Origin of the sequence: Roseibium sediminis (assembly GCF_008711325.1) — a bacterium.
Classification (GTDB): domain Bacteria; phylum Pseudomonadota; class Alphaproteobacteria; order Rhizobiales; family Stappiaceae; genus Roseibium; species Roseibium sediminis.
On the sequence record NZ_VXDB01000006.1, the window covers coordinates 1 to 113,969 of the forward strand.

Genomic DNA, 113,969 nt, shown 5'->3' on the forward strand with positions numbered 1-113,969 from the left:
CGGCTGCTCCTAAAAGGCCAAGCCAAAATCATTGGGTTTTTGCGGGTGTCCAGCTTAGTTTTGTGTGCCAAAAGAACGGGGTGACCGAGTTTTGGTCAAGCGCCAATTCTGACCTTGGTTGGGCCGAAGCCAATCGAGTTGGGCGGGAAAGAGCTAGGGAGTTGGTTGATTTCTGCCAAACGACAGGAGATCCGTCCGCTTTTTCAAGTGTGATTCAGGGGGTAGCACTCAAGAACGATATCGGAGGGGTCGAAGTCGGATTTCTGACTGCAATAGGGGAGGCATTGATTGGATGAAGTTCCCGAAGGCTCACGGTATCAGTTCCTGCAAAGCGGAATGAAGCCCGTTGCACAGGGTTGGATCATTCACTAGTATCTGCCTTCCATGAGCCTTTAGAGCCGTAATAAGCACCCACGCGCCGCCAACGGTTTCACCAAGTTCCAAGATTTTCTTCAGGTCCGGTTCGGGTAGTAACTTCGGGTTTAGCATTTGCGCGGAGAGCTTCGCTGATCGTGATTCCAGATGAAAATCCTCAATGCTCTTCCATGCAGTCAGGACATTCTTCCATGTTGCATCCTCGCACCAGGATAGTGCCGCTGCCGCAACCGGTGTCCAACCCGCACCGCAACCAATCATGATCCACCTTTCCGCAGGGAAGTCATGAAGGCCGCTCAGCAAGGTGAGAACCGCACTATCGGTTCTGGAGTTGAGGTTGTTGGAAATCCCATTGAACTTTAGGTGCCAGCTTTCGATTTCAACATGTAGACCATACCAAATTTCGATCGGAGAAAGTTGCATTATGGGTAAGTGTGCCAATTGCCGTGGTCGTCAACCCAGCCGCCTTGGTTGATCTTATAGAGTATATGACTGGATTTCAGCGGTTTGTATAGAATGCTGCTTATTTCTTGGTCTGTATATTGATCTAAATCTTCTCTTAAAATTGCACGGTTAATTTCCACCAAGACCACTTCTAATAACCCGTATAGGAAACCATCGTTCGAGTATTCGTTGAGAAAAGACTTTAAGAATAAAGCAACAAATCGCGGATGAGCCGTCATAGACATACTCTTGAAAAATCCCTCTCCACGCAATTCGTTGTAGCTTCTTGTATATCTTAATGAAATATCATATGATTCAATATCAGATTGAAGAATTTTTACAGAATATATGTGGTCTTCCTCTTTGCCTGGGGAGATGATGGTTTTGTAAGAATTTTCGACAAAAAAGATATTATTAATAATTGATCCTAATTTATTTATATCGAAATCGAGAGACATGGATTGGTTTCCGACCAATAGATTTATATATATATCTTGATCACCAAAAACATCTATTCCATAATCATCTTTTAAATATTCACCCATCCCGTTCTCCTGTTAAATATCTGATCCAATTTCATCCATCCATGGTTCAATTTTACTGGGGGGGGGCGGAGAAAGTTGCACTATGGGTAAGTGTGCCAATTGCCGTGGTCGTCAACCCAGCCGCCGTTTTCCAACTTATACAAAATATGATCGGAAGGTATTTGAACGTACAACATTCTAGATAATTCAGCGTCTGTATATTGAGTTAAGTCTTCGTCAAAAATATCTTCATTAAGCAGAACAAATACTTCCTCAATAAATCCGAAAAACTTACCATCAATTTCATATTCATTTAAATATGCCTTAAGGAAAGCCGAGACAAGTCTCGGATTAGCAATCATTAACAACGACTTGAAATACTCTGTGCCTCTCACCTCATGAATACTTGTAATGTAGTCCAATTCAATTGTGAATTCGCGATCATCTGATTCTGATAATTTTATTACAAATCGATGTCGCTCTTCCTTGTCCGGATTTATAATATTATGATGTTCGGAAACGAGAATGAAGTGATTATTAACTAGACTCTTCAATTGACCTGAAGAAATGTCTAGGTTGTTAATTTTTTTTTGTTGAATATGTCAATATAAATATCTAACTCTTCATAAAACTGAGATCCGAATATTCTTTTTAGTATTTCCATCATTTTACCTTCTTCCGCAGGAAAGTCTTGAAACCCGTCCAGCAAGGCTCGAACCGCGCCATCTTTTGTTACCCAAAAGTCATTTTTCAATAGATCCTGCTTCGCCCTTCCAACTTTCTATACCGTCGGGTGTATCGCGCTGTCGTCCAATGGTCTGAGGGTACCCGAAAGTCGCTATTACTTCGGCTGCAAGCCTTCGATTTCAGCGTGCAGCCAATACCAAACACCGATCGGTGGAAGTTGTGTCATGGATATGTGCGCCACTTGCCTGTGTCGTCAACCCAACCGTTAAATGTCAATTTACTAAGAATATGATCTGCAGGCACGGGTTTAAATAATTTACTAGAAAGTTCTTCAAGAGAATATTTTGAAACATCCTCTCCGAGGACTTTTCGATCTATTTCTACTAAAATCCCCGTGCTAATTCCTATGTAGCCAAATAATATACCCTCAATATTATTTAACCTAAGAATTTCTTGTAACAAAATTGCTAACAGCATTGGATGGGCGTCTAGGCTTAAAGTCCTTAAAAACCGCTCTCCTTCCTCATTGCTGAAGCTGCGAAGGTATCTAAGCTCAATCCTAAATTCGTCTGTTGTATTTTTTTCTAATTTAACGTCGTAAGAGTGATCTTCAACATATCCTTCGCTTATAATATTGTGAAATTCTCTTACAACAATAAAATTCCGCCGAAGAATTTCTTCTACATCAAGCAATTCATAGTGAAGGTTATTTAAATCATTATTTGCTAGGATGTTCACGTCCATTTCTGGCGCGTCCAAGAAATCGATATTAAAATTCTCTTTAAACTCGTTATTCATCTGAGTATCAACCTCTCATCTCAAATATCTGAACCAGCTTCATCCATCCACGATTCGATTCCGTTTGGTGTATTGTGGTCTGCTAGGTCTGACCCATAATAATATCGCGGAAGACGCTGTTGCGGTTTGGGTCCGGGAATCGAGTAAATGCTCATTATTTCTTCATAAAATTCAACCATGGTGTTCCAATTGACGAAAATTTCTAATCCAACCTGTGCTAAACATGGGAGTTCTGAGACCTTTCTCGGATTATTGCAAATAATTGCATATCGCTTAAATTGTTCATGCAATCTTCTAACTGGTGGGTTAGTTAAGTCATATGCTTTTTCCTTTGTATAAGTTGTTTCGTGCATTGCATATTTGACTTCTACCATATTGCAATTAGGCCAGTTCAAACCATCTGCCCACTGGTGCCTGGATCCGATTGCACCGGCATTGTCCTTGCATAAAAACTCCAAACCGTCGCATAAGCTTTCAGTGACTTCCAGCTGGAATTTGAAGCCCCGATTAAAAATTACTTGCTGGGGCTGTATTTTTTTGCCGTCATACTCTTTATTCCAATCATTCCAGCCAATTTCAGGTGAGTAACTGGCGTTTTTCCTGTTAACCGGCCAGTTTTCTAGGAATTTGTCGGGAATACAGCAATCGTCGTTGCGCCGTCGCGGCCTAGTCTGCTCTGGTTGGCCACCAGTTTCGGGATTGGGCACAGGCATCGGCTCAGGTTTCTTCTGAGGAGGCTTGAACAAGTCGTCAAGCTTCTTCTTGATGCCATCCTCGATAGCTCGCCCCTGTTTCTGTGACCACTTGTCCCAAGGGGTTCGAACAGGTCCTTTCGGGTCTCTTGGTCGTTTGAAGAAAGAAGTTGTACTTCTCATGCGCTTTATTTCAACCTGCTAAAAGTCGAGTAATTTCTGGGTTCTTCGCTTGCTCGTAATGAAGTTCAAGAATATCGGTCAGCCGCTTTTCCCTGGAAAACCACGGGATTCCAAGATATCGACTAACATAGGTTCCCTCGTAAAAATCGATGCCGCACATGAATGCTAAAACGACCCAATAATACTCGCAGTCTTCGCCAGCAAAGCCTTGTTGTATAGCAATTTTCTGGTTTTCAGAAACAAACTCCAGGAGCTCTTCGCGCGAGATGAATTTAGTCTGCTGCGGAAATGCGCTGACCAAAAAGTCCATGATCTCGTGTTGGAACCCTAGCTCCGTGCAGCGCTTCATTTCATCATATTGCGCTTGCCCCAGAGAGCGGAACGGGAATGCGGCTTTGTAGTGCTCAACAGCCCTGTCCTTGTTTTGCCAAGTCCTCCAGTACCAGCCGGACCGATCCTGTTTCTCAATCCCGAAGGTCAGGGTGTCGCCAACCGGTTTGTAGACAGTCCATCCCGGCGAATAGTCGTATGGGGCCGCAATGACACTGATATCACGGAAGAAGTCTGCCCACTGTTCAGGAAACCCATGGCGCAGGAAGCAGTAGAGTGTCCGCGCATCATAAAAGCGCAGAAACACAGGTTTGCCCGTTTCCGGAGACAGGATCGATAGAAACCGTTTGAGGGATGTCCGAAGAGCAGCTAGCTCAAGTCCGGAAAACACGACAATTCCCAGCTTTTGTTTGAACGTATCTTCCAGCCATGTATTCAATATGTGTTCATGGATGCCGAGATCGACCAGCAGCGGGCTCCTTTGGTGAGCGTCATTCTTGTCTTCGCCAGGGGCAAACAGCAGGGGCTCCCAACCGAACTCTGATTTACGGACTTGTTGCACCATCTCTTTTTGCCAGGCGCCATCAAGAATCAAATAGGGGCATTGTCCAACCCGCGTGCCTTCCTTCTTCAGCTCCTCAAACAGGCGCAGAGTGTTTTCATCCATGCCCTAGCCCTTGGATGCCTTGTCTTCGCATTCTTCGCAGATTGGAGCACGACTGAGCCCCGGAGGCGACGCTCCACCAATCAGAACATTGCCGGAGCCGGTCGCGTCCGAGCCTCCACAATCAATCGGGTCGCCGACACGACCAGCCTGCTTGTTGTTGAACAGAACCGTTGGGGAACCTGATGCTAGTTTGCGCCCATGAGGAGGCAATGGGCATACTGGACATGGATGTGGTGCGTAAGCATCACCTTGTCGGACGGCAGGTCGATTATTGATGAGTATATTTGGGCTTCCGGAAATAGCCGGGGAGGGCGGGAAGTGACAGCCATGACCTGAGCCGATATCACCAATACGGGCAGCGGGTTTACCTGACATTGTTGTCTCTCTCTCTCATTTCTCGTAGGAGCGCGCGTAACGCTGAGCGTGAGGGCCGGAATAGGGTTGTGGATTAGCTACCGCCGATGGCTCGACTTCAGAGCCTGCCTTTGGCGAGCCGCCACAATTCACCTTGACCAAGGACCCCTCAATCTGGACGCCGCTGCCATCGATCTTCACAAAGTTGCCGCCGACATTCAGGCTAATTGCAGACCCCGCCTGTATGACAACACTGTCACCTGCATTGATGTAATGGGTGGTAGCTGCCTCGAAGTGCTGTTTTCCTTTGGTTTCAAGCCGGTAATGTTGCTCCACGAGCGTTACGCAGTTGCGAACCACATGAGAGACCTTGTCCCCGACGACTTTCAGGAATTGGCTCAGTTTGACCTCTTCAACCAATGAACCTTTGACGAGAAGATGCTGTGATCCGTCGATGGCTTCTCGGTGGTCGCCTTTAACTTCAATATCCTTCGAACCACCGATAGATTCCGACTGTGAACCATCCACACGCTTGTGCCGACTGCCGCCGATCTTCCAGGTCTCGTTATCTTTAACAACGGCGTTGTGATACTTCTGAGCGTGGAACCAGACTTCCTCCTGCCCGCCTTCATCTTCAAAACGCAGCTCATTGGAGCCGTTGGCCTTGTGGCTATCAGACATCAACACCATTCGTGTTTTGAAATCTGGCAGCTTGTTCGGCGGCATGTTCTGGGCATGGTAGGTACGGCCTGTGATGATGGGCTGGTCGGGGTCGCCTTCGAGGAAGTCCACGATGACCTCCTGCCCGATACGCGGGATGGCAATGTGCCCCCATTTGGGGCCTGCCCAGTTGGAAGCAACCCGAATCCAGCAGGAGGACTTGTCGTTTTTAGCAACCTCTCTTTGCCATGGAAACCAAACTTTGACGCGACCATACTCATCGCAATAGATTTCTTCACCGTCCGGCCCGGTGACATGGGCAATCTGCGGACCATCGACAAGCGGCTTTGCCCGTAGCATGGGACGAAAAGGAAGCCGCGCAGGCATGGCCGTAAAGGATGCCGAATAGGTCGCCGGTCCCCCGCCTGCTTCCTCTCCAAGCGCCTGCGGCTGTCTGCCGTGGTGATCCACTTCAAGAAGATGCCAGGCCGTGTTGCAGGCGTCGTTCGGGTGCTCGGTCAGCGCCATCTTGAAGCCGGGGGACAAGTGGATCGCATTGGTGAGCCCCTGTCCTGTGGTCGCATCCACACGCACCGCTTCCTGCCGGTACTTTGTGAACGGCTTTCCGGCCACATCCTGCTTGTAGCGGCCCGGATAGTCGTAAAGCGCGTAGTCTTTGGCAGACCCATTGTCTTCCTGCCGGTCCTGCCGGTGCTCCTGACTGTAGGGCGGGTTCTTGAACGTGTAGTCACGCTGGGTGAAGCTTGTGCTTCTCAACCGTTCCTTGAAGGAAAACCGATTACAGAAAACGCCCTTCACCGCCCCGCTTGGCATCGCATTATATTCAAGGCTCGGCTGGCCTTCCAGATCGGCCACGATCTGCGGATTGTCGATGAAATGAAGCGTGTGCTGGCCGTTCTCACCAGACGTATGGTAGAACCATATACCCTCTTCGGCACATAGGCGTTCAAGGTACCCCAAGTGGCTCTCCCGGTACTGAACGCAGTATTCGCGGACGGCGTGTTCGGCGGTTAAATCCCACTTCACGTCTTCTATGCCGTGCGTCTTGAGGATTTCCTTGATGATATCCGGCACGGACTTTTGCTGGAAGATACGGCAGTCGGAACCATGCGCGAGCCGGTGCAGCATCGGCAGCAGCGTGAGCGAGTAAAGCGTGCGGTGGAACCCTTCCTCTCCGCGCTCGATCTCCGCAATCACCCCGGCAAAGTGCCGCGCGCCAGCATATTTGTGGTGAACGGTCAGCGTGGCCGGTGTGTCCAGAAGCGCATGAAGGTCAATATCCCCGTCCTTGCTCACCAGTCCCACATGGATGCTATCAAGGCCAAAGACGGCTTGTGAGGCGGAAAACTCATGGACCAGCAATTCTGCCCCCTCGGCAGCCGGTGCTGCAAAGGAAAAGGCGATATCCTGATCCATGAACAGGCTTGGAATGCGGGCAATTACGTTCATCCGTTAAACCCCTGATAAAAAACACATGCAAGCAAAGCATCTAAATGAATGTTCCTTAGCGTAATTTACAGGGGAGTGCCATACCTAACCAGAGCATATTAGAAATCTAGGTAGCTTCTTTAAGGCATGGATAATTGGCTGTTACTAATCATTGACGGGCTTTCCAGCCACAGTATTGCATCCCGAATGCATTGTGGTTGCGCATATCCTCCCGGCCCTTTCGCCCCATCGAGGCATATTCAACCGGGGTCGGTCGCCGGGGCTTGTTCGTCAAGCACCAAACCTCAGCAATGCTCGTGTCAATTTTTGTTGCGCACCCAGGGAGAATTGTCAGCATCAAGCTCATCGTCAGACATAGAATCTGTTTCATTTTCGATCTCCTGCATTTCTTTCAACGCCTTCTGATTAACGGCCTGCATATCGCGCTTGATATTTGCTTCAGCACCCTTTTTCCCTTCACGATAAACGAAGAGCAACACGGCTGTACTTATCGCCGAGATCAGGCCGGTCCGGCCCAGATGTCGGTAAGCGAGAATGAATAGGCCGCCCAAGACAATGCCAAATAGCCAGGGCGGTATTAGCTCGAAGAAGTATGTCATTTGCTGTGTCTCCCATAACTCCATCAGTCCTGACGCCTTAAAATCAAAATAAAAAGGATAAATCAACTTTACTAGGAATATTACGCTTGTTATAGGTGGACGAGCTATCTCGGTTTGGAACCAGCAATGCCAACACCAGCCAAATACAATTGGAAAATCTGGGTGGGGAACACAACCCCGTTGGATCTGCGTTTCCTCGATGCAAACCGAGAACCGTTTGATCTGACCGGCAGCGATATGATCCTGACAATTTTTCAGGACGGGGAACTCATCAGAAAGTCGAGCGCTGACGGCCATTGGACAATCGATGATCCTGCAAATGGACGCGCCCGTGTCGTGCTAAACCCGGAAGAAACTCGAAAGCTTCTCTCCGAAGTCTCCCCGACAACCTATGAGATTGAGCGCCATATTGCCGGCGAGCAAACAACGCTGATGCACGGGCGGATCTGCGTTAAGGGGGGCCAGAACCATGACTAAGATCGCAGTCATCGAGGTTGAGAGCGCTTCCCAACCCACAATCATTGAGGTGTCAACTGCCGGCGTGCAGGGACCAAAGGGAGAGGCCGGGACGATCGTGGCCGTATCCGAAACACCTCCGGAGAATGCCGAAGAAGGCACCCTCTGGATCGATATCAGCTAAAGGAACCCGACAATGGCAAATGCGCTTTACACGAAATTCAAGGAAGCAATTCTCAAAGGCGAAATCGACCTGACTTCCGATACAATCAAGGTCGCCCTGGTTGATACCGGTGGTTACACCTTTGCCGCTACCCACCAGTTTTTGTCGGACATTGGTTCGAACATTCTGGGTACTGCCCAGACCCTTGCAAACGCTACAGTGACAAATGGCGTTTTCGATGCTGATGACGTGGTGTTCACTGAACAAGCTGCCGGCATAGGCACTCTGGATGCTATCGAAGCTCTTGTGATCTACAAGGACACAGGTACTGCGGCAACAAGCAATTTGATTGCCTACTACGACACTGCGACCGGCCTTCCGGTTAATCCCAACGGCGGCGATATCACTATCACCTGGGATGCAGGAGCCAACAAGATTTTCGCCATCGGCTGATCGCCAAATCAGAACCATGTCATTGACGCCGTGCTGGAATACCCGGCGCGGCGTTTTTCTTAGGGGGAGTGAAGCGTGGCTGTCAGCATCAAGAGCACTCAGACGTTTGAATGGGCTGGCGGTTATCCGCTCAATTTCTCGCAAGGGGCAGTTGCAGCTGCAGGCAACTTTGCACTGGTCTATTTTACGACAGGTCCATCCTATGACCCCGCAGCAGTTCTCCCGGTGGTCACATGGGGAAGCAAGACCGCAACTCTAGTCCACGGCTTCACTAACACCGGGGCTGCAGGCACGATCTGGGTTTACCGAATTGCCAATCCGACTACTGGTACGCTGAGTGTGAGCCTTGCCAACACCTATATCGGACCCGGCATGGTGTCTGTCTTGTGCCTGGACGGTGTTGATACGGCAAACCCGATCGGGGGAAGCGATACGGACGGCGTGGCGGCGACAGGTGGCAGCGTCAGCATCAGCCTTACCACGCAGGAACCGAACGGGCTGATCATTCAGTTTGCCATGGGGATATATGACGGGACACCCTCCCTGACATGGGGCTCTCCGACGGCATCCCTTGTTTTCAGTAGTGATAACCCTGCCAACAGGATTCTGCGGGTATACAAACAGGAGCCCAGCAGTGCAGGTCAGGTCATATCTGCGACATGGGACAATACCTACAACCAGAATGTCATTTCAGCGCTGGAAGTAAGGCCGTGGACGCTTGTGGAGGACAAGGGCGATACGCTGCTCGTGCTCATCGGCGGCTCCTATCACGTTGTCCCTTCTGGCGGGCAGCCGATCAAGATTACGCGTTACAATGCGGGTATTGGCCCTACCAGCTACGCCGGGTGGGCAGTCATACAGGCAGAAAATATCCCTGGGGGCAGCGGCTATAAGCTCCTGTGGTTCAACGCCTCGTCGGGGGCGTACAACGAGTGGACAGTTACGTCTGCCGGGGGCTATTCCTCACAGGCTGCGCCCACCGATATCAAAGTCCAGGAAGTTTTCTATGGAGTAGACCTCAACGGAGACGGGCAGATCGGAGTGCCCCAGTTTCTCATTGAGGATAACGGAGACGCGGAACTTTGGCTCATCGGCGACGACTACCATGTGACTGACGCCAACGGGACCAAGATCAAGCTCAAGAGATATGGTTCGGGTTTCGGACCAAATTTTGTCCCCGGCTGGACTGTCACTCAGGCAGAACCAAAACCGGGAGGCGGTTACTATATTTTTTGGGCCAAAAATGACCTGACCGATTTTGGCGTATGGACGCATGACGCGGCGGGTGTATTTCTGTCAACACAGGTTGTGACGAATGTCGCCCCCTGGGAGGACATATTCAAGGCAGACTTGAACGGTGACGGGCAGGGAGGCCTAGCCAATTCGCAGGGCATTTCTGTGTCGGCAATAACAACAACGCCGCAAATGGGTGTTCTTGCTGTTCATCTGCCTATCGAAGTGGCCTCTGGTGGACACGCCGTCAGCATCACGGCAGGCGTGCCGACAGTTGGCGCTGGGGGCATCTCCGTTTCGCCGTCCGGTCTCTCGGCGGGCATTGCGGCAGGCGTGCCGACAGTTGGCACTGGGGGCATCTCCGTTTCGCCGTCCGGTCTCTCGGCGGGCATTGCGGCAGGCGTGCCGACAGTTGGCACTGGGGGCATCTCCGTTTCGCCGTCCGGTCTCTCGACGGGCATTGCGGCAGGCGTGCCGGCAGTTGGCGCTGGGGGCATCTCTGTTTCGCCGTCAGGTCTCTCGGCGAGCATCACGGCAGGCGTGCCGACAGTTGGCACTGGGGGCATCTCCGTTTCGCCGTCCGGTCTCTCGGCGGGCATTGCGGCAGGCGTGCCGACAGTTGGCACTGGGGGCATCTCCGTTTCGCCGTCCGGTCTCTCGACGGGCATTGCGGCAGGCGTGCCGGCAGTTGGCGCTGGGGGCATCTCTGTTTCGCCGTCAGGTCTCTCGGCGAGCATCACGGCAGGCGTGCCGGCAGTTGGTGTTGGAGCAGTCTCCGCTTCGCCGTCCGGTCTCTCGGCGGGCATCACGGCAGGCGTGCCGACAGTCGGCACTGGGGGCATCTCCGTTTCGCCCTCTGGTCTCTCGGTCAATTTCGCGACTGGGCAACTCACTCTAGAGGTGGGGGGCACAGGGATCGTCTCAAACGGCCTTGCCTCAACGATCATATGCGGTGAGCCGAATGTATCAATTTACGTGTCAGTGCAAGGCGGCTTCTATGCGATAGAAACTGGCAGCGTCAAAATCAGTTTGAACGTCAGCCAACTCGGCGAGCCTTCCAAAATACTACTAGGCCAAGCGGACATATCTGTAGGCGGTGTCGCCATTCGACCCGGTTCAATAGCATCTCCCATTCTACTCGGCTCGACCTATGTGGGACGTGTAATCTCAGTTCTCGGATTACATCTGTCACCGACCGTCGGTGTTCCGGTAGTCGCGCCTGGAGCGGTGACGCTGCAGCCGGGGCAACTCGTTGTTCCCTCGGATTTCGGCGGCATAGTTGTGCGTGGCGGCGAATACTCGGGGCCGCTTTTCACATTCAAAGACGGCGAATGGCAGCCCTATGAGATGAAAGTCTTCAAAAACGGGGCGTGGGTGCATGCGAGAATAAAACGTCGCGTTGGCGATGAATGGGTCGATGTTTAATATGCTACTTGGGTGAGGTGGTAGAAGGGACTGTCGAAGTCCTTTTTCCGAACGTTTACGTCAAATTGGACGGAAACCCACTGGTCGCTCTTAAAGTCAAATGACCCTCGCGGCGTCAGGTCCACTTCAGGAAAGAAAACATTCCATACCGGACCAATGGGATTTGTTCCGATATATCGGATCGCTCCGGTAACCAGCTTGGGCGCCGGTTGGACTGATACAGAATCTGACGCCGAAACACTGAAAATGACCTTGATCATCTCCCCATTGTTCAGGTCATTCGCAGTCTCAAGTATGCGGAATCGAGCCTGCGAATAATTTATTTCAATGTTGCCGTCGACCGGAACGGTGTTCACACCTTGTTTCAATACAACACTGACTGCGTGTCTCAACCCTGCAGGATTGACGCTCGAACCAAGCTGGTAGAAATGACCCCGACGCACTGTGAAGGTTTCTTCATAAGGTCCCCCGGAAGTTTGCCCACTCATGTCCGGGGTTGATGTGGACCATAATCCTATGTTCTCGATCGCCAAATTGTCTGTTGCGATCGAGAGGGAGATCTTGTCTTGAACCACCACCGGGGGGAGTTCAACGCGTTTCCCGTCATAGGACGTGGATCGCTTCCGTGTTTCCATCTTTCGATCCAGAGAGAAACCCGGAGTGTTGCCCAGATACAATTCGCCTGGTGAAGAATACTCCTTGAAATAGACTTCTCCGCGCCCGACAACGAGTTGATCGGTCATAGCCGTCCCTCCCGATAAGCATCAAATTGGGCGCGGATGATTTGATAAGCGACGACGACGATCAGCATTCCTGCTAGGGCAACGATGAGTTGCGGGGAAAGGTTTAGCAAAGAGTTCCATAAAATATTGAATTTTCCGACGCCAGAAATGAGGTCGTCGATGTCTCCGCTACCCTCCCACACTGCGCTAAGCCCGCTGGTGGTGAACAGGCCGTATCCGATGCGCTTTAATATCTTGAGGGGTTTAGTGACAGGCAAATCGTCCAAAGCAGACGGCACTGGTTTGGCCCGCGGAGCGGCCACGTCGCGCTTTCGGGATTGTTTCAACGCCACGATCAATCCGATGGTTGGTCTGCCGGTCACCGGCAGCGCATTGTCTGCCTGGAATGCCATGATGGCACCACGGGTTTTAGAGCCAATGATGCCATCCGGCTTCCCCACCTCCGGATATCCGCGAAGATCGAGAAGAACCTGAATTGTTTTCGCCATGTCGTTGTCTTGCAGGACGATTTTGTCCCCTTTCCAGACAGTATCTTTGATCCGACCCCACTTCTCGTAAGCTGCTTTCAATCGACCATGATAATTGTGTTTTGCATATAGTTTGCCGTTGTAGCCCCGAGCAAACGCCTTCCAATCATGATTGCGAAGATGGTGGTCAAGCCTGGTTGCGAGAATGAAGTTGAGCGTGGCCTCAAGATGTACGTCCTCGTTGTTCTTGAATTCCACGACCATGGATTCGACGGAAGAGAATCCCGCCAGTTCGTAGTTCTCCCCCAGAATTTGACCGAGCCCCCAAGACGCAGACAACAGGGCCGCATTGGCGTTGATTTTCATTGCCCGGATTAGAGTAGGGTAGGAATCGGACGGATAGGGTTTTTCCCCCCAATTCCGATAGGCCAATCCCTGCCTGACAGCCTCATCCCGCTCGGCCCCACTGAGGTTGCGGAAGAACCTGTGTGGTTCGAAAAGCATCTTGGGGCGCCCGTAGGTGTCGAAGCCATATCCGGCAGCCTCCACGTCAATCACGGCGTGGATCTCATCTTCACCAACTCCCAACAACGCACCCATTCTGGGAAGGTCTAAATCGTCAAGATGTAGGGCTGCACCTACGAAGGAGTCCATTTGAGGCAAAAGCATCACGCTCTCCTAAAATCAACTAGAATAGGAACAATAGCATATAAAGTGGAAATATAAATTACAAAGAGCGCGTCAGCGGAAAGTCATATTTCTGGTGAGAAGCCAAGCCGTCCCGGTAGGATTCCACCTCGACGCGAAGGGCTCCTACAAGGTCAGTATCAGCAGCTCCGAAGTTGAGGAAATTGTCAGAGATACCCGTGATCGACCGAAGAAGGGTGTTGGAGCTATTGTAGAACCTGACATTGTAAGTGACGCCGATTTCAGGGCCAACGTTGGCTTCCCAATGTCCGGTCGGGAAATCTTCCTGGGTAATCCGATCCCGGTGTGTCCATTGAAGCTGAAAGTCCCCGGTAAATGGGGGAGCGTTGAAACATGGCGTCCATGCCCCGCCGCCATGAACAACAAAGAGGGCTCCCGGTGGATATGGGCGTGCTTGCCGACCGCTGAGAAGCAGACTGGTGGTTGCTGCTAGATCAGGATCAAGTGATCCGGCGCTTGTTTGAGAGAGCAGCTTCACCTCTATCGTTTCGCCTGCAGCATACTCAACTTCATCAGATGCGATATTTCCGTCGATGAAGAAAATGGGGCTATTGTGCGGATGCTCCTGAGGGATCGTATCTAGGCAGCCACGGCTAACATCCATGGTGCCGGAAATGCCGTCCGCATTATAGGTGATGTTGGTTACCCCCATGAATTCGTCACCGATTTGGATGAGATCGGTGCTTTCGATCAGGCTCAAATCCTGGCCGCTGTCAAAGGTGATTGTGCCGTTATAATAACTCAGTGCCCCGACAGATCTGCAATACGGCGCGAAACCCTTCCCACCATGGTTTGCAAAAGATCCGCCATCCGGTCGGCTGCGGATGATGTATGATAGAGCCTGATTGTCACTTCGTCCGGCGACGGTCGAAAGGGCCGCGGACGTATTTGTCACATAGGCCAGGTTTGCTTCGCTTAGTGTCCTGATCATGTCGTAATATGTGGCTTCTCGGATGAGCTTCGCATCAATCGCGGATGGACCGTTCAAGGGTGGCTCCCAGGTCGACGGTTCTGGTGCTACGAATGAGACGGACGGCATTCCAAAGACATCCAGAGACGCCTCGATTGTTATTTTGCCATCGGTGAATGTGGAATCGGTAACTTTGCCTGCGCGCAATACAAGGTTGTTGATCCCACGGTCAGGAGCACTAATCCGGAAAACCGCACCCGGGTATACTCGCCACGCCCTCCTGTCGAGGGTTACAGTATACCGGTTTGCGCTGGCTGCAGTGGCCTTCAAGTCTCTTTGTGCGATGCGTGCAGCAAGTTCCTGAGTGGGAATACCAAGATAGCTCACGCTGCTTGATTTGACGCCCTCCGTGGCCTGCATCAGCGCTAGGTTCTGGGCTCTGACCTGCAAATCTTCATTCTTTATCGGGTCATGATATCGAACCACGATTTCGCTGACGGCATCCGTGAGTGCTGCTGTTTCGCTTTTGTTGATCGAGAGCAGCCCGGAGTTGTAGTCGAATAAGGGGAGGTCGCCGACATTGTAGTCGTCTCTGATCAGCTTCAGATCAATCAAACCTGTTTCTCGATTCAGATAAATTGCACCCCCTATATGATCAAGTATTTCCTGAATGAAATCACGTAAACTCTGTTGTCTTTTCCATGGAATGCATAGACCAAAACCTTCATTGTATAGTGTGCGGGCAGCTTCCAACCAAACAGTGTCTGCAATACGGGATTTATCAAAGCCTCGGCCCCATTTCTTATTGGTAATGACCTCATAAAGTATGTGGGCCGGGTTCATGGCCTTGATTGCGGAATTGGCGAGCCAGATGGTGACGTAGGTCGGTTGCCACACCTGATCATCTTGCCAACCCTTTTCCGTCCGTCGAACACGGAATTCCCAAGACTTTGGGTATGGGTTGATGGCGCATATCATGCCGTCGAAAATGGCGGTCACCACTCCGCGAAAGTCCGGCATATCGCCGCCAAGCATGTTTTTGAACCAAGCAGGATAAATTTGGTCCGGAGCACCCATCTGAACGGTCAGGGTTCCATCCACTCCGCCCTCACCATCTTCGCCGCCAAAAACTGAGGCTGCCCGAATGTTGGTTGTTCCGTTCCCTTTTACTGTTTCGCTATAGGGCTCAGATTGCCCTTCAAGAGTCGGCCAAACGTTTTTGTCACCAACCTTGATATTCACGATCTCGTCAATGGGGCCAACGCCAAGCCCCATTTGCATTGTCATGAAATACCGATAACCGATGATCTGGGATGAATTCTTACTAGCCACGTTTCATTTCCTCCCGAGCTATAGCAACAACTTTCTGGGCATTTGGATCCCCGGTTGCCTCGATGACTTCAGTCGGCAGGCCTTCTGAAAGAAAAGTGTTCCAGTCCAGATTATGTTGATTGAAGAACCGACGAGCGCCCCTCGAACACATTCTGGCCGCTCGAACATGCCGCATTTCAATTGTCACGGTCATTTCTTACCTCCGCCCTTCACTTTGATTGGGGAGGTACGGAAGTTTCCATACCAAACCACAAAGAAGTCCGGCGCGTTGCAGTCCCCAAAATAGACAGCTTCCGGCGTTCCTTCTTCAAACTGGGGGAAATCGAAATCCTCAAACGTCGCGGCATCAGGGGCCTTTTGTTTCGGTGCGAGAAGTAGCTGAATCGCATAACTTGCGACCAACATCGCAATTGCCCAAATGAAGTTCATGGATACCTCTCAGAATACCGGATCACCTTGAAAGGGCGATGTGCCTGGCAAATGTGGAAAACCACCAAAATTCGCTAAATTGTTGAATTTATTTTTGCAGTCAGCGCGAGTGCGCCGGCAGCCGGGGTAAGCAGTGATAAAATCGCCAGCGATCAGCCCGTCACCGCTCCCCAGAACGATGAATCGGTTACCAGAGTGATTTTCGATGGCTCGCTGCTCAAGTGATCCGTCAAAACGTGCGAAAGAGAAGAAGCCGTTCGACAGATAGCCGTCAGGTAGCGATAGGAGGTCATCAGAAACGATCATGTTGCCAACCACGGCGTCAACTGTGATCGACTGTCCGAAAGAGCTCTTGTTGACGCTACAGCTCACATCATAAACAGCATGCGGGCACTGTCGCCCGTAAGCCAGTCTCAGCCCCCCTGAATCAAAACTTGCCGTGAGCATCCTGCACGCAATTTCAGCAGTGACACCATCAACCGTCTTGGAGCTGTGGACATAGCCAACCCAAACGATCGGGGTTTCACTGTCGTCGCGATGATGGTTCCTGACATTCAGCCAAATTGGATTGCTCGGCGGTGTGCCGTTCATCATTACAGCCACGTCTTCTGCTGATGGCATTGTGACAACAAGTTCGTCGGCATCAGCGTCACCGGACATGACAACACCGCCGTCTGAGATAGCAATCCCCGTGTATGTGACGCCGTTGATTACAATGTCGTCTTCACCATTGCAGTAGCGCCACGTTTTGGTGCCAAAGGAGAACTCATAGAGAGCTACAGGTAATCCGCTTGCGTTTGATCGTTCGAGGCTATCAAAGGTCATGAATCAAAAACCTGAGTTGGATTTTCGGATGTTTGGTGCTCCGCGGAAGGTCGCTTTGCATGTGGCGTACCCCTTCGTGTCGGTGTCATGGTTGATCTCAATCCGGTCCTGATCCAACCTGCACAACTGCATGAAACTGATGCGTTTCACGTCACTGGCACGAAGCCCGTCATAGAATGCTTCATCAAGTTCAATGATTTCGGTTTGGAGACCACTCAGTGTTGAAGCGGTGATTTTCCTGAAGAGAGAAGAACCGTCCTTAAGGAAAATGCAGACATACTCCTGCCCGATCTCAGGCCCGCCGCCTGCAGTAAATCCGATATTTTCGACAGTCAGGATCCGGTCTCCCGGTGCCGTGTCCTGAGTAAGGGCCAAATCAGCCGAAAACGTCGGCAGCCAAACGGAAGTGAATCGGCCACGGAGTATGAAAAGGAGGTTGATGAAGGAGATGTACTCATCTCGCCCCTCAAGCGTCCAGCTGTAGGGGAAGGTTTCAAATGCAAACCCCGCCTGATCGTGGAAGACAGGAAAAGCTATGCGATTGTCGAGCTCATCCAAATTCCGATCAAATCCGATCTGGCTGTCATCCCCACGGTCCGGTTCGTTGAGCAGGACATTGAAACCTCGGTACGTCCGGAGTGTTTCCAGTCCGGTCCCGGCGTTGTTATAGCTAACGCCATATTCGCGGAGGAAACCGGTTGTTTGAACCAGGCGAGTCCGAACAGTGTTCAAATCGATCCCTGAAGATACATGAGACGGGCTCAAGAGAAGTTCTGCGAGCGAGGTGATGATTTCACCATGCCAAAAGCCGTACCACTGCTTGGCAGACGGGTCGGGAGACCAAGTGAACGCCATCTCACCATTTGTACGCCAAACCAATTCCAGATATTGCCAGCACCTCAACATCAAAGACTGATTTACAAGGCTGCTACCAAAACCTGCCTTCTCCAACTGAAGGCAGGCTCTCATCACGACAGCCGCCGCATGAGGTTCCTCATACAGGGTCTCCGGTTGGCCCTTGGCGGGATCATCAAAATCCGTAGGCATTCCATAGATCACGGTGCCACCAACCGCCTTGCCATTGAGATTGGGCCAATATCCGTTCAACCATGATAGCCAATTGCTCACCATAGTGTTTGCAAGAGACACGGCATCGGAAAAGGCCGGGTCGCTATGTGCCAGTTCAATCAACTTCGCAAGAGATTCCACCAGTCGAACTTGGTAGCCGACCCATCTCGTGTTGGGATCATCGTTTATGTAAACCCAGGTGTGAGGTGTCGGCCACCCGAGGCTAGAACGGGCAGGGGTATTCAGCACAAAGGTGTGTGCGAAGGGGCCTAGGGTGCCGCCGTCGCTATGCCACTGCTCCTGAGCATGTTGGAGGAATATAAGCTGCTGCTCCATAAGCAACGCGTTTTTGGGTTTGCTCACGTTCCCCATGGAAGTCGTCCCACTTATGGGGAACGTCAGGGAGCCGTTTGTTCTGCTCGGAATAGGCAAATCCGAGACGGAGAGAGCCGGATGCACTTCATCAGCATCATTACCCAACCACCACCAATGATCGGCCATTTGATATCCATGAAACGGTGAACCGTTCCAGCCGATGAACTGTTGACGAATTGTGTCCGCGTTGATCGCGAAAGGCAGAGCTCCGGGAAAAAAGGGCATCTTTGCCCCCTTGATGTCATCCGGCGTATTACCGGCAACAAGGCGCATGGCCCGCAGACGAATTTGGTACGCCCCTGCCATCTCCGACGAAACGCCGAAATTCTGGATTGTTTGGCCGTTGGGGAGAGATGTGCCCCATACGGTATCGCCGGTGCCTTCGGCAAAGGAACGCAACTTGAATTCGCTTCGAGGAATGAAAAACTCGATCACATCGCCAGTGGTTGCGACAAAGGTCGATTTGCTGCCGAGATCAGCGTACCATCGTGCGTTTTCGTCATACTCCATGGTTGAAGAGACGAAAATCAAGAAGAACTCTTTGAGCGCCAGATTTGGCTTCTTCGATGCTGAAATGGCGACATATAGGTATTGGTCAGCGGTTTGATAGTTCGTCTGTTCGCGCCACTGGTCCGCAAAGCCACGGCCAAGCTGTACCTGGGCAACCACATTTCCAGAGTCGGGGATGTTGCCGATAATGTCGCCGTTCGTTGCACGTGACCAAAAGTCATATCCGATCCAACCGTTATCAAGCCCCGGTCCGATCGGTGGAAACGCTCGTGGATGGTCCGAGTAACAGAACATACCGTCGGGCTCACCCGAGGCTGGAATAACGTCAAAGCCCGGGAGAGGTCTGATCACTTCCCTTAGATCGGTAATGGCTTGCCCGCGGACGCAGGATCTCCGCATTGCGAGTCTGAGCTTTTCCCATGTCTGCGCCTTTCCTGCTCGCGTATCCAACGCAACGGCCTTCGCAGTCGCCTGCTCAAACCAACGGAACGTGTCGGGGGCGCAAGCGGCATATCCTCCGGGGATCCTCGTCCAGCTCGGAAATGCCTCATAACCATCGCCTGTGGCGATGCTGCTGTACTCGTAGAATCCGTAAGAGATTTTCCACTCAGAGATCCCGGGGTCAGCCCCTGAGGGGATGGTGATCACGGTTGTGTCCCCGATCCGCTGCCATGTGCTTATGGACAGCTGGGTCTCACCTGATGGCGAATTGATGTCGAATGCGGGGCTGTATGGGCTTGCATATAGCAGCTCCGACGATGCGGGATAGATTTGCCACACGTGCTGCACCCGGCCACCGGCTGCATTCGACGGGATGGTCAGTGTGTTTCCGTTCCTTGTGACCTGATAATCCAGAACAATCCCTTGCTCTGGCACGTCCCCGCGAGCTGCAAACAACCAGTGCATCAGAGTGATTGTGTCGGGGTCGTCCGGAATTGGTTGGCGCAGCATTGGGCCTACCGTTGAACCATCCCCCATGGCATCAAGCATTTCCTGCGCGAGGTTCAAATAATAGTCGGCTGCGGATCGGGCCTCATTGGTGGGATTTCCCGCAATTAGCGCTTCGTATGCCAGGAATGCGCCGTAAATGAAGGCAAACTGACCTTCTGAAGTGCCACTATTATGATGGAAATAGCCACCGCGACCGGTCTCAACATGGTAGGAGTTCGTAATGAGGCCGTCATAAATCATCGGACCGTTTACACGGCGTTCGAGCACAGCCCGCTCATCCTCATTTTTCTCCATAATCTTGAAGCGGACAGTTCCGTGCTGAACCGTGTCCGTGATGCGCAAGAATGAAGGTTGTTCGGCGAAGCGAGCAATACGTACCGGATGCACTGGGCTGTGGGGTGCCCAGGAGCTCGCCAAAGCGGCCTTCAACTCAATGACATTCCCCGAAATCGCGTTCACTTCCGCGAGCTCGTATCGCCTATGGTCGGTCGGGTCGGAAATGAAAACAATGTCACCGGCTTTCAGCCCCCCGTCATCGGCAGAGTGGCACTCGATCGTATTGCTGCCAACCGTGGCCGCAGCGGAAAGGCGGTATGCCTCATGCCACATCGGCAAATAGAAGTTCCGTCCGCCGTGCCTGGAAACAAATAAGTTCAGTGCTGCACGCGCAGATGTCTCGACGGTAAAATCAGTTTCGAACTCACGCCTCGGGTTCAAGCGCAGAGACGCCCGTTGTTCTGCCCCGCTCGGGGAGGACAGAACCCGCGTCAACCATTCAAGTGTTTGCTTCGGGGGCGAGGACCAATTTGGAGGGAATGACCAAACCGGAATGTTCTGGATCGCCATTATTCACCCACCATACGTTTCAGCATCGACTTGTTGCGCGACATCACTGACAAGACAGCCTGTTCTCCTGTGGCGCTCTTGATCATGTCAGAGGCAAATTGCGGGTCCATCGTGACGATGTTCCGGATCGTCATAGGCTGGGCGTCATTGCCTTTCCCACCTGACAAGCCGCCGTTGTTCCTGTGACGTGGATCTTGCTCAGTGATCATCTCTTCATTCTGCTTGGCAATGAGCGGCACTTCGTCTGGCCCGAGGCCGACAACACCTCCGGTGTGGTAGCGCGCAGCATTGGCAAACAGAGCTGGGGATACGTTCTTTGTCGCATTCCCCACGCCAGCGGAGCCTGCTCCAATGAGACCACCTGAGTGAGCTAGCCCAATTCCGCCACCCCCAAAGCCTATCTTTGAGAGTGCGTTGAACATGATTTGCCTGAGGATCATCGTCCCCATCTGGCGCAAAAAGTCTGCAGCGAACTGAAGAAAGGCCCGCCCCAGGGCCACCCATGCATTCTGTCCGTTGGCAATGGCGTTCGCGAAGTTGTCAAAGACCCCGATAAAGCCGTCTACGAAACTTCCGGCCAATTGCCCTGTTTTCTGGGCAGTCAAACCAAACACCTGAATACCGCCGCCAGCCTTTGTCGTTTTGGCAGCCAAGGTGTCGAGTTTCGTCAGCGCAACATCGGCTTTGTCACCACCGATCGCCTCCCACATGGATCGGGCATTCGCGATAGCCTGCTGCAGCTTCTGGTTTACTTGCTCGAGTTCGATCTGAAGATCGGCAGCCGCCGTGCTATCGCCGGACGCTGTGGCAGCTCGGTACTCTTGCTCAAGGGTAGTGCGTTGGCGGGCGAGGGCGTTCGCCTGCTGCAGGGCAGTATTGGCCTCTTGAATTTCGGATTTCGTTCCTTTGGTCGCAGCCTGCCTGTCATATTCAGCCGCAGCGATATTGCGAATGCGTTCAAGCTGTTCCTCATCAAGGGTCTTGTGACTTTCCTTGGCCTTGGCGATTTCCTGCTCGACCGCCTGTTGAATATGCGCCTCGCGAGTCAGACGACCGTTGTTTTGGGCTTCAATCTCGCTGTATCGAAGGCGACGTTCAAGATCCTCGGTGTATTCCAGAGCCTTCTCGGCACGTTTAGTCTCGGTGCTGTAAATCTCGTTTTGGATTGCAAGTTCTTCCGAACTGATGCCCATTTTGCGGGCTGCAAATTCAGAAACGTCACCCGCAGTTGCACCATTACCCAAGACCGTTGGATTGGCGGCAATTTGATCTGCACCAAGTAGCTCTGATACCGGGGTATTCGCTGAAGCACCGGCAACATTGATAGCGCCCTGCGGGCCGAGGAAGTGTGCCAGATAAAGGTTCGTGTCGGTTGCTGCTATGCCCGCGTTACTCAAAATCTGAGCGTTCTGCTGAGCATAAAGAGCCGTCATTTGGCGCGAGATTTTGGGGTCGTTTCGCAACTCCAAAATTGCAGCGTCCGTCATGTCGGCTGCAACAGACGGGAACTTCTCTTTGAACAGTCCGAGCCAAGTGCTCGAAATGAATTGGCCCAAACCGGTCGCCGATGAACGACTATTGCGCGCAGTGGGGTCACCACTACTTTCGGCCCCGACGATCTTGTCGATGAGCGTATCAGAGCTTCCGATATTGCCTGCAATGTCCTTCAATGCCGAATTGTATTTCTGGGTCAATTGCAGCACTTGGCCCATCGAGCGGGCAGCCTTCAGCCCATCATGATAGAGCTTGTTCAAGGCATCTATTTCGCCGAGACGTTCCAGTTCGTCGGAAACCTGCGGCACCAGTTTGTCGATTTCCGCCAAGGCGCCGTTGAATTTCTGCAGTGCCTCTTGTTCTTCGGCAAAGGCGCTGCCTGCCTTTTTGGTGGCCGAAGCCAAATCCTCGATCGTCTTCCCGGTCGACCGGGCGATATCCGAAACACCTTCAAGTTGGCTGCCTTTTTCGTGAGCCGCAATTGCGGCTTCTTCCAGGCGCCGTCTGTCCTCAATGAGGGCTTGGCTAAGGTCGTAAAGTGTTGAGGCAAACTTTTTTGGACCGTCTTCCGTGAGGGTCTGGTTCAGTTCCTTGACACGTTGTGCGAACTCTTCGACCGAGATTGTGCCGGCCACGAATTCCTGGGCGATCTGTTGGAAGGGCGCCCTGTCTCCGGAGCGCGACAGCAACGCACTCGCGACTTTCTGTTGAAGGGCTTGGGCAGCTCGTTCAACCAACTTTTGCTGTTCACGGAAGTTGTCTTCCAGGTCGAACAACGAAACGTTCTCGATATTGTCCGCCCAGTGTTGGGCTGAGCCCGCAACGCGATCATAGGCGGAAATAACCTCACCCATGATCCGTTTGTGTTCATCAACCGCTTGCGTTACGTCTTCGACGCGGGTGGCCCAATGTCCGATCGCAAGTGTCACTCCGGTGAGTATGACACCCGGTAGACCCCCTAGCGCCAGCCAAAGAAGTTTTACTGTTCCGGCCAGGCCTACAACGGCTATTTGAAGGGTCCGCGTCAGGCCGGATGTTATTGCGGCCTGCACGCCGAACATTCTGGTGTAGTTTGTCGCGGCGATCCAAGATGTTCCGAGAAATCTCAAGCTCGTTGACAGGCTGATGTAGCTGGAACGCAGCAAAGCAACAGTTCGGATCTTGCCCTTGGCGACAGTATCCCATTGATAGAGTTGACGGGCGGAGTTGGAGAGTGATGCGCCGAATTGCCCGAAACCTCCGGTCCAACGGGTCAAAACCGATGCAAGTTTAACAGCAGCGATAATCTGAAGAACGGTCGATAACTCGCCGATGTAGGGGATCAGAGAAGCTGCCGCCGAAGTGACGGATCCCAGTGCCGCCCCTAGCGCAAGAAAGAAGTCCCTTCCTTCCCGGCTAGAAAGGTATTCATTGAGCCTGCGGACAGCTTCGGTCAGTGCATCAATGAACCCACCTTCGGCAACTCTCAGGCGAGCCTGATAGAGGGAATTGACGAACCGGCCAAGCTCTGTCGTCGTGCTCGAAAGCGAGGTTTGAAGTTGGTCACCGAACCGCCGATCCAGTTCATCGGCAAATCGGAGCAGTGTTTCTTGGTCTGCTGCCACCTGACCGGCGCGCAGCATCTTGTCGAGTTCGGCCTCGGTCTTCCCAATGGCAGCGGCAAAGATTTGGAACGCACCGGGCAGCCGGTCACCCATCTGGCGGCGGAGCTCTTCCGAGCTGACTCGCCCCTTCGAAATCATCTGTTGGAGGGCCAGAAAGACCCCGTTCATCTGTTCAAGCGTCAGCTTGTTTACGCGGCCAGCCTCAGCGACCGACAAGAACACTCTGCGTGTCGCTGCTCCGGAGAAGTTTGCGGCATCTGCAGCCACGGCAAACTTGGCGTATTCATCGGAAAGCACTTGAAAACTGATGCCAAGTCGCTCGGCTTGTCTGTCCAAAAAAGACAGTTCATTCGCAACAGCCGCAGTGTCCTGATTGAACACAGCCCCGAGACGGTTCTGAGCAGCTTCGAGAACTTGGAAAGAGCTTACCACCTGTCCAAGGCTGTAAATCGCCGAGTGCAATCCAATATAAGCAGTAGTCAGCCCCAGCAGTTCTGCCCGCAGCCTTTGTGTGAACGAAAGTGCTGAGCGGGATTGCATTGCAAAGCTGGTTTGTGCCTGCCCGGCGCGTGTTGCGGCAATGCCGGTGTTTTGGACAGAAACAGCCGCCTGCCGTGCTGAAGCCGACAGTTCATGGAGAGATTGACGCTGCGCTTCGTAGGCGGACTTTAATTGTCTGGCTTTGGCTTGAGCTGTCCCGAATGCTGTGCCCAGTTCGTTGGTGGGTGCCGCCGCATTCCGCATATCCTGAGCGAGTCTTTTGACTTCACTTTGAGAGGCAACCCATTCCCGCCGAAGTTCCAGCATCCTGCGGCGCTGCTCATCCACACCACCGGTGTTGATCTCCGGTCCGCGGCGAGCGCCACTGAGCGCGGCAATTCGAGCATTGACCGCCTCGATTTGAGCAGCGGCCCTCTGCGCAGTAGATGCGATTTTCTCTTGGTCGGCGCTGAGACCTCCCAAGGCGGCGCCGACGCCCGCAGCACTTGCCTTCATTTCCTGCAAAGCAGCGCGGGATAGATGCAGGTTGTCTTTCTGCGTCTTCAGGGAGGAAGTGGTACGATCGAGTTGTGTTGACAGGCGGCGCTCTTCGCCGGCAGCCGCGGAAATCGCAGGGCTCAGCGTCTTGATGGCTTCGCGCGACTTTTCAATCTGAGAGGTATTTTCGGCAACAGTTTTTGCAAGCTTGTCACTTGCTGACCGTTGTGAATTAACGTCCGCGTCGATAAACGCTTTCGCCGATCGAACCGCTGGTGACAGAAAGTGATCGGGAACCTTGGATGTAGCGTTGTTGTAGCTTTTTTGCCGAGCCTCGGCCTTGCGAAGCTCTTTGTTTACCGCGCTCAGTTCCGCTCGTGCGGATTTCCGGGCGGCAGTAACCTCTTCCAACACGGTTTTCTCGGCAGATTGAACGCCCCGTAGTCGGTTCAGGTTTTGCTGGGTTGTTTGTAGTTGTCGTGCAAGGTTCGCTAGCTCTGTCGCACTGCCTTTGAGATCGGCTTCAAAGCGACTAATTGAACGTGACGACTTGTCGATATCGACGGCAATCTTCTGAAACGCGGAAAGCGCAACCGCCTTACGCTGCAACTCGGTCAGCTGGTTGCCGAGCCTGCCGAGTTGAGTGTCTGTCTTGGTGGCACTTGCGCTAACCTCTTGCTGAGCGTCAGTAAGCCCCTCAAGTGCCTTGGTGACCGCTTTTACTGCCGATGAAGCCGCTTCACGAGCTTTGATGATAAGTTCGACTTCACGGCTCATTTTCCATTCAACCTTTCAATCAGCGCAGTGAACTGTTTCCTGGCGGCACGGCCCCCATCCCGGCTAAAAGCCGCAATCCCGGTGTTGATTGCGCTATGGAGCAGAGTTGCTTCAGTAGCGAGGCGGCGGTTGATGCGATCAACAATATGTTGATTTTCCTCCCAAACCTTTCGGATCGGATAGAGTTCCGGATGGTGGTGTCCGAACTCCCTCAGCTGACTGATTTGTCCTCGGATGCCATAGATCCATTCTTCAAAGTCGGGAGGTGGGAGCTTACTTGTTCTACGAGATGGGTCATGCCTTCTCCCATGCGTGTCACCATCTCGACGAAGTTTTTTGCGCCACCGCTCATCGCGAAGGTGAGTGTGGCGATCTTCTCAAGCGATGCGACCTTCACATCGAGGGGAAGCTTACCCACTTCATCAACCTGGTTGGGGACATCCGCACTTGCCGCAATCACATGATTGACGATCGCCGGAAATGCGACGGCGAGCTTGAGTGCCAGACCGTCAACGTCGTCTTCCGTTATGGTGTCCGGGGACCGTCCAACGAAACGATCAAAAAGGTCTGTGACTGTTTCTTGATGAGCACGGAACAGCGATGTCAAATCCTGCTCATTGAGACCGCGCAACTCGATAAAGTTGTCTCCGCCGAATGTGATGCGCTCAGTTATAGGGGTATACTGTAGGGGCATTTGTGAACCTCAAGTTAGGGGGTGTAGGGTGCGCCGTTCACGTAGACTGCTTCGAGCCCACTCTTGCGGAGCACGTCAAAACTGAACGGAAGTGTCTGCCATTCGTCACCCTTGAGGTTCAGATCCCCATTTGGGTGAACCTTCACATAAGGAAACAGCCAGTCGAATTTTTTGCCGACGGGGTTGTAAGTGATGAACTTCAGGGCACCCTGGATCGGTTCTGAACCGGATGTGATGGACTCGTAATTGTGACTGTTCACATCGTAGGAGAGCTCGACATTATCCCCATCGTTGATGCTGCCTTCGTCGAGGAATGTCAGCAGGGCTGTTGACGGTGTGAACAAATAGTCGGTTCCAGCGGCATATGTTGTGGTCCCGGCCTCATTCTTCACGACAAGGTTGCTCAGGGAGAGAACGCCGACCGGGTTGCTGTCAGTTACGCCGAGAGCATAACTGTCGCCGAGTTTCACTGACGAGATAGTTTCAGTTGCTGCCACGGCGCCTGCTACGGACACCGTTTCGGCAGTGCCAAACAGGAACAAAGCGAGGTTCTTCGCCATGATATCGTCGGCGGTCAGGGTGCCACTCCGTGCCACTTCCATGGTAACGGATTCATCCTTTTCCCGAATGCCTCGGTCACTGTTGTAGTGATCGAGTGTTTCAGACTCAAAGTTGAGACTGAATTCAGGGGTGTTACCGAGGTAGCGATACCCGGCAATTTTCTGTGTCCCCGTCAAGAAAGGGGCGAAATGCACTTCGCCACGGCCAACCGTGTAATTGCGCTCTGCCATAATTCCACTCCGTTTTGAATATTCCACTATTAGAGGAATTTTCGTTTAAAGGAAAGGGTTTGTTGCGTCCTCCGTGATCATCAAAGTGATATCCAACCAGAAGTAAGCTTTGGTCGATACAAAGGCCTCGGGGGGACGCACAATCCCGGGGCCAATCAAGATTTCCTGCACGGAATTACCTGCTGATCTGCCGCCTGTTTGTTGGGCGACCCCCATCCCGAGCGGATCGGCCATTCCAAGTGTCCCGGGGGCGGTCCGGGACTGCTGGGCGGCAAGGCACCTTTTTACATCTGCCAGTAGGAAATGGGCGGGATCGGTCGGGTTTTCCTTGTCGTCACGAACAAAGCCCTGCACGATCAATGACCATGCAATTTTACCGGCCACCGACCCGGCAGGTCGAGGTCCGAAGTCCTCGGGAAGAGGCTTCTCCAGGATAGAAAGCATTGGTACGGGATCGCCGTCACCAAATAGGTCCCGACCTCGGAAAACAGCATCACCGAGATCAGTTTTGTAGCCGTTCGCCACGGTTATTGACTTCAGACTTGCGCTCAGCGCCTTAAGCACCCGCAGCCGAAAAGGATCTTCATATAGGAAAGGAGGCGTCATAGGTTAAGGTCCAGCAGTCTTTCGAATTCACGTTCCAGAAGGGTTTCGAGATCTCCGCGAACCGCGTTCCGCACGTCCACGAACACCTGATCAACCGAAGGGCCATAGAGCAGATATAGGTTCGGGCCAATTTGCTTTGCGCCCATCGATGGTGGACGACCGTTTCTGGTTCTGACAGCGAGGCCCAGGTTCTGATTCCTGAGTTTCATGACGAATGCGGAAGGCATGAAGCGCGCCACCCCGGGCTTCACTTCGACAGTAACACCGCGGTCCCCCGGGCGGGCTCCACCTCTGATAAAACGAGCCAATGAAGTTGGCCTGTCACGCCCGGTAACTCGACCTTCCAAATCGTTACCGCTTGCCTTCTTTGTTACGCTTAGCCTGTTGCCTTGTCCCGAAAGGTAGCCGCGTGGAAACATGACTTGGCGCTCCATCTCGCGAGCGCTAAGCGGAACTGCTCGCTGAGTGGTCTTGTTCACGGCGCGTTGCGCTGCCAGTCGGATGTTCTCGGGGATCTTGTCGAAAGACCTCAGTCCGGAAAGGCCCTCGATGGCAACGGCATAGGTGTCACCCATCGCAGTCCTCCGGAATAGGGAGGCCTTCCGCATCTTCTGCCGGCAAGGGAGAAACGAAGGCCGTCACGAAAAGGTCGTCAGCGGGCTTGCGTAGGTCGATCAGATAGGCTTCTCCGTCGCCGACGGAAACAATGTCGCCGCGTTCCGGGATGACCTGCTCTTTGAGAAAAATGATCTTCGGCGTAAAGTCTTCCCGCTCAGCATAGTGAAAGTTGGTGCCCTGCTGATCACCAAGCGCGGGAAAGTCGACGTGTAAACGAGTGTCCACCAGAATAGGCGTGTCACCGTTCTTTGGAATGAGCACTGCCGGGACATTCAGTTTCATGTGAACGTCCCGACGGGCTTTTCTCTTGATGTCCCGAAATGTCGGCATCAGATGTCTTCGTCATCCTCGGATGTCTTGTTGGATGACTTTGACGACTTCGCACCCTTTGCCGCTTGACCGGGGGCAGGGTCACCCTTCGCTCCGGATGGAGGTGGAGTGCTGTCGGCTGCCGTATCCGAACCAGCGGTGGTATCGTCATTGTCGGCCACGGTTACATCTGTTGTAACGGGATTTCCGGACTTGAAGATTGTGATTTCGTCCTCAGTTGCCGCGCGGACGGCACCCAGTTTTTTCAGCTTACTGAAAGTCGTGTCGTCCATGGCCTTGACGGTGTGGGCCGGCACGATAACTGACCCTCCGTCTTTGCGCATCTGGACGCGGTTCAAAGTGAAAGCAAACATGATGAAACTCCTGATCTTCGATGTTGGAGGGGCAGGGGGAGCCGGAACTCCCCGTTAAACGACCGTCGCTTTGAGGGTCTTGTTCGGTTCGATGTTCACCGGCAGCGGAGAAGACTGGTGCATCAACCAAACATCGCCGGGATCTTTCGAAATCCACATTTTGGGGAATATATCGATAGGTGTCGGTTCCTGCATGGCCTCTGCGTCGTAGATGGCGCCGTAACAACGCACACCACGTGTGCCAGGTGCGATGAGGACCGCATCTTTCGGATCGAGAATTTCGATCAGATTGCCGTCTTCATCCTCGACCTGATCCCGGAAGGTCCAAACTTCGAGAGACTGGTTTGTCCCGGAAAGCGTTCCGAGGTGGGTCATCGGATCGTTGATGTTGAGCAGACCTCGTTTGAAGCTCGTGCCCTCGCCACCGCGATAGTCGGTGTTCAACAGTTCCTTGATGCCTTCGTTCTTCATGAAGGCTGCCGCCGCCTGGAAACCGAGCACAAGTCGGACCGGTAGTCCGCCTCGCTCAGCGCCATACATCAGCGCCGACCAGGCATTCAGGTCACCAATGATGTCATAGGCTGGGTCATTCCAGTTTGCCCCGGCCAGTACCACGGTAAGATTGGGGTCGCGGCCAAAGTCAATGGTGACCTCCGGGAACGCAGCGCCCTGATCGCGATCATATTTGACGGAGATCTTGCCGTCGATAATCGCCTTGGATGCCATGAAGGCTTCGCGAATTTTGATGGACCGACGATGATAGTCAATCACCTCAATGACGCGTGCATCAAATCGTTCCTGCAGGGTCAGCCGTTGTCCACCCGGCATGACTTCGCTCGGGCGCAGGTTCCGAGCGTCAACCGCGCGAACTGCGTCCTTTGGTTTGATGTACGGGGGCAGGAAGGATTTGACCTTTTCGCCCTTGGTCCGGAAAATCGGCTTCCCTTGTTCCGTCGGCAGGACGAACGGCGCAAGACGACGATCAGCCATCGGAAGGTTGGCAAACAAGATTTCCTTGTCGTCGGAATAATGGGTTTCCGTGAAAAATGTATCCAGCCACCAGGATGGAATCGGATCCATTCGATCGTCACGGAGAACGTCGTAAAGTTCTCCGCTGGTCCAAAGTTCAAGCGACATAGCTGTCTCCTAATTGAGTGAATTCAAAAGCAGGCGAAATCTGCCCCCTTAGAGCGATCCGGATTTCACCTTGCGAATGATGATGTTTGTTGGAGTTGGGCTACCCTCGAATGCCGCAAACTTCTTTGCGTCCGTGTCGTAGGATGCATCCCATTTGAGCAGGTCGGGATTGAAACATCCTTGGCGATAGGTGGGAGCGCCCTTCGCACCCGCCGAGGTATCGATTGCAGCAAGCAGGATGGCGACAGGTGCTATGGTGCCGTCGACAGCCGGCACGAGCTCTTTGCTGCCATTGAAGCCCATCACGGTCAGCGCTGCGAGCGTCTGTCCGGCAGCTACCAACAAGTCCTGCGTCAAGGGGGAAGGGGTATCACCGGTGAAGAGGCCGGGGATAACCGGATTGATAGTATCTTCCCACTGAGACGGGATGCCGGCAGTTTGGGAAGTGTCAGGGATATTCACCATCTCGAAAATTCCTCAATTAGTTGAATTTTGGATTGCGGAAAACTCAGCCTGCGGCCTTCTTGGACTTGCCGAGAAGTGCGAAGGCGCGTTCCGCGCGTTGGCCTTTTGGTGTGTCACCTTCACCAGGTGTTCCGAGATCAGGGTTCTGATCGCGATCCATGGCTTGTTCGAACGGGGTTTGGCCGGACGCCCGGGCACCGCCCTCTTCTTCAAGGTCGGAAAGAAACGCCTTGGCTGCGTCCAGGGACATGTCCGTCTTCAGAGCCGCGCTCATGGCAGCCCGCGGGCGGCTCTTTGCCTCATCGCAGCCGATAATCCCGCTGATGCGCTCACGCTCTGCGGACGCCCCTTCAGCGAACCCGGCCTTGTGGGCTTCTGTTCGGGCGCTCTCGATCGCCTCGGCATTTTCAGCAGCCTGATCGACTGCCGGATTTTTGTTCTGTCCAGACATTTGTTCATCCTCTTCATCAAGGGACAGTTCTGCCGCGAATGCGGCCACGGCGTCGTCAAGCGTACCGATCTCATCGGCCAACCCGTTCGACACTGCTTGGGTGGCACCAAAAACTTGGGCTTCGGTTGACCGAACAGCCTCTTTGCTGATGCCACGATTACGGGCGACGGTGCTGACGAATATCTCCCCGAGTTCGTCGATCCGTGCTTGGATGTCGGCCTTCACTTCGGCAGACAGCGGCCCATACGAGTTGCCGTCTACTTTGTGCTTTCCGAAATGAATGAATGTGACCTTGTAGCCGATCTCGTCCAGCATCTTGCTCACGTCGACATGGGCCGTCACAACACCGATGGATCCGACAGCGCCGGTGCGGGACACACTAATTTTGTCTGCCGCTGAAGCGACGGCATAGCCTGCCGAAAATGCATGTTCGTTCGCGAAGGCTTTGAGTGGTTTCCTATTGGCGTAGCCATACATCTTGTCGACGAGATCGAAACACCCGGCGACAGTACCTCCCGGGGTATTCGCAATCAGGGCGACCCCTTTGACATTCTCGTCTTCCTGCCCCCGCTTGAAAGCCCGCCAGATGTAGTCATATCCGGTTGCCCAAGATCCAAACTGGTAAGGGAAATCATGCAAAAGCACGCCTTTTACCTGAATTTGTAGGATGCCATCGCGGACGATGTACGGTCGATAAACCGAACGCCAGTCATCCTCGGTGAACCAGAAATCATCCTGTGCAGGTCCTGCGGCATTGACCTCGGCGACAAGCAGCGCTTCGTATTGGCGATGGGCTTGATGCAGATTGGATTCGACAATCTTTTCCTGGCCCGGGGCCACCAAAACTGCCTGCTTATCAAATGAAGTCAGGAACGGATTAGACATTGACAACTGGCTCCAATTGATCGGTGCGGGCGTCCTTGTTGTCGGCCTCTTTGTCTTCATTTCGCTCATCCGGAGCCTCACGTTCTGCCCCACTTGCGGCATTCATCATGTTGGTGGCTGACAGATCGCTTTCGTCCTCGATTTCGAGTTTGTCGCGCAGCAATTTTTCGCGTCGACGCTGGCGATAAACACGTCGATAGTCCTTCCCGAGACGAGCGAGTTCATCTTCGTCTGTCGTCAGCGTGTTCTTGCGGCGTAGAGCTGATGCCTGGGTTTCCTTCAGCTCGTCGATCTGCCCGCGGGAAGCTCCGATCCAGTCACAAGCAGCGATCGCGTCCAGGATTTGCGGTTGATACAGCCACCCCATGTTATCGGGGTTCTTGAATTTCCGCGGCATGGACTCAAACGCTGCGCGGTTTAGCCCTTCCTCAAGCCACAGCCTGAATATGAAACTTGCAAAGTTGTCAGCGACGAGGGCCTTGCGGCCATTCATGAACTTCCAAGTTTCATTCATCGCCCCGCGGAACGAAGCGTAGTTGGTCTCACTGAAATCTCTCGACAGCTGCTCGTAAGACAAGCTGGTTGCAGCGGAGAGATAGCGCAGCAAGGATTTCTCAAAATCAGTTCCGAGAGGTCCCCCTTGCCCTGCTGGGCGCAGTTGCAATTTTGAGCCCGGAGGAAGGTGCGGAATCCTCACGCCGCCAATCTGGAATTGGTCGGAGCCTTTCATGTACTTGCTGACGGCGCTTAGGTGAGCCCCAATGTATTGTGCAATCGAATTCTCAAAGGCGGTCCCTTCACCAAGGTTGCCGCCGCCCAAGCGCTGAAAGATTGCGTTGGTATCCAAATCAGATTCAACGGACGCAGCATAGGTTGCCTGAACCACAGCGTTCTGCAGCATGGTTTCGCGGAAGTCTTTCGTTTGCCGCAGTTCTTTGAGCCCTGCTACAACATCAGAAATTCCGCGAGTCTGATTGGGACGACGCTGATCAAAAAGGTGAATGGCCTGTGCGCGCCCCCACGGCTTTCGACGTGGGACAAATTCCCATTGGTAGGCTCTTGGGTCCGCAATGTCCCGAGGGTGCGCTTGTCGGATCCAGTACCCCTGGGGAATGTGGCGCCTGTCGACTTGCACACCGGCGATGATGTTCTTGTCGGACATTCTATTGGTTGGTGTCGATAGCCGATCGAGATCGATCATCCGAACAGAAGTGTTAAATGCCCGCAAGTTTCGGTCTTCACGTGCCCATTCGACGACCGCAAGGACTTCGCCGGTCACCAGGTATGATCCAACCGCCTGCCTGATGAGTTGGGTAAAGCTGTTGCGTCGACCAGCATCAGGCCACTTGTCATCGGACTGCGCCCAAAGCTTGAACCGAGTTTCGATTTCCTCCTGAAACTCGGTCTCCCACTTCTCATCTTCTTTGCCGAAAATGATTTTGGTTTCCGGCTTGCTGTTCAGGACAAATTCAGGGCCGACAATACCGTCCTGATGCTGCTGAGCGGCGCTCTGAACATAAGCATCGTTGCGGTAGGTATCGCGAACTCTGGCATCGGCACGGGTTTTTTGGGGAATGATGTCCCGATCCGCAGATCGCGAAGGGGGCTGCCAAAGTGCGAGCTCGCGATTGTGAATGCTGGCACCTTCGTAGGCATCACCAGCAATTGCCAGTTCATCGCCCGCGCCCCCAGGTGCCCCTAGACCCGGGGGCGCAGGAGCTACTGGATCGTTCCTTCGTATTTCAGATGGAGACAATCCCAGTAGTTCGGAAATCAAATGATCCTGTTTATTCATCGGCCCCAGATCCTCATTGGACCAGGGTTATTGTCAGCATTGATCTCACTATTGAGATTGTTGATGTAGGTCTGTAGCCGGTGTGCATTTGCGGCTAGATAACGGACACGATCACCACTCTGATCTGTGACCTCAACAACAGATTGGCCTGTATTCAGTGCGTGTAAGGCGTCTTTAGCCTCACGGAGCCTGTCTTTTAGGGTCATTCGGTTGTTCCGCTGCCAACATGGATATCAATCCTATATTCTACATATAATTGAAAATCAAATAATAAGTGGAATTTTAGGCTAGATCTCTGGCAAGCGCCTCCAAATCGTATGTCACCGTTGTGGACGAAAAAGGAAGCTTATCGCCATCTTTGAAAACTAGGTCGTTCTGGTCCCACTCCGCCGCCCAGCCAGGAGGATCGGACCAATCCAGTCGTTCAATGTTGATTGGATGATAAATGATCAATGCAAGGCAGTAGTACAACAGGTCGAACGCCTCGTTGCGCTTGCTGTTTGGATTTTCCCAGCCTTTGGCCGTCCTGATTTCTGTTGTCAGCTGACTGTATAACCAGTCCTCTGCCCAATGCGGAAAGTGAACCATTCCGAAAACTGATATATCGGAAATTTCGCCGGCATCTTTTCGATCGAGCATGCCTGATGCAAGGTCTTTCACCTGATTGGAATTGATGAACAACATGGGTACATCCCCTCGGGCGCCCGAGTTTCTGTCCCGTCGTTCTGCATCTGGGTAACCAAGGCGAACACGAGGTGTATCCTTCTTCGGTTCGCCTTTCAAAAGACGGAACCGCATATGGTAAGATCTTCCTTCCTTATCGTCGCGCAAAGAACGCCAGAAGTTGAGAGCATTGGTTGTTACGCCTGCTTCCCCGCCGCTATCACATCCGGTGAGTTTGATTGACATTCGCATGTTCGGATTGCCGGCAAGCGGGTATGACTTTTCGATAACGTTCTTGATGAGGACTTTCCAATCCTCTCCGTGAGTGGCCGGGTTTAGTGGGAGAGGTTTGCCGTCATCATCTAGTCGTTCGGACTCTCGGATCTTGAACATATCAATGTGATACACGTCACCACGTTCAGAAATCCCGTAAACGTGGACTACGAAGGAAGGTCTCTTGCCCGCCTGCACGTCGATTGTTGCTATGAGGAAGCGAACTTCCGGGGGAACGATCGGATTGTCTTTTGTGCCGCCCCAGTTTTGCGCTCTGTTCTTAAGATCCTCGGGGAGCCTGCCGCCTTCCATTGCTTTCGGCGTGTATGGATCGCCTTGGTCGGCGGTAATGGTCTTCTTGAGCTGGGTCTCGTCGCCGGTGCGCTCATATGCGTCCATAGCGTTCAGGTAGTTGAATACGAGTGACTGCCAATCCTGGAAAGCAGCAGCTGGACCGCGAAGATAAAACGAGGCCCCTTCGGTACGTCGCGGCTTTCCCTCTATTTTCCCGTTGGGCAGCCAGACCTGCCCGTCCTTTATCCAGCGTGCGTTGTGATTAAGCTCCTGAAGATCCTTTTTGTGTTCCGGAAGATGCGGGTAGCCGCAATGCGGACAAACAAGTGTGACGGCTTCCGCCGCTTCCATGAAGTCACTGCTGCTGGGGTAGGAGAACAAGCCAAAATGCGGCTCAAAGGCGTCACGGCATTGAAGGCAGCGCCAGTACCAGCGGCGTCGGTCGCCTCGGTTGTACAAAGACAAAATACCCTTCGTGGGCGGGGCCTCGTGTGGTGTCTTGCGGACCCACTTGGCGTCCAGTACCGGGCGACCAGGCGATGACTCTGCTGCTGCCATGGCAAAGCGCTTGTACGTTTGCGTTCTTTTTTTGGCTAGATCAAACGGAGGGCCTTCCTTCGCAATGTCATCCTCCATCCGGTCATAGTCGGCAAGCCATACGCGCGGGACTGTCTTGCCGGATAGCTCTGTGATCGTGGGCCACTTGATGAGTAGGCGCATGCCATTCGTGAAAAACTTGTCATGTACGTTGTCGTTCTTCCGCCCGGGGAGCAATTTCTCGCCCAAGGCCTTCGTGTGCCTTATCGCCTTTGCAAGATCGCCCAGGGACCAATCGCGCGAAACATCCTTCGTCATCCCGACAAAAAGCATATCGGCTGGATCGCACTTTGCGGTGTATGTCAGCCAATTGAAGAACATGTCAGACTTCCCGGTTCGAGCCGGACCGACAAAGATCATTTCATTGAATTCGTGACTGGTCAGAACGTCCATAGGTTCGACCAGATAAGGCGTCTTTTCGTTGGGCCAATAACCGACATAGGAGCCGGGGTTATCCAGATAGCGGTACTTGGACGCAGCCTGAGAAACAGTCAGGCGCTCCGTAGGCCGGACCATCTCCGCTGTAGCGACAACCATTTCTTCAAGAGTGGCAAACGACTGATCAAACATTGGTCTTGTTGTTGCTATTGCTGTCCCGATGGTCGAACTTGTTTGCCGCCATCAATTGATTTCGTCATCAAGGTCTTTCAGGTAGCTCTCGGTCTCGTTTTCGTTGGCCTGCTTAACCAGGTTCGTGTGCATCTCATCAAGAAGTCGATCGACAAGGGTTGTCAGAACGGCACGCTGTTTGATGCTCAAAGCCTCGGCATCCTCTTCAATTGTGTCCGCCCAGAGCTGGGTGGTTTTCTTGAGGGTCTTGAACGTCTCGGAAAGTACCTCCATCACCCGCTGGGTCGGCCAGAGTTCGCCGGCCATAACGCGGTATTTCGCTTCTTTGATCTTCGCGTTCCAAAAAGTTTCTCGCAGTTTCTCCGGGAGTGAGCTCGCCTTGATCGTCTGAAGATAGGCATCCAGATCGGTGACCGGATCGACCAAATATCTGGCCGCTGAGGCGAGGTCGTAAAGCTTGGCACCGTTACTTGAGGTCTTCAGGACCGGGCAGTCTACCAAGGCGGAGATCACCTTGTATCGTGGCAATCTGAATACTTTGCTGAGCCAGGTGATCGAGACGGCATTGCTGACTTGGGACACCTTCTTCGGGGGCGGAGCGGAAATAGTTGTTGCGCGACCAGTTTGGTTTTTGCTCAGCGGTTTAACCGGAGGCTCTGCCATTCCTAGCAAGGGGTGATAGGTCATTCGTCGACCCCCAGAAGACCCATATAGTTTTTCTGATTTGACGCTTGCGTCGATGGGGAAGTCCCGTATGCGCAGGGAAGATTATTCATGAAATGGGTAATCTCGCTCTGTAGCCAAACCGTCCTATTGCCAATCTTTCGCGAGCTCGGGAATTCACCTCGTTTCATCAAGCGATAGACGGTAGCCCTCGAGATGTGAGTTTGTTTGAGTACGCTTTCCAAAGAGAGGCACTTTGGAATGGGAAGGCATTCTGTTTGAGGCATTAGGGACTCCAATATTCAATAAAATATACAGTAAATGATTATATAATCAGTATCAAGTTGAATTTACGCCCGCCGTATCGGTGGGGCTGTTTTTGTCTCGGATCGTCTCAGAGCAGGTGGGTATAGTCTTTTTTCCTAGGTGCGGAGGCAAGTTCGTTTACCAGATCCGCCCAGTCTTGCATGATCTTTCGCCGAAGTGTCTTATATTCTGATCGATTGTATATCGCCCTGACTGAGGAATCTTGGTGATCAAGGCTTTTTTCGATAAGGTCGCCGTCAAAACCTCGTTCATTCAAGATCGTTGAAAACGATGACCGGAAACCATGTGCCACGTGCTCTGACCCCATGTAGCCAAGGCGCCTAAGAGCAACGTTCATTGCGTTTTCGCTGATGCAGCGGTCCATTCTTCTGATTTGAGGGAAGATATACTCTGAATCTGGGTAAAGGGAGAATACCTCTTGAAATAATTTGGATGTTTGATTGCTCAGATATATCTGATGCTCGCGGCGCCCTTTTTTCGACCGCATCTTGCTTACTTCCAAGGGAATGGTCCAAACACCGTTATCAAGGTCTACTGCAGTCTTTAGGGCTTTCCGCGTCTCACCTGGGCGTGCCGCTGTATAGGCAAGTATCAACAGCGAGTATCGGGTTGCCGGCCAGCCTTGGTAGTTTCGTACCGCGTCTATCAAAGTGCCGAACTGCTTTTCGTCTGTGATGGCTGCGAAGTTGCTCCGCAACGGTGTCTTCAGAGCGAGCTGCAGGTCGGCGGTGGGATTATTCGCGATCAAACCTTTAGCGAGCGCCAACATGAAAACCGCTTTGGTTTTCCCTAATGTTCGATGTGCCGATTCACGTTTCCCTTCATTCTCAATGGCTTTTAGCATCTGTAGGACTTCAGCCGCTGATATTTCATGGATTGGGCGATTGTGTAATGGCCGAGCATAGCTCATCAAATATCGGGCGTCCCGGCTGAGAGTAGATGCCGCTGTCCCGTTTCCTTCCTGTATATCCAAGTACTCTTCGGCCAGTGACTTGAACGAATTTTCCGGTTCTTCCAGTGAGGCAGAACGTGAGCGCTTTTTAAACTCTGAGGGGTCGATGTTGTCCACCAACAGTCTTTTCGCCTTATCGCGCTCGTCCCGCGCCCTGGCCATCGTGATAAGCGGGTATTCCCCAATAGACAGTGTTTTGCGCTTTCCCAAAAATTTGTAATCGAAGCGCCAAAGTCGAGAGCCGTTTGGTTTGACAAAGAGGTAGAGCCCTCCCCCGTCACTCATCTTGCGGGGTGTTTCCGAGGGTTTGGTCCTTCGGATCGCAACGTCAGACAATTTATTTATGCCAGCCATATATACGGTATCGCTAAATCTGGAATTGGGCGGATACCGCAAATGATACCGCAATATTTCCGAGATGTGGAGAGACGCGAAGATCCCGTCTGGAATGAAACGACACCGAAAAACTCAATAAATCATTGAAAAGCAAGGAGTTAATAGCTTTGGTGAAATGATTTGAGATGCGGCGAAAAAACAAAGTGGTAGCGGGAGAGGGACTCGAACCCCCGACACGCGGATTATGATTCCGCTGCTCTAACCACCTGAGCTACCCCGCCATCCGGCCGGCGACCTTGGTCGGTGCCGCGCGATGTGGGGTGCTTATAGTAATGGTTGGCAGGCTCGTCAAGCAGGCAAATGCAGCTTCCAATAGGAAAATGCCATTTGCCCGCAAGCCTGTGTAAATCCACGCGCAATGGCCGCGCCCTGCGGATTATCAGGCGGCAGAAGCAGGCGTGCCGGTCTTGTCGATGGCCCAATCGCCGCTGCGCTCTGTTCTGGCGATCCAGCCGCCACCGAGAACGCGGGCGGTTTCATCGTCGCTGTCAAAGAAGACGCAGGCCTGACCGGGGGCAACGCCCGCTTCGCCGGTGACCAGTTCGACGGTGGTCCGCTCCGCCGTGTGGCGCAGGATCGCGGGGGCAGGCGGGCGGGTGGAGCGCACCTTGGCAAAAAGGTCCAGTTCGGCTCCTTCGTCCAGAGGCAGGTCGCCCAACCAGTTTACTTCGCGCAGCACAATCGTGCGGGTGGTCAGTGCTTCACGCGGGCCGACGACGACGCGCTTGGCGTCCGCATCAAGGCGCACGACATAAAGCGGCTCGCCGGTGGCAACGCCGAGGCCGCGGCGCTGGCCAACCGTGTAGTGGATGATGCCCTCATGCTGGCCAAGCACGCGGCCATCCATGTGAACGATGTCGCCGGGTTCCGCTGCATTGGGGCGCAGCTTGCGGATCACTTCGGCATAGTCGCCGTTGGGCACAAAGCAGATGTCCTGACTGTCCGGCTTGTTGGCAACGGACAGGCCGAATTTTTCCGCCAGCTGCCGTACTTCCGACTTTGGCCGTCCGCCCAGGGGAAAGCGGATGAAATCCAGTTGCTCTTGCGTGGTGGCAAAGAGGAAATAGCTCTGGTCGCGATCAAGATCGGTCGGACGGAAGAGCGCCCGCTTGTTGCCGAGCGGACGGGAGCGCACATAGTGGCCGGTGGCCAGAACATCCGCGCCAAGGTCCTTGGCGGTCTTGAGCAGGTCGGTGAACTTGACGGTCTGGTTGCAGGACACGCAGGGGATCGGGGTTTCGCCCGCGATATAGCTGTCTGCGAAGCGGTCCATCACCTGTTCCTTGAACCGGCTTTCATAATCGAGCACATAATGCGGAATGCCGATCTTTTCTGCCGCACGGCGGGCATCATGAATATCTACGCCCGCACAGCAGGACTTTGCCTTGCTGACGGCAGCGCCATGATCATACAGCTGCAGCGTGACGCCAATGACCTCGTAGCCTTCCTCCTTCATGAGGGCGGCCACAACGGAACTGTCGACGCCGCCGGACATGGCAACAACCACGCGGGTGTCTTCCGGGCGACCGGGAAGATCCAGACTGTTCAGCATTCTCAAACACCAAGATGTCGGGCCGCGTTCCGCTCCGTTCAACGAGAGCTTTCCTCGCACCTCACCCTAAAAGGCGGTCCTGCAAGGCGGCGGCGGTTTTCACTGTTGGGCGCAATATATGTGAGACGGTCGCAGATTCCAATCATTGCCGGTTTCGCTGGGCAAAGCTTGCCGGGTCGCGGCAGTCCTTGCCGGGAGTTTTGCCGATGCAGTAAAAGGTCCATCTGCTTAACTGTCTGAAATTGAATGATTTTATTAGAAATCTGAAACTGGCCCGCTGTTTGCTCACAGGTAAGCGGTTCTTTGGAACGCTCAGCAAACACAGGGGTAACCGGTGCTGCCATTTGACATGATCTTCAGCGCTGTCGGTGCGGCGGGAAAGATGGAAGGTGCCAGCCTTTCCTTGAAGGATGGAACTGCCGACGGGCAGGGCGGGGGACAGTTTTCGTCTGTTCTCAATGCCGCCATTGACCCCGATGCCGATCTGACCGGGGAAAACGGTGAGCTGCCGCTGGATGTTCCTTACGAGCTGTTTGGTCCCCAGACACAGCCGCTTCCCGTGCGGTTTGCCTTTGCTACCGGTCTCTCCCTGACCGGGGCGGGTGATGGGCAGGCGCAGGATAGTGTGCTTGCGCCCCAGCTACCGGATGGCGGTGATGTTCCGATCCTTTCTGGCAATGGCAAGGGCGCATCTGACTTGCTGCAAGGGGCTGGAGCATCGCCTGTTCCGAGCGGGGCAGCGCCAGATGGCGAGCTGCTCGCTGCCGCCGGTGTAGATGCGGCGAATGATGCTGATGCTTTTCAGCCGGGAATACTCAAGCCTGCTGCCCTTTCACCGGAGGGCTCTGTCCTGCCAATTGGCAGCACGGCAAATGATGCCGGTTCCTCGGCGCTGAGCGCGGCGGCCTCTGCCATTGTTGAAGACAACATTGCTTCTTCTGCTCCGATTGCGGGCAAGCTGAACGCCGGTAATCCGTCCGGTGCCGTTACCGGCAGTGCATCTTTGGCAAGCTCCCAGTCAGCACAAGCGTCACAACAGGCAGCTGTTTCTGCGGCCGCGCTGCAGCCAGATGGGCAAAAGCCGACCGCTGACAAGCAGTCCGGTGAAGGCGCACGTCTTGGCCGCGAGGTTCAAGGACAGGGCAATGGCCTTGGTGTCACGGCAAAGAAGTGGCAATCCGGTCTCCCTCAGGAATTGCGGGCGTCCGTTGCAAGTCTCGTTGTGGGGCAGACCCCGGCTACTGCAAGACTGGTTGAAACACCTGCAACGGTTCTGCCGACTGTTCTGACGGCTCCTGCACAAGATGCGACGCCGGTATCCGATCTGACACTTGCCGCGCCAAACGCGGAAGGTCTGGCGCCGGTAACAGATGAAGTCACCGGTGAGCTGACAGTTGCTGCGCGTGCATCTGCAGGCAATTCGTCTTCCCAACAAGGGCAGGCCGCAGTTAGTCCTCTGGTGACAGGTGCGGCTGAAAGTGCGGCGTCTTCAGAGCAGGCTGTTCTGGCCAAGACATTGCAGCAGGACAAGACAGGCCTGCTGCCCGCGGACATTGACGATGCTCCGGTCTCCGAAGTGACTGAGGGTGATGTCGATCCGGGCGAGCAGCCCGTCGCTGCGGCGGCAGCCAAAAAGACAGGACCTGCCGCTGCCGGGACTGCGCCTCGTGAAGGTGCGGTCCAGCAGCAAAGCGCCGCAGGGCCTGATCTTGTTGCTGTTGCCCCTTCCGGTCAGGCTCTGGCCGAACCAGAAGGTGAGCTTGAATTTGAAGTCGATCCGGATGCGATGATGCGCATGACGGGGACTGGCGGGGATGTGGTTTCCGTCTCCCGTGCTGACACAGCTGTGCGCCCGGGGCAGGTACTGTCCAGCCATGTTGCCATGCAGGTTGCCGGTGAAATTGCCCGGAACCTCCAAAACGGCAATACGCGTTTCCAGATGCGGTTCGACCCGCCGGAGCTTGGCCGTGTCGATGTGAAAATGAAAGTTTCGGCCGACGGCAAGGTCCACGCACATTTGATTGTGGAGCGTCCGGAAACGCTGGACCTTTTCATGCGCGATCAGCGTGGTCTTGAGCGGGCACTGGAAGCTGCTGGTCTTACGGCAGATTCCGAAAACATGAAGTTCTCGCTGAAAGACCAGGGATCGTCCGGTTTCCAGTTCTCCGAAGGTCGTGACCAGTCACAGGACCGTGGATCGGACGGATCCGGACCTGCGCGCGAGCCTGCGCTTGAGGATGACAATTTCGGCCCCGGTGTTCGCCTGAACCTGACCGCGCGGGCCGGTGGACTGGATGTCCGCATATAGAGATGACTGCAGCGCGCCTGATGTTCAGTGCGCCTAACGGGACTTGAAAAGTATGACACAGGTATCAAGCGCTACGTCTGCCGGGGCCACGGGAACCACGAACGCCTCCCAGACGCTCAGTTCCAACTATGAGCTGTTTCTGACGCTTCTGACCACGCAGGTGAAGAACCAGGATCCGCTCGATCCGCTGGATTCGGCTGAGTATACGAACCAGCTGGTGCAGTATTCTTCGGTTGAACAGTCCATCCAGACCAACCAGTATCTGGAAAATCTCGTGGCCTCTTTCAAATCAGGTCAGGCATCGAGCTATGTAAACTACATCGGCTCCGAGATTACGGCTGCCGGTGGAACCACGGCCCTGTCGGATGGAAGTGCGAGCTGGAAATACAATCTGAAGCAGGATGCCAGCGGAACCGTCGAAATCAAGGACAGTGCCGGCAATGTTGTGTTCGACAAGGTGGTAAACCTGAGCGCCGGGTCCCATACCTATACATGGGACGGCAAAAACAATGCCGGGGGAACTGCGCCGGATGGAAGCTACACGATTGCCTTTTCCATGAAGGATGCAGACGGGAACTCTGAAGGCGTTTCTGTCGAGATCAAGGGTGTTGTCGACGGTCTCGACCTTAATTCTGACACACCGTTCCTGAAAATAGGCGATGTTTCGGTGCCTGTGAGCGCTGTGAAGACGGTTAGAGCCGTCTCGTCCTGACATCAAAAAAAATAAAAAAAATTTCCCCGTCAAAATCCCCATGGTCGATTTTGGCGGGCCGTTTTGTTGCGTTGCGCGTTTCGGGTTGCATTCTGCAAGGAGATTTTGCGCATGTTAAAGAATTCCGTAGTTTTATTAATGATTTTGACCCTCAGGTGATGAGGGTGGTAAATAATATTCATTCTATTCAATTTTTATAGTTAATGAATTGTATTTGCCTGCTTAGCCAAATTTTAAGTTGCTGAACCTACACTCTACCTAACTTGGTCATGGTTAGTGTGAGAGTACAATGACCGAACAAATTCGTTCGCGTGTAAAATATGTCATCGGCCCGGATGGTAGTCCGCTTACTATTGCAGACTTACCTCCAACCTCAACAAAGCGTTGGGTTATCCGGCGAAAAGCTGAAGTTGTTGCAGCTGTCAGGGGCGGTTTGCTGTCCCTTGAGGAAGCATGCAGTCGCTATACCCTGACAGTCGAAGAATTTCTTTCGTGGCAGAGCTCGATTGAAAAACACGGGCTGGCAGGATTGCGAGCAACGCGGGTTCAGCAGTATCGCAACTGATTGCGGTACTTCCGTATCAATTGTTTCTTGAAGGCTGGCCGTGTGCCGGCCTTTTTGGATTTGTCCACTGTTCACACAAACGCCGAATTTCCCTGTAAGGGTTAACGAGGTGGGCAAATTTTCCCCACCCGAATTGCATTTTGCATAAACGAGATTGGCAGAAAACCGCCGTTATCGAAATCTCCATTCAAATCCGTTAACGCCTTGTTAACCTTCTGAGCGGCAAATTTTGCCCAGTGGTTAATGCGTCGGGTGTCATCTCCTCATTTTGGAAGGTGGCGAGCGATACAGGACAAGTCGGGCGGGCATTCGTGAACGGGCTTATCGAATTCATTAAAACTCTGGGACCTACGCGGGTTGCCGCGATGGGTGCTGTGGCGGCAATTCTTGTTGGCGTGTTTGCATTCATCATTTTCCGGGTAACCGCGCCGCAGATGACGACGCTCTATTCGGAGCTGACCCTTGAAGATTCCGGCGCCATCGTTTCTCAGCTGGAAGGCCTTGGTGTTCCTTATGAACTGGCCCGGGACGGTGCCACTGTCATGGTGCCGAAAGAGCGAGTGGCCCGTCTGCGCATGCAGCTGGCAGAGGACGGCCTTCCGACCGGTGGGTCCATCGGCTACGAGATCTTCGATCGGTCCGATACGCTGGGTGCCACAAGCTTTGTTCAGAACATGAACCACCTGCGTGCGCTGGAAGGTGAGCTTGCCCGCTCCATCTCCGCGCTTGATCGCATCAAGAAGGCTCGCGTCCATCTGGTTATTCCCGAGCGCCAGCTGTTCCAGCGCGACCAACGCGCGCCGACCGCTTCCATCGTCCTGAATGTTCGCGGTAGCCTTGGGCCGGGTGAAATCCGCGCAGTTCAGCATCTGGTGGCAACTGCCGTTGAAGGCCTGCGCCCGGAAAGCGTGTCTGTCGTCGATGAAAGCGGTCGTCTCCTGGCATCCGGCGCCGAGAGCGATGAAGAAGGCATGATCGGCAATTCCCTGCAGGAGCGCATCTTTTCCATCGAAAGCCGCCTGAAGGGTCAGATCGAGGAAATCCTGAATTCCGTTGTCGGTCCGGGTCGTTCGCGGGTTCGTGTTGCTGCCGATGTGGATTTCAACCGCACCACTGAAACCATCGAGACCTTTGATCCGGACGGGCAGGTTGTTCGTTCTACACAGAGTAAGGAAGAAGCTTCCAGCAGTGTTGAGCGCAACAATCAGGTGACGGTTGGCAACGAGCTGCCAAATGGCGGCGAGAACGCCAATGGCGAGGGCAACAAGGACGAAACCTCTGCAACGGAAGAAATCGTCAACTACGAGATCTCCAAGTCGACAAAGACAGAGATTGTAGAGGCTGGCCGGGTTCAGCGTCTGTCCGTTGCGGTTCTGGTGGATGGAACCTACGGCCCGAATGAAAACGGCGATGTCGTCTATACGCCGCGTACCCAGGAAACTCTTGACCGGATTGCCGTGCTGGTTCGCTCAGCCGTGGGTTTCGATGAGACCCGTGGAGACCTTGTCGAGGTCGTCAATCTCCAGTTCGCCGCACCGCCGCAGTCTGATCTCGGCGAGGATACCAGTGGGCTATTCGAGTTTACCAAGGAAGATATCTTGCGGTTTGCCGAGCTTGGTGTCCTTCTGTTGATCTCGTTGCTGCTGCTCCTGTTCGTGGTTCGTCCACTCCTGCGCCGGATCGTGACCCCGGAAGAGCGTCAGCCTGAAGCTCTGCTGATCGGACCTGATGGCACCCTGATTGCAGAATCCGAAATGCCACTGGACAGCAGGGATGAAGAGGAAGAACTGAAGATCGAGTGGCTCGAAGAAGCCAAGGCAGCCGGTGCCGTTCAGGCCAACTCGATCAAGAAGGTTGGTGAAATGATCGACGAACATCCGACGGAAGCTGTGACGATCGTTCGCGGATGGCTGGATGAGGCTGCTTGATGGCTGATGCACTTCAAAAACAGCTGACGGTCAGTGCCGATGAGAAAGAGCGTGAGCTCAAGGGCGCAGAGCGCGCTGCCGTCCTCCTGCTGGCCCTCGGCGAGCAGCACGGAAAGGCCATCTGGAACCAGCTGGATGAGATCGAAATTCGTCAGATTTCGGCAGCAATGGCCAATCTGGGGCCTGTTACGCCCAACATGCTGGAGAACCTGTTCAAGGATTTCGTGCGCCGCATCAGTTCCCGTGGCGCGCTGACGGGCAACGTTGACGCCACCGAGCGGCTGTTGGCCAACTTCCTGCCTGGTGATCGTGTTTCGATCATCATGGAGGAAATTCGCGGACCGGCCGGACGTAACATGTGGGAAAAGCTCTCCAACGTTCAGGAGAATGTTCTCGCCAACTATCTGAAGAACGAATACCCGCAGACGGTCGCGGTGGTGCTTTCGAAGATCAAGTCCGACCATGCTGCGCGTGTTCTCGGCATCTTGCCGGAAGAACTGGCGCTTGAGGTTGTCAGCCGCATGCTTCGGATGGATGCGGTTCAAAAGGAAGTTCTGGAGAAGGTGGAACAGACGCTGCGCGTTGAGTTCATGTCGAACCTGACCAACACGTCCCGCCGCGATAGCCACGAAATGATGGCGGATATCTTCAATAATTTTGATCGCCAGACGGAAGCCCGGTTCCTCGCGGCCCTTGAAGAGGACAATCGCGAGGCTGCAGACCGGATCAAGACATTGATGTTCACCTTCGACGATCTGATGAAGCTGGATGCGGCAAGCTGCCAGACACTTCTGCGGAACGTCGAAAAGGATCAGCTGGCTATCGCGCTCAAGGGATCCACGGATGCGGCCAGAGAATTCTTCTTTGGCAACATGTCCTCGCGCGCTGCCAAGATGCTGCAAGACGACATGGAAGCTCTTGGCCCGGTTCGTTTGCGCGATGTGGATGACGCCCAGACCGGCATGGTGAACACGGCCAAGGATCTGGCAGCCAAGGGTGAAATCATGATTTCGAAGTCCAAGGGTGACGACGAAATCATCTACTAACGGAGCAGGAGGAAAGTCCTCCAAGATTTATGGGCAAGATGGTCAGTCCTTCGAAATTTCAGTTCAATGTCGATTTCTCCGCTCCGCCTGAGCCGGAGGTTGTCGCGCCGCCCGAGCCGGTCATTCCGATGATCCCGGTTGCCGAGCACGAACAGCTTCTGCAAAAGGCGCGTGAGCGGGCCTTCGAGGAAGGGCGGATCGCCGCATTGAAGGATCACCAGAGCCATCAGGATACTCTCCTGACCGAAGAAGTCGGACGGCTGACCACATCCATTCAGGGGGTGTTGCAGACCCTTGACGAGATGCAGAAGACACAGGAACAGGACGCTGTCAGCTTGGCATTCATGGTCGCACGTCGGCTGTGCGCTCATCTGATCGCTCGTCAGCCGATGACTGAAATCCTCGCACTCCTGTCCGAATGCCTTGGCCCGCTTCGCCGCTCGCCGCATGTTGTGCTGCGGATCAATGAAAAGGATGTCGATGCGTTGAAGAAGCGGATTGACCCCATTGTTCACGAGAAGGGGTTTGAGGGACGTATCGTGATCTTGGGAGAACCTGACATTGGCCGCGGTGATTGCCACATCGAATGGGCTGATGGTGGTATCATTCGGGACCGGAAGGCTCTCGAAAAGGAAATTGACGCAAGCATCAAGTCCTATCTGTTGGCGCGCGCCGGAGAACGCAAGGCTGCACGCAGCGCAGATGGACCCGACACTCAAAAGGATGAAGCATCATGAGTGACGAACAAGCAGGCGGTATTCCGCTGGACGAGCTCGAGGCTCCAACTGCCAAACAAAGCGACGAAAATAGCCATCCCGTGCAATCTGCGGGTGATCTTGAAGCCGTCTTTGACGTGCCGGTTCGCATTTCCGCTGTTCTCGGGTCGTCCAAGATGCATGTGTCCGACCTTTTGAAACTGGCGTCCGGAACAGTTCTGGAACTGGACCGGAAGGTCGGGGAAGCCATCGATATCTACGTCAATGACAGGCTTGTGGCCCGCGGCGAAGTTGTCCTTGTCGAGGACAAGCTTGGCGTGACCATGACTGAAATCATCAAGACGGACCGGTAAGGGGGCTTTTAATGCGGCTTTTGATCGTTGGGACACTTGGTGGGCAGCTCAGCACGGCATCCAAGATTGCCATGCAGCGCGGCGCGCAGGTAACCCACGCCGACAGCATCGATGGTGCCCTGCAGGTGCTCCGCTCCGGCCGCGGTGCCGATCTGCTGATGATCGATGTGAGCCTTGATATCGCAGGATTGCTCGGGAAATTGCAGGCCGAGCGTGTGCATGTGCCGATTGTAGCCTGTGGTGTTGATACTGATGCGAAGGCAGCGGTTTCGGCCATCAGGGCTGGGGCGAAGGAGTACATTCCCCTTCCGCCGGATCCGGAACTGATTGCAGCGGTTCTAGCGGCCGTCGCTCAGGAACGCGGGGACATGATCTACCGCGACGACGCCATGGCGATGGTGGTTCGGCTGGCAGAGCAGGTCGCCCCGTCCGAAGCCTCGGTATTGATCACCGGCGAATCCGGTACAGGCAAGGAAGTCATTGCGCGTCACGTCCACAAGTGCTCGAACCGGGCGTCCAAGCCCTTCATCTCCATCAATTGTGCGGCCATACCCGAACACCTTCTGGAATCTGAATTGTTTGGTCATGAAAAGGGAGCATTCACCGGTGCTGTTGCCCGGCGGATCGGCAAGTTCGAGGAAGCCGATGGCGGAACGCTTCTGCTTGATGAAATATCTGAAATGGATGTCCGCCTGCAGGCCAAGTTGTTGCGGGCCATTCAGGAAAGGGTCATCGACCGCGTTGGTGGGACCCGCCCCGTTCCGGTCAATATCCGAATTCTGGCAACGTCCAACCGCGATCTTGGCGAAAGCGTTCGCAACGGCTCGTTCCGCGAAGACCTGCTTTTCCGCCTGAATGTGGTGAACCTCAAGCTTCCGCCGCTGCGCGAACGCCCGGCAGACATCATGGAACTGGCGAGGTTTTTCGTTGAGCATTATTCCAAGGCAAACGGTGTTCCGGTTCGGGAAATCTCCCAGGAGGCGCGTCAGGCCCTGAAGACGAATGTCTGGCCTGGGAATGTGCGCGAGCTGGAAAACACCATGCACCGCGCAGTCCTGCTGGCGAACGGCCCGGAAATCAATGTTGAGGCCATCCGCATGCCGGACGGTTCACCGATCAAGGTGGATCGCGGGCCAGCGGAACGGGCTGCACAGGCCGCTGAAGCAATTACCCGGTCCTTTGTGGGCCGAACGGTCGCTGATGTGGAAAAAGACCTGATCCTTGATACGCTGGATCATTGCCTCGGCAACCGGACACATGCTGCAAAAATTCTGGGTATCTCAATCCGGACGCTGCGCAACAAGCTGAATCAATATACCGATGAAGGGGTACGAGTTCCCGGTCCCGGCGAAATCAGGGCTGTGTAGTCCCGGTTCACCCGAAATTCGGAACGTGTTTTTGAGTTCTAGCAAGGTCATTGGATGGCGGACACCTCGGCAAATGAAGGACGGAAGGTAGCCGAAACGGCTCCTGGAAGTGGCGTGCCTGCTGCATCCGGCGGTCTTCCCATGCCGAGCCTTCAGGATATCTGGGACAATATGAGACGTGGGGATGTTGGTCTTGCGACCGGCATCCTTGTCATTTTGACGCTTCTCATCCTGCCGATGCCGGCTGTGATGCTGGACATGTTTCTGGCGTTGTCGATCGTCTTTTCTGTTCTGGTCCTGATGACGGCGCTGTTTATTCAAAAGCCGCTGGAGTTTTCGTCTTTTCCGACCGTTCTGCTGATCGCGACGATGTTGCGGCTTGGCCTCAATATCTCATCCACCCGACTCATTCTCGCCAACGGTCACGAAGGAACCGCGGCTGCCGGAAATGTCATCCAGACATTCGGCAATCTCGTCATGGGCGGCAACTTCGTTATCGGGATTATCGTCTTTGCCATTCTGGTGATCGTGAACTTCATCGTTATCACCAAGGGTTCGGGGCGTATTGCTGAAGTTGCAGCGCGGTTCACCCTTGACGCGATGCCCGGTAAACAGATGGCAATCGACGCCGATCTCAGCGCCGGGCTCATTGACGAAACCGAAGCGCGGACCCGCCGCAAAAATCTTGAAGACGAAAGTTCGTTCTTCGGAGCGATGGATGGTGCATCCAAATTCGTGCGCGGCGATGCGATCGCGGGCCTTCTGATTACCTTCATCAATATTCTGGGCGGCATCTTCATCGGTGTTGCGCAGATGGAATTGACCTTCAGTGAAGCGGCAAACAACTACACGCTCCTGACCATCGGCGACGGACTGGTCTCGCAGATCCCGGCCCTGATCGTCTCCACTGCCGCCGGTCTGCTCGTTTCCAAGGCGGGTGTTCAGGGCGCAGCCGACAAGGCGCTGGCAAGCCAGTTTACCGGATATCCGAAAGCGCTCGGAATGTCGGCGGTGGTAATGGTCATTCTGGCGATGCTGCCTGGTATGCCGCTTGTTCCATTCCTGGGTCTTGCTGGCCTTGCCGGCTATCTGGCCTATTCGGTCAGTGCCAAGAAGAAGCAGGTTGCAGCCGTACAAGCCCAGAAGAAGGCTATCGAGACCGCGCCGAAGCCGCCGCCAGAACCGCCGATTACCGATGCCCTGAAGATGGATGAGCTGCGCATCGAACTTGGATATGCCCTGTTGCCGCTGATCAACAGCAAGGACCACACGGGCGGAGATGTTCTGACCGAGCAGATCAAGGCCCTGCGCCGCCAGATCGCCAGCGACCTTGGCGTGATCATGCCGCCGGTGCGCATTCTGGACAATATACAGCTTGGCGCGAACGACTATGTGATCAAGGTGAAGGAAGTCGAAGGTGGACGGGGCACGCTGTTCCCCAATCACTTCATGGTCATGGATCCAACCGGTGGGCAGGTCAATCTGCCGGGAACCCAAACCACGGAGCCGACATTCGGCTTGCCTGCAACCTGGGTGGAAGCGGTCTACCGCGAGGATGCCTCCTTGCGCGGTTACACCGTGGTGGACCCGGGGACGGTTCTTGCCACCCACCTGACCGAGACGATCAAGGCCAATGTCTCCGAGCTTTTGACCTATGGCGACGTTCAAAAGCTGCTGAAGGAAATGAAGGGCGAGCAGGCCAAGCTTGTCGACGACCTTATCCCGTCGCAAATCACAGTCTCCGGCGTGCAGCGCGTCCTGCAAGCTCTGCTCAACGAACGCATTTCGGTGCGCGATCTCGGCACCATTTTGGAAGGCGTATCGGAAGCGGTCGGCATGACACGCAATACCGATACCATCGCCGAACATGTTCGCAGCCGCCTTGGTCGCCAGATTTGCGCGGCAAACCTTGCGCCAGGCGGGTATTTGCCGCTTGTCTCGCTGTCTCCCAAGTGGGAACAGGCCTTCCTTGAAGCCATTGTCGGGGAAGGCGAAGACCGTCAACTTGCTATGCAGCCATCAAAACTGCAGGAGTTTGTGGTCAAGGTTCGTGACGCCTTTGAGGAAGCTGCCCAGTTGGGGGAAGTGCCGGTTCTGCTGACATCTGCTCAGACGCGACCTTTCGTGCGCTCCATCGTTGAACGCTTCCGGGCCCACACGACCGTAATGAGCCAGAGCGAGGTTCATCCTCGCGTCAAACTCAAGACCATCGGTTCTGTCTGAGGACTGCTCTTCCAGCCGGTTTAAACGCTGTTAGACAACGATGTTGATGCGCGACATCACAGCGGTGGTGGAGGCGTAGACGCCTTGCGAATCCGTTGAAGGGCGGATCTGGTTCAGCCGATTGTTCACTGCAAACACGTTTGATGTGAAGGACAGCCTGAGTTGCTGACCTTCTTGAATAACCTTGCGCCGTTTCGCTGACCACGCCTTGTTGTAGTCTGCGAATGTGAGGCGCTCGTCGCGCTGACGGTAATTTCCGTGTACTGCCATGTCATGAGGCTGCCTGATTATGGTTAATGTCGCCTTAACGGTTTCAGCGACATCCCCATGCAACCCGTGGCCTTGTGCAATTGGAGAGGCGCTGATATCGACGACCTCAATCAAAGGAGTTGCCATGTCATCGATATCGCTGGACCTGAACGGTTATACCGACGTGCCGGACACCAAGATTGCGGTTGTGGTCACTTATCTCGAGATGCTTTCCAGGCCAGATCTTGCCGATCGGCGCACACCTGACGGGGTGACGCTTGAGCGATGGCAAAGCCCCGATCCCGAAGACTACCGTCGCCTGTTCAGATCCATCGGCGATGAGTGGCTGTGGTTCGGTCGCCTTGTCATGGATCGCGCTGATCTTGCTGAAATTCTCCGGCAGTCCACGCGTGAGATTTTTGTAGCTGTGCGGGAGGGTAAGCAACTTGGCCTGCTCGAAATCGACTATTCGGATCCGGCAAATCCCGAACTTGCGTATTTCGGCCTTGTTCCGGATGCGATCGGTGGCGGAATGGGTGGCTGGTTGATGAAAGCCGGGATCGACATGGTTTGGTCACGGCCTGAAACACAACGTTTTTGGGTGCATACCTGCACGGGTGACAGTCCGCAGGCACTTGGGTTTTACAGGGCCGTTGGCTTCAAGCCCTATAAGAGGGCAATTGAAGTGGCTGACGATCCCCGCTTGCTCGGTGTGCTGGAAGATCATCTTGGTCCGCACTTGCCCAAGCTTGCCTGATCGAATCGCCCGCCAAGACGTTGCGGAAAGCCGGGCGGTTGTCGGTCTGGCGGGCCAAATTCTCCAAATACCCTGTTGAAGTGTTCCGTAACACCGTTTCTTGATAAAGTGTAAACGGATATTAACCATGTGCCGGAGATTGGCAGTGGATGACGGCGATATGCTCCGGACCAATAATTCTCCGGGCATTTAGAATTGGTTAAACTAGATTAAGTTGAGCCTTTAACGGAGTCAGGCAACAGATGGCTGAAGCGCAAGACAATGTCGTTCCTCATACCCGCGTAAGATCCTTGAGGGACGCCATCCGTAAAGTTCAGCTTGGCGAAGTTGAAAGATCGGATGTTGTGGTCGAGCTGCAGGACACCGAGCGGGCAAGACTGGAAATGCTTGCCGACGAACTGAAGGATGTCTTCAAGGAAATTCCGGAAGACGACGACCAGTTCACCTTGCAGGTGGTTTCCGGTTCGACGCCCCGGTTCTGGGTGGACATGACGAGCCACGTGGTTGTCGGCGGCGACCGACAGACCTATCGTTTTTTGAAAGATACACGTCTTGGCCGGGTGGTTGTTCTGGAGACTTCGGTTCTGGACGACATGGCCGACTGCATCACCGAATATATCGCCGAGCGAATTCTGGAGCGGGAAAAAGCGATCGAAGGCGACTGGTTCAACAATCGCCTGAAACAAGCTGCTCGCGATCAGACCGTTGTAAAGGTGTCGCAATCATCGAACTGGCCGGGCATCGTCTCCGGCTTCCTGTTCGGCGCGGCGGTCGGCATGATCGGGCTGATAGCCTTTGCATGGTTCGCCAATCCGGTTTGAGCCGCCTGTTTCAGGAACTGCTGTTTGAATAGAATCCGGACAAGTCTCTTGTCCGGATTTCGTTTATCTGGTCGCCGGTCCCACTGAAACCGCGCTCTGTCATTTGAACAGACCAGCCGTTTGAAGACTTCTCTATCTCAAACATGTTATAGCGCGCCGCCGGTTTCCGGCCTCCCGGGGCGCTCGTCGCAGACGGAACCCCTATGATCGGCACAGGACCAATGGGGCCGGGAATTTCCTCAAAACTGTCGATATGAGTGTGCCCGTGGAGGACCAGTTCCGCGCCACAGCGCTTGAGTGTCGCGCGGAGCCGTGATGCATCGGAGAGCCTCTTGTGCCAGTTCGTTGCACCGGGGAAGGGCGGATGGTGGATCAGAACCACCCTAAACAACCCTTCATCCCGCAGGTTCTCCAGCGTTTCACGCAATTGGCGGGTCTGCTTGGCGCCGACTCGGCCTGTGGCAAACCAGGGGCCGGTGGCTCTGGCGGTTGATACGCCGATCAGCGTAACATCGCCGCGGCGACGAACAAAGGGAAAGGCGGGCTCACCCGGCAATCCGGATTTGTCATCGCCCGACATATAGGGCTGCCAGGCCTCGCGCGCCTTCTTGAGCGCGCCGGGCACATAGGCATCATGATTGCCGGGGATGGCCGTGACGAAGTCAGCTTCGCCAACACTTTCCAGCCAGGCACGCGCGCCGATGATTTCGAGGGGGAGAGCGATATTGACCAGATCCCCGGTGATCGCAACATGATCCGGGGTCTGGTCCTTCATGTCAGCAACCAGCCGTTCGAGGTGATTGCCGCCCATGTTCTTGGACCGGTGCTGCCGCCAGTTCAGGTATCCCAATATGCGCTTTGAAAAAAGCTGCAGAAGCTTGGGATCTGGCAAGGGACCGAGATGAGGATCTGAGAGATGCGCTAGTTTAAACATGACGGGCGCATCTTGGGTCGAAACCCGTTTCCGTCAAGCCTTAATGCCTCGTCGCGGTCACTCATGTGTTGACGAGTGGCCGCGATAACGGGCAGGGTCTTTCGCCGATCAGTTGGTCGGGAAAGTGGAGAGAGCCGCAGCAACGCGCGGGTTCGTCAGATCAAGAGCCGGCTTCCAGTTATAGGAGCGGTTACGACGACGGCGGCTTGCGAAAAAGGACTTCAGCATTTGAATGCTCACGGATTTGAGCCACTTGAGGCTTGGTTAAGTTCACGGTGCTTATGTAATGCTGCGATGCAAAAAAGAGTAGAGACATTTTTGGTGTAACAGGCCTGCATTTCTTGCATGGCTTAGAAAAGTCGTAGTATTTAACAAGTTGTTACCAAGGATTTGCGATGCTTGCTTGGTTGTCCCGGTTTCCGAAACAAATGATCAAAGGCATGATCGAAACCGCAGGACTCTTGCGCAATCCGCTGACCATGGGTGTCCGCATCATTGTACATGACGAGAACCAACGGGTTCTCCTTGTTCGCCACAGCTATCTCAAGGGTTGGTATTTACCCGGAGGGGGAATCGAAACCGGCGAAACCGCGGCTCAATCTGCCGAAAGGGAAGTTTTTGAGGAGGTCGGAATTCGTGCTCTTGGACGACCGCGCCTGCTCGGCCTTTATCTCAACAAGGGGGGACTTGGCCGGGACCATGTCGCGCTGTTCGAGCTGGAGCATTGGGAACCGGCCGAAGGCTTTCTTGTCGCCAATCGGGAGATTGAAGAGGCGCGGTTCTTTGATCCAGCAAATTTGCCTGATGACGCAACAGATGCGACCCGGCGACGTTTGGACGAATTGCGCAAGGGAGTTTTCCCGTCCGGCGCTCATTGGTAGCACCGGACGCGAAATCATGGGTTGATCTTGCCCCGGTCAGGCGGCCTTGGCCAACCGGTCCCGGTCGTGTGGCTTGTCGAGATCCAGAACAGGACCAATCGGGACAACACCCGTCGGGTTTATCGAGCCGTGCGAACCATAGTAGTGCAGCTTGATCGTCGGCATGTCGACTGTCTCGGCAACTCCTGGTACCTGATAGAGGTCGCGGACATAGTTTGACAGGTTCGGATAGTCCTCGATCCGCCGGATGTTGCACTTGAAGTGGCCCACATAGACCGGATCGAAGCGCACCAGAGTGGTGAACAGGCGCCAGTCAGCTTCGGTCAGCTGGTTTGCGACGAGATAACGCTGTCCTGCCAAGCGGCTTTCCAGCCAGTCCAGTGTCTCGAACAATTCGGTAACGGCTTCTTCATAGGCAGCTTGCGTGGTGGCAAAACCGGCCTTGTAGACCCCGTTGTTCACTGCTCCGTAGACAGTTGCATTGACGCTGTCGATTTCCGGCTTCAGATGCTCCGGGCTGAGATCAAGCGTATTGCCTGTCAGATGATTGAACGCGCTGTTGAACATCCGGATGATCTCGGAGGATTCATTGGACACGATGGTCTGGGTTTTCTTGTCCCAAAGGATCGGGACCGTTACCCGCCCGGTGTATTCAGGGTCAGCCTTGGCATAGAGCTGCCACGCATATTGCGCGCCGTTAACAGGCTCTGCCTCAGCAAATTCCCATCCGTTTTCCAACATGAGGGGTGCAACCGCCGTGACGGGAATGATGTCTTCAAGCTGCTTGAGCTTGCGATAGATCAGCGTGCGGTGTGCCCATGGGCAGGCATAGGAGACATAAAGATGATAGCGGTCCCTTTCAGCGGTAAAACCAGCGCTGCCGCTTGGTCCCGCGCTCCCGTCAGCCGTGATCCAGTTGCGAAACGCAGCGTCCTTGCGGACGAATTTTCCGCCGGTCGATTTTGTGTCGTACCAATCGTCCTTCCAGACGCCATTGACGAGCAGTCCCATGTGTCGATCCTTTCATCTCTGATGTCCCTGATGTGTATATCAAGTTCTGCGATGCAACGGACTGGAAGCTCTGTTCATCCTGCGTGAACAATGAAGTTTTTTTGCGAGAGGGAATTTTTGGCTGGACCGAACAGGAGGTGCATGATAATCGGCTTAATCATACGGCAGCGATGCCAAGGGTTTAGAGAGAACTCATGATCAACGGTCCGACATTGCGACGACGAACCATCCGACGAGTTAACGCTCGTCCGATCCGTCGCGGCTGACCGACTTTTTCCCGATTGAACTAGACCATAGGGAACCTGGCAGGCGCGTTATGACACATGCATGCCTGGAAGATCCCATGAAGCCGGTAAACTGGTTCATCCGCCTTGAAGACATCAACGACAACACCGAAGTCGAAGCATTGCAGGAAACTGCGTTTGGCCCGGGACGGTTTGCCCGTACAGCGTTTCGCATTCGTGAAGGCGTACCGCATCGCGCGGACCTGAGCTTTGTCGGATTGTCGGGCTCGATGGTTGCCGGGTCCGTTCGTCTCACCGACATTCTCATCGGTGAAACACCGGCGCTTCTTCTTGGGCCGCTGACGGTCGCTCCGGAATTCAAGAACAGGGGTCTGGGCAAGGCGCTGATGTGGACTGCGCTTGAGGCGGCCAAAAAGGCTGGCGACAAGGTTGTGCTGCTGGTTGGCGATGCGGCCTATTATGAGAATTTCGGATTTCAGCGCGTGCCATTCGGGGCAATCGAATTGCCCGGTCCGGTGGATCCGGCCCGGGTTCTCGTGGCTATGCTGGATGGGGGCGACCAGCCGACAGGCATGGTTGGCAAACCCTATGGGGAAGCGTTTTAACGCCAACCTCAAAAGATAAGAACCCATCTGATGGCTCTGGTCCGGTTTGTCCGGCAAGGCGCGCTGCGCAGGACGGCCTGACTGGCCGTTCAAGCAGCGCAACGCTGTCCGGCGAGCCGGAGCGAGCCACCGAAGGCCGCGTTTGGGCACAGTTCTGCTGCGTTGCAGGTTTTGAACGATAAACCATATCGCCCTGCAACCTGCTCCTTGCCGAACAGTCCCCAAACACGGTCAGATAGGGTTTTGTCTTTCGAGGTTGGTGTTAACGCCCTTCCCGGTACCAGGTTGCTGTCATGGCGCCAAGCAGCAGGGCAAGACCGAACAGGCCAAGGAAGAGCGGATAGCGATCGACGCCGTTGAGAACGGTCGCGTTGCTTGTCTTGAAACCGATCCAGCCGTTGCCCGAGTAATTGGCCGCGTTTTGCAGCGCCACGACCCTTGGAACGTCGAGCTCGCCGCCTGCATCGGCGACCCGCCTTGCTGCGCCTCCTGTCGTTTCAGACAGGCTGGAGAGCAGGTCCGTGGTGGAGAGTACGTCAGTGTACTCTTTGGGATTTTGCGGCCCGGCATGGACAAGTCCAGTCATGGTGCCATCGGAAACGGAGAAGAGACCGGTTTCGGCAACCGGCATTCCGCCGCGCCACAGACCGGGTTCCGCCTGGTTCATCGCAAGCGTGCTTGTCTGTCCGGTCGGGGACGTAACAATGACCTCGGCAATCTTTTCGGCCAGTGTCTGGCGTTCAACAATCAGCTCCGGCCCGCGCATGGACACCCGCAGTGCTTCTTCCTCAAGGTCTGGTTCTTTCATCAGCCAGTGACCAAGGCGGCGCAGCAAGGGGACATGCGGTCCGCCGCCTTCAAAGCCCCGTGCCCACAGCCAGACATGGTCAGACAGAAGCAGCGCAACGCGGCCTTCATCGACACGGTTGAGAACGAGAAGCGGTGTGTCTTGCGGTCCCGACATCAGCACATTGCCCGCGTCGATTTCCGTTCCAACTGCACGGAACCAACGGCTCCAGGCTGGCGGCGACTGGTTGGCGCCGGGCAGGCCCCGCGTTACCGGGTGCCGTTCACCAAGGTTTGCGAGGGTCGCGTGGAAGGGTTCTTCCAGAACGGCGCCGGTGGGACGAGCGGGCAGGATGGGCGCAAGAGGCGTTCGATAGAGACTGCCGCCTTCTGCATAGTCCGGACCACTGGCCAGCAGCACGGCCCCGCCGTTGCGCACATAGCGGGCGATATTGTCGAAATAGAGCATCGGCAGCACACCGCGCCGGACATAACGATCAAAGATGATGAGGTCGAATTCATCGATCTTGACCGAAAACAGCTCTCGGGTCGGGAAGGCGATCAGGGACAATTCGTTGATCGGTGTGCCGTCCTGCTTTTCAGGCGGGCGCAAGATCGTGAAATGCACCAGATCGACGGACGCATCCGACTTGAGAAGGTTGCGCCAGGTGCGTTCGCCGGCATGGGGAGAGCCTGACACGAGAAGCACGCGAAGGTTTTCGCGAATACCATCAATGGTGACCACAAGCTTGTTGTTCAGCTCGGTCAGCTCACCCTCAAGCGGTTCGGCGTCGAATTCGAAGATATTGTTGCCGCCATGGGTGATCTCGACGGGAATGTCGAGGGTCGCCCCGGAGGTCACGGACCGCTCACTGATCAAGACGCCGTCGCGCTTGATGGAAAGGCGCGCACGGACCGGCCCGCCTGTTCCCCGGCCACTGTCCTGAATGCGGACACTGACAGTCTGCTCGGACCCAACCAGCCCAAACCGGGGAGCTTTGTGCAGCACCAGACGCCGGTCCCGTTCGTCCGCAGTTCCTGTCACCAGACCGTGGAGGGGCGCGTTGAAGCCGAGACTGGCCGCTTTTTCCGGGATGTCGTGGACCTGACCATCCGTGATGAGAACCGCGCCGCCAACCCGGTCTGGCGGGACGTCGGACAGGCCGTTGGCCAGCGCCTGAAAAAGCTGCGTTCCGTCGCCGTTTCCGGTGTTGCGGGCGTCAATCGTGCGCACCTCGAAGCCGCGCAGGGCCGCCAGACTGCTCTTCAGCTGGTCGGCAACCGCTTCGGTCACCTGTTGTCGGTCGGCCAGCTTCTGGCTCTGGCTCTGGTCGACAACCACTGCCACGACACTGGTGAGCGCTTCCCTGTCTTCGTGTTCGATGGCCGGGTTTGCGAGGCCCAGAACCACAAGGACAAGCGTCAGGGCCCGCAGGACCCAGCCGCGCAGGTTCAGGAAGGCCAGCAACAGAATGGCAAGAACCGCAAGGGCTCCGGCAGCCGCAAGCCAACCGGTGGGAATGAGTGGATCAAAGGAGATGGACCAGATCATGGAAGTCTCCTCATTGGCCTAGCCGTTCCAGCAGTGCAGGCACATGCACCTGATCTGCCTTGTAGTTGCCGGTGAAGCTGTACATCACGATGTTCACTCCGGCGCGGAACGCGTAATCGCGTTGCACAGGATCATTTGGCACAACGGGAAACATGAAGGTTCCCGATGGCTCGATGGCCCATGCGGCAGCAAGATCGTTGCCGGTAATCAGCACCGGGGACACGCCGTCTCCAGCCCGAACCGGACGGCTTGAGGTATCTGAACTGCCTTCGGTCACCTCTACCCACAAGGGGCTGGTGGCATAGCGACCGGGAAAACTGTCGAGCAGGAAGAAGGCCTTGGTCAGAACATGGTCGGGCGGAACCGGTTCCAGCGGCGGAATGTCGAGGTCTTCGAGAATCTCGCGCAGCTTCTGGGTTGCTGGTGTGGTGGCAAACCCTCGTGTTCCCGCAGTGATGTGATCACGTGTGTCGAACAGGATCGAGCCGCCGTTGCGCATGAACGTGTCGATGCGGGCCATGGTGCGGCTGTCCGGCTTTTCCAGCGACGGGTCGATTGGCCAATACAGCAGGGAGTAGAAGGCCAGTTCGTCCTTTGAAATGTCGACGCCGACCGGTTCGCCGGGCTCAAGGGCTGTGCGCTCCATCAGGAACTGGGTCAGTCCGGTCAGCCCGGCCATGCTGGTGCGGTCGATATCCGCAATCCCGGTCTGGACATAGGCAAGGCGTGTTTCGAGCGTGGATTGCAGGGCGCGATAGTCATCCTGCAGCGTCTGTTGGGCGCTTGCCGAGTTCGGGTCTGCAAGGAGCAGTCCGGCGAGCAGGAGTGATCCCGCCAACCCTGCGCGGCGCATTTTCAAGCGGCTGGCTGCGCCGCCCATCGCCAGAACGGCAATCACATCCAGCATCAGGAACAGGAAAGCCAGCGAGAAGAGAACTGCGCGCAAATCAACCGGGTTGGCCGTTGGGTAGTTCAGAACGGACACTGCGTCGCCCAGAGCCTCTGTGTTGAGGGCGTCCACCGTGTCGTCCGGCCGCATCAGATTGAGCGCGCGAAAGCCGTCCTCGGTTCCATAGAGGCCGGGAGGTGTCTTGCGCCCAGCAGTCACGTCCTGAAAATCCCGGGTGGCAATCGGGACAACGTCGGCAGGAGGCGAGGTGAAGTCGCCAAAGCCGTCCAGCAGGCGATGTGGCGGCAGCGTGCCTTGCGCGGTTGCATCCTGCGTCTTGGAAACAACCACTGCATTGGAAATCGAGAGCATCCGGCGCAGCATGTCGAGAAACGTTCCTGAAAGCGGAAGGTTCGACCATGCCGTGTCGGCGGTGACGTGAAAGAGGACGATTGTCCCGCGACCAAAAGAGGCTGCCGTGACCAGCGGTGTTCCGTCTTCGAGCATCGCCCAGGTCTTGTCGGGAAGTTCGGAGGTCGGCTCGGCCAGAACCTGACGCGTCACGGTGACATCCTTGGGCATCGGAATGCCCGCAAAGGGGGAAGTATCGGAAAACTCCGTCAGACGCTGCGGCTGCTTCCACGAGAGGCTGCCACCCAGCGAGCGATCTCCCTGACGAAGGGTCACCGGAATAAGCCTGTCGGTGCCGCCTGCCGTTCTTGGCCCGGCAAAGCGGACCAGTGTCCCGCCGTCCCGAACCCATTCTTCAATTGTCTCGACGGATATATCCGGCAAGCGGCCAATGTCGGCGAGCACGAGAACGGAGATTCCAGTTTCCAGAAGTTCAGGAACAGACTCTGCAAGGTCGGCTGATTTCGGCTTGCGCAAATCGGAGAATGGCGTGAGGGCCCGCTCCAGATAATAAAGCGGCGACAGCAGCGGCTGAGCGAGATCGCCTGACTGGCCGGAGATGATCCCGACCACGCGCCGGCGCCAGCTGTCGTCAATCAGTTGGACGGAGGCTGCGCTGGACGTGCCCGCCACTTCCAGACGTGCAATGTCATTGCGCAGCTCGCTGGGAAGTGCGAACTCGGCTATTGCCTCGGTTTCTCCTTCACCAAAGGTTACGGACGCCTCGCCAAGGGCAAGGCCCTTGAGGTCGAGCGCGTTTACTGTCGCGGTGGTGACGGTGTCGTTTGGATGGCGAATAACTTTGATGGACAGGGCGTCGGCCGTGTTCTCAGGCGATTTCAGTGCCTTGTAGGGCGTCAGGCCGGAATAGACGGTGATCGGGGCGGGGTCTGCAATTGAGGCAAGGTCGGCTGCAAACGGTGCATTTTGTTTGTCCTGCGATCCGTCAGACAACCAGATGACTGCGCCTGGAGCAGCTTCGTTTGCGGCCTTGCGAAGGCCAAGGACCAGTTCTGACCTGCTTGGAGAATAGGGGCGGGGGGCGATGGCGCGCAGCCGCTCAAGGGCTGCATCGGCGGACCCCGGTGCAAGGTCCTGTGACGGGCCATCCGCTGTTGTCGCAAAAAGCACAGGACGACCTTCGCTCTGAGCCACTTCCAGCATCTGTTCAGCGGTGCGAACCTGATCTTCCCAGTGCTTGGTTGACTGCCAGCCATTGTCCATCAGCAGCCAGAGAACGCCATCCCCGGTTTCAACCGACTCCAAGGGGCGCCAGATCGGGCCCGAGACGGCAAGGATCAGGAAGGCGGCCAGAAGAAGGCGCAACAGGGTCAACCACCAGGGGCTTTTTTGAGGGGTTTCTTCGTGCTGCTCGATATCCAGCAGCAGGCGGGTTGGCGGGAAGGAGACTTCCCGAGGGCGCGGAGGCGTCAGGCGCAGCAACCACCAGATGACGGGGAGCAATAGCAACCCGGACAAGACCCAGGGAGAGGCAAAGGCAAGAGGAAGGCCGGAAAACATCAATAGTCCCCCCCTGTGGCAAGCGCTTCTCCGGACCCGGACAGAGCGCTGTGAAGCACAAGCAGCGGCTCTGCCGCAGATCGGTCCGTGTGATGAACCGTATACGTCCAACCCGCCCGGCGGGTCATGTCGCGCAGCGCTGCCCGGTGCGCTTCCAGTTTCTGCTGATAAGCTTCTCGCCACTTTTCGGCGCGGCCTGTGGTCAGTTTCAGTCCGCTTTCGGGATCAAGAAATTCGACCCGCCCATCAAAGGGAAAGGTCTCTTCGATAGGGTCCAGCACTTGAACCAGATGACCGCGGGCACCTGTCCCCGCAACGTGATGCACCCAGTCGGCAATTTGCTCGACCGGATCCAGAAGGTCGGCGAACAGAACAACATCGGAGAACCGCTGCACACCGTTTGTGTCTGGCAGGGCCGTAGGCTTGCCAAGATGAGCCAACGCTCCGGCAAGACGCTCGGCGGCCTTTCGGTCCGAGAAGGGACGCGTCACGCCGGTCAGGCCGATCCGTTCGCCGGAATCGGCCAGCATGTCTGCAAGGGCGAGCATGAGAACGATTGCCCGGTCGCGTTTGGAAACAGGGGAGAGGCGAGACTGGAAGGCCATGGAGCTGGAAAGGTCAGCCCACAGCCAGACCGTATGGGCCGCTTCCCACTCGCGTTCGCGCACGTAAAGATGATCATCGCGGGCTGACCTGCGCCAGTCGATCCGTTTGGCTGGCTCGCCCATGTTGAATGGCCGGAACTGCCAGAAGCTTTCGCCGGGACCCGCCCGGCGTCTTCCATGCCAACCGGCGATCACGGAATTGGCGACATGGCTTGCATCAATCAGGAGGTCCGGCAGGGCCTCGGCAACCGAGCGCGCCTCGCCAATGATGTTTGGCCAGTTTGCCTGATCGCCTATATCCTTCTGGACCTGTGCCATGATGCCATGCCTTTCGCCCGATGCCTTAGCCGATACGTGCCTTGACGCGCGCAATGACGTTTCTGACCGTGTGGCCATCTGCACGTGCGGCAAATGTCAGCGCCATGCGGTGCTGCAGGATGGGTTCTGCAAGCGCGAGAACATCATCGACCGATGGAGCGAGACGTCCGTCAACCAGCGCCCGTGCCCTTACAGTCAGCATCAGGGCCTGGCTGGCGCGCGGACCGGGGCCCCACGCAATCAGCTTGGTGACATCATCACGGTCAGCTCCTTCAACGGGGCGAGCTGCACGGACGAGCTCGAGGATTGCGTTGACCACGGACTCCCCGACCGGCATCTGGCGAACAAGCTGCTGGTATTCGGCGAGTTCCGCCGCTTCCATGGCAACTTTTGGCTCTGCCTGATGTGCGCCTGTCGTTTCAAGCAGGATGCGCCGTTCGGCCTCCATGTCCGGATAGTGGACATCGATCTGCATAAGGAAACGATCGAGCTGGGCTTCGGGAAGGGGATAGGTGCCTTCCTGCTCCAGCGGGTTCTGGGTTGCCAGAACGTGGAAAGGACGCGGCAGCTTGTGCGGTTGGCCGGCTACCGTCACATGATATTCCTGCATCGCCTGCAACAGCGCCGATTGCGTGCGCGGGCTGGCGCGGTTGATTTCGTCAGCCATCAGAAGCTGGGAGAAAATCGGCCCTTGAATGAAACGGAAGGCGCGGCTTCCGTCCTGCGCTTGTTCCATCACCTCGGCACCGAGGATATCGGACGGCATGAGGTCGGGTGTGAACTGGATGCGCCTTGCATCAAGGCCGAGTACGACGCCGAGGGTCTCGACCAGTTTGGTCTTTGCAAGGCCCGGAACACCGACCAGCAGCCCGTGGCCACCAGCGAGGATGGTCACGAGGGTCTGTTCGACGACGGTTTCCTGACCAAAGATGATTTTCGCGATGTCGGCCTTGGCCTGGGTGACACGGGCGACGGCCTTCTCCGCTTTCTCGGCGATTGCCGCTTCGTCGATTGTTCCCGCCGGGGATGGGGTCACTGCGCTCATGTGTCACCTCTTTCGTGGGGCCTGACCGGAAAGAATCCTCTGCTGCCTGCTCGATCAAGGGGATCGTCTTCCGGGTCGACTCTCCCATGGATATGTCGAGTTTGGCATCATCTGATTCACTAGATAAGTCGCAAATTATTGCGAGACAGGGGCAATTTCGTCTTCGTCGGCGTGAAAACCTGCCTTTGCCATGATTGACATGGGGTATTATCCGGCCCACACCGGAACGGAAGATCACCAATCGAGCGCTCGGGCGGGAGAGGTCATGACGGGAGAGATCCTGAACGCAATGCAGATGCCGAAGGGGCTTGCTGCCCTCATGGAACGTGCTGGTTCTCCTCGCAAATCCTTGCCTCCGGTAGAGAAATGGAACCCGCCCTATTGTGGCGATCTGGACATCAAGATCGCCTCCGATGGGGGGTGGAGTTACAACGGCAGCTCCATTGGCCGTGAGGCTCTGGTCCGACTGTTTGCGTCTGTTTTGCGGAAGGATGAGGACGGTCGACACTATCTCGTTACACCTGTGGAAAGGATCGGAATTTCGGTGGAGGACGCTCCGTTTGTCGCCGTCGAAATGGATGTTCAGGGTGAAAACGTGAAACGGCAGATCATTCTGCGCACGAATGTGGGAGACATTGTCGAGGTTGGAGAGGCCTGCCCGCTCCGGTTCGAGATCGATCCGAACAACGAAGGTCTGAAGCCCTACGTGCGGGTGCGCGGGCGTCTCGACGCACTCTTTGCCCGTCCCTTGCTCTATCAGCTCGCGGAGTGTTTCGAAGCTCACCCCGATGATGAAAGTCGGTTTGGTGTGTGGAGCGGTGGAGAGTTCTTTGATTTGCCGGAAGATGCCTTATCTAATGGGTAACCTATAGCGAAATCCGAACAAGGCTGATCCGGTCATCCATGACATCCATCTTTTCCCATTCAGGCGAGACGCTCGCAGATGAAGCGATCCGGTCCATTCGCAGCCGGTTGACCGCGCTTGGGTCTGCGTTGGAAGGGCGGGACACGGGAGATCATATCCTCAATCCGGGAATGGGGCCGTATGCCCGCGCAAAAGGCGCTCCCAAGGATGCCGCTGTTCTCATCCCGATCATTCGGGACAGCGACGGTCCCCATGTGGTGTTGACGCAGCGGACCCCGCACCTGTCGTCCCACGCAGGCCAGATCGCCTTTCCCGGCGGAAAGATTGATCATAACGATGGAACAGCAGAACGGGCAGCCCTGCGCGAGGCGGAAGAGGAAATCGGCCTGTTATCTTCCGACGTTCAGCTGGTTGGTCGCCTTTCCCCTTACCTGACCGGGTCCGGGTATCGCATCATCCCCGTGGTGGCAGAGCTTGCCGAACGTCCCTTGCTCCGTGCCAATCCTGATGAGGTAGACGATATTTTCGAGGTACCCTTGCCGTTTCTGATGGACCCGGCCAATCATCAGACCCAAAGCCTCGTCTGGAACGGTCAACGCCGGTATTTTTACGCCATGCCCTACGGCAAGCGCCACATCTGGGGCGTGACCGCCGGAATCATTCGATCCCTTTATGATACGGTGTTTGCCTGATGCTTCGTGTTGTCCTGACCCACCTTGCCCTCTTTGTTCTGCCGTTTGCCGGTTACGCAGTCTGGTTGTTCTTGAACAAGAAGGCCCAGACCTCCGAAAACTGGAGGAATGGGCCGATGGGATGGCTGACCCTGTCGGGCATTGGCCTTGTGATGGCAAGCCTTGTGTGGCTGGCGTCGTTCAAGCACATGCCGGAAGGCGCTGAATATCGTCCATCGCGGATGGAAAACGGTGTTTTCATCCCCGGTCACTACGAGTGATCCATGACCGGCGTGTCGAACATTCCTCCTGACCTGTCTGGTGAAGCCTGGCTTCAAGCGCATGGAGCCCAGGCGGTTTTCCTGGCATTGGAGGCAGCTGGAGCTGAAGCTCGGGCTGTCGGAGGGGCTGTGCGCAACAGTCTTTTGCGGCAACAGGTCGCCGATGTCGATATTGCCACCACAGCTCGCCCGGACAAGGTGGTGAACGCGGTCGAGAAGGCCGGCCTCAGAGCTATTCCGACCGGCATTGATCATGGAACGATCTCTGTTCTCAGCAATGGTGAGCTTTATGAGGTCACCACCTTGCGGCAGGATGTGGAGACCTTCGGGCGTCAGGCGCGGGTGGTTTTTGGCACAGACTGGCTTGAGGATGCGCGGCGCCGTGACTTCACCATGAACGCGATCTATGTCGACCGAAAGGGCGTTATTTTCGACCCCCTTGGGGGCGTGACTGACTGCCTTGAAGGGCGGGTCAGGTTTATCGGCGACCCTGAAAAGAGGATACGTGAGGACTATCTCAGGATACTGCGTTTTTTCAGGATCCACGCCACTTATGGCTCTGGGGAACTCGATCACGAGGGACTGAAAGCCTCGGTTTCGCTGAAAGACGGGTTGGACTCCCTCTCGGCAGAGCGCGTGAGCTCGGAACTAAAACGAACTTTCCTCGCTTCTGGAGCGGTCGGTGTCTTGCCGGTCATGGGAGAGGCTGGAATTCTCGGTGCTTTGCTGGGCGATGACATTGAGAGCTCGGCATATTGTGCTCTTTCCGAACTTTGCCGAGAAGTTGGAGAAAAAATCTCCTATGGACTGTCGCTGGCGGTCCTTGTTGAACCACAGTCTGCCCGCCTAGGTGCCTTGGCCGACAAGCTGAAGCTTTCGAAAGCCGACCGGGACCAGATGCTCGCTGCCGCATCTGCCTGTCAGGATCTCTGTGGCTGCGCAGACGGCATCAAGGTGCCGCATCTTCTTTATCGTCACGGCCGTAAGGCCTTGATTGATGGCCTGTTGCTGTTTGCAGCTCGTCAACGGGGCGATGTGCTGTCGGGTGAGATGCTGAAATCCCTGCTGTCCGATATCACGGCAAGTCAGGTTCCGCAGTTTCCGTTATTGGGGCGCGATTTATTGGCGGCGGGTGTTGCTGCCGGTCCCGGCCTCGGAGCCGAATTGGCACGCCTCGAAAGGCTTTGGTCGGAGAGCAATTTCAAGCTGAGCAAGAGCGAGCTTCTGCTTCATTTGTGATTAATGTATACGTATTTGCGCTTATAGCGCGTAATTTAGATTGCGCCCTAAGGGAAGTTGTTATCTTTTCGTGCTTACTTTACGTCACAGGGTGAGTGTGAACGGGAAAGTGAACAATGAAGCTTTTGTTGGTCGCTGACGGTGATCTACTGAGAAGGGCCTATTTCAAGGATCTCTCTCGCTTCTTTCTTTGCAAACTAACCGAAATGTCCGCTGCTTCAGCGGCCGATTTGTCGAAGGCTGACCTCGTTCTCATCGATTTTGACCGGGCGACACCTCGCGCCATACAGCACCTGAAGGCTGCTGCCAGCAAGAACAAGTCCCTGAAAATTCTCTGCATTGTCACCAAGGGAGATCGTTGGGCGCCTGCGCAGGCTGCTGCATTCGGGCAAGTTGCGATCTTCGATCGGGAAAATGGGCTGCGCTCCTTGATCAGTACGATCCGCGATCTTTTTGCTGCACCACAATTCGATAGATCCCGGCTACAGCACCTGGACCGGGATGTTCAGGTTGCATTCGGCAAGGCAAATGACTTTCTGAACGAAATGCCGTTTGCGTTGACACCGGAATCGGATTTTCCGACACGATTGATGATGCAGGCGGCGACCTCCGTTACGGATGCATTGCATGAGAAGGGAATTGGCCCTTGGGTTGGTGCCGTCGAAAGTCATCACAGCCATACTTACCGGCATTCGTTGTATGTTGCCGGGCTCGTTACGTCCTTTTCCCAGTCGCTGGGGTGGAACAGAGCCGATCAGTATACAATGGCAGCTGCCGGTCTCGTTCATGATATCGGGAAGACGAAGATCCCCCTGGCAATCCTCGACAAGCCGGGCAAGCTGACCAATTCCGAGTTCGACCTGATCAAAAAGCATCCTGTCTTCGGCTATGAAATCCTGCATGAGCGTCAGGAAGTTCCGGACGAAATCAAGCATATGACCTTTCATCATCATGAATTCATGGATGGAAGCGGATATCCGGAAGGTCTGAAGGCTGATGAACTTCATCCGATGGTCCGGGTGATGACGATCTGCGACATCTTTGCCGCGCTGACCGAAAAGCGCTCCTACAAGGAGGCGCTCTCGCCACGTGTTGCCTATACCGAGCTTATGGATATGGGGGGCAAGTTGGACCAGTCCCTTGTTCGCAAGTTCACAAAGGTCGTGACGGCGGTTGCCAACAAGGATGTTGGTGGGTCAGGTGCATTCGTGAAAGCGGAAAAGCTGAAGTCCGCATAATTTTTCGCTCCCAGGCCATGTCACAATTGTTCTGATTCCAAGTTGCAGGCCCTGCGACCCGGATACCTCTTGGTTATTCGATCAATGAAGTAATCCTGAGAAGGTGTTTTCAGGATTGGCTCTCCAAGTTGATTTCGCATAGCCAAAAATAACAATATTTCTTATTATTTCTATCTAGAGTGAGTGATATTATATATCTATTCTTTTGCAATGTTTCTTTGTATTTATTAATTCCGGTTTTTCTGTTTGTAGTATTTAATTGCCGCTGGGGTTGGTGTGAAGATTATATTTGCCGATATGACGTTGTGATTTCTTTGTCGTCTAAATATTCCGGTGAAAATTATGCTGTCTTTTGAACCAAAGCCCTCTCAAGTCGAATTTTATTCATTCAAATAAATGTATTGGTCACACTTTTCGATTGTTCTAGCTGAACGTGCGAGGGGTTCTTTCAGGGTGATCGTTGCATGAATGTTGCGCTGATTGCGGATGGCGATGTTTATCGACATCCAATGTTTTCCGGTTTGCCGGAGCGTTTTAGCTGCAGACTTTTCGGAATGCGGGAGTTTCTTGCTCGCGCGACCGCCGGGTTGACCCTTGTTGTCGTCGATATCGCCAATGCCTCTCGCGAAGGATTGCAGCATCTGCGAAATCAGCTTGCTATGCTATCCGGCGTTCCCGTGCATTTTATCGCAACACCCGGACTGCGTTGGGAAATCGTGCAGGCGAACTCCTTTCCGGGAATCCTTTTGTTCGACCGCCGGCTCGGCTCTGAAGGACTTGCAGGCCTGCTTCGAGAGCATGGCCGCCAGATTCTTTCCCGCAAGACCGGAGGTCGCGTTCCGCAACAGACCCGAAAAGCCTTGCTTGAGGGAGCCAAGCTTCTGGAGGCAGTCGCCGATTCCGTCGCTTCGACTGAAAAGCTTCCCACGCGACTTTTAAAGCAGGCGAGCGAGTCCCTTACAGAAGCGATGGCTGCAGACGGACTCATGCCGTGGGTCAACGCCGTTGCCCATCACCACAGTGGGACGTATCGGCATTCGCTCCATGTGGCGGGTCTTACGGCTGCGTTTTCTGCCGAACTCGGTTGGCCTGTTCAGGCAAGAAACCTGATGGCAGCTGGCGCCCTTTTGCACGATATCGGCAAGATGCGCATTTCGCTGTCCATTCTTGACAAGCCGGGTCGGCTGACAAGCGAGGAATTTGACGAGATCAAGAAGCACCCGGTCTACAGCCAGGACATACTGGATAAGCGCCCGGAAATTCCGGAACCCTTGAAGATCATGGCAGTCCAGCATCATGAGTATCTGGATGGTTCAGGTTATCCGAAGGGCCTGAGGGCAGATCAGCTTTGTCCGCGTGTTCGAGTGCTCACCATCTGCGATGTCTTTTCGGCCATGACCGAGACACGAGCCTACAAGAAAGCCTATCCGCCCGAAGTTGCGTTTCAGGAATTGGAAAAGATGGGCGGAAAACTGGACCAGTCTTTGGTCAAGACTTTTCGCAAGCTCGTGATTGATTTGGAAATGGGTCGGATCAACCGCCGCGAAGCCCGACAAAAGGCGGCGGCTCGTCAGCAACGGGAATTGCTGGCTGGCTAGGCTGTCCGCTGGCACGGATTTGCGGGCAGCCTTCACGGGCCAATGAAATAAGCCAGGCTGGATGCTTGGCTTTGGTCTTGATCAGGGCCACTTAACGACTGGCGGCATGGACGAAAGAATTGAGGCGACATTGCCGCCTGTCTTCAGCCCGAAAATTGTTCCGCGATCATAGAGCAGATTATATTCCACGTACCGTCCGCGGCGAATGAGTTGTTCCTCACGCTCGGCCTCGGTCCATGTCTTCTCGAAATTCCGTCGCACCAGATCCGGATAAATCTTCAGGAAGGCGCGCCCTACATCCTGAGTGAAGGCGAAGTCGTCTTCCCATGTTCCGCTGTTCAGGTAGTCGTAGAAGATGCCGCCAATGCCGCGTGGCTCATCGCGGTGTTTTAGATAGAAATACTCATCGCACCATTTTTTGTAGGCCGGATAGTCGGCGACTGCATGCGGGGTGCAGGCCGCTTCCATGGCTTCGTGAAAGGCGACCGTATCCGGGTCTGTCTGGGTGCGCCGTGCATCCAGTACCGGGGTCAAATCAGCGCCACCGCCAAACCACTGGCGGGTCGTAACCACCATGCGGGTGTTCATGTGAACCGCTGGCACATGCGGATTGTGCAGGTGAGCAATCAGGCTGATGCCCGATGCCCAAAACCTGGGATCTTCGTTGGCACCGGGGATCTGGCCGCGGAACTCTGGCGAAAACTCGCCGTGAACCGTCGATATGTGTACCCCGACCTTTTCGAACATACGGCCATGCATGAGCGACATGACACCGCCGCCGCCTTTAGCGCCGGTGCTGTCGGTTCTCTCCCAGGGTGTGCGGACAAACCGTCCTGGTTCCTTGTCACTCAAGGGGCCGGACAGCTCTCCTATTTCGTCTTCAATCCGCTCGAAACTTGCGCAGATCTGGTTGCGAAGATCCTCAAACCACGCCGCTGCGGTTTTCTTCTTGTCCTCGATCCGCTCCGGGATCGGTCCGCCGCGTTGTTCAGGAGAGGGTGCGCTCATCTATCGGTCTCTTGCTTGTTTCTGGCAGGTCGACGCCAAACTGTTCAAGGCTGTCTAGCATCTGCCGAAGGGACTGGAAACGCTTCCGTTTGACGCAAGGCTTCTCCCAGAACCATCCCGGCGGATATCGCCACATTGATTGATCGCATTCCTTCTGCCATCGGAATGGTCAGTCGTGCATCAACGATTTCGTGAACTGTTTCCGGAACGCCCGAAGATTCGCGACCCAGCAGCAGAATGTCCGTTGCTTGATACGAGAAATCCACATAGGGGCTGGAACTCTTGGTTGTCAGTAACAGAAGGCGCCTGTCCTCGCTTTCCCGCCATGCGTTGAAGGCTTCAAAATTGAGGTGGCGGATGAGACGTGCACGTTCCAGATAGTCCATCCCGGCTCGTTTCAGGGCGCTGTCGGACAGCGGAAATCCTGCGGGTTCAATGAGGTGCAGGTCAATTCCAAGACAGGCGGCAAGCCGCAACAAGGTTCCCGTGTTTTGCGGAATATCCGGCTGATAGAGCGCAAGATGCGGCATGGATGTGTCCTGATTGATGATCGCTGGTCACCTACCACGTCATCTCGTGTCTGTCAGTCTTCCACGCCAACGAGATGTGAATTGGGGCTGCTATACGAATCGAAGCCTGCCCCCTACGGTAGGCTGTGTGGACGAATTGGCGATGTATTTCACCCTAATCGGGAAGTTTTTTTCTTGCGCAGCGTCTTTGAATTATTCGAACGATGGATCGACCCTTTCAAGGCTCCCGTCGACCCGGACCTTCCGCGGGGTGGATTTGCATTCCTGTGGTATTTCGTTCGTCAGACACGCTGGCCGTTTGTGCTCATGCTTGTGCTTGGCAGTCTGACTGCGATCGTTGAAACCGCAATTTTCTCATTTATCGGCAAGATCGTAGACCTTCTGCAAGGTGCTGAGAAATCTACGTTCTTTTCTGATCATTGGCACACGTTGCTCTTTATGGGGTTTGTTGTTCTGGTCGTGAGGGCGGTCAACACGAGCCTCACTGCGCTTGTGGAAGAGCAAACCGTCGTACCCGGTTTCTTCAATCTGGTGCGTTGGCAGTCTCACTCCCGTGTCATGCGCCAAAGCCTGTCCTATTTCCATGATGACTTCGCCGGACGAATTTCCCAGAAGGTCTGGCAATCGGGGCAGGCCGCGGGCGACTTCATGGTCACACTGCTTCAGGTGGCCTGGTTCATTATCGTTTATGCGTTGACGTCGCTCGTGCTGTTTCTGGACCTTGACTGGCGCCTCGGTGCGCTGATCGGTCTCTGGCTGGTCTGTTTTTGTGCCGTCGCGCGGTTTTATGTGCCCAAGGTGCGCGGACGGGCGAAGGATGTCGCTCATGCCGGATCCAGCGTGAACGGGCGTCTTGTCGATACCTATTCAAATATCTCCACCGTCAAGCTGTTCGGGTCTGCAGAGACGGAAAATGCCGGGGTTCGGGTCAACTACGACACGTTCCTGACGCGGCTGAAGACGTTTACGCGCACGCTGACGAGCGTTCGGATTGTCATGTCGATACTTGGCGGGATGATGATGATCCTGACCGGCGGCATGGCTCTCATTCTCTGGCAGGGAGATGTACTCACGGCAGGAGATGTTGCCTTTAGCCTCGGGATTGTGGTGCGCATGAACCTTCTCCTCAATCGGATGATGGGTCAGCTCAACAATCTCTTCCGCAGCATGGGGACCTTGCAGGACAGCATGGATCTTATCGTCCGTCCCATTGTGTTGACGGATCGTGAGGATGCCAAGCCGCTGCGCGTTGACGAGGGCCGGATCGACTTCCGTGATATCCGCTTCCACTATGGCAAGGCGGGCGGTGTCATCGATCATCTGGATCTGACTGTGAAGCCGGGTGAGAGGATCGGCATCGTCGGACCTTCAGGGGCGGGCAAGACAACTCTTCTGAACCTGCTTTTGAGGTTCTATGATCCGGAAGCGGGGCAGGTTCTGATCGATGGGGTCGACATCAGGACTGTGACGCAAGAGTCTCTGCGCCACTATATCGGCATGGTGACGCAGGATGTCTCGCTCCTGCATCGATCCATTCGCGACAACATCATCTACGGGCGCCCGGACGCTGGGGAAGAGGAGTTGCTGGCGGCGGCTACAAATGCACACGCGATGGAATTCATCTCCACCCTTCAGGACCAACGAGGCCGAGCCGGATTTGATGCCCATGTGGGGGAACGGGGTGTGAAATTGTCCGGCGGTCAAAGGCAGCGGATCGCGATTGCCCGGGTGCTGTTGAAGGACGCACCAATCCTTGTGCTTGATGAGGCAACGTCAGCACTGGATTCGGAAGTCGAAGCCGCGATCCAGGAGAACCTCGGCCGCTTGATGGACGGAAAGACCGTGATTGCGGTCGCGCATCGACTTTCGACAATTGCCTCGCTCGACAGGCTGATCGTGATGAACGAAGGGAGGATCGTGCAGACGGGGCGGCATCAGGATCTATTGCTGGATGAAGGGGGCCTTTATGCGCAGCTATGGGCCCGACAGTCCGGCGGTTTTTTGCCCGATGATCTGACGGATTGACCATTTTGAGCAATCGTCCTGATCTGGACAACGGTGTTCGGCGTAGAACACACGACCATATCGAGGGTGTCATGATTCAGCACGTCGTATCCTATCTTGCCACAGCGCTTGTCTTTCTCGCGATCGACTATGTCTGGCTGTCACAAGTTGCGACACGGTTCTATTTTGACCGTATCGGGCATCTCCTGATGGACAAACCCAACATGGGCGCGGCGGCGGCCTTTTATCTGATCTATGTGGTCGGGATCGTTATTTTCGCGGTTGGTCCTGCGCTGAAGACAGGGAATATATCAACTGCGGTTCTTTTCGGAGCCCTGTTTGGCTTCTTCACTTATGCGACCTATGACGTCACCAATTATGCGACCCTCAGGGACTGGCCGTTCATCGTCGTCATCGTGGATATTTCATGGGGCACAATACTGTCTGCGGTCTCGGCTGGGCTTGGCTATCTCTTGACGCGACTTGCAATGTCACTTCTTGTAAGTGCATGAAAACCAACGGCTAATCTTACGTTACGTCATTTTTTGCTCACACAAAATTTACCTCACCCGACTACCGTCCGGCACACGTGAAAGCCGCCGAAGGACTTGAACTTCGGGCAGCAGTGTCGGAGCAATTTGCAGTGACTTTGAGTATCAATGGCCGGTTCGTAATCATGGTTGCAACTGCCGCGCTCATCATGATGGGCGGCACGGCATTTGCGTTTTATACCTTCCGCGAAGCGCTGATTTACAATCTCGGTTCACCGGAACTGGCAGAGCGATTTGTCAGTTCGGATCTGGTTCGCAATATCGACGGGCTCATTCTGGACGGCGCCATCGGGGTTGCCATTGTGGTCGCGCCGGTAGGGCTGCTGTTTCTTGCACTGGCTGTGTTTCTGGCGTTCGGTTTGGGCCGTCCCCTGAGACGCCTTCAGCATGGGCTTGATCGCCTGTCGGACGGAGATCTGGACATTGAGATTGATGGCACGGACCGCAGCGACGAAATCGGGTCGATTGCCCGCTCGGTCACCGAGTTCCGTATCAAGCTGGTGGAAAAGGCCGAACAGGATGCCGCAGAGCGGCAACGCAGCCAAAAACGGGCAGATGATGAACGCGCTGCATTGATGGCTGACATTGCTCTCGACTTTGAACGGTCCGTTATCGGTGTTGCAAACTCCCTGATTGAAGCAGGCAAGTCCGTCGGAGAACATTCCGACAAGCTGCAGACGGTTGTTGATTCCTCAATTCAGGCCGTTGAGCATGTTCGTGCCGCTTCGGGTCGCGCCAGTTCTTCGGTGCAGTCGGTCACTGCGTCGGCCGGCGAGCTGGCTGAATCGATCAACCGGATCAGTCAGGATGCCGAACAGGCTGCCGAGATTGCAGACGCTGCCGTCGCCGAAGCGCGCAAGACGGATGAAGTCGTTGGCCGCTTGAGCGAGACGGGTCGTGCGATTGGTGAAATCGTCGAGCTTATCAGCCAGATTGCCAGCCAGACGAATCTGCTCGCCCTGAATGCGACCATTGAGGCCGCGCGCGCCGGAGAAGCGGGCAGGGGATTTGCCGTGGTGGCCAATGAGGTCAAGGCGCTGGCCGAGCAAACAACAAAAGCAACGGAAGATATCTCGGCACAGGTTGCGTCCGTGCAGGATGTTGCGGAACAATCCGAAACGGCGATCCGCACCATCGCGGCGACGATTGATCGCGTGAGCGAGATTTCTGTCGCCATTCGCACAGCAGTTGAGGCGCAGGCTCAGGCGACCCACGAAATCGACGGCAATGCCAGCGATGCATTCAGCAGTTCTTCCGAAGTGGTTGAGAACATTTCCATGTTGAGCGAGGCGATGGATGAAAGCCGTATGGCGTCCAGTGGCATGCGCAGCGCCTCCAATGAGCTTGGAGACCTTTCCCATAACCTTCAGGCTCAGGTGCGCCAGTTCCTGCAAAGCATTCGAGCCGCCTGACGGCGGCTTGCTTCTTGTTGCAGGAAAGGCACTGAGTTGCATTTTTGCAACGTTTGGTCGTAACGATACGTCCGATCTTCAAAAAGCTCTTTGCAAGCACAAGGAGCTCGCGTACACATTTGCAACGGCTCGCCACGGGCCGGATCAGTCACCATTTCATCTGAACCCCAAACAAGAAGGAGGGCGTACATGAATGCAATTGTCAGCACACTCGCACAGCGCCATCCGATTGGGTGTTCCTGGGCTGATTACCGCGCTGCATAGGGCGCCTCTTTTCTAAATCCTCAAACTTCCCGACGTCTGGCGACAAGCCATTGCGTTCCTCTGGAACCTGCTGCGGCCTGTTTTCGTGGCCGTTTTGCCGACGTCTTCATTGATCTATTCGCTTCGGAGAAGACTGATGTCTGCCCGTTTCCCCTATGATCCGTTTGCTCGTCCTGAGCTTCCGGATGTTCGGCTGCCTGAGGTCAAGTTTGACCGGGCGCCGCGATTTACCTTTGCAAAGGCGTTGAAGGTTGTTTTGGCCTTTCTGGCTGCCATACTCGTTTTGTCGATGATCCTGTTTGTTCCGGTTCTGGTCGGGCAAGTGACTCGCATAGACGCGATCATGCTGGCTGGAGAACTTCTTCCTGCCTATTCCTTTGCAGACAGGTTGCTTGACCTGTTCTTCGGCACTTTCATTGTGGCCTCCGCTGTCTTGAGTTTCCTCGCAGCGGTCGCCCTTTCGGCTGGCTCGGACGATGATCCGTTTCCCCAGCCTCTTGATGACCGGCGCGATGCTGCTACTTCGAAAACAGGCCATCGCGAGCTGGTGGGCAAGGTGAAGCATGTTTAAGTTCTTTGAAAACCTGGTCCAACCCTTCGAGGACACGTCGCTGGATGTGCCCCCGAAGGGCTTCTGGGCCTTTTGTTGGTTCTATTCGCGGCCCGTTTGGCCCCTTCTTCTGGCCGTTGGCATCATTGGCGCGTTCATAGCCGTGTTTCAGGTGATGGTGTTCACGTTCCTCGGGGACATCGTCAATTGGCTCGCAGACGCCAACCCCGAGACTTTCTGGACTGACAACTGGCAGCACCTGCTGTGGATCAGCATTGTCATTCTTGTGATCCTGCCGATATTCGAGACAGCCTGGGAGCTCCTGTTTCATCAGGGGATTCTGGGAACCTATCCCATGTCGGTGCGTTGGCGTGTGCATCGCTATCTGCTGCGCCAGAGTATCGGCTTTTATCAGAACGATTTCGCTGGTCGGATTGCCAACAAGATGATGCAGACGGCGCTCGCCGTTCGCGAGGTCGTGACCCGGATTGTCGATATACTGGTCTATGTTCTGGTCTACTTCACCAGTGCCGTGTTCGTTGTGGCAGAAGCTGATCTGATTTTTGCCACGCCGCTTCTTGTCTGGTGTCTGGCCTATGTGGTGGTGCTTCGGGTCTTCGTTCCGAGGCTCAAGCGTATCAGCCAGGAGCAGGCAGACGCCCGTTCGCTGATGACCGGGCATGTGGTCGATGCCTATACGAACATTGCGACGGTCAAGCTGTTCTCCCACGCGTCTCGCGAGGAGGCCTATGCCCGCGTTTCGATGAGTTCGTTTCTGCAGACCGTCTTCGGTCAGATGCGTATGGTCACGATTCTCAACGTTTCGCTCCACCTGATCAACACCCTCCTGCTGTTTTCGATCGGCGCTCTTGCGATCCTGTTGTGGCAGCGTGGGTCGGTCACGACGGGTGACATTGCCATTGCCGTTGCCCTTGTCTTGCGCTTGCAGGGCATGTCGCAGTGGATTCTCTGGGAAGTGTCCGGGCTCTTCGAGAATATCGGCACCGTGCAGGATGGCATCAACACGATTTCCCGGGATCGGGATGTGGTTGATCAGCCGGGTGCGAAGTCGCTGGATGTGTCTCAGGGAGAAATCCGCTTCGATCAGGTTCGCTTCCACTATGGCAAGGCCAACGGGGTGATCGAGAACCTCAACCTGACAATCCACCCAGGTGAGAAGATCGGTCTGATTGGCCGCTCCGGAGCCGGCAAGTCGACGCTCATGAACCTGCTTCTGCGGTTCTATGACCTTGAGGGAGGTCGTATCCTGATCGACAATCAGGATATCTGCAGTGTTCTTCAGGACGATCTGCGTTCGCAGATCGGCGTGGTGACGCAAGACACGTCCCTGCTGCATCGGTCAATCATGGAGAACGTTGCTTACGGCCGTCCGGACGCGTCGAAAGAAGAGGTCGTTGCAGCCCTGAAGAAGGCCCACGCATGGGACTTTGTGCAGGGGCTCAGCGATCAGGCTGGTCGCGCTGGTCTTGAGGCTCATGTGGGCGAGCGCGGGGTCAAGCTCTCTGGCGGACAGCGTCAACGCGTTGCCATTGCCCGTGTGCTTTTGAAGAATGCTCCGATTCTTGTCCTCGACGAGGCGACCTCGGCCCTCGATTCCGAGATCGAGCTGGCCATTCAGGACAGCTTGTTCGACCTGATGGAGGGCAAGACCGTGATTGCCATCGCCCACCGACTTTCCACGATTGCCGCCATGGACCGGCTCATCGTCATGGACAAAGGGCGAATCATCGAAGAGGGCACACACCAGCAGTTGCTGGATCAAAATGGCCTTTATGCCCAGCTTTGGTCCCATCAGTCCGGTGGGTTCCTGAGCGATGAGAAAGCTGCCTAAATTGCCAAGCTGCCCGGCGTTCTCGTTCGAATGCCGGGCAGGTTTTTCGCAGACGGTTCAGCAAAAGGCGATTTTACCTGCGACATATGCGTATTGGTCCTATGGTTGAGCTGGACAAGCGGCGCGAAGGGTGCAAAAAGACAATCCGCTTCAAGCCGGTGCGTGCACTTGCCGCACTTGGCGGCCGTTGAGACCCGTTCTGAACCGCCTATCCTTACTTGCATTGCGAAGTGGGGCCTGCGGTCTCAAGCGGGCTTTCGGTTCATGTTGAACAGGTTTCGAGAGGACGCGACCTTGGCACATACGGATCAGGCGGAACCGACCCGCCGCGATTTCCTCTACATTGCGACAGGCGCCATGGGTGCTGTCGGGGCTGGCGCTGTTGCGTGGCCTTTTATTGATCAGATGAACCCGGATGCATCGGCGCTGGCGCTTGCTTCCATCGAAGTCGATGTTTCGGCTGTCGAGGAAGGTCAGTCCGTCACGGTTCAGTGGCGCGGCAAGCCGGTTTTCATCCGCTACCGGACGGCTGCGGAAATCGAGACAGCCAACGCTGTTCCGGTTGAAGACCTTCCGGACCCGCTGGCACGAAATGCCAACCTTGCCGCAGACGCTCCGGCGACAGACGGCAACCGTGGTGCGGAAGGCAAGGAGCAGTGGCTCGTTCAGGTGGGTATCTGTACGCACCTCGGCTGCGTTCCGCTCGGCGATGCCGGTGACTTTGGTGGCTGGTTCTGCCCATGCCACGGTTCCCACTACGACACAGCCGGACGTATCCGCAAAGGCCCAGCACCTGAGAACCTGCTGATCCCCCCTTATGCGTTTGTCGAAGATTCAAAAATCAAGATCGGCTGACGGCCAGGATCTGAGGAGAAACCCATGGCTGGACACTCTGAATATGTACCGCAGAGCGCTGCGGCAAAGTGGCTTGAAAGCCGCTTGCCGGTTATTTCGCTCGTACGCGGTTCTTTTGTCGACTTCCCGACCCCGAAGAACCTGAACTACTGGTGGACCTTCGGCGGGATTCTGTTCTTTGTGCTGATCTCGCAAATCATCACCGGCATCGTTCTGGTGATGCACTACACGCCGAGCACCGCTGCTGCCTTCAACAGCGTTGAGCACATCATGCGTGATGTGAACTTCGGCTGGTTGCTGCGTTATCTGCACTCCAACGGCGCATCGATGTTCTTCATCGCCGTCTACATCCACATTTTCCGCGGTCTCTACTACGGGTCATACAAGGCTCCGCGCGAGATCTCCTGGATTCTGGGTGTGATCATCTTCCTCATCATGATGGCAACCGCCTTCATGGGCTACGTTCTGCCGTGGGGCCAGATGTCCTTCTGGGGCGCGACCGTTATCACCAACCTCTTCGGCGCACTGCCGGTGATCGGTGAAACCATCGTGACTTGGCTGTGGGGTGGCTTTGCCGTCGACAATCCGACGCTGAACCGCTTCTTCTCGCTGCACTACCTGCTGCCGTTCATGATCTTCGGCGTTGTCATCCTGCACGTGTGGGCGTTCCACACCACGGGCAACAACAACCCGACCGGCGTTCATCCGAAGTCCAAGCAGGACACGATCCCGTTCCATCCGTACTACACGGTGAAGGACGCCTTCGCGATCGTCGTGTTCATGATCCTGTTTGCATGGTTCGTGTTCTATTCGCCGAACTACATGGGTCACCCGGACAACTACATCGAGGCAAACCCGCTCGTCACGCCTGCACACATCGTTCCGGAATGGTACTTCCTGCCGTTCTACGCGATCCTGCGTGCGGTTCCGGACAAGCTGGGCGGCGTTCTCCTGATGTTCGGTGCGATTGCCGTGCTGTTCATCCTGCCGTGGCTCGACACCTCCAAGGTTCGTTCCGGCGCCTATCGTCCGCTGTTCAAGCAGTTCTTCTGGATCTTCGCAGTGAACGCTGTTGCGCTTGGCTACCTCGGTGCCATGCCGGCAGAGGGTATCTACGTGATCCTGTCGCGGATTTGCACGGCTTACTACTTCGCGCATTTCCTTCTTATCCTGCCGCTGCTTGGCTTCCTTGAGCGTCCGACACCTCTGCCAGCTTCCATTTCCGAAGCTGTTCTGAAGGATGGCGGATCGGGATCCCCTGCCGGTGCCGTTTCTGCACCGCAGACGAAGTAACGCGAGCCGATCAGGAGTTTTGAGAAAAATGAGCACCATGATCAAAATGGTTCGTGCCCTGACTGCAGCCGCCGCTATCGCGGTTGCAGCCCCGGCTCTCGCTGCGGGCGGCCACAAGCCGGAAGTCGATCGTTACCAGTGGTCCTTCGCCGGCCCGTTCGGTACCTTCGACCGCGCTCAGCTGCAGCGTGGCTTCAAGGTCTACAAGGAAGTCTGCGCAAGCTGTCACGGTCTTCGTCTGGTTGCCTTCCGTAACCTCGCCGAAGAAGGTGGCCCTGGCTTCACCGAAGAGCAGGCCAAGGTGATTGCATCCGAATATACCGTCATCGACGGTCCGGATGATGCCGGTGACATGTTCGAGCGTCCGGCTGTTCTCGCCGACCGCTTCCCGTCTCCGTTCCCGAACGAGAAGGCGGCCCGTGCATCCAACAACGGTGCCTATCCGCCGGACTTCTCCCTGATTGCCAAGGCTCGCGCAGCGCATCGCGGTTTCCCGTGGTTCGTCTTCGATGCCTTCACGCAATATGCGGAACTGGGCCCTGACTATCTCGTCTCCCTTCTGACGGGTTATGTCGAGGCTCCCGAGCACATCGAAGTGCCGGATGGCCAGTACTACAACGACGCGTTCCTTGCAGGCCAGTTCATCTCCATGGCACCGCCGCTGTCCGACGAGCTCGTCGAGTACACCGATGGTACTGCGATGACGACCGAGCAGTATGCCAAGGACGTTTCCGCGTTCCTGATGTGGGCTGCCGAGCCGCACCTCGAAGCACGCAAGCAGATGGGCTTCCGCGTCATGATCTTCCTGATCATCTTTGCGGGCCTGCTCTACTTCACAAAGCAAGCCGTCTGGCGTGATGTGAAGCACTAAGCAGCTGCAAGGCACTGGAAATCTGAAAGGCCGTCGGTTCTCCGGCGGCCTTTTTGCTTATTTCCGACAATGCGGTTTGACACGAGCTGATTCTGGCGGACATATCGGGACCGGTTTTGTTATGAGGGTTGGTTATGACGGACACGGTGCTGGGTGTTGTTGGCGGATCGGGTATTTACGATCTGCCGGGCTTGGAACAATCCGAGTGGGTGAGTGTGGAAAGCCCGTGGGGCATGCCATCGGATCAGGTTCGAATTGGCCGCATTGACGGTCTGAAGGTCGTTTTCTTGCCGCGCCACGGACGAGGGCACGTTCACTCGCCGACCGACATCAACTATCGGGCCAACATCGATGTTCTGAAGCGCTGCGGAGTAACCGACCTGGTTTCCGTTTCGGCCTGTGGCTCGCTGAAGGAGGAACTTGCTCCGGGAACCTTTGTGCTGGTTGATCAGTTCATTGATCGCACATTTGCCCGCGAAAAAAGTTTCTTTGGGGCAGGGTGCGTTGCCCATGTCTCCATGGCCTTCCCGGTGAGCCCAAAGCTCGTTGACACCGTGGAAGCGGCGGCTCGCGCAGAAAATCTCGCCTATCGGCGGGGCGGCACCTATCTCGCCATGGAAGGCCCCCAGTTTTCATCCCTGGCAGAGAGCCACCTTTACCGGGGCTGGGGCTGTGATGTGATCGGCATGACGAACATGCCGGAAGCCAAGCTGGCCCGCGAGGCGGAGATCTGCTACTCGACCGTCGCCATGATCACCGACTACGACAGTTGGCATCCCGATCATGGTGAAGTTGATATCCAGTCGATCATTCAGGTGCTTCGCGATAATGCTTCCAATGCCCAGAGGCTTGTCGCCCGCATTGCCCGGGATATCCCGAGGGTCCATGAAACCTGCCCGATCGGTTCAGACAGTTCGCTCGAATACGCCATCATGACGTCCCCTGAAGCGCGCGATCCGGAGCTCGTCTCAAAGCTTGACGCTGTGGCTGGTCGTGTGTTGCGCCGAAACTGAATGCGGGTGTTTCAGGTCTGACGAAGACCCGATAACTTTGCTATAGAGATGTGTCGGCCTTGAGTTTGCTCAAGGCCGCACTGGTGTCTGACCCAAGTGAGAAAAATGATGTCCGACCAGACGGTTCAAGACGAGCTCATTGCTTCCATCCGCACAATCAAGGATTACCCGAAAGAGGGTATTCTGTTTCGCGACATCACCACCTTGCTCGGGAATGCACGTGCGTTTCGCCGGGCAGTTGATGCACTGGTCCAGCCATGGGCTGGCTCGAAGGTTGATCAGGTCGCCGGGATAGAGGCGCGCGGTTTCATTCTTGGCGGGGCTGTTGCGCACCAGCTCTCCGCAGGCTTCGTGCCCATCCGCAAGAAGGGCAAGTTGCCCCATGACACTGTCCGCATTGCCTATTCGCTGGAATACGGCATCGACGAGATGGAAATGCACAAGGATGCAATCAGGCCCGGAGACAAGGTTATCGTCGTGGATGACCTGATTGCCACCGGAGGCACGGCGGAAGCTGCCTGTAAACTGCTTCAGTCCATGGGCGCTGATATTGTCGCTGCGTGCTTCATTGTCGATCTGCCGGACCTTGGCGGGCGGCAGAAGCTTGAGGCGCTGCATGTGCCAGTTCGCACCCTCGTGGAATTTCCGGGACATTGATCCGCAGGCTTCATGGATACTGACGACTTTTCAGAACCGGATTTTTCCGACGGATTTCGGAGCGACTTCGAAAGCCTGCTTTCGTGGCGTAGGGATGTGCGCCATTTTCGCAAGGATCCCGTCCCCGATGATGTTCTGGAGAGGTTGCTGGAGCTTGCGGACCGGGCTCCTTCGGTTGGCAACAGCCAACCCTGGCGGATCGTACGTGTGGACGATCCGGAGCGGCGTGCAGGGGTCATCCAGATCCATGAAGAGGCCAATCGCGAGGCATCGGCAGCCTACGGAACCAGTGAAAAGGCGGAGGCCTACCGGAAACTCAAGTTGGCAGGACTTCGCGAGGCTCCGGTGCATCTTGCGGTGTTCGTTGATCCGGATCCGGAGCAGGGCCATGGGCTTGGCCGTGCAACCATGCCCGAGACGCTGGCCTATTCCGCAGTTGGCATGATCCAGACGCTCTGGCTGGCTGCGCGGATCGAAGGGGTAGGCCTTGGGTGGGTCTCCATTTTGGATCCCGTTAGGATAGGTTGTATTCTTGATGTTAACCCAAGCTGGAGTTTTATTGCCTATCTTTGTCTTGGCTACCCGGAAAAGAACTATGATACTCCGGAGCTTGAGCGAAAAAGATGGCAAGCAAGGACGCCACTTTCCGACCGGATTTTGAAGCGGTGAGGACACGCGCATGACTATAATCGTTCGATCGACCCAGGATGAGGATCATGACGTGATCCATGACCTGCTGGTGAACAGGTGGACGAGCCCCGAGATGTTGCTGGACGGCGATCTGATCGATGCGTCACAACTACCCGGCTTTGTTGCTTTTGAAGGGGATGAGCTCGTCGGCCTCGTGACCTTGATCATTCGCGACGACGAGTGGGAAATCCTGACCCTAGACAGTGTCAACCGTTGGGGTGGCACCGGCTCCAAGCTTCTGGAAGCGGTGATCCATGATGCACGGATCAAGGGCGTAAAGCGCGTGACCGTCCGCACATCCAACGACAATCTGGATGCGTTCCGCTTCTATCAGCGCCGTGGATTCCGCTTGGAAAGGGTCCGCCCGGGCGTGATTGACGAGGAGCGGGCAAAGAACCCGGACATCCCCCTCCGCGGCGACTATGGCATCGAAATTCGCGACGAAATTTTGTTTGCCCGCGCTGTTTAAGCCTCATTCGTGACGATGGAACGCGCCGGGTCAGGCGTGTTCCGCAATCTGTGGGCGTCGCTCCAGGAAAACCTTGCTCCTGAAATAGAAGACCGGTTCACCGTTCTGATTGGTGCCGTGATTGTCGGCGTAGATCAGGCCCCACGCCGGACGGGTAGAGGAATTTCGCTTGTCGGCCACGATCGTATGATAGCTGATCGTGTCGCCTGAAAAGACCGGCCGCAGCCACTTAAGATCCTCAAATCCGGGTGAGGGGCCATAGCGAGCCGGAACACGGCCGTCTGCCAGCGCTTCCATATGCAGGCGTTTGTGGGTCGCTACCAGCAGCTTCATGTAGACCGATGCCGTGTGCCATCCGGACGCGCACAGGCGTTTGAAATGGGTTTTCGCAGCTTCTTCCTCACTGAGGTGAAACGGTTGCGGATCGTAGTTCTCGGCAAAGCGGATGATTTCGTCTTTGGAGAAGGTGTGGGAGCCCAGATCCAGCCGCTCTCCGATTTCATAGTCTTCGAGAAACTTGCTCACGAGGTCACCCGCTTTTTGAAGAGAATTGGGTTTTCCTGAACCATGACGGTTTTGCCCGCCTGATTCCTGACTTCGACCTTGAGCGAGACGAGGCCAAGATCCGGTTTGGAGCGCAGCTCTCTTGTCTCTTTGACATGGGCTCTTGCGCTGAGCACATCGTCGGGGAAAACAGGGCCCTTCCAACCAAGCTCCTTGATGCCGGGAGAGCCCTGACAGGTGCTGTTGTTCAGCAGGTTTTGCGCAAGCAGAGCCATGGTCATGGATGCGGTATGCCAGCCCGATGCGGCGAGCCCACCGAGCATGGACGCCTTGCCCGCCTTCTCATCCAGATGAAATGGCTGCGGGTCGAACTCCGCCGCAAAGGCGATGATCTCTTCCTTCGAAACCGTCTTCGTGCCGAGGTCAAAGACCTGACCGGGTTCGAAGTCTTCAAAAAACAATCGGTCTTTCATGAAAATGATCTAGCCCAAGGCGAGGCGCTTTGCCAGAGGCAAGCACCTGCCGACCGGCATAAGTTTTGGCGTTGCGAAACTCAGTCGAAATAGATCTCGTTGTCTTCCAGATAGACATTGCTGGCTTCGCAGATATCGATCGAAATCGGCTCGTCCAACACCTCACTGTTGTCTTCGCCCAGCCAGCCTACCTGAAAGAGCTGGTCGCAATTTCCGGTGTCTGCCGTGAATTCCGCTCTTGCAGATTGGGATGGCTCAAGCATGTCCACAAGCCAATTCTGGCTCCAGCCATTGCCGTCATTCGTGTAGAAACCGGTGACGATATTGTCTGTCGTGTTGTTGTAAATCTGGAAATAGCCTTCAGACCCCGTTCCAGCTGTTGCCAGCGTACCTGTGGCCAAAAGCACTGTTGCTGCCACGCAAATGCCGAATTTGTTCATACACCGTTCCCCAGTCTGCTGGTCGATACCTCTGCTCGTTTTGCGAGTAACGCATGAGGCAAGGAACTTCGCAAGATTTATCAATGGCGGATCTGTAGTCTTCCCGATGAGTTTCAGACAAACTGAATAAGCGGAATTCCAGACATGCCCAAACCGGGTCCTGCCTATATCAGGCGCTTCGAACGCGTGATTGATCACATTGCTGATAATCTGGATAGAAAGCTTGATCTCAACTCTCTTGCAGAGATTGCGGCGCTTTCGCCATGGCACTGGCATCGGATCTGGCAGTCTACATTCGGAGAGTCTGTTATCGGCACGGTGAAACGCATGCGCCTTTATCGGGCCGCCACGGATCTGGGGCACACGGACATGTCCCTCGACAGGGTGGCCAAGCGTGCCGGCTATGGCAGTCAGGCGGCGTTCAATCGCAGTTTCAGGCAGATGTTTGAGGAAACGCCAGCTGTCTTTCGCGAGCGGCACAGACACAAGGTGATCCGTCGCACCGAACTTTCTTCCATGCTGGCAAACCCTTCAGGAGAAGCAAACATGTATGATGTCGAAATCAGGCATATCCCGTCGGAAACCTTGGCGGGCATCCACCACACTGGGGCGTACACCGGGATCAGCAAGTCCTTTGAACAGCTGTTTGGATATCTTGCCTTCAATGACCTTTTTGAAAAATGCGGGGCGGTCAAGGGACTGTATTTCTCCGACCCTACCTCTGTTGCCGAGAAGGACCTGAAATCCATGGCGGGTGTGGTCGTGCGGGATGAGTTCCCCTTTGCTGCCCCTTTGGAGCGTCATGAAACACGCGGAGGGGATTACGCCGTTCTCACTCACAAGGGGCCATATTCGGAACTGGCTTCGGCCTACCAATGGCTATACAGCGCGTGGATCACAAGTTCTGATCGCGAACCGGATGATGCACCGGCAATGGAAATCTACCTCAACAATCCAAGAGACGTCGCGCCTGCCGATCTTCTGACCGAAATCTGCATGCCTCTGAAATAGGTGAGAGCATCAAATTCATAACGGCCAGAAGACGAGAATGGCTGGCAGGGATACGGCAAGGACCAGAAGTTCCAGCGGCAGGCCCATGCGCCAATAGTCGCCGAAATGATAGCCGCCGGGACCCATGATGATGGTGTTGTTCTTGTGCCCAATCGGCGTCAGGAAGGCACAGGAAGCAGAGACTGCCACGCCCATCAGGAAGGCGTCCGGATTGACGTTCAGCGTATTGGCAATCTGGACGCCTATTGGGGCTGCTATCAGACAGGTGGCGACATTGTTCAGGAAATCCGAGAGGGTCATGGTGACGACCATCAGAACCGCGAGCGTTACCCACGCAGGGGCTGTTTGCGTCAGGCTGACAATCCCGTCTGCCAGGAGCTGGGCGTTGCCGGAGGTCTCAAACGCCTGTCCGAGCGGTATCAGCGAGCCGAGCAGGACAATGACCTTCCATTCCACGGCTTCATAGACTTCTGTTCCGCTGACAAGCCCTGCCGCCACATACAGGATCGTGCAGGCTGCAAGTGCGACCGGCAGGTAAACCAGTCCGGCAACCGCAGCGATGATTGCAAGCGCAAAACCGGCAATTGCGAGCCGGGCCTTGTTTCGTTGCATGACATGAGTGTTCTTGCCTTCCAGCGGCAGAACGCCCAGCCATGTGGCGGCAACGTCAATACGTTGCGGTGAGCCAAGCAGAAGCAATACGTCGCCTGGCTCGATTTCCATATGGCGCACGCGTTTGTGGACGTGTCGCCCGCGCCGGGAAATGCCGAGAAGCGTCACGCCATATCCATGCAACAGGCGAAGACTGAAAGCCGTGCGCCCGGCTATGCGTGCACCGTCAGGAACAATGGCTTCGCGAAGGGATAATCCGCCACCGGTCAGTCCGGCCTTGTGCTTCTCAGAGCCGGCAAAGTCGAGCTTGGCTGCTCCCATGAAGCCTTCGATGGCCTTCGGATCTCCTTCGACGACCAGATAGTCTTCGGCAAGGATTGGTTCGCGTCCGGCAAACCCGCGCAGGCGGCGTCCATGACGGATCAGGCCAACGATGTTGATGTCCTTTTCGTCGGCGAGGGGGTAGAGGTCGCCAACCGTCATGCCTTCGCCGTCCAGAGATCCCTTGGCAATCTTCAGTTCTGCGACATAAAGGCTGGCAACCGGGTCCTTGTCATCCACCTTTTCCTGAAACCGTTTGGGCAAAAGGCGCCATCCTAAAAGGGCGACGAACAGGATGCCGACGGCTGCGACAGCCAGACCAACCCAGGCAAAATCGAACATGTGAAACGGTTCGCCGAGGGCGTCCTGCCGGTACTGGGCGATCACGATATTGGGCGGTGTGCCGATCAGGGTGATCATGCCGCCCAGGATCGTCGCGAAAGATAGCGGCATCAAAGAAAGGCCGACCGCGCGACCTGCCTTGCGGGCCGCTTCCAGATCGAGCGGCATCAAAAGCGCAAGGGCTGCGACATTGTTGATGATGGCCGACAATCCGGCCCCTGCGACGGAGAAAATGCCGATATGCGAGGAAAGACCGCGATCTGCGGAAATCAATTTGCCCGCAAGCAACTCGATCGCTCCGGAGTTCATCAGTCCGCGCGAGACGATCAGGACCAGCGCGATGATCACCACCGCTGGATGGCCGAACCCGGAAAAGACATTGTCGGTTGGAACAAGCCCGGCCATTGTCCCGATGATCAGCGCCGCAAAAGCAACCAGATCATAGCGGATGCGCCCCCAGATCAGCAGCGCAAAGACTATCCCGAACAAGGCGAAAAGGGCAGTTTGTTCAAAGGTCACGTCGGCGAAACTCCGTCGGCAGGCGAATCAGTTCATTCGCCAGCCTAGGAAGTTTGACCTTGTTTTGCGATACCCCTGCCGGGGCGCGGTGTTGGTGGAACTTACGCAGCGGTTTGTTTTAGACCACTTTCACCCGCAGCAGATCAAAGCCCTCGATTTCTCCAACCATCACATCGCCCTTTTCGACAGGGCCCACGCCCGCCGGGGTTCCGGTGAGGATGACATCCCCGGCAGCCAGCTCGAAATAGTCCGAAAGGTAGGAAATCATTTCGGGTACCTTCCAGATGAGCTGGTTGAGGTCGCCGTCCTGCTTTTGAACGCCATTGACCGAGAGGGTCACCTTGCCGCTTGCCGGATGGCCCATTTCGGCGGCCGGGACGATTTCACCGATTGGGGCGGAGTGTTCAAACGCCTTGGCGACTTCCCACGGCCGTCCAGCTTTTTTTGCCGCAGCCTGAAGATCGCGGCGGGTCATGTCGAGGGACACGGCATAACCGTGGACATGATCCAGGGCGCTGGCCACCGGGATGTTCGTGCCACCTGATTTCAAGGCAACTGCCAGCTCTATTTCGTGGTGCACATCCGACGTTTGGGCAGGATAGGGAAATTCGCCGGACGAATTGAGGTTGTCCGGGTTCTTCTGGAAGAAGAAGGGCGGCTCCTTGTCCGGGTCGTGCCCCATCTCGATGGCATGGGCGGCATAATTGCGGCCTATGCAGTAGACGCGCCGAACGGGAAAGAGATCGTCCGTGCCCTTGATCGGAAGGGCAGGGGTCTTTGGAGCGGGAATAACAAAGGCCATTTGAAAAACTCCGGGCAAAAAAAAAGGACCGGCCCACTGGCCGGTCCCACGTTCGATCAGGTGTTGAATTTGAAGAGCATCACATCACCGTCCTTGACGATGTACTCCTTGCCTTCGTCCCGCGCCTTGCCGGCTTCCTTGGCCGGGGTTTCCCCGCCAAGGGTCACATAGTCGTTGTAGGCAATCGTCTGGGCGCGAATGAAGCCGCGTTCGAAATCCGTATGAATGACGCCTGCGGCGCCTGGAGCCTTGGTGCCCTGTGTGATCGTCCAGGCACGGGTTTCCTTCGGTCCTGCCGTGAAATAGGTGATCAGCCCGAGCAGCTCGTAGCCTGCGCGAATGAGGCGGTCGAGGCCCGGCTCTTCCAGTCCGATCGTGTCGAGAAACTCTTTTTGCTCTTCTTTGTCGAGCTGGGAGATTTCCGCTTCGATTGCTGCCGAAATTACAACGGCCCCGGCACCCTCTGCGGCGGCCTTTTCGGCAACCTTTTCAGACAGGGCGTTGCCTGTGCCCGCAGATTCTTCTTCCACGTTGCAGACATAAAGGACGGGCTTTGAGGTCAGAAGGTTCAGACCGTCGAGGATCTTCTTTTCCTCCGGATCGCTCAGGTCCAGCGTCCGCGCGGGCTTGCCGTCCTGCAGAAGGGCAAGGGCTGCCTCCATGATCGGAACAACGGCCTTTGAGTCCTTGTCGCCGGTGGTTGCCTTTTTCTTCAGCGCCGGCAGGCGGCGCTCAAGGCTTTCCATGTCCGCAACCATCAGTTCGGTTTCTACCGTGTCAGCGTCGGCGATCGGGTCGACCTTGCCCTCCACGTGAGTAATGTCGCCGTCTTCAAAGCAGCGAAGAACGTGAACGATGGCGTCGACTTCACGGATGTTTGCGAGAAACTGGTTGCCCAGGCCTTCACCCTTGGACGCGCCGCGCACCAGACCGGCGATATCCACGAAGGTGATGCGCGTCGGGATGATTTCCTTGGAGCCGGCAATCTTGGCAATCGCATTCAGGCGCGTGTCCGGAACACCAACTTCACCTGTATTCGGCTCAATGGTGCAGAACGGATAGTTCGCTGCCTGTGCTGCTGCGGTCTTGGTGAGCGCGTTGAAGAGCGTGGACTTGCCAACGTTGGGCAGGCCAACGATACCGCACTGGAATCCCATGGGTGGTCGCTTTCGGTTTTGTGTAATCCTGAAGTGTTGCCGCTATGTGCAGGAAGGGCAGGGGAAGGTCAAGAGAGCAGACCTTCCCAAACGCCGAAATTGCCTGTTTGTGGCGGCGCTATTGCAAGCCGGCGCGGTCCAGAATGCCGTATTCGCAGTCCGCACGAACCGGACGGGCCGCAAGGAGCAACTCGGACAGGTCACTGTCCGGCGAGATGTCGCCGTAGATCGAGATCCAGAGCTCGCTGATCAAGGTTCGGCGCCCATCACGTTCGCAGCGGATGCGCACCCGATCGCCGCTTCCCTTGCCAAAGGAGACGTCAAATGCGGCCCGAATGTCCGAAGCGCTGACTTTCTTGCCAATGTTGTCACGGAAGAAATCACCGACCTTCGAGCGATTGACCTGGTTCAGCAAATGAAGGGCATCGTCATAATACTCATCTGCCCCGCCTTCTGCCTGATAGCAGGTCCCGTGTTTGATCCATTCATGGCGATCAAGGTGACTGGCCGCACCCGGCATGGCTGTTTCAAGCGCCGTCCGTGTCTGGCGATCAACTTCCGGCTCCGGCAGTCGGTGCCATGTGCGCGGTGTGTCGAGGCTTTGGACGCTGCCAGGAACGTCACAATATTCTTTCGAGCGGGGTTGCGGCCAAAGCCCGTGGAGTGTCAGCTCGCGAGCTGCCTGAGGCAAGCGCCCATCGTTCAGCTGGCGGCACTCGGTGGTTCGCGACAGGGTTTCGCAGAAGGATGCCTGCCAGTTGAGGGCAAGCAGATTGTTTTTCGAGGCCGGGCTGGGGCGTACTGTTTTTGGAGTGGCAGTTTTGGCGGTGGTCTGAGGTTGTGCCGCCAACCCTGCCCCCTCAAGACTTCCGCAAGAAAGGGCAACCCAGCGCTGGGTCGTTTGCGGAGCTCCAGGAACGACAATCTGCAAACTGTCTCCCCCGGCGCGGTTCAGTCCGAGTGCCTTGTAGCTCTCGCCCGGCTTCAGGGTCACGTTCCCGGGGTTGCTGCGGTTCTTGATGGAGCGAACGGCTTCGCAGGCCTTGCTGGCCACAAAGTCTCCTGAAACCGGCTCAAGCGCCAGGCTGGGGCTCATGGCGCAAAAAATAGCCGCCATACCCACAAAGGAAGCAAGAAATCGGAAATGCAGTCGGGGCGGCTTGGTCATTTTCAGAGCGCGATCCAGCTTGTTTCAGTCAAGGGAGGCAGATGGCTTCCCTCGGATTTTCTAGAGCAAGCGGGCAATGCAATGAAGCTTTTAATGCTGCTCGTGAATTCTATCGATCCGATTGAGGCCGATGCGACCGCTTTTGTGGGGCAAGTATCGTTCAATTCATGGCTTCTGTCGGTCCGGCCGAGCGCACGAGGTGCTTATCTGGGGGAAAGCCCGGGACGTCGTTTTTGGTGCAGAGATGACTGAACTATGATTCCCTTAAGGCAATGAGAGTTGATTCGCGTTGAACACATCGCTTTTCTGGCCGCAGGTGGACCATGCTTCAGATCAACTGCAAGACTGAACAGGACATATTGTCGGAAATCACAGACTATCTGGATGCTTATCAATATTCGATCAGGTCCAATGGCTGTGACTACTACTTGTATCTCAAGGAGCGATCAGCTTTTCCCTGGTCTGCACCCGGCAAGAAGCGCCTGTTCGGTGGGCATCCGCCGTCGTCGGTTCAATATGAACCTGTCGTAACGGCAATACTGGATTATTTTATCGACCGGTGTGCCGTTTCGACCTTCTTCGATATCGGCGCTGAAAGCGGATATTTTTCCTGGGTCGCCTCCAGCCGTGCTGACAGGAAGATCACCAGCCACGCTTTCGAGATGCGTCCTGAGGCCTGTGACCGTATCCGCCAAATGTCAGCCCGGCGCGCGGATTCAGACATTCATGTTCATGCCGCTGCGGTTTCTGATCGGTTTAGCGGAGAAAAGCCAATCTGGTTTTCCATGATGAAGCTGTTCGAGCATGAACCGGAAGCGCACGAATTCAAGGAGAGCTTCTTTACGCGGCTCAAGTTTCGTTTGCGCGGCAAGCTTGGTGTCCGAAGTGCAATTCATCGCACGGAAGCTCGTGTCGATACGATTGACCATTTCACTGAAGCTCGACGCATCATTCCCGATGTCATCAAGATTGATGTTGAAGGCTACGAAGGCAAGGTTGTGCGTGGGGGCTTGAGAACCTTCGCGATGCACAAGCCGATAGTGCTTCTGGAGCTTCACAAATCAAAGCATCTCAAGCGCACGGGAATGACACGCAAGGATGTGGTCAAGCCGCTCTATGACGCGGGGTATACGGGTATCTTCTTCGAGACCCACCATGACCTTGCAGGAGCACGGCCCCGATTTGTTACGGCAGATGACCCGGTTTGGGCTCGGGAAAACACGGATTTCTGCGTGTTTTTCTAATCTGATACAGCTCGTGAGCGTTGATCAGATTGATTTTCAGTCGTTGTTACCAAACAGCTTTTTCAGCATATCCGCCATCGGGCCTGATGTTGGCATGGATGGCGCCTTGCCTTGGCGTGCCTGCCGGATGTGGCTTTGCTGTTTTGGGCTGCCTGATTGCCCGGGCGCATTGGCCTTTGGCTTGTCCGGTGCTGCCGCGTCGGATCCTCGCCGGGCCTTTTCCGGTTGCAGGGCAAGCGTCAGTTTGTTGGAGAACTGGCTGTCCTGTCCTTCGGCCAACATGGCGGCATTTTCTGCGATCATGCGCAGCAATGGATCAACCCAGTCACTGTCTGCTTTCGCGAAGTCGCCGAGCACATAGTTGGAAACCAGTTTCTTGTCGCCAGGATGACCGATGCCGAGCCGTAGGCGACGATAGTCGGTTCCGATGTGAGCGGAGATGGAGCGCAAACCGTTGTGCCCGCCGTGGCCTCCGCCTGTTTTCATCCGGAATTTGGCAGGGGGCAAGTCCAGTTCATCGTAAATGACTACGATGTCGGAAGGGTCTGTCTTGAAGAACCGCATGGCTTCTCCGACCGAGCGGCCGGATTCGTTCATGTATGTGCTTGGTTTCAGCAAAAGGACTTTTTCACTGCCAAGACGGCCCTCGGATACTTGCCCTTGAAAGCGGGCTTTCCAAGGTGTGAACGATGAATGGAGGCGGTGAATTTCGTCAACGGCCATGAAGCCGATGTTATGTCTGTTGTGTTCGTATTTGGATCCGGGATTTCCGAGCCCGACAATCAGGCGCATGGCGCTCTCCGTAAGCTGCAAGGAAATCGAACGCAACAGGTGGAATGCGTTTGCGGGTAAGGGCCCCGCAAACGCCATGGCAGAGAAGTCTTAGTCTTCTTCTTCGCCTTCTTCCTCGGTGTCGTCCTTTTCCTGAACACCAGCGGGAGCCGCGATCGTGGCGATCGTGAAGTCGCGGTCGGTGATGGTCGGATGGACGTTTGCCGGAAGGGTAACGTTGGAGATCTTCAGTGCGTCGCCCGGCTGGGACTTCGCAAGGTCGATTTCCAGAGCTTCCGGAATAGCGTTCGCCGGAACGATCAGTTCAACGGTGTGACGCACGATGTTCAGGACGCCGCCCTTCTTGATACCCGGGCAGATTTCTTCGTTCAGGAAGTGCACCGGTACTTCAACGGTCAGGGTTGTGTCCTTGCCGATACGCAGGAAGTCGACATGCAGGATGTCGTCACGAACCGGGTGAAGCTGGTAGTCCTTGGCAATAACCTGATGCTTCTTGCCGTCCACTTCGATAACACCGATGTGGGTCATGAAACCGCCCTTGTGCAGGGTAAGTGTGGTTTCCTTGATCGGCACAGCGATCGGCAGGGCAGGTTGTTTGTCACCATAGATAACGGCAGGAAGAAGGCCTTCGCGACGCAGTGCCCGTGCAGCCCCCTTGCCCACACGGTCCCGTGCCGACGCCTTCAGCTCATAGCTGGCAGCCATGGCAAAACTCCTTTAGTGTCATGATTGGGTCGGCGATTGTCGGCAGTTCAAGCCACCGGCTTTCGGTATCGACCCATTGTGCGCCTCCTCCAGGGGTGCAGGCGCAGCGCGCGTATAGCGGAAAACCCTTGGCGACGCAAGTTGCTCGGGAGATTTCCGGCCTTTGCGTCACCAGGTCAGCCCAGAAGACGCTTGGACGTATCTTCTTCAAAGCTTGTGTCCATCTTCTTGGCAAAGGATTGCCGCCAGTTTTCTGCGAGCTGCGGCAGCTCTGCAAGGTCACGCGCAATCTGGGGATCAAGGCGAGGATCAAACCTTGCGGCAATTACCTTTTTCAAGGGCCACTGGTCACAGGGACGTTCAACCAGTGCCATATCATCGCCCGTCTCAATGACACCTTCTTCCAGAACCCTGAAATACCAGCCGGTCTTCTGTGTCCGTTGAAAGGAGGGAGCCATGGCGGGAATGCCAGTGTGGAGATTGAGTTTCCAGCACGGCTGGCGACCGAGAGACACCTGAACGCGCGCTGTACCGAGTGAAAAGACATCGCCGACATGCGTGTTCTCTTCGTTCAGGCCAAATGCGCTGATGTTTTCGCCAAAGCAACCGGGAACGAATTCAAACGCGGCATCTGGAAAGGTTTCGGCCCAGTGGGCATGATGATCCGCGCTGTAGAAGTGAAGCGCTTTTTCCGGCCCTCCGTGGACGCTGAGGTCTGCCTGGCTGTCGCCAACAAGGCCAGTCCGTGAGACGTTGATCTTGCCGGCAAGCGCTTGCTTGCGAATAGCGGATGGTGCCTTGCCTTCCCAGCGGGTCTCGGGTGTTCCGCCAAAAAGGCCGATGATGCGAGCGCAAAGTTCCAAAATAATCTCCAAATGAAAAAGGCGGCCAATTCGGCCGCCTCGTTTTCGCATGTGTTGGCAATCAGTGGAACAGGCTGGAAACAGATTTTTCCAGGGCTGTCCGGTTGATGGCCTCGCCGATCAGCGGCGCAATCGAGATCGCGCGAATGTTCGGTGCGGCGATGATGGCTGCCGTCGGCTCGATGGAATTGGTGATGACCAGTTCCTTCAGCTTGGACGAGGTCACGCGAGCAACCGCACCGCCGGACAGAACGCCGTGGGTGATATAAGCCGTCACCGACTTTGCGCCTTTGGACAGAAGAGCTTCCGCCGCATTGCAGAGCGTTCCACCACTGTCGACGATGTCGTCAACGAGGATACAATCGAAGCCCTTCACATCACCGATGATGTTCATGACTTCTGATTCTCCAGGCTTGTCACGACGCTTGTCGACGATGGAGAGCGGAGCCTCGATGCGCTTTGCCAGCGCGCGGGCACGAACCACGCCGCCAACATCCGGAGACACAACCATGACATTGTCGGTCGCGTAGCGTTCCTTGATGTCGCGGGTCATGACCGGTGCGGCAAAAAGGTTGTCGGTCGGGATGTCGAAGAAGCCCTGAATCTGGCCTGCGTGCAGGTCCAGCGTCAGAATGCGGTCTGCACCGGCTTCGGTGATCAGGTTGGCAACCAGCTTTGCGGAGATCGGCGTACGGCCGGACGCGCGGCGATCCTGACGGGCATAACCGAAATAGGGAATGACTGCCGTGATGCGGCGGGCGGATGACCGGCGAAGGGCGTCGATGATGATCAACAGCTCCATCAGATGGTCATTGGCCGGATAGCTTGTTGGCTGGACGACGAAGACGTCTTCACCGCGAACGTTTTCCTGGATCTCCACGAAGATTTCCTGGTCCGCAAAACGGCGAACCTGACACTTGGCCAGCGGAACATCCAGGTACTTGGAGATTTCCTCAGCGAGGGCTCTATTTGAATTGCCCGCGACGATTTTCATAAGCCGCAAGTCCTTCTGGCGCGACACCGGGTGAGGAGCGACAAGATCGCGGTCTCAAAGTACCCGGCTTGGGTCGAATGTAAGTGGTGCTGGCTAACGAAAGGGATTCCGTTTGACCGGTAGCGGCGGCGTTGTACCAACCGCTTTGCAAAAGGACAACCACGACAGTCGCCGAACTGAAAAGAATCTTAAAATCCTTCAAGCGCGGCGGATGTCAGCCCGGTTGCATCAGGAGCGGTTCACCCATGAATGAATTTCGACGATCGCCCGCTGCGCAATGCGCTGCAGGGTGCCAGCGTCGACCACTGCCCAAGGGTCCCCGGAGGTTCCGCCGATCGTTTCAGAGCCTTGCAGACGGTTTACCCGCCGACCATTGGCATCAACGATGTCGAAGACATAGAAAACGGTGGTTGAAGACGAATCTCCGGTGGAGGAGAGGTAGCCGTTGATCCGATAGGTTGCCTTTGCGTTCTGGCGGCGAACCAGAACCAGGCCCTCCCGACCCGCAGCTGCCCCAAGTTCCGAGGACAGCTCGTCGGCCCTGTTGGCGGGCATGCCGGTGATCGGTTCAAACGCGAAGGTTGCCTCGCTTGCGGGCACAGACGGAGCTGGCGTCGCTGCGACCGTCGGTGTCTGGGTGATGCCAACAGGCGGGCGCGGATCGGACTGGCAAGCGGCCAGACCAAGCGCCACCACCATCGCTGCGCAGAGCTGCAGCTTTCCGGACAGGGGTCTTGCGATGGTGAACTGCATTGGGATCTCGCTGGTTGGCTGTAGCAGGGCGTGTGATTTGCGAAAAGGGTATGCCAAATAAATACGGGTTGCGTCTAGCCCGACTTGATTTCGAGGTCGAGAGGAAGGCGCGACAAGGCTTCCGGCCCGGTTTCCGTAACCAGATAGGTCTGGCCGAGCGTCATGGCGGTTTCGCTGACCGAATCCATCAGGATCATGTGCATGAACAACACCATGTTGGGAGCCAGAACAGCTGGATTGCCCTTGTAGGCCATTGGCCGGTCCATCCAGCTGGGCGCAAAGCGGGCCCCAAGCGAATATCCGCAGGAGTTCAGGCGATGAGGCATCATGTCGAGCGCGTCCAGCGTCTGGGCATGGGCTTCAAAGAGATCCCCCATGGTCTTGCCGGGAATGAGCATCTTTTCGACCTCGGCAAGAGCAGAGCGACAGGCAGCATACATCTCTGTGTGGCGGGCCGTCGGCTGGCCAACGATCACGGTGCGCATGGCCGCTGAATGGTAGTGGCGATACACCCCGGCCCATTCGAGCGTGATCTGGTCGTTTTCTTCCAGCACGCGGCTGCCGCTCTTATATCGACATAAGAGCGCATCGCGGCCCGAGCCGACAACATATTCGTTTGCCGGATAATCGCCGCCGCCGTCAAGAACTGCGGACTGCATTGCCGCCAATATGGCATCTTCCCGCGCGCCCGGTCGGATTTCCGCAAGGCCGGCATCATGAGCGTGATCGGCAAGTTCAGTTGCCTTTCGAACATAGACGAGCTCTTCAGGGCTCTTGATCGCGCGCAAGGTCGGGATAATGGCAGATGCATCGCTCAGGTCTGCGAAGCTGTTCATCTCCTGTTGAAGCTCCAGCGCAATCTTGCCTGTCATTCCGTGGGTTTCGTATTCTACCCCGATCCGGGTTCCCAGGAGATCAAGCTCGAAAAGCAGGTCTTTCAACTGTCCGATGGGGCTGGCTTCACCCCGGTCAATCCATACGCGAATGTCCGGAATGTTGGATGTGTGACTTGCCTGCCGGAGATCGGCAGCGCGGGCCAGAAGGGTTTTGGACCCGTCTGCGCGGAAGATCAGGCACTGGAAGAAACAAAAACCGAATGTATCATAACCGGTTAGCCAGTACATGCTCTCCTGCGCGAACAGCAAGAGCGCATCCAGCTTTTCTTCCTGCATTCGTTTCAGGAGCTTGTCAGACCGTGCCGTAAATTCACGCTCGGTAAAATGCAGCGCCACGGTCAGGCCTCCTTGATCATGATTGCAGATATCTGGCGGCCATAGTCAGGCTCATTGCGATGGGTAGTCCGCCGGTAGGAGAAAAACCGTTCTTCGTCGCAATAGGTGCAAAGCCCAATGTCTCCGGCGATTGAAACTCCGGCGGTTTCAAGCTGCAGGCGGATGAATGCTGGGAGATTGAACATGTAATGGTCCGGTTTTTCGGATACGTTGAAAAACCGGGTATAACCGGAATTAGCGTCCAGAAACCGCTCATGGAATTCCGGCCCAACCTCATAGGCTGCTTGCGAAATGGTGGGCCCTAGGATGGCCGAAATGCGGCCCCGGCGGGCGCCAAGGGCTTCCATGGCGCTTATTGTATTCTGCAGAATGCCGCCAATTGCACCCTTCCAGCCGGCATGGGCGGCGCCAACGACGCCTGCTTCGGCATCAGCAAAGAGCACCGGTCCGCAATCGGCAGTCAGGATGCCGATGGCCAGTCCCTTTTGGTTCGTCACCAGTGCGTCTGCCTTGCGATCGTCGTTCTCGGAAAACGGTTCGGCCAGGGTGATCACATCGGCGGAATGGATCTGGTACGGCGTTGCGAGACGATCGGCTTCCGTGCCCAATGCGTTTGCGATCCTCTTGCGGTTTTCCAACACTTTGTCCCGGTCGTCGTTCGATCCGAGGCCGACATTTCGCGAGGCATAGATGCCGTCCGACACTCCGCCTTGCCGGGTAAAGAAGCCATGCACTATTCCGGGTTTCTCGAGCGCATCCGCCTTGATCATGTTGGCCTCTCGGTTTGAATGCATCTGGATGATCAGGTTGGTCGTCAGGATTTGTCAAATGGATGCAGCGGAACTGCTGCCCGGGTAATTGCGAGGACCTTGAAAAGGTCGCCCATCTGATCGGGCGCTGCAAGCCGTTCAACCGCATTGCGAATGGCGTCCTGCGCTTCAGTATCCTTGCCTGACCCAAGCGATCCGGCACGCTCCAGGAGCCCCATTTTCAACAGAAAGTCGCCTTGGGTGAGGGGTGGGTGCGGATGGGCGCCAGCATTCTTAGCCGCTCGGGCCAAAGCCTCGAAATTCACATGCGCTGTCAGATCAGCCTTGCCGGGGTGTGCCAGAACATCGTCATACGCATGTTTGTAGAGGGCCTGCAGCGTGTCACCGGGGGCGGTTTTCAGATAGCCATAGTCGATGAACAGCGCCAGACCGCCGAACCGGGAAATGCGCTCGGCAATTTCCTCGCAAATGGCATTTGCTGCGGGCTGGGTTTCGAGAATTGCGCCCTCGGGCGCTCCTTGCGCCGAGAAGGGGATCGCGCCGGCTGGAAGCTGGCCGTTGCCAAGGCCGAATGTCAGGGCTCCCTTGTCGTCCATACCAACCATTCTTTCGTGCCAGTTTTCGCCTGCCTTGACATACTGATGGATGGGCAGGGCATCGAAAAACTCGTTTGCGACAACGATCAATGGACCGTCCGGAACATCAGCAAACGTATCCCGATGGATAGGCCGCAAAGGGCTTTGGCGCAGGGTTTCCCGCTGCTTTTCCCGCAGTCTCTCACTGGTTTCGGCCAGGTTGAGATTGGCGTTCTGCAAAAAGTCCGGACGCAGAGAGGCTACACGGAGCATATCTGCCATGAGTGTCCCGCGACCAGGACCAAGTTCCACCAGCTGAAAGGGCTCAAATATTCCGAGAGTTTCGGCAGATTGCAGGCAAAATGCACCGATCAGTTCGCCGAAGATCTGGCTGATTTCCGGTGCGGTTATGAAATCTCCAGCGGTCCCGAAGGGTTCCTGCTGCATGTAGTATCCGGCCTTGGGGTCACCGAGGCAGGACGCCATGTATTCAGCCACGGTGATCGGGCCTGTCGCAGAAATCCTTGCTTTCAGCTGATCAAGCAGCGGGGAAGTCATGCTGAAGCTGCCGCCTTGCGGGACGACCACACCATCAGGGCAATACCGGCCAGCATCATGGGCAACGAGAGCACCATGCCCATGGTCAGGAAGCCGCTGAGATAGCCGATATGCGCATCCGGCTCCCGGTAGAACTCGACGAAGCTGCGGGCAAGGCCATAGCCAAAGGCAAAGGCACCGGCGATAAAGCCCGGCTTTTTCAAAAGCTCGAACCGGTGCGACAAAACACGCAGGATCAGGAAGAGCGCGAGCCCTTCAAGAGCGGCTTCATAAAGCTGGGTTGGGTGTCTTGGGTCTGGACCACCGCCCGGAAAGATGAAGGCCCACGGCATATCGGAAGGGCGTCCCCACAATTCGGCATTGATGAAATTGGCGATCCTGCCAAAGAAAAGACCGATGGGAGCCGCGCAGCCTGCGAGATCGAAGAGGGTCCAGATGGAGACACCGCGTGTGTAGGCGAAGAGCAGCATGGCCAGAACCGTGCCCAGAAAACCGCCGTGAAAAGACATGCCCCCTGTCCAGACAGCGAGGATTTCGCCCGGATTGGCCAGATAGTAGGTCGGATTGTAGAACAGAACGTACCCGAGCCGCCCGCCTACAATGATGCCGAGCGTTCCCCAGAGCACGAAATCATCGAGGTCCAGCGGGGTCGGGCGGTGCGTTGTCCCCCACAGCCTGTCATTCAGCACAAGAATGCGCATGTAGCGCCATGCGAGCAGAATACCGGCAATATAGGCCAGTGCGTACCAGCGAATGGCCAATGGACCAACCTCGATCAGGACCGGGTCTATCGCCGGAAACGGCAGAACAAGCAGTGGTGTCAAGGCAAATCCCCGGGTCCGTTAGGCTCTGGCAACTGGTCAACTGTGGCCAGACGCTTGCCCAACCAGGTTGCCCGCGTCAAGGGCTGGCGCAAGAATACGGTTGGGAAAGCCGGGTTTGCCTTGAACTTCGGGTCAAAGGCACATACGTGTCTTGCACAATGTTCGGCACGTTTAAGGAGCGTCCCATGACCCAGGGCCCAAATCGGATTCTCGATGATTTTGCGAAACTCATGACGGATGCCGCAGGTGTGGCACAGGGCGCACGCCGCGAAGTGGAAACCGCATTCAGAGCTCAGGCCGAGCGTTTCCTGTCCGACATGGACGTCGTATCGCGCGAAGAGCATGAAGCTGTGAAGGAAATGGCCGTTCGCGCGCTTGATCGTGTGGAAGAACTGGAGGCGCGGCTGGAAGCGCTTGAGAAAAAGTCTGCGTAATCAAGAGAAAAGATTGCGCGGGTGACGAAGCGGGAAAAGGCCCCGTTTCTGCGGAAACCTATGATTAATGATGTGCGGATGTTGTGCTCGTCCACAACTTTCCTTCAGAACTAATGCACTGGTCGCTATCGCTTTTTTCTGTCATGCTCCTATAATTCTCTTTAACGGGGATTCGTCGGAGCACCGAAGGAATCGCGTTATTCGGAAGGTTGCTCCACCACCTTGGGACCTGCCCGAGGGCCGCAACCGGCTCATGCCCGGCCAAGGCTTTCCGGCTCGAAAGGGAGACGGCTCATGAGCCTTATCGAACTTGAATTCGAGCGACCAGACAATCCCGTCGATGCAATCGAGACTGTTGCTGCGTTGAACGACTGGGCCTTTGAACGGTCGGGCGACGACGAGATCACGATTTCCATCGAGGGAAACTGGTGTGATTATCATGTGTCCTTCTCCTGGATGGAAGATGTGGAAGCCCTGCATCTTGCCGTGGCCTTTGATCTGAAGGTTCTGGATCCCCGCAAGACCGAAATCGTCCGCTTGCTGGCGCTGGTCAACGAGCAGCTCTGGATGGGGCATTTCGACCTTTGGAACTCTGAAGGTGTGGTGATGTTCCGCCAGTCTTTGCTGCTGGCAGGCGGTGCCGAGCCGAGTTCCGCGCAGATCGAAGGCATGCTGGCAAATGCCCTGGAAAACTGCGAAAGGTACTATCAGGCTTTCCAGTTCGTTGTCTGGGCTGGAAAGACGGCCGACGAGGCGATCGAGATATCATTGTTTGAAACTGCAGGAGAGGCATGACCTTTTCAAAAGAGCGCCCCTTTCTTCTGGTGGGGGCGGGCAAAATGGGCGGCGCTATGCTGTCCGGCTGGATGGCTGAGGGGTTGGACCCCTCGGCCATTGTCGTTAGTGACCCGGGACCACCCGAGGAAGTGCGGGACCTTCTGGCGACGCACGGTATCCGCCTTGTCGACCAACCGCCGACGGATATTCGTCCGGCGCTCGTCATGATTGCCGTCAAACCGCAGCTCATGGACGTGGTACTGCCGGGGCTGGCTTCGGTGGTTGCTGCTGATACGCTTGTCCTGTCTGTTGCTGCCGGTACGCCGGTGGCAACATTTGAGGCAGCCTTTGGCAAGGTTCCGATTGTTCGGGCCATGCCGAACACGCCTGCCATGGTGAAACGCGGGATCACAGCGGCTTATGCCACAGGGGCGGCCTCATCGGAGCAGCGGGATCTTGTCACGACGCTGCTAAGTTCGGTTGGTCAGGTCGTCTGGCTGACGGCAGAAGAGCAGATCGATTTTGTTACCGGCGTTAGCGGCTCCGGTCCTGCCTATATCTTCTGGCTGGCTGAATGCCTGGCCAAGGCGGGCGAGGATGTGGGGTTGCCGACCGACCTTGCCGAGCAACTGGCCTTTGCAACGGTTACCGGGGCCGGGGAACTGATGCATCAGTCCGGCACGCATCCGTCCACCTTGCGCAAGAATGTTACCTCGCCAAACGGCACGACGGCGGCGGCGCTTGCGGTGCTGATGGCCGATGACGGAATGGAACCCCTGCTTCGCGACGCTGTAAGGGCAGCCGTGCGGCGGGCAGGCGAATTGGCCGGATAAACCGGAACAAGCTGCTCAGGCGGAAGACCACGAACTCCGCCTGACGCCTATTGCCGCAGTTTCTTCTCTTTTGTCGTGTATCGCCCTATCTTGTCTTCAAACGCAGGAGGTGATCATGGCGACCGTCAAAACCCAGCAGAAGATACTCGATAGTTTTCTCGATCTTCTGGCGGAGACTTCCTATGCGGAGGTGAAGCCGGCGCTCCTCGCAGCGCGGGCTGGCGTGAAGATGTCGGTTCTGCGGGACTGTTTTCCGTCCAAACGGTCCCTCGTTGAAGCCTTCGCCAGCCGGATCGACCGTGCTGTTCTTGATGAACAGGCCGGGGACATGGACGATCAGCCGCCACGCGATCGTTTGTTTGACGTTCTGATGACCCGGATCGACACCCTTGCTCCTCACAAGGGGGCTGTGGGTGCGCTGATGAAGACCATGCGCTCTGATCCGATGCTTGCGCTGGAGGTTAACCCCATAGCGGTTCGCTCCCAGCGCTGGATGCTGGAAGCTGCCGGGATAGACGCATCCGGTCTTAGAGGTCAGATCATCGCGCAGGGCGTTGCCGTTGCCTTTGCCCGCGTTATCGATGTCTGGCTTCGGGAAGAGGACGAAGGCATGCCGCGCACCATGGCTGCTCTCGACAAGGAGCTTGATCGCGGAGAAGGCTTTGTTCGCATGCTTGACCGTGCCGGGAAACTGACGGGCCTTGTTGCTACTGCCGGTGACATGTTGCGTCGACGGTCTCGCCGTGAGCGGGACTGGGAAACCGATGACTGGGGCAATGTCGTTCCCGAAGAAGCCAAGACTGACGAAGACGGCAAGACGGTCCATTGACCCTCAAACAGCCTGTTTCAATCATCCCGGAATGTCTGCTGTTGCAGACAGCTCGTCGTTCGGCAAGACTGGGTGGTGAGAAGATGGTCGAGCAGGAACAGGCTTGTGAGCGAACAAATTGCATTTGATGATTTTCTGAAAGTGGATGTCCGGGTTGGCCGGGTGATCGAGGCCGAGGAGTTTCCTGAAGCACGAAAACCGGCCTTCAAGATGAAGATCGATTTTGGACCGGAGATCGGCGTCAAGAAGACGTCCGCGCAAATCACGAAGAATTACCGGCTTGATGAGCTGGTTGGCATGCATGTCATGGCCGTGGTCAATTTTCCGCCCCGCCAGATCGGACCGGTTATGTCCGAAGTTCTGACCCTCGGTGTTCCGGACGCGGATGGGGAAGTGGTCCTGCTGACGCCCGACAAGGAAGTCCCCATTGGCGGGCGCCTCTACTGATCAGCTGCGTGCTTCAGACGGGAACGCGAACACGGGCACGCAAGCCGCCCAACGGGCTGTCTTCCAGATAGATTTCGCCGCCATGGGAGCGGGCGATGTCTCGGGCAATCGACAGGCCGAGTCCGCTGCCGGATACATTGAGGTTTCTGGATTGATCCAGACGCTGGAATGCCCTTAATGCGGTCTCGCGTTCGTTCGCCGGAATTCCCGGTCCATTGTCATCGACAGTCACCGTCAGCCAGCCATTCTCGACCATGCCCTGAACCTTGATGGTGGTGGCAAACTTGGCGGCGTTGGTGACCAGATTGGACAGGCAGCGTTTGAAGGCAATGCGGCGCAAATTGATTTGCGCGTCACCTTCAAACCGGGCGGTGACGTTGTAGCCGGAAATTTCCGCCTCTTCCTCAATCTCTTCCAGCAACAGGCCGATATCGGTTGTCTCGACGATTTCGTCCACATCGCCACGAGCAAAGGCGAGATAATCCTCCAGCATGTGGGTCATCTCGTCCACATCCTTGCGCATGGCCTCGCTCTCCTGATTGTCTCCAAAGAGGGCCAGCTGCAGCCGAAAGCGGGTCAGGATCGTTCGAAGGTCATGGCTCACACCGGCGAGCATCGTCGTTCGCTGCTCCATCTGCCGCTCGATACGTCGCCGCATCTCGATGAAGGCCTGAGCTGCCTGTCGGACTTCCCTGGCACCGCTTGGACGAAAGCTCTGCACGGGTCGCCCGAGGCCGAAATTTTCGGCCGCATCCGCCAGTCGGACGATTGGTCTGATCTGGTTTCGGAGAAACAACATGGCGATGAAGATCAGCACCATGGAGGTCGAGAACATCCAGACCAGAAAGATATGAGAGTTGGAGGCGAAGGTCTGGCTCCGGCGGGCAAAGACGCGCAGGATTTCGTTTTCCAGCTGAATGCGGATTTCGACAAAGCGCGATTGTCCAACCGTATCCACCCAGAACGGCTTGCCGATCTGCTGGCCAATTGCCCGGCTCAAGCCTTGGTCGATGACATCGAAATAGGGTTTGGGCGCAGGTGGGGGGAGGGGCTCCAGCGGCATGAGGCTGAGCGACAGACCCAGTGTGCTGGCCGCGAGGGTTTCAACCTTCTGGTGATCCTTGTCCTGCGGAAAGTTTTCCAGAATGTAGACCACGGCGGCAATGTCCCGGACAACCGCGTCCGACATGCGCTGGGAGACCAGATCGTAATGGCGCTCCATGAAAACGATCACCAGCACCGATTGCAGCAACAGGATCGGAACCACGATGATCAGAAGGGCCCTCGTGTAGAGGCCCTTTGGCATATAGCGGTAAATCAGTCGCGAGGCCCGGCGGTAGGCAAGCATGGTCGGCCGAACCGGGAAGGAGGACCGGATTTTTTCGATCAGGCTTTCAACTACGCCCATCTTCTGCCCTGCATCCCTGTTTTCCAACTCAGAGGTCAATCGCAGGCCAACCTGTATCCGATGCCTCGCACGGTTTGAAGATAAACCGGGTTGCCGGGATCCTTTTCGATCTTGCGGCGCAGGCGGTTGATCTGGACATCGACAGTCCGCTCGCCAAGGCCGCTGTCGTCTCCAACGATCTTGTGACGGGGAACCGTCGCGCCCGGTTGTTCGGCGAATATGGATAGGATCTGCTTTTCGCGATCCGTCAGGCGGATGGCAGCATCCCCGTTTCGAAGTTCTCCGCGCGTCGGCACATACACATAGGGGCCGAATTTGATCTCGGACGCGACATGCGGCTGCTTGGGTCCACCGCGGCGCAGGATTGCGGAAATGCGCAGGAGCAACTCCTTCGGCTCAAAAGGCTTGGCCAGATAGTCGTCAGCGCCTACTTCCAGCCCGGCAATTCTGTCCGTTGCATCCGATCGCGCAGTCAGCATCAAGATCGGGACATCGGAGTGACCGCGCAGCCAGCTTGCCATCTCAAGGCCGGTTTCGCCCGGCATCATCACATCGAGGATAATGAGGTCAAACGACAGTCCCGCGAGACAGGTCCGCGCCTCCTGAGCGCTTCCTGCTGATGTGACCCTGTATCCACTTTCGGCCAGCAGCCTGCTCAACAAGCTCCTGATCCGCTGATCATCATCGACGAGCAGGAGGTGGCTGGCGTTATCATCGGGAACCGGTGCGTTCATTGTCCGTCTTGTTCCGTGTGTTGCAGCATGCCGTTCAGGTCGGGCCGCTGTGTCAGATCAAGGTCAGGCCCGACATTGATCAGGTTCGCGACCTCCCGGCGGGCAGTGGCGTCAATCATTTGAAACAAAAACTGTTTCACGGTGTCGGTTGTGCCATTTGGAAGGTCCTTTATGGCACGATCAAGGCGCTCGGTCTGCAGTCGGGCAAGCCGCACAGCGAGCTCATGACCCTTGTTGGTTGTGTGAAGAAGCCTCTGGCGCCGGTCAATCGCGCCAGCCCGCTGTTCAATGAAGTCGTCGTCCACCAATTGCTTGAGCACACGGCCAAGGCTTTGTTTGGTGATCTTCAGGATACCCAACAGGTCAGTCACCATGATGCCGGGATGCCGGTCGACGAAATGCAGAACACGGTGATGGGCGCGCCCGAAACCGTATTGCGCAAGCACGTCATCGGGGTCGGAGGTGAACTCCCGATAGGCAAAAAACAGCAGCTCGATCAGGTCGTAGGGAACCACCTGTGTCGGCTGAGGGGCCGAGGTCAGTTGGCCCTGTTCCAATGTCGTCGTCTCTTTCATTCCGCTCCCTGCAGAAACTCGCACGAAATTTATGTCAGCTATATTGACTTATTTTGGATCGATTGTTACTGATAACGTGTCTTGGGCGAAATGATCGGTCTTATTGGTCTGGTTTTGCGCATTTGCGTTACAACGAATCCTTTTTTGGCCTTTCCGTTCAGACAAAGATACCGGGACTTGGCTCACCGTGCAAAACACGGGTTTGATGTCTGGCGGCACGGTCGCCGGGTCGCATTCTGGTTCCTGAGCGTAACATATGAATTCGTCCCGAAGAGAACGGGCGGGAGAGACTACGATGAGCGGCTTGCCTTTTGACCAGCTTGAAGGAGAAATTTGGTATGATGGCGCTTATGTGCCGTGGGCGGATGCCAAGCTCCATGTGCTGAGTCACGGCTTGCATTATGGCAGCAGTGTTTTTGAAGGCGAGCGCGCTTATGGCGGCCGCATCTTCAAGTCCGAAGAGCACACAACCCGCCTGCATGCGTCTGCCCGCGAAGTCGGTTTCGAAATCCCCTTCACCGAAGCACAGATCAATCAGGCCAAGGAAGATTTGCTCAAGCGCATGAACCTGGTTGATGCCTATATTCGTCCGGTCGCCTGGCGCGGCAGCGAGATGATGGGCATCTCTGCGCAGAAGAACACCATTCACCTGGCGATCGCCGCATGGGAATGGCCGAGCTACTTCGATCCGGCACAAAAGCTCAAGGGCCTGCGTCTGGACATGGCCCAGTACCGGCGCCCGGACCCGCGCACGGCGCCCTACAAGGCAAAGGCAGCTGGTCTTTACATGATCTGCACCATCTCCAAGCATGAAGCCGAACGCAAAGGCTATGCGGATGCGCTGATGCTGGACTACCGGGGTCAGATTGCCGAGGCGACCGGTGCAAACGTCTTCTTCATCAAGGATGGCCAGATCCATACGCCGAAGCCTGATTGCTTCCTCGACGGCATCACCCGCCGCACTGTTATTGACCTTGCCCGCGCTCGTGGCATCGAGGTCATTGAACGTGCGATGCAGCCTGAAGAAATGGAAGGCTTCGAACAGTGCTTCCTGACCGGGACAGCCGCGGAAGTCACTCCGGTCTCCGAGATCGGGTCTTATTCGTTCGAGGTTGGTGCCATCACCAAGACCTTGATGGAAGACTATGCTGCTGCAGTGAACCCGAATGGCCAGCTGAAGGCTGCGGTTGCCTGATCCTGCGTATCAGCGATGTCACGAAACAAATTGGCGGGCATTTGGCCCGCCTTTTTTATTTGGCCGGGTTCTGGGCCTGAAACAGTTTGCCGTTTTCGGCGTAAAGCACTGCCAGAAACCCGCCTATCCCGTAGAGCGTATAGGCAAGGGCGAGGGGCTGGATGGTCCCGTCGAACATTTGACCCATGGCAAAGCCGAGAGTCGCGCCGCCGAGCGTCGTCACAAATCCGATCACGGATGAGGCTGTTCCGGCGATTGCGCCCAGCGGTTCCATTGCCATCGCGTTGAAGTTTGGCCCGATAAAGCCAAAACTCGCCATGACCCCTGCGCAGAGCAACACAAAGACCCAGAAATCCTGAACGCCCAGAAGGGCGAGGACCAACATCAGGAAGCCGAAGAAGGTGTAGGACAGGGTTGCCAGATGCGACAGGCGGCGCATTCCCAGTCGTTCCACAAGACGGGAATTCGTGAACGAGGCAAAGGACATGGCGATTGCAATGGATGCAAAAACGACGGGAAACAGTGTGCCAAGTTCAAAAATGTCGACGAAGATCTGCTGCGACATGGTGATGAACGAGAAAAGGCCGCCGAATACGAAGGTCATGGCCAGCATGTATCCCAGACTGATCCGGTTGGTGAGAACCTTCGAGTAGCTGGACAGAATTGCTCCAGCCTGAAGCTTCTGGCGGCGTTCTGCCGGCAAGGTCTCAGGCAGGCGCACAAAGCACCAGATGAACAGGACCAGCCCCGCCAGCAGCAGGGTCGAAAAGATCCAATGCCAGTCAGCGACCAGAAGGATCACTTGGCCAATGGAGGGGGCAATGATCGGAACTGCCATGAACACCATCATGATCAGCGACATGACCTTGCCCATCTGCCGTCCGGAATAGCTGTCACGAACAAGTGATACCGCAACAACGCGGGTCGCCGCGCAACCAACACCTTGAATGAAGCGGGCGATCAGAAGATGATCCAGCGTGTCGGCAAACAGGCATCCGATGCTGGCGAGGGAATACAGGAACAGCCCGCCGAGGAGAATTTTCCGCCGACCCAGAGCGTCGGAGATCGGTCCGAAAAACAACTGGGCAACACCGAAACCAATCATGTAGGCGATCAGGACCTGCTGGCGGTCGTTCTCGTTCACGATATCGAAGGCTTTGCCGATGTCCGGAAGGGCCGGAAGCATGATGTCCATGGCCAGGGCGTTCAGCGCCATCAGCGCTGCAACGACAATCACGAATTCCAGAAACAACATGCCCGGGTGCGGCGCAGCCCCCGAACCCTGACTGCCATCCTTGCGCGGTGAAGCATCGGCGCTCACGAAAAGTCCTTTCAAAACAAAATGACCGGCAACCCAGAGGATGCCGGTGGCCGGTCTTCAAGATCGGCTTTGGAAACGTCCGTCGGTCAGCTCTGGTCCCAGCGGGTCAGAGCTTCCTCGTCATGGTCCTTTGCGTCCACCCAGCCCTTGTCGCCACCTGCTTTCAGGTGTTCCTTCTTCCAGAAGGGGGCGCGGGTTTTCAGAAAGTCCATCAGATAGTTGGCTGCATCGAAAGCGGCTTGCCGGTGAGCAGATGCTGCGATGACCAGTACGATGTTTTCGCCGGGCGCGATCTTGCCGTGACGGTGGATGACCGTCAGGCCTGTCAGCGACCAGCGCTGGGCTGCCTGCCTTGCGATGCGGGTGATTTCCGCCTCAGCCATTCCCGGGTAATGCTCAAGCTCAAGTGCCGACAACTGGCCACCTTCATCCCGGCAAAGGCCGGTGAAAGTCACCACCGCCCCGATGTCAAAGCGGTCTGCAGTGAGTTTTCCGGTCTCGGCCGTCAGATCGAAGTTGTCTGCCTGAACGCGGACTGTCGGCTCGATCGCCATTGTTTCAGCCCCCGGTCATCGGCGGGAAAAAGGCAACTTCCCTTGCGCCTGCGATCAGGGCATCGTGCTCGACATGCTCCTGATCAATGGCAACGCGAATGGCATTTGCCTCTTCAAAGGCCGCAGCATGGTTGTCATCGATGGTTGCCAGATAGGCGATAAGGTCGGCAACGGTCTTCACTGTTTCAGGCGGGGAGAGGGTTTCTTCTTCCCGTCCGGCCTTTTCGCGAACCCAGGCAAAATATCGAATGATCACGGCGTTGTGCTTTCTCTTATGGTCGGGAGCAAGCCTGCACCCGGTTGATCAATTCTCGATCAGATGCCCGATACCCGCCCGGAAATAGTCGTAGCCTGTATATAGTGTCAGGACTGCTGCAATCCATAAGGCCGTCAGTCCGGCGAGGGAGGTGCCCGGAATGACTGCATCTCCGGCAGGTCCAGCCACCAGTAATGCCACCGCAATCAGCTGTACGGTCGTTTTCCACTTGGCCAGTTGTGTCACCGGGACACTGACCCGTAACTCGGCGAGGAATTCGCGCAGGCCCGACACCAGTATTTCGCGGCACAAGATAATGTTGGCGGCCACCAGTGACCATCCGCCAATGGTTCCATCTGCCGCCAGCATCAAAAGACAAACGGCAACAAGCAGCTTGTCGGCGATCGGGTCGAGCATGCGTCCCAGCGCAGATTGTTGCTGCCAGGCGCGCGCCAGATAGCCGTCAAAGAAATCGGTGATTGCCGCAACCACAAAAAGAGCGAAAGCAATCCAGCGTGCCGTGTGTCCCTCGAAATAGAAACAGGCCGCGACAGCCGGGACGGCCGCTATGCGCCCATATGTCAGGAGGTTGGGCAGGCTGAGCGCTACGTTTCTTTTCATCTAGTCCGGTATTTCAGTCTGGTGGCTGGCGATGCAAGGCGATACCTGCTTGCGGTGACAGTGAAACGCTGAACCAAGCCTTGGGACAGCTGTTCCCCAAGCCCTTTCTAGCGTGCCACCATCTTCAAGTGAAGATCGAATCTCCCTGCTGGTCGATCATCACCTTGGCTTTTCTGACCATATGGGTAGCGGCTTCGTCTTCGCTCGGCATTGTGTCCGCGCGCACGAAGACATGAACCTTCCGCTCTTCGCCGGCGTCCTTTTCGATCCGTCCTGCAACTTGCCACTGGCCACCCGCCGGGCGTGGTTCGGCAATGATCTCGTAGCCTTCGTAAAGTTCCGCCGGTCTGGAAGACCCCTTCTTGCCGGATCCATCGCCAGAACCGAACAGGCCCTTGAGGAGTTTGCCAATCATTTTGCCACCTTCGCCGTTGTCTCGTCATTTGCCGGTGCTGCCTCGCGGCGCAGCTGGCGTTTGCTCCAGTGATGGCGGCACAGGGAAACGTAGGTGTCGTTGCCTCCGATCACGACCTGATTGCCTTCCTCGGCGAACCGTCCGTTCTCGTCCAGCCGTGCAACCATCGTCGCCTTGCGTCCGCACCAGCAGATTGTCTTGATTTCCTTCAGATTGTCCGCAATTGCAAGCAGTGCGGCACTTCCGGGGAATAGCTTGCCTTGAAAATCGGTTCGAAGACCAAAGCACATGACCGGCACTCTGAGTTGATCTGCAACCCTCGCCAGCTGCCACACCTGCTCTTCTGTCAGGAATTGCGCCTCGTCGACAAAGACGGCATGAACCGGTTTTTCGTCCATCGTGCGTGCCACATGCTCGAATATGTCGTCGGCCGATCCGAAGATTTCCGCATCCGACCCAAGGCCGATGCGTGAGGCGATCCGCCCCTTGCCCGCGCGATCATCAATGGCGGCGATCATGAGCAGCGTGTTCATGCCGCGTTCGACGTAATTGTAGGACGCCTGCAGGAGAACCGTCGACTTGCCGGCATTCATCGAGGAGTAGTTGAAATAGAGCTTGGCCATTTTGTTTTTCTTTAGTCTGGCGTCAGAATCGCTGGTGTGCGGTCATATTCGCCAACACGGCAGGCAAGCTCAATGGTGCAGAGCCAATTCCACGATTCTTTAGGCTAGGCTGTGTGGACGGATTAGCGCTGTATTTCGTCCACATAGCCTAGGGTTTCCTGTGAACCGTCGCGATCAAGGGCAGATGGTCAGAGCCGATGTCCGGTCCAAGGGTTGTTGCTCCCGTTACGAGGTCCGAAGAGACAGCAATATGATCAACAACTGCGCCCAGAACCCAATGCAGGCGATAGTCATAAAAGAAGCGTGTTGTTTGCGGCAGACCGTCCGGAAATGTTGTCGTCAGACCTGTTCTTTTCAGGAATGAGGCAAACTGGCCCGACCAGGGAGAGGTGTTCCAGTCCCCCATGACGATGATCGGAGCCGAGGACTGCTGCCTGCGTTTCAAAATCGCGTCCTGCAGCATGGCGAGATACCGTTGCCGGTCTTCCCATCTGGACGGGGTGCGTGGGCTGTTGGGATGAACCGCGAAGAGTTGCACGGGGCCGTCGGGGGTTTCCAGATCGACAATGACAATCTCCCGGTAGGAACCGCGGTCAGCGAGATCTGTCGCCGGAACCTCGATCATTTCCGTGTTCAAGACGGGAAATCTCGAGAAAACGGACGTTTGCCCCAATCGTCCACGGATCAGCGTTTGCGGATAGGGCCCAGTACCCTCTATCTCTGCAAGACCAGCCTCTGCCAACCAACGGTCCTGTTGCCACCAGAATGTTTCCTGAAGCAGCAGGATGTCCGGGTTTTCTCTTTCAAGGAACGCTGTCAGGACAGGGTCTTGCAGGTTGAGGCGCTCGATATTGATGGAGACGAATTTCACGCCGGCACCGGTTTGTGGCTGGCTTGAGCCGGCAACGGAAACAGTGCGGAGTGCCGTCAGTCCCGCCAACATGCCGACAAGGAGAAACAGCACGAACGAGCAGTTCCAGAACAGGCGATTGCGGAGCTGAATGAGCGTTCCCATAACAGCGCAGAAAATTATCCCTGCTGCTGCGCCTCCCAGAAACTGCCTCTGGAAAAAGGACATGTTGTCCGTGAACCAGATGTGGGGAAAGGCGTAGCTGCTCAGGCCGAGGAAACAGAAGGCGAGCGCGACCAGAAGCGAGATCCAGCAGAGAAACCGAATTCCGGCCATGTCGATTGCCTTCTGTCCGTCGTTTTCAGGTGGCTCAGGACAACCGAACCTTGGCCAGCGGGCCGAGCGCTTCCGTCAACGAGCCCAGGTGCTCGGCATTGTCCGCGCCAAATCCAATCCGGGCAGAAGCCGAGACATTCGCAGGTGCACTGGTTTCTGCCGTTTCCCGCTCGACATAGGCAGCGTCGTGCGGAAGGCCAACGTGGGTGAGCAGTTTTTCCAGCTCTTCCTTGCGATTGTTGATCAGGGCCTCATACGAGACATGGTGCATCTGGATGGGAAGGACCTGCGACCAGTGATCCACGAGGTCGCCATAGGTCTTGTAGTGATGGCCGATGCTTTCCTGATCGATCATGTAATTGTGCCCGTGGCCCAGTTCGCTGGTGTAGATCGCGGCACAGGCGTCCAGCGGCGAGCGGAACGCGTGGACGAAGCTTGCATTGGGAAACAGGAGCGCCAGCAACCAGAGGTGCTGATAGTTGAAGAGGTTGGTGTCGACGATCCGCCGTGCCTTCTTGTCGACGGCTTCCAGAGCCTTCAGATAGCCGCTGCCGATCTTCTTGAGGTCCTTTTCCTCAAGGTGCAATGCATGGCGAAAATAGGCTGGCGAGACGTCTTCGCCTTCGGCAAGACGCATGCCAAGGGCAGAGAAATAACCGATCTCTCCGCCGGTCCGCACATTCGGATGTCGGGCCAGCAGAGCCTCGATTTCCTGACAGCCGGATTCAGGCATGCCGAGTACGAAGATGGGTCGATCCGTCGTAAGAGCCACGTCGCGGCGCTCGGCAAAATACTCCGGCGTGAACACGTCCTTGCAGGTCTTTACCTGCCAGTCCCGAAGACCCTTGTTGTAGGGGCGATGCAACGCTGAACGGTCGTTGGCGTGATGGGAGAATGAGGTCGCCCAGTCGCCATTTCGTTCTGCAATGGCTGCGGCCGCACGGGACAGTTTGTACCAGTGTTCCGGCTCAAGGGACGCATTCCGCTCGGCGAGAAGGCTGCCGATGCGCTCCGCGATGTCTGCGGCATCTTCACGACCTTCTGCTCTCGCTGCTTCAACGAGGGCTTCCGGGTTCTGCGGGTCCTTCTCCAGCGCCTTGTTCAAAAGCTCATCAGCCTTTGCAACATGCCCCAGCGAGCGGTGATGGCGGCTCAGGATAGCAAGCAGGCTGATGTTGTCCGGAGCATAATTTAGGGCTGTTTCGTAGGACTGGATCGCAAGGTCTGCCTTGCCCTGTTCTGCAAAGACTTCACCAAGGGCGATGTGACCTTGCGGTGATTTCGGTGCAAGGGCCGTGGCACGTGTGGCCATCTTGTAGGCGGCCGTTGCATCGCCAAGGCGAAGAAGAACGCTCGAAAAGGTGGAAAAGACGAAGGGCTGCTCCGTTGCCACCTTGGATG

The 113,969-nt window shown here is 55.7% G+C and carries 113 protein-coding genes and 1 tRNA gene (1 of these 114 running past the window's edge); 44 read left to right on the forward strand and 70 right to left on the reverse strand.

What is annotated here, in order from left to right; genetic code table 11:
• A partial coding sequence (locus F0155_RS23640) for a hypothetical protein (protein ID WP_204934407.1) occupies window positions 1–296 on the forward strand: 296 nt, incomplete at its 5' end.
• Between the two features lie 13 nt (window positions 297–309).
• On the opposite strand, the gene F0155_RS07215 is transcribed toward F0155_RS23640, so the two are convergent.
• The 10 genes from F0155_RS07215 to F0155_RS07260 all read right to left on the reverse strand — a co-directional run bounded on the left by F0155_RS07215 (window position 310) and on the right by F0155_RS07260 (window position 7,783).
• Entirely contained in the window at window positions 310–798 is a 489-nt protein-coding gene (locus tag F0155_RS07215) for a hypothetical protein (RefSeq protein WP_150523829.1), read from the reverse strand.
• The gene (locus F0155_RS07220) at window positions 798–1,364 is read right to left on the reverse strand and encodes a hypothetical protein (protein ID WP_150523830.1); all 567 of its coding nucleotides are present in this window, start codon (window positions 1,362–1,364) and stop codon (window positions 798–800) included. Before F0155_RS07220 ends, F0155_RS07215 begins: the two co-directional genes overlap by 1 nt.
• Before the next feature lie 80 nt (window positions 1,365–1,444).
• Window positions 1,445–1,897: a hypothetical protein gene (locus tag F0155_RS07225; RefSeq protein WP_150523831.1), complete on the reverse strand. Its 453-nt coding sequence runs from the start codon at window positions 1,895–1,897 to the stop codon at window positions 1,445–1,447.
• Window positions 1,898–1,914: 17 nt separating this feature from the next.
• Window positions 1,915–2,097, reverse strand: coding sequence for a hypothetical protein (locus F0155_RS07230; RefSeq protein WP_150523832.1), 183 nt, complete (start codon window positions 2,095–2,097; stop codon window positions 1,915–1,917).
• 155 nt (window positions 2,098–2,252) lie between these two features.
• On the reverse strand, window positions 2,253–2,828 hold the full coding sequence (locus F0155_RS07235; RefSeq protein WP_150523833.1) for a hypothetical protein: 576 nt from the start codon (window positions 2,826–2,828) through the stop codon (window positions 2,253–2,255).
• Between the two features lie 20 nt (window positions 2,829–2,848).
• Window positions 2,849–3,703: a hypothetical protein gene (locus tag F0155_RS07240; protein WP_150523834.1), complete on the reverse strand. Its 855-nt coding sequence runs from the start codon at window positions 3,701–3,703 to the stop codon at window positions 2,849–2,851.
• A 10-nt stretch (window positions 3,704–3,713) separates the two neighbouring features.
• Window positions 3,714–4,700 (reverse strand): DUF4123 domain-containing protein, encoded by a 987-nt coding sequence (locus F0155_RS07245; protein WP_150523835.1) that lies wholly within the window; start codon window positions 4,698–4,700, stop codon window positions 3,714–3,716.
• A gap of 3 nt (window positions 4,701–4,703) precedes the next feature.
• Entirely contained in the window at window positions 4,704–5,075 is a 372-nt protein-coding gene (locus tag F0155_RS24165) for a PAAR domain-containing protein (RefSeq protein ID WP_150523836.1), read from the reverse strand.
• Window positions 5,076–5,090: 15 nt separating this feature from the next.
• On the reverse strand, window positions 5,091–7,184 hold the full coding sequence (locus tag F0155_RS07255; RefSeq protein WP_150523837.1) for a type VI secretion system Vgr family protein: 2,094 nt from the start codon (window positions 7,182–7,184) through the stop codon (window positions 5,091–5,093).
• A 299-nt stretch (window positions 7,185–7,483) separates the two neighbouring features.
• Window positions 7,484–7,783 carry a hypothetical protein gene (locus tag F0155_RS07260; protein WP_150523838.1) on the reverse strand — a complete coding sequence of 100 codons (300 nt, stop codon included), beginning with the start codon at window positions 7,781–7,783 and terminating at the stop codon, window positions 7,484–7,486.
• Between the two features lie 126 nt (window positions 7,784–7,909).
• On the opposite strand from F0155_RS07260, the gene F0155_RS07265 reads away from it, so the two are divergent.
• The 4 genes from F0155_RS07265 to F0155_RS07275 all read left to right on the forward strand — a co-directional run bounded on the left by F0155_RS07265 (window position 7,910) and on the right by F0155_RS07275 (window position 11,513).
• Entirely contained in the window at window positions 7,910–8,260 is a 351-nt protein-coding gene (locus F0155_RS07265; RefSeq protein WP_150523839.1) for a hypothetical protein, read from the forward strand.
• On the forward strand, window positions 8,253–8,423 hold the full coding sequence (locus F0155_RS23370) for a hypothetical protein (protein ID WP_161599768.1): 171 nt from the start codon (window positions 8,253–8,255) through the stop codon (window positions 8,421–8,423). The genes F0155_RS07265 and F0155_RS23370 overlap by 8 nt, the downstream gene beginning before the upstream one ends.
• Before the next feature lie 12 nt (window positions 8,424–8,435).
• Window positions 8,436–8,855, forward strand: coding sequence for a hypothetical protein (locus tag F0155_RS07270; RefSeq protein WP_150523840.1), 420 nt, complete (start codon window positions 8,436–8,438; stop codon window positions 8,853–8,855).
• Window positions 8,856–8,930: 75 nt separating this feature from the next.
• The gene (locus F0155_RS07275; protein ID WP_150523841.1) at window positions 8,931–11,513 is read left to right on the forward strand and encodes a hypothetical protein; all 2,583 of its coding nucleotides are present in this window, start codon (window positions 8,931–8,933) and stop codon (window positions 11,511–11,513) included.
• Here the strand turns inward: F0155_RS07275 and F0155_RS07280 are convergent.
• From F0155_RS07280 to mnmA, 24 genes are all read right to left on the reverse strand, one after another.
• Window positions 11,510–12,256, reverse strand: coding sequence for a phage tail tube protein (locus F0155_RS07280; RefSeq protein ID WP_150523842.1), 747 nt, complete (start codon window positions 12,254–12,256; stop codon window positions 11,510–11,512). The two genes, F0155_RS07275 and F0155_RS07280, sit on opposite strands and share 4 nt — an antisense overlap.
• Window positions 12,253–13,392, reverse strand: coding sequence for an N-acetylmuramidase domain-containing protein (locus F0155_RS07285; RefSeq protein WP_150523843.1), 1,140 nt, complete (start codon window positions 13,390–13,392; stop codon window positions 12,253–12,255). Before F0155_RS07285 ends, F0155_RS07280 begins: the two co-directional genes overlap by 4 nt.
• Before the next feature lie 58 nt (window positions 13,393–13,450).
• Window positions 13,451–15,673 carry a phage tail protein gene (locus tag F0155_RS07290; RefSeq protein ID WP_150523844.1) on the reverse strand — a complete coding sequence of 741 codons (2,223 nt, stop codon included), beginning with the start codon at window positions 15,671–15,673 and terminating at the stop codon, window positions 13,451–13,453.
• A 189-nt stretch (window positions 15,674–15,862) separates the two neighbouring features.
• Window positions 15,863–16,102 carry a hypothetical protein gene (locus tag F0155_RS07300; protein WP_150523846.1) on the reverse strand — a complete coding sequence of 80 codons (240 nt, stop codon included), beginning with the start codon at window positions 16,100–16,102 and terminating at the stop codon, window positions 15,863–15,865.
• Window positions 16,103–16,111: 9 nt separating this feature from the next.
• On the reverse strand, window positions 16,112–16,927 hold the full coding sequence (locus F0155_RS07305; RefSeq protein WP_150523847.1) for a phage BR0599 family protein: 816 nt from the start codon (window positions 16,925–16,927) through the stop codon (window positions 16,112–16,114).
• Between the two features lie 3 nt (window positions 16,928–16,930).
• Window positions 16,931–20,677: a DUF2460 domain-containing protein gene (locus tag F0155_RS07310; RefSeq protein ID WP_150523848.1), complete on the reverse strand. Its 3,747-nt coding sequence runs from the start codon at window positions 20,675–20,677 to the stop codon at window positions 16,931–16,933.
• Window positions 20,677–25,530 (reverse strand): tape measure protein, encoded by a 4,854-nt coding sequence (locus F0155_RS07315; protein ID WP_150523849.1) that lies wholly within the window; start codon window positions 25,528–25,530, stop codon window positions 20,677–20,679. Before F0155_RS07315 ends, F0155_RS07310 begins: the two co-directional genes overlap by 1 nt.
• A 211-nt stretch (window positions 25,531–25,741) precedes the next feature.
• A complete protein-coding gene (locus F0155_RS07320; protein ID WP_150523850.1) occupies window positions 25,742–26,224 on the reverse strand; it encodes a phage pre-tape measure protein in 483 nt (160 codons plus the stop codon).
• A gap of 14 nt (window positions 26,225–26,238) precedes the next feature.
• On the reverse strand, window positions 26,239–27,015 hold the full coding sequence (locus F0155_RS07325) for a phage tail tube protein (protein WP_150523851.1): 777 nt from the start codon (window positions 27,013–27,015) through the stop codon (window positions 26,239–26,241).
• Window positions 27,016–27,060: 45 nt separating this feature from the next.
• Window positions 27,061–27,621 carry a hypothetical protein gene (locus F0155_RS07330; protein WP_150523852.1) on the reverse strand — a complete coding sequence of 187 codons (561 nt, stop codon included), beginning with the start codon at window positions 27,619–27,621 and terminating at the stop codon, window positions 27,061–27,063.
• Window positions 27,618–28,196: a hypothetical protein gene (locus F0155_RS07335; RefSeq protein WP_150523853.1), complete on the reverse strand. Its 579-nt coding sequence runs from the start codon at window positions 28,194–28,196 to the stop codon at window positions 27,618–27,620. The genes F0155_RS07330 and F0155_RS07335 overlap by 4 nt, the downstream gene beginning before the upstream one ends.
• Window positions 28,189–28,521 carry a hypothetical protein gene (locus F0155_RS07340; protein ID WP_150523854.1) on the reverse strand — a complete coding sequence of 111 codons (333 nt, stop codon included), beginning with the start codon at window positions 28,519–28,521 and terminating at the stop codon, window positions 28,189–28,191. The genes F0155_RS07335 and F0155_RS07340 overlap by 8 nt, the downstream gene beginning before the upstream one ends.
• Window positions 28,522–28,568: 47 nt before the next feature.
• Entirely contained in the window at window positions 28,569–28,922 is a 354-nt protein-coding gene (locus F0155_RS07345; RefSeq protein WP_150523855.1) for a hypothetical protein, read from the reverse strand.
• Window positions 28,923–28,976: 54 nt separating this feature from the next.
• The gene (locus F0155_RS07350) at window positions 28,977–30,059 is read right to left on the reverse strand and encodes a major capsid protein (protein WP_150523856.1); all 1,083 of its coding nucleotides are present in this window, start codon (window positions 30,057–30,059) and stop codon (window positions 28,977–28,979) included.
• A gap of 48 nt (window positions 30,060–30,107) precedes the next feature.
• A complete protein-coding gene (locus F0155_RS07355; protein ID WP_150523857.1) occupies window positions 30,108–30,524 on the reverse strand; it encodes a head decoration protein in 417 nt (138 codons plus the stop codon).
• Between the two features lie 43 nt (window positions 30,525–30,567).
• A complete protein-coding gene (locus F0155_RS07360) occupies window positions 30,568–31,860 on the reverse strand; it encodes a S49 family peptidase (protein ID WP_150523858.1) in 1,293 nt (430 codons plus the stop codon).
• Window positions 31,853–33,655, reverse strand: a complete 1,803-nt coding sequence (locus F0155_RS07365; protein WP_150523859.1) for a phage portal protein — start codon at window positions 33,653–33,655, stop codon at window positions 31,853–31,855. The genes F0155_RS07360 and F0155_RS07365 overlap by 8 nt, the downstream gene beginning before the upstream one ends.
• Window positions 33,652–33,861 carry a gpW family head-tail joining protein gene (gene gpW / locus F0155_RS24100; protein WP_150523860.1) on the reverse strand — a complete coding sequence of 70 codons (210 nt, stop codon included), beginning with the start codon at window positions 33,859–33,861 and terminating at the stop codon, window positions 33,652–33,654. Before gpW ends, F0155_RS07365 begins: the two co-directional genes overlap by 4 nt.
• Before the next feature lie 76 nt (window positions 33,862–33,937).
• Window positions 33,938–36,052 carry a terminase gpA endonuclease subunit gene (locus tag F0155_RS07375; RefSeq protein WP_150523861.1) on the reverse strand — a complete coding sequence of 705 codons (2,115 nt, stop codon included), beginning with the start codon at window positions 36,050–36,052 and terminating at the stop codon, window positions 33,938–33,940.
• A 51-nt stretch (window positions 36,053–36,103) separates the two neighbouring features.
• The gene (locus F0155_RS07380; protein ID WP_150523862.1) at window positions 36,104–36,739 is read right to left on the reverse strand and encodes a DUF1441 family protein; all 636 of its coding nucleotides are present in this window, start codon (window positions 36,737–36,739) and stop codon (window positions 36,104–36,106) included.
• The gene (locus tag F0155_RS24105) at window positions 36,736–37,002 is read right to left on the reverse strand and encodes a helix-turn-helix transcriptional regulator (protein WP_150523863.1); all 267 of its coding nucleotides are present in this window, start codon (window positions 37,000–37,002) and stop codon (window positions 36,736–36,738) included. Before F0155_RS24105 ends, F0155_RS07380 begins: the two co-directional genes overlap by 4 nt.
• A 107-nt stretch (window positions 37,003–37,109) precedes the next feature.
• The gene (locus F0155_RS07390) at window positions 37,110–38,348 is read right to left on the reverse strand and encodes a tyrosine-type recombinase/integrase (RefSeq protein ID WP_150523864.1); all 1,239 of its coding nucleotides are present in this window, start codon (window positions 38,346–38,348) and stop codon (window positions 37,110–37,112) included.
• Between the two features lie 186 nt (window positions 38,349–38,534).
• Window positions 38,535–38,611 (reverse strand) — tRNA-Met (locus F0155_RS07395).
• A gap of 158 nt (window positions 38,612–38,769) precedes the next feature.
• Window positions 38,770–39,942 carry a tRNA 2-thiouridine(34) synthase MnmA gene (gene mnmA, locus F0155_RS07400; protein WP_150523865.1) on the reverse strand — a complete coding sequence of 391 codons (1,173 nt, stop codon included), beginning with the start codon at window positions 39,940–39,942 and terminating at the stop codon, window positions 38,770–38,772.
• A gap of 334 nt (window positions 39,943–40,276) precedes the next feature.
• On the opposite strand from mnmA, the gene F0155_RS07405 reads away from it, so the two are divergent.
• The 9 genes from F0155_RS07405 to flhA all read left to right on the forward strand — a co-directional run bounded on the left by F0155_RS07405 (window position 40,277) and on the right by flhA (window position 51,160).
• The gene (locus F0155_RS07405) at window positions 40,277–42,250 is read left to right on the forward strand and encodes a flagellar hook-length control protein FliK (RefSeq protein ID WP_150523866.1); all 1,974 of its coding nucleotides are present in this window, start codon (window positions 40,277–40,279) and stop codon (window positions 42,248–42,250) included.
• Between the two features lie 52 nt (window positions 42,251–42,302).
• A complete protein-coding gene (locus F0155_RS07410; protein ID WP_150523867.1) occupies window positions 42,303–42,962 on the forward strand; it encodes a flagellar hook assembly protein FlgD in 660 nt (219 codons plus the stop codon).
• A 289-nt stretch (window positions 42,963–43,251) separates the two neighbouring features.
• Window positions 43,252–43,527 (forward strand): CtrA inhibitor SciP, encoded by a 276-nt coding sequence (gene sciP, locus F0155_RS07415; RefSeq protein ID WP_009759334.1) that lies wholly within the window; start codon window positions 43,252–43,254, stop codon window positions 43,525–43,527.
• 311 nt (window positions 43,528–43,838) lie between these two features.
• On the forward strand, window positions 43,839–45,455 hold the full coding sequence (fliF, locus tag F0155_RS07420; RefSeq protein ID WP_150523868.1) for a flagellar basal-body MS-ring/collar protein FliF: 1,617 nt from the start codon (window positions 43,839–43,841) through the stop codon (window positions 45,453–45,455).
• Window positions 45,455–46,501 carry a flagellar motor switch protein FliG gene (fliG, locus tag F0155_RS07425; protein ID WP_150523869.1) on the forward strand — a complete coding sequence of 349 codons (1,047 nt, stop codon included), beginning with the start codon at window positions 45,455–45,457 and terminating at the stop codon, window positions 46,499–46,501. The genes fliF and fliG overlap by 1 nt, the downstream gene beginning before the upstream one ends.
• Window positions 46,502–46,530: 29 nt before the next feature.
• On the forward strand, window positions 46,531–47,238 hold the full coding sequence (locus F0155_RS07430) for a FliH/SctL family protein (RefSeq protein WP_150523870.1): 708 nt from the start codon (window positions 46,531–46,533) through the stop codon (window positions 47,236–47,238).
• Window positions 47,235–47,570 carry a flagellar motor switch protein FliN gene (gene fliN / locus F0155_RS07435; protein WP_150523871.1) on the forward strand — a complete coding sequence of 112 codons (336 nt, stop codon included), beginning with the start codon at window positions 47,235–47,237 and terminating at the stop codon, window positions 47,568–47,570. Before F0155_RS07430 ends, fliN begins: the two co-directional genes overlap by 4 nt.
• Before the next feature lie 11 nt (window positions 47,571–47,581).
• Window positions 47,582–48,937: a sigma-54-dependent transcriptional regulator FlbD gene (gene flbD, locus F0155_RS07440; RefSeq protein WP_150523872.1), complete on the forward strand. Its 1,356-nt coding sequence runs from the start codon at window positions 47,582–47,584 to the stop codon at window positions 48,935–48,937.
• A gap of 54 nt (window positions 48,938–48,991) precedes the next feature.
• Window positions 48,992–51,160 (forward strand): flagellar biosynthesis protein FlhA, encoded by a 2,169-nt coding sequence (flhA, locus tag F0155_RS07445; RefSeq protein WP_150523873.1) that lies wholly within the window; start codon window positions 48,992–48,994, stop codon window positions 51,158–51,160.
• Window positions 51,161–51,190: 30 nt separating this feature from the next.
• Here flhA and F0155_RS07450 read toward each other — a convergent pair whose 3' ends face one another.
• Window positions 51,191–51,556, reverse strand: a complete 366-nt coding sequence (locus tag F0155_RS07450; protein ID WP_150523874.1) for a hypothetical protein — start codon at window positions 51,554–51,556, stop codon at window positions 51,191–51,193.
• Here F0155_RS07450 and F0155_RS07455 point away from each other — a divergent pair.
• On the forward strand, window positions 51,555–52,166 hold the full coding sequence (locus F0155_RS07455; RefSeq protein ID WP_150523875.1) for a GNAT family N-acetyltransferase: 612 nt from the start codon (window positions 51,555–51,557) through the stop codon (window positions 52,164–52,166). The genes F0155_RS07450 and F0155_RS07455 overlap by 2 nt on opposite strands.
• 242 nt (window positions 52,167–52,408) lie before the next feature.
• Entirely contained in the window at window positions 52,409–52,987 is a 579-nt protein-coding gene (locus F0155_RS07460; RefSeq protein WP_150523876.1) for a hypothetical protein, read from the forward strand.
• A gap of 10 nt (window positions 52,988–52,997) precedes the next feature.
• On the opposite strand, the gene F0155_RS07465 is transcribed toward F0155_RS07460, so the two are convergent.
• Entirely contained in the window at window positions 52,998–53,921 is a 924-nt protein-coding gene (locus F0155_RS07465) for a metallophosphoesterase family protein (protein ID WP_150523877.1), read from the reverse strand.
• A 395-nt stretch (window positions 53,922–54,316) separates the two neighbouring features.
• On the opposite strand from F0155_RS07465, the gene F0155_RS07470 reads away from it, so the two are divergent.
• Window positions 54,317–54,802: an NUDIX domain-containing protein gene (locus F0155_RS07470; RefSeq protein ID WP_192913772.1), complete on the forward strand. Its 486-nt coding sequence runs from the start codon at window positions 54,317–54,319 to the stop codon at window positions 54,800–54,802.
• Between the two features lie 36 nt (window positions 54,803–54,838).
• Here the strand turns inward: F0155_RS07470 and F0155_RS07475 are convergent, their stop codons facing one another.
• Window positions 54,839–55,813 (reverse strand): glutathione S-transferase family protein, encoded by a 975-nt coding sequence (locus F0155_RS07475; protein ID WP_150523878.1) that lies wholly within the window; start codon window positions 55,811–55,813, stop codon window positions 54,839–54,841.
• A gap of 343 nt (window positions 55,814–56,156) precedes the next feature.
• Here F0155_RS07475 and F0155_RS07480 point away from each other — a divergent pair, with 343 nt between their 5' ends.
• Window positions 56,157–56,663, forward strand: a complete 507-nt coding sequence (locus F0155_RS07480; protein WP_150524042.1) for a GNAT family N-acetyltransferase — start codon at window positions 56,157–56,159, stop codon at window positions 56,661–56,663.
• A 262-nt stretch (window positions 56,664–56,925) separates the two neighbouring features.
• Here the strand turns inward: F0155_RS07480 and F0155_RS07485 are convergent, their stop codons facing one another.
• Genes F0155_RS07485 through F0155_RS07500 form a run of 4 tightly spaced genes read right to left on the reverse strand, consistent with a single transcriptional unit; the run spans window position 56,926 to window position 63,790 of the window.
• Window positions 56,926–59,001 carry a hypothetical protein gene (locus tag F0155_RS07485; protein ID WP_150523879.1) on the reverse strand — a complete coding sequence of 692 codons (2,076 nt, stop codon included), beginning with the start codon at window positions 58,999–59,001 and terminating at the stop codon, window positions 56,926–56,928.
• Between the two features lie 10 nt (window positions 59,002–59,011).
• Window positions 59,012–61,822: a DUF4159 domain-containing protein gene (locus F0155_RS07490; protein ID WP_150523880.1), complete on the reverse strand. Its 2,811-nt coding sequence runs from the start codon at window positions 61,820–61,822 to the stop codon at window positions 59,012–59,014.
• The gene (locus F0155_RS07495) at window positions 61,822–62,745 is read right to left on the reverse strand and encodes a DUF58 domain-containing protein (protein WP_150523881.1); all 924 of its coding nucleotides are present in this window, start codon (window positions 62,743–62,745) and stop codon (window positions 61,822–61,824) included. Before F0155_RS07495 ends, F0155_RS07490 begins: the two co-directional genes overlap by 1 nt.
• A 25-nt stretch (window positions 62,746–62,770) precedes the next feature.
• Complete coding sequence (locus F0155_RS07500; RefSeq protein WP_150523882.1) at window positions 62,771–63,790, reverse strand: AAA family ATPase; 1,020 nt, start codon at window positions 63,788–63,790, stop codon at window positions 62,771–62,773.
• Window positions 63,791–64,055: 265 nt separating this feature from the next.
• Here F0155_RS07500 and F0155_RS07505 point away from each other — a divergent pair, with 265 nt between their 5' ends.
• From F0155_RS07505 to F0155_RS07530, 6 genes are all read left to right on the forward strand, one after another.
• Window positions 64,056–64,655, forward strand: coding sequence for a DUF1285 domain-containing protein (locus F0155_RS07505; RefSeq protein ID WP_150523883.1), 600 nt, complete (start codon window positions 64,056–64,058; stop codon window positions 64,653–64,655).
• A gap of 38 nt (window positions 64,656–64,693) precedes the next feature.
• A complete protein-coding gene (locus F0155_RS07510) occupies window positions 64,694–65,347 on the forward strand; it encodes a CoA pyrophosphatase (protein WP_150523884.1) in 654 nt (217 codons plus the stop codon).
• Window positions 65,347–65,607, forward strand: a complete 261-nt coding sequence (locus F0155_RS07515) for a DUF6111 family protein (protein ID WP_150523885.1) — start codon at window positions 65,347–65,349, stop codon at window positions 65,605–65,607. Before F0155_RS07510 ends, F0155_RS07515 begins: the two co-directional genes overlap by 1 nt.
• Window positions 65,608–65,610: 3 nt before the next feature.
• On the forward strand, window positions 65,611–66,846 hold the full coding sequence (locus F0155_RS07520; RefSeq protein WP_150523886.1) for a CCA tRNA nucleotidyltransferase: 1,236 nt from the start codon (window positions 65,611–65,613) through the stop codon (window positions 66,844–66,846).
• 116 nt (window positions 66,847–66,962) lie between these two features.
• Window positions 66,963–68,084 (forward strand): HD-GYP domain-containing protein, encoded by a 1,122-nt coding sequence (locus F0155_RS07525; RefSeq protein ID WP_150523887.1) that lies wholly within the window; start codon window positions 66,963–66,965, stop codon window positions 68,082–68,084.
• A gap of 464 nt (window positions 68,085–68,548) precedes the next feature.
• The gene (locus F0155_RS07530; protein ID WP_150523888.1) at window positions 68,549–69,682 is read left to right on the forward strand and encodes an HD-GYP domain-containing protein; all 1,134 of its coding nucleotides are present in this window, start codon (window positions 68,549–68,551) and stop codon (window positions 69,680–69,682) included.
• Between the two features lie 81 nt (window positions 69,683–69,763).
• Here the strand turns inward: F0155_RS07530 and hemF are convergent, their stop codons facing one another.
• Entirely contained in the window at window positions 69,764–70,690 is a 927-nt protein-coding gene (gene hemF / locus F0155_RS07535) for an oxygen-dependent coproporphyrinogen oxidase (protein WP_150523889.1), read from the reverse strand.
• A 44-nt stretch (window positions 70,691–70,734) separates the two neighbouring features.
• A complete protein-coding gene (locus F0155_RS07540) occupies window positions 70,735–71,220 on the reverse strand; it encodes a tRNA (cytidine(34)-2'-O)-methyltransferase (protein WP_150523890.1) in 486 nt (161 codons plus the stop codon).
• 174 nt (window positions 71,221–71,394) lie between these two features.
• On the opposite strand from F0155_RS07540, the gene F0155_RS07545 reads away from it, so the two are divergent.
• From F0155_RS07545 to F0155_RS07600, 12 genes are all read left to right on the forward strand, one after another.
• Entirely contained in the window at window positions 71,395–73,245 is a 1,851-nt protein-coding gene (locus F0155_RS07545) for an ABC transporter ATP-binding protein (protein ID WP_150523891.1), read from the forward strand.
• 71 nt (window positions 73,246–73,316) lie between these two features.
• Entirely contained in the window at window positions 73,317–73,736 is a 420-nt protein-coding gene (locus F0155_RS07550) for a DUF2177 family protein (RefSeq protein ID WP_150523892.1), read from the forward strand.
• A 131-nt stretch (window positions 73,737–73,867) separates the two neighbouring features.
• The gene (locus F0155_RS07555) at window positions 73,868–75,187 is read left to right on the forward strand and encodes a methyl-accepting chemotaxis protein (RefSeq protein ID WP_150523893.1); all 1,320 of its coding nucleotides are present in this window, start codon (window positions 73,868–73,870) and stop codon (window positions 75,185–75,187) included.
• Between the two features lie 400 nt (window positions 75,188–75,587).
• Window positions 75,588–76,022 (forward strand): hypothetical protein, encoded by a 435-nt coding sequence (locus tag F0155_RS07560; protein WP_150523894.1) that lies wholly within the window; start codon window positions 75,588–75,590, stop codon window positions 76,020–76,022.
• Complete coding sequence (locus F0155_RS07565; protein ID WP_150523895.1) at window positions 76,015–77,853, forward strand: ABC transporter ATP-binding protein; 1,839 nt, start codon at window positions 76,015–76,017, stop codon at window positions 77,851–77,853. Before F0155_RS07560 ends, F0155_RS07565 begins: the two co-directional genes overlap by 8 nt.
• 264 nt (window positions 77,854–78,117) lie before the next feature.
• Window positions 78,118–78,708: a ubiquinol-cytochrome c reductase iron-sulfur subunit gene (petA, locus tag F0155_RS07570; RefSeq protein WP_192913774.1), complete on the forward strand. Its 591-nt coding sequence runs from the start codon at window positions 78,118–78,120 to the stop codon at window positions 78,706–78,708.
• A gap of 24 nt (window positions 78,709–78,732) precedes the next feature.
• Window positions 78,733–80,001, forward strand: coding sequence for a cytochrome b (locus F0155_RS07575; RefSeq protein ID WP_150523897.1), 1,269 nt, complete (start codon window positions 78,733–78,735; stop codon window positions 79,999–80,001).
• A 28-nt stretch (window positions 80,002–80,029) separates the two neighbouring features.
• Entirely contained in the window at window positions 80,030–80,872 is an 843-nt protein-coding gene (locus F0155_RS07580; RefSeq protein WP_150523898.1) for a cytochrome c1, read from the forward strand.
• Between the two features lie 134 nt (window positions 80,873–81,006).
• A complete protein-coding gene (locus tag F0155_RS07585) occupies window positions 81,007–81,885 on the forward strand; it encodes an S-methyl-5'-thioadenosine phosphorylase (RefSeq protein WP_150523899.1) in 879 nt (292 codons plus the stop codon).
• Window positions 81,886–81,993: 108 nt separating this feature from the next.
• Window positions 81,994–82,542: an adenine phosphoribosyltransferase gene (locus tag F0155_RS07590; RefSeq protein WP_150523900.1), complete on the forward strand. Its 549-nt coding sequence runs from the start codon at window positions 81,994–81,996 to the stop codon at window positions 82,540–82,542.
• Window positions 82,543–82,554: 12 nt separating this feature from the next.
• Window positions 82,555–83,211: a 5,6-dimethylbenzimidazole synthase gene (bluB, locus tag F0155_RS07595; protein WP_150523901.1), complete on the forward strand. Its 657-nt coding sequence runs from the start codon at window positions 82,555–82,557 to the stop codon at window positions 83,209–83,211.
• Window positions 83,212–83,221: 10 nt separating this feature from the next.
• The gene (locus F0155_RS07600; RefSeq protein ID WP_150523902.1) at window positions 83,222–83,701 is read left to right on the forward strand and encodes a GNAT family N-acetyltransferase; all 480 of its coding nucleotides are present in this window, start codon (window positions 83,222–83,224) and stop codon (window positions 83,699–83,701) included.
• Window positions 83,702–83,731: 30 nt separating this feature from the next.
• On the opposite strand, the gene F0155_RS07605 is transcribed toward F0155_RS07600, so the two are convergent.
• From F0155_RS07605 to F0155_RS07615, 3 genes are all read right to left on the reverse strand, one after another.
• Window positions 83,732–84,226, reverse strand: coding sequence for a MaoC family dehydratase (locus F0155_RS07605; protein WP_150523903.1), 495 nt, complete (start codon window positions 84,224–84,226; stop codon window positions 83,732–83,734).
• The gene (locus tag F0155_RS07610; protein ID WP_150523904.1) at window positions 84,223–84,678 is read right to left on the reverse strand and encodes a MaoC family dehydratase; all 456 of its coding nucleotides are present in this window, start codon (window positions 84,676–84,678) and stop codon (window positions 84,223–84,225) included. The genes F0155_RS07605 and F0155_RS07610 overlap by 4 nt, the downstream gene beginning before the upstream one ends.
• Before the next feature lie 80 nt (window positions 84,679–84,758).
• Window positions 84,759–85,118 (reverse strand): hypothetical protein, encoded by a 360-nt coding sequence (locus tag F0155_RS07615; protein WP_150523905.1) that lies wholly within the window; start codon window positions 85,116–85,118, stop codon window positions 84,759–84,761.
• Between the two features lie 144 nt (window positions 85,119–85,262).
• On the opposite strand from F0155_RS07615, the gene F0155_RS07620 reads away from it, so the two are divergent.
• The gene (locus F0155_RS07620) at window positions 85,263–86,129 is read left to right on the forward strand and encodes an AraC family transcriptional regulator (protein WP_150523906.1); all 867 of its coding nucleotides are present in this window, start codon (window positions 85,263–85,265) and stop codon (window positions 86,127–86,129) included.
• A 15-nt stretch (window positions 86,130–86,144) separates the two neighbouring features.
• Here the strand turns inward: F0155_RS07620 and F0155_RS07625 are convergent, their stop codons facing one another.
• The 4 genes from F0155_RS07625 to F0155_RS07640 all read right to left on the reverse strand — a co-directional run bounded on the left by F0155_RS07625 (window position 86,145) and on the right by F0155_RS07640 (window position 90,978).
• Complete coding sequence (locus F0155_RS07625; protein WP_150523907.1) at window positions 86,145–87,923, reverse strand: SLC13 family permease; 1,779 nt, start codon at window positions 87,921–87,923, stop codon at window positions 86,145–86,147.
• Window positions 87,924–88,041: 118 nt separating this feature from the next.
• Window positions 88,042–88,725: a fumarylacetoacetate hydrolase family protein gene (locus F0155_RS07630; RefSeq protein WP_150523908.1), complete on the reverse strand. Its 684-nt coding sequence runs from the start codon at window positions 88,723–88,725 to the stop codon at window positions 88,042–88,044.
• Between the two features lie 56 nt (window positions 88,726–88,781).
• The gene (gene ychF / locus F0155_RS07635) at window positions 88,782–89,882 is read right to left on the reverse strand and encodes a redox-regulated ATPase YchF (protein WP_150523909.1); all 1,101 of its coding nucleotides are present in this window, start codon (window positions 89,880–89,882) and stop codon (window positions 88,782–88,784) included.
• Between the two features lie 118 nt (window positions 89,883–90,000).
• A complete protein-coding gene (locus F0155_RS07640; RefSeq protein WP_161599770.1) occupies window positions 90,001–90,978 on the reverse strand; it encodes a ribonuclease T2 family protein in 978 nt (325 codons plus the stop codon).
• A 395-nt stretch (window positions 90,979–91,373) separates the two neighbouring features.
• On the opposite strand from F0155_RS07640, the gene F0155_RS07645 reads away from it, so the two are divergent.
• On the forward strand, window positions 91,374–92,294 hold the full coding sequence (locus tag F0155_RS07645) for an FkbM family methyltransferase (protein ID WP_150523911.1): 921 nt from the start codon (window positions 91,374–91,376) through the stop codon (window positions 92,292–92,294).
• A gap of 36 nt (window positions 92,295–92,330) precedes the next feature.
• Here the strand turns inward: F0155_RS07645 and pth are convergent, their stop codons facing one another.
• The 9 genes from pth to lgt all read right to left on the reverse strand — a co-directional run bounded on the left by pth (window position 92,331) and on the right by lgt (window position 100,360).
• Window positions 92,331–93,086 (reverse strand): aminoacyl-tRNA hydrolase, encoded by a 756-nt coding sequence (gene pth / locus F0155_RS07650; protein ID WP_150523912.1) that lies wholly within the window; start codon window positions 93,084–93,086, stop codon window positions 92,331–92,333.
• A 90-nt stretch (window positions 93,087–93,176) separates the two neighbouring features.
• Complete coding sequence (locus F0155_RS07655) at window positions 93,177–93,791, reverse strand: 50S ribosomal protein L25/general stress protein Ctc (protein WP_150523913.1); 615 nt, start codon at window positions 93,789–93,791, stop codon at window positions 93,177–93,179.
• Between the two features lie 176 nt (window positions 93,792–93,967).
• Window positions 93,968–94,654 (reverse strand): MOSC domain-containing protein, encoded by a 687-nt coding sequence (locus tag F0155_RS07660; protein WP_244303479.1) that lies wholly within the window; start codon window positions 94,652–94,654, stop codon window positions 93,968–93,970.
• A gap of 61 nt (window positions 94,655–94,715) precedes the next feature.
• The gene (locus F0155_RS07665) at window positions 94,716–95,648 is read right to left on the reverse strand and encodes a ribose-phosphate pyrophosphokinase (RefSeq protein WP_150523915.1); all 933 of its coding nucleotides are present in this window, start codon (window positions 95,646–95,648) and stop codon (window positions 94,716–94,718) included.
• Between the two features lie 228 nt (window positions 95,649–95,876).
• Window positions 95,877–96,401 (reverse strand): hypothetical protein, encoded by a 525-nt coding sequence (locus F0155_RS07670; protein ID WP_150523916.1) that lies wholly within the window; start codon window positions 96,399–96,401, stop codon window positions 95,877–95,879.
• A gap of 74 nt (window positions 96,402–96,475) precedes the next feature.
• Window positions 96,476–97,633, reverse strand: coding sequence for a M24 family metallopeptidase (locus tag F0155_RS07675; protein ID WP_150523917.1), 1,158 nt, complete (start codon window positions 97,631–97,633; stop codon window positions 96,476–96,478).
• 2 nt (window positions 97,634–97,635) lie between these two features.
• Window positions 97,636–98,403, reverse strand: coding sequence for a peptidoglycan editing factor PgeF (pgeF, locus tag F0155_RS07680; RefSeq protein WP_150523918.1), 768 nt, complete (start codon window positions 98,401–98,403; stop codon window positions 97,636–97,638).
• Window positions 98,404–98,447: 44 nt separating this feature from the next.
• On the reverse strand, window positions 98,448–99,536 hold the full coding sequence (locus F0155_RS07685; protein ID WP_150523919.1) for a class I SAM-dependent methyltransferase: 1,089 nt from the start codon (window positions 99,534–99,536) through the stop codon (window positions 98,448–98,450).
• A complete protein-coding gene (lgt, locus tag F0155_RS07690; protein WP_244303480.1) occupies window positions 99,533–100,360 on the reverse strand; it encodes a prolipoprotein diacylglyceryl transferase in 828 nt (275 codons plus the stop codon). The genes F0155_RS07685 and lgt overlap by 4 nt, the downstream gene beginning before the upstream one ends.
• A gap of 185 nt (window positions 100,361–100,545) precedes the next feature.
• On the opposite strand from lgt, the gene F0155_RS07695 reads away from it, so the two are divergent.
• From F0155_RS07695 to F0155_RS07715, 5 genes are all read left to right on the forward strand, one after another.
• The gene (locus F0155_RS07695; protein WP_150523920.1) at window positions 100,546–100,794 is read left to right on the forward strand and encodes an accessory factor UbiK family protein; all 249 of its coding nucleotides are present in this window, start codon (window positions 100,546–100,548) and stop codon (window positions 100,792–100,794) included.
• Window positions 100,795–101,088: 294 nt separating this feature from the next.
• Window positions 101,089–101,589: a type III secretion system chaperone family protein gene (locus F0155_RS07700; protein ID WP_150523921.1), complete on the forward strand. Its 501-nt coding sequence runs from the start codon at window positions 101,089–101,091 to the stop codon at window positions 101,587–101,589.
• Entirely contained in the window at window positions 101,586–102,404 is an 819-nt protein-coding gene (proC, locus tag F0155_RS07705; RefSeq protein WP_150523922.1) for a pyrroline-5-carboxylate reductase, read from the forward strand. The genes F0155_RS07700 and proC overlap by 4 nt, the downstream gene beginning before the upstream one ends.
• 115 nt (window positions 102,405–102,519) lie before the next feature.
• Window positions 102,520–103,233 carry a TetR/AcrR family transcriptional regulator gene (locus F0155_RS07710; protein ID WP_150523923.1) on the forward strand — a complete coding sequence of 238 codons (714 nt, stop codon included), beginning with the start codon at window positions 102,520–102,522 and terminating at the stop codon, window positions 103,231–103,233.
• A gap of 105 nt (window positions 103,234–103,338) precedes the next feature.
• Window positions 103,339–103,680: a tRNA-binding protein gene (locus F0155_RS07715; RefSeq protein ID WP_150523924.1), complete on the forward strand. Its 342-nt coding sequence runs from the start codon at window positions 103,339–103,341 to the stop codon at window positions 103,678–103,680.
• Between the two features lie 13 nt (window positions 103,681–103,693).
• Here the strand turns inward: F0155_RS07715 and F0155_RS07720 are convergent, their stop codons facing one another.
• The 3 genes from F0155_RS07720 to F0155_RS07730 all read right to left on the reverse strand — a co-directional run bounded on the left by F0155_RS07720 (window position 103,694) and on the right by F0155_RS07730 (window position 106,397).
• Window positions 103,694–105,028, reverse strand: coding sequence for an ATP-binding protein (locus F0155_RS07720; RefSeq protein WP_150524044.1), 1,335 nt, complete (start codon window positions 105,026–105,028; stop codon window positions 103,694–103,696).
• 95 nt (window positions 105,029–105,123) lie between these two features.
• On the reverse strand, window positions 105,124–105,822 hold the full coding sequence (locus F0155_RS07725; protein WP_150523925.1) for a response regulator: 699 nt from the start codon (window positions 105,820–105,822) through the stop codon (window positions 105,124–105,126).
• The gene (locus F0155_RS07730) at window positions 105,819–106,397 is read right to left on the reverse strand and encodes a MarR family winged helix-turn-helix transcriptional regulator (RefSeq protein ID WP_208999173.1); all 579 of its coding nucleotides are present in this window, start codon (window positions 106,395–106,397) and stop codon (window positions 105,819–105,821) included. Before F0155_RS07730 ends, F0155_RS07725 begins: the two co-directional genes overlap by 4 nt.
• A 295-nt stretch (window positions 106,398–106,692) precedes the next feature.
• Here F0155_RS07730 and F0155_RS07735 point away from each other — a divergent pair, with 295 nt between their 5' ends.
• Window positions 106,693–107,592: a branched-chain amino acid aminotransferase gene (locus F0155_RS07735; RefSeq protein WP_150523926.1), complete on the forward strand. Its 900-nt coding sequence runs from the start codon at window positions 106,693–106,695 to the stop codon at window positions 107,590–107,592.
• A 55-nt stretch (window positions 107,593–107,647) separates the two neighbouring features.
• Here F0155_RS07735 and F0155_RS07740 read toward each other — a convergent pair whose 3' ends face one another.
• The 8 genes from F0155_RS07740 to F0155_RS07775 form a co-directional block, all read right to left on the reverse strand.
• Window positions 107,648–108,913, reverse strand: coding sequence for a multidrug effflux MFS transporter (locus F0155_RS07740; protein ID WP_425299914.1), 1,266 nt, complete (start codon window positions 108,911–108,913; stop codon window positions 107,648–107,650).
• A gap of 86 nt (window positions 108,914–108,999) precedes the next feature.
• Window positions 109,000–109,467, reverse strand: coding sequence for a molybdenum cofactor biosynthesis protein MoaE (locus F0155_RS07745; protein WP_150523927.1), 468 nt, complete (start codon window positions 109,465–109,467; stop codon window positions 109,000–109,002).
• A 4-nt stretch (window positions 109,468–109,471) separates the two neighbouring features.
• Window positions 109,472–109,723 carry a molybdopterin converting factor subunit 1 gene (gene moaD / locus F0155_RS07750; protein ID WP_150523928.1) on the reverse strand — a complete coding sequence of 84 codons (252 nt, stop codon included), beginning with the start codon at window positions 109,721–109,723 and terminating at the stop codon, window positions 109,472–109,474.
• Between the two features lie 48 nt (window positions 109,724–109,771).
• Window positions 109,772–110,344, reverse strand: a complete 573-nt coding sequence (gene pgsA, locus F0155_RS07755) for a CDP-diacylglycerol--glycerol-3-phosphate 3-phosphatidyltransferase (protein ID WP_150523929.1) — start codon at window positions 110,342–110,344, stop codon at window positions 109,772–109,774.
• A gap of 124 nt (window positions 110,345–110,468) precedes the next feature.
• Window positions 110,469–110,759, reverse strand: coding sequence for an HlyU family transcriptional regulator (locus F0155_RS07760; protein ID WP_150523930.1), 291 nt, complete (start codon window positions 110,757–110,759; stop codon window positions 110,469–110,471).
• The gene (locus F0155_RS07765) at window positions 110,756–111,382 is read right to left on the reverse strand and encodes a thymidine kinase (RefSeq protein WP_150523931.1); all 627 of its coding nucleotides are present in this window, start codon (window positions 111,380–111,382) and stop codon (window positions 110,756–110,758) included. The genes F0155_RS07760 and F0155_RS07765 overlap by 4 nt, the downstream gene beginning before the upstream one ends.
• 148 nt (window positions 111,383–111,530) lie before the next feature.
• Entirely contained in the window at window positions 111,531–112,568 is a 1,038-nt protein-coding gene (locus F0155_RS07770) for an endonuclease/exonuclease/phosphatase family protein (RefSeq protein ID WP_150523932.1), read from the reverse strand.
• A gap of 34 nt (window positions 112,569–112,602) precedes the next feature.
• Window positions 112,603–113,969: the 3' portion of a tetratricopeptide repeat-containing sulfotransferase family protein gene (locus F0155_RS07775; RefSeq protein ID WP_150523933.1), read on the reverse strand. It continues 184 nt past the right edge of the window; 1,367 of the gene's 1,551 nt are visible here — the last part of the coding sequence; its start codon lies beyond the right edge, outside the window — the gene reads right to left on this strand; it ends in the stop codon at window positions 112,603–112,605.

Bases quoted from the DNA above. Each gene is read 5' to 3' on its own strand.
- F0155_RS07215 (WP_150523829.1), bottom strand. From the start codon at position 798: ATGCAACTTTCTCCGATCGAAATTTGGTATGGTCTACATGTTGAAATC.
- F0155_RS07220 (WP_150523830.1), bottom strand. From the start codon at position 1,364: ATGGGTGAATATTTAAAAGATGATTATGGAATAGATGTTTTTGGTGAT.
- F0155_RS07235 (WP_150523833.1), bottom strand. From the start codon at position 2,828: ATGAATAACGAGTTTAAAGAGAATTTTAATATCGATTTCTTGGACGCG.
- F0155_RS07240 (WP_150523834.1), bottom strand. From the start codon at position 3,703: ATGAGAAGTACAACTTCTTTCTTCAAACGACCAAGAGACCCGAAAGGA.
- F0155_RS07245 (WP_150523835.1), bottom strand. From the start codon at position 4,700: ATGGATGAAAACACTCTGCGCCTGTTTGAGGAGCTGAAGAAGGAAGGC.
- F0155_RS24165 (WP_150523836.1), bottom strand. From the start codon at position 5,075: ATGTCAGGTAAACCCGCTGCCCGTATTGGTGATATCGGCTCAGGTCAT.
- F0155_RS07255 (WP_150523837.1), bottom strand. From the start codon at position 7,184: ATGAACGTAATTGCCCGCATTCCAAGCCTGTTCATGGATCAGGATATC.
- F0155_RS07260 (WP_150523838.1), bottom strand. From the start codon at position 7,783: ATGACATACTTCTTCGAGCTAATACCGCCCTGGCTATTTGGCATTGTC.
- F0155_RS07265 (WP_150523839.1), top strand. From the start codon at position 7,910: ATGCCAACACCAGCCAAATACAATTGGAAAATCTGGGTGGGGAACACA.
- F0155_RS23370 (WP_161599768.1), top strand. From the start codon at position 8,253: ATGACTAAGATCGCAGTCATCGAGGTTGAGAGCGCTTCCCAACCCACA.
- F0155_RS07270 (WP_150523840.1), top strand. From the start codon at position 8,436: ATGGCAAATGCGCTTTACACGAAATTCAAGGAAGCAATTCTCAAAGGC.
- F0155_RS07280 (WP_150523842.1), bottom strand. From the start codon at position 12,256: ATGACCGATCAACTCGTTGTCGGGCGCGGAGAAGTCTATTTCAAGGAG.
- F0155_RS07285 (WP_150523843.1), bottom strand. From the start codon at position 13,392: ATGCTTTTGCCTCAAATGGACTCCTTCGTAGGTGCAGCCCTACATCTT.
- F0155_RS07300 (WP_150523846.1), bottom strand. From the start codon at position 16,102: ATGAACTTCATTTGGGCAATTGCGATGTTGGTCGCAAGTTATGCGATT.
- F0155_RS07305 (WP_150523847.1), bottom strand. From the start codon at position 16,927: ATGACCTTTGATAGCCTCGAACGATCAAACGCAAGCGGATTACCTGTA.
- F0155_RS07310 (WP_150523848.1), bottom strand. From the start codon at position 20,677: ATGGCGATCCAGAACATTCCGGTTTGGTCATTCCCTCCAAATTGGTCC.
- F0155_RS07315 (WP_150523849.1), bottom strand. From the start codon at position 25,530: ATGAGCCGTGAAGTCGAACTTATCATCAAAGCTCGTGAAGCGGCTTCA.
- F0155_RS07320 (WP_150523850.1), bottom strand. From the start codon at position 26,224: ATGCCCCTACAGTATACCCCTATAACTGAGCGCATCACATTCGGCGGA.
- F0155_RS07325 (WP_150523851.1), bottom strand. From the start codon at position 27,015: ATGGCAGAGCGCAATTACACGGTTGGCCGTGGCGAAGTGCATTTCGCC.
- F0155_RS07330 (WP_150523852.1), bottom strand. From the start codon at position 27,621: ATGACGCCTCCTTTCCTATATGAAGATCCTTTTCGGCTGCGGGTGCTT.
- F0155_RS07335 (WP_150523853.1), bottom strand. From the start codon at position 28,196: ATGGGTGACACCTATGCCGTTGCCATCGAGGGCCTTTCCGGACTGAGG.
- F0155_RS07340 (WP_150523854.1), bottom strand. From the start codon at position 28,521: ATGAAACTGAATGTCCCGGCAGTGCTCATTCCAAAGAACGGTGACACG.
- F0155_RS07345 (WP_150523855.1), bottom strand. From the start codon at position 28,922: ATGTTTGCTTTCACTTTGAACCGCGTCCAGATGCGCAAAGACGGAGGG.
- F0155_RS07350 (WP_150523856.1), bottom strand. From the start codon at position 30,059: ATGTCGCTTGAACTTTGGACCAGCGGAGAACTTTACGACGTTCTCCGT.
- F0155_RS07355 (WP_150523857.1), bottom strand. From the start codon at position 30,524: ATGGTGAATATCCCTGACACTTCCCAAACTGCCGGCATCCCGTCTCAG.
- F0155_RS07360 (WP_150523858.1), bottom strand. From the start codon at position 31,860: ATGTCTAATCCGTTCCTGACTTCATTTGATAAGCAGGCAGTTTTGGTG.
- F0155_RS07365 (WP_150523859.1), bottom strand. From the start codon at position 33,655: ATGAATAAACAGGATCATTTGATTTCCGAACTACTGGGATTGTCTCCA.
- gpW (WP_150523860.1), bottom strand. From the start codon at position 33,861: ATGACCCTAAAAGACAGGCTCCGTGAGGCTAAAGACGCCTTACACGCA.
- F0155_RS07375 (WP_150523861.1), bottom strand. From the start codon at position 36,052: ATGTTTGATCAGTCGTTTGCCACTCTTGAAGAAATGGTTGTCGCTACA.
- F0155_RS07380 (WP_150523862.1), bottom strand. From the start codon at position 36,739: ATGACCTATCACCCCTTGCTAGGAATGGCAGAGCCTCCGGTTAAACCG.
- F0155_RS24105 (WP_150523863.1), bottom strand. From the start codon at position 37,002: ATGCCTCAAACAGAATGCCTTCCCATTCCAAAGTGCCTCTCTTTGGAA.
- F0155_RS07390 (WP_150523864.1), bottom strand. From the start codon at position 38,348: ATGGCTGGCATAAATAAATTGTCTGACGTTGCGATCCGAAGGACCAAA.
- mnmA (WP_150523865.1), bottom strand. From the start codon at position 39,942: ATGCTGAACAGTCTGGATCTTCCCGGTCGCCCGGAAGACACCCGCGTG.
- F0155_RS07410 (WP_150523867.1), top strand. From the start codon at position 42,303: ATGACACAGGTATCAAGCGCTACGTCTGCCGGGGCCACGGGAACCACG.
- sciP (WP_009759334.1), top strand. From the start codon at position 43,252: ATGACCGAACAAATTCGTTCGCGTGTAAAATATGTCATCGGCCCGGAT.
- fliG (WP_150523869.1), top strand. From the start codon at position 45,455: ATGGCTGATGCACTTCAAAAACAGCTGACGGTCAGTGCCGATGAGAAA.
- F0155_RS07430 (WP_150523870.1), top strand. From the start codon at position 46,531: ATGGGCAAGATGGTCAGTCCTTCGAAATTTCAGTTCAATGTCGATTTC.
- fliN (WP_150523871.1), top strand. From the start codon at position 47,235: ATGAGTGACGAACAAGCAGGCGGTATTCCGCTGGACGAGCTCGAGGCT.
- flbD (WP_150523872.1), top strand. From the start codon at position 47,582: ATGCGGCTTTTGATCGTTGGGACACTTGGTGGGCAGCTCAGCACGGCA.
- flhA (WP_150523873.1), top strand. From the start codon at position 48,992: ATGGCGGACACCTCGGCAAATGAAGGACGGAAGGTAGCCGAAACGGCT.
- F0155_RS07455 (WP_150523875.1), top strand. From the start codon at position 51,555: ATGTCATCGATATCGCTGGACCTGAACGGTTATACCGACGTGCCGGAC.
- F0155_RS07450 (WP_150523874.1), bottom strand. From the start codon at position 51,556: ATGGCAACTCCTTTGATTGAGGTCGTCGATATCAGCGCCTCTCCAATT.
- F0155_RS07460 (WP_150523876.1), top strand. From the start codon at position 52,409: ATGGCTGAAGCGCAAGACAATGTCGTTCCTCATACCCGCGTAAGATCC.
- F0155_RS07465 (WP_150523877.1), bottom strand. From the start codon at position 53,921: ATGTTTAAACTAGCGCATCTCTCAGATCCTCATCTCGGTCCCTTGCCA.
- F0155_RS07470 (WP_192913772.1), top strand. From the start codon at position 54,317: ATGCTTGCTTGGTTGTCCCGGTTTCCGAAACAAATGATCAAAGGCATG.
- F0155_RS07475 (WP_150523878.1), bottom strand. From the start codon at position 55,813: ATGGGACTGCTCGTCAATGGCGTCTGGAAGGACGATTGGTACGACACA.
- F0155_RS07480 (WP_150524042.1), top strand. From the start codon at position 56,157: ATGAAGCCGGTAAACTGGTTCATCCGCCTTGAAGACATCAACGACAAC.
- F0155_RS07485 (WP_150523879.1), bottom strand. From the start codon at position 59,001: ATGATCTGGTCCATCTCCTTTGATCCACTCATTCCCACCGGTTGGCTT.
- F0155_RS07490 (WP_150523880.1), bottom strand. From the start codon at position 61,822: ATGTTTTCCGGCCTTCCTCTTGCCTTTGCCTCTCCCTGGGTCTTGTCC.
- F0155_RS07495 (WP_150523881.1), bottom strand. From the start codon at position 62,745: ATGGCACAGGTCCAGAAGGATATAGGCGATCAGGCAAACTGGCCAAAC.
- F0155_RS07500 (WP_150523882.1), bottom strand. From the start codon at position 63,790: ATGAGCGCAGTGACCCCATCCCCGGCGGGAACAATCGACGAAGCGGCA.
- F0155_RS07505 (WP_150523883.1), top strand. From the start codon at position 64,056: ATGACGGGAGAGATCCTGAACGCAATGCAGATGCCGAAGGGGCTTGCT.
- F0155_RS07510 (WP_150523884.1), top strand. From the start codon at position 64,694: ATGACATCCATCTTTTCCCATTCAGGCGAGACGCTCGCAGATGAAGCG.
- F0155_RS07515 (WP_150523885.1), top strand. From the start codon at position 65,347: ATGCTTCGTGTTGTCCTGACCCACCTTGCCCTCTTTGTTCTGCCGTTT.
- F0155_RS07520 (WP_150523886.1), top strand. From the start codon at position 65,611: ATGACCGGCGTGTCGAACATTCCTCCTGACCTGTCTGGTGAAGCCTGG.
- F0155_RS07525 (WP_150523887.1), top strand. From the start codon at position 66,963: ATGAAGCTTTTGTTGGTCGCTGACGGTGATCTACTGAGAAGGGCCTAT.
- F0155_RS07530 (WP_150523888.1), top strand. From the start codon at position 68,549: ATGAATGTTGCGCTGATTGCGGATGGCGATGTTTATCGACATCCAATG.
- hemF (WP_150523889.1), bottom strand. From the start codon at position 70,690: ATGAGCGCACCCTCTCCTGAACAACGCGGCGGACCGATCCCGGAGCGG.
- F0155_RS07540 (WP_150523890.1), bottom strand. From the start codon at position 71,220: ATGCCGCATCTTGCGCTCTATCAGCCGGATATTCCGCAAAACACGGGA.
- F0155_RS07550 (WP_150523892.1), top strand. From the start codon at position 73,317: ATGATTCAGCACGTCGTATCCTATCTTGCCACAGCGCTTGTCTTTCTC.
- F0155_RS07560 (WP_150523894.1), top strand. From the start codon at position 75,588: ATGTCTGCCCGTTTCCCCTATGATCCGTTTGCTCGTCCTGAGCTTCCG.
- F0155_RS07565 (WP_150523895.1), top strand. From the start codon at position 76,015: ATGTTTAAGTTCTTTGAAAACCTGGTCCAACCCTTCGAGGACACGTCG.
- petA (WP_192913774.1), top strand. From the start codon at position 78,118: ATGTTGAACAGGTTTCGAGAGGACGCGACCTTGGCACATACGGATCAG.
- F0155_RS07575 (WP_150523897.1), top strand. From the start codon at position 78,733: ATGGCTGGACACTCTGAATATGTACCGCAGAGCGCTGCGGCAAAGTGG.
- F0155_RS07580 (WP_150523898.1), top strand. From the start codon at position 80,030: ATGAGCACCATGATCAAAATGGTTCGTGCCCTGACTGCAGCCGCCGCT.
- F0155_RS07585 (WP_150523899.1), top strand. From the start codon at position 81,007: ATGACGGACACGGTGCTGGGTGTTGTTGGCGGATCGGGTATTTACGAT.
- F0155_RS07590 (WP_150523900.1), top strand. From the start codon at position 81,994: ATGTCCGACCAGACGGTTCAAGACGAGCTCATTGCTTCCATCCGCACA.
- bluB (WP_150523901.1), top strand. From the start codon at position 82,555: ATGGATACTGACGACTTTTCAGAACCGGATTTTTCCGACGGATTTCGG.
- F0155_RS07600 (WP_150523902.1), top strand. From the start codon at position 83,222: ATGACTATAATCGTTCGATCGACCCAGGATGAGGATCATGACGTGATC.
- F0155_RS07610 (WP_150523904.1), bottom strand. From the start codon at position 84,678: ATGAAAGACCGATTGTTTTTTGAAGACTTCGAACCCGGTCAGGTCTTT.
- F0155_RS07615 (WP_150523905.1), bottom strand. From the start codon at position 85,118: ATGAACAAATTCGGCATTTGCGTGGCAGCAACAGTGCTTTTGGCCACA.
- F0155_RS07620 (WP_150523906.1), top strand. From the start codon at position 85,263: ATGCCCAAACCGGGTCCTGCCTATATCAGGCGCTTCGAACGCGTGATT.
- F0155_RS07630 (WP_150523908.1), bottom strand. From the start codon at position 88,725: ATGGCCTTTGTTATTCCCGCTCCAAAGACCCCTGCCCTTCCGATCAAG.
- ychF (WP_150523909.1), bottom strand. From the start codon at position 89,882: ATGGGATTCCAGTGCGGTATCGTTGGCCTGCCCAACGTTGGCAAGTCC.
- F0155_RS07640 (WP_161599770.1), bottom strand. From the start codon at position 90,978: ATGAGCCCCAGCCTGGCGCTTGAGCCGGTTTCAGGAGACTTTGTGGCC.
- F0155_RS07645 (WP_150523911.1), top strand. From the start codon at position 91,374: ATGCTTCAGATCAACTGCAAGACTGAACAGGACATATTGTCGGAAATC.
- pth (WP_150523912.1), bottom strand. From the start codon at position 93,086: ATGCGCCTGATTGTCGGGCTCGGAAATCCCGGATCCAAATACGAACAC.
- F0155_RS07655 (WP_150523913.1), bottom strand. From the start codon at position 93,791: ATGGCTGCCAGCTATGAGCTGAAGGCGTCGGCACGGGACCGTGTGGGC.
- F0155_RS07665 (WP_150523915.1), bottom strand. From the start codon at position 95,648: ATGAAAATCGTCGCGGGCAATTCAAATAGAGCCCTCGCTGAGGAAATC.
- F0155_RS07670 (WP_150523916.1), bottom strand. From the start codon at position 96,401: ATGCAGTTCACCATCGCAAGACCCCTGTCCGGAAAGCTGCAGCTCTGC.
- pgeF (WP_150523918.1), bottom strand. From the start codon at position 98,403: ATGATCAAGGCGGATGCGCTCGAGAAACCCGGAATAGTGCATGGCTTC.
- F0155_RS07685 (WP_150523919.1), bottom strand. From the start codon at position 99,536: ATGACTTCCCCGCTGCTTGATCAGCTGAAAGCAAGGATTTCTGCGACA.
- F0155_RS07695 (WP_150523920.1), top strand. From the start codon at position 100,546: ATGACCCAGGGCCCAAATCGGATTCTCGATGATTTTGCGAAACTCATG.
- F0155_RS07700 (WP_150523921.1), top strand. From the start codon at position 101,089: ATGAGCCTTATCGAACTTGAATTCGAGCGACCAGACAATCCCGTCGAT.
- proC (WP_150523922.1), top strand. From the start codon at position 101,586: ATGACCTTTTCAAAAGAGCGCCCCTTTCTTCTGGTGGGGGCGGGCAAA.
- F0155_RS07710 (WP_150523923.1), top strand. From the start codon at position 102,520: ATGGCGACCGTCAAAACCCAGCAGAAGATACTCGATAGTTTTCTCGAT.
- F0155_RS07720 (WP_150524044.1), bottom strand. From the start codon at position 105,028: ATGCTTGCCTACCGCCGGGCCTCGCGACTGATTTACCGCTATATGCCA.
- F0155_RS07725 (WP_150523925.1), bottom strand. From the start codon at position 105,822: ATGAACGCACCGGTTCCCGATGATAACGCCAGCCACCTCCTGCTCGTC.
- F0155_RS07730 (WP_208999173.1), bottom strand. From the start codon at position 106,397: ATGAAAGAGACGACGACATTGGAACAGGGCCAACTGACCTCGGCCCCT.
- F0155_RS07735 (WP_150523926.1), top strand. From the start codon at position 106,693: ATGAGCGGCTTGCCTTTTGACCAGCTTGAAGGAGAAATTTGGTATGAT.
- F0155_RS07745 (WP_150523927.1), bottom strand. From the start codon at position 109,467: ATGGCGATCGAGCCGACAGTCCGCGTTCAGGCAGACAACTTCGATCTG.
- pgsA (WP_150523929.1), bottom strand. From the start codon at position 110,344: ATGAAAAGAAACGTAGCGCTCAGCCTGCCCAACCTCCTGACATATGGG.
- F0155_RS07760 (WP_150523930.1), bottom strand. From the start codon at position 110,759: ATGATTGGCAAACTCCTCAAGGGCCTGTTCGGTTCTGGCGATGGATCC.
- F0155_RS07765 (WP_150523931.1), bottom strand. From the start codon at position 111,382: ATGGCCAAGCTCTATTTCAACTACTCCTCGATGAATGCCGGCAAGTCG.
- F0155_RS07770 (WP_150523932.1), bottom strand. From the start codon at position 112,568: ATGGCCGGAATTCGGTTTCTCTGCTGGATCTCGCTTCTGGTCGCGCTC.